This is a genomic window from Methanobrevibacter sp. (genome assembly GCF_045646205.1).
GTDB lineage: Archaea > Methanobacteriota > Methanobacteria > Methanobacteriales > Methanobacteriaceae > Methanocatella.
The window spans coordinates 1-115,343 of sequence record NZ_JAZRKF010000064.1 but is presented as its reverse complement, the minus strand read 5'-3'; the positions used below and the strand labels follow the sequence as shown (position 1 = coordinate 115,343).

The 115,343-nt window shown below is 31.5% G+C and carries 92 protein-coding genes and 1 riboswitch (1 of these 93 running past the window's edge); of the genes, 34 read left to right on the top strand and 58 right to left on the bottom strand.

The features are described 5' to 3' along the window. From ACKI44_RS11600 to ACKI44_RS11560, 9 genes are all read right to left on the bottom strand, one after another. Positions 1–513 carry the 5' portion of a CDP-glycerol glycerophosphotransferase family protein gene (locus ACKI44_RS11600; protein WP_407424563.1) on the bottom strand. The gene continues 573 nt to the left of window position 1, outside the view, so 513 of the gene's 1,086 nt are visible here — the first part of the coding sequence; it begins with the start codon at positions 511–513; its stop codon lies beyond the left edge, outside the window. Between the two features lie 3 nt (positions 514–516). Continuing rightward, positions 517–1,563, bottom strand: coding sequence for a glycosyltransferase family 2 protein (locus ACKI44_RS11595; RefSeq protein ID WP_407424561.1), 1,047 nt, complete (start codon positions 1,561–1,563; stop codon positions 517–519). Position 1,564: 1 nt separating this feature from the next. Further along, complete coding sequence (locus ACKI44_RS11590; protein ID WP_407424559.1) at positions 1,565–2,614, bottom strand: glycosyltransferase family 2 protein; 1,050 nt, start codon at positions 2,612–2,614, stop codon at positions 1,565–1,567. 1 nt (position 2,615) lies between these two features. Then, positions 2,616–4,199, bottom strand: coding sequence for a glycosyltransferase (locus ACKI44_RS11585; RefSeq protein WP_407424557.1), 1,584 nt, complete (start codon positions 4,197–4,199; stop codon positions 2,616–2,618). Then, positions 4,189–5,757, bottom strand: coding sequence for a glycosyltransferase (locus ACKI44_RS11580; protein WP_407424555.1), 1,569 nt, complete (start codon positions 5,755–5,757; stop codon positions 4,189–4,191). The genes ACKI44_RS11585 and ACKI44_RS11580 overlap by 11 nt, the downstream gene beginning before the upstream one ends. Then, positions 5,758–6,792: a glycosyltransferase domain-containing protein gene (locus ACKI44_RS11575; protein ID WP_407424553.1), complete on the bottom strand. Its 1,035-nt coding sequence runs from the start codon at positions 6,790–6,792 to the stop codon at positions 5,758–5,760. Positions 6,793–6,870: 78 nt separating this feature from the next. Further along, entirely contained in the window at positions 6,871–7,155 is a 285-nt protein-coding gene (locus ACKI44_RS11570) for a hypothetical protein (protein WP_407424551.1), read from the bottom strand. Position 7,156: 1 nt separating this feature from the next. Continuing rightward, positions 7,157–7,423, bottom strand: a complete 267-nt coding sequence (locus ACKI44_RS11565; RefSeq protein ID WP_407424549.1) for a hypothetical protein — start codon at positions 7,421–7,423, stop codon at positions 7,157–7,159. Positions 7,424–7,518: 95 nt separating this feature from the next. Beyond that, a complete protein-coding gene (locus ACKI44_RS11560; RefSeq protein ID WP_407424547.1) occupies positions 7,519–9,045 on the bottom strand; it encodes a glycosyltransferase in 1,527 nt (508 codons plus the stop codon). Between the two features lie 48 nt (positions 9,046–9,093). Between ACKI44_RS11560 and ACKI44_RS11555 the strand changes: the two genes are divergently transcribed. Further along, positions 9,094–10,194, top strand: coding sequence for a glycosyltransferase family 2 protein (locus ACKI44_RS11555; protein ID WP_407424545.1), 1,101 nt, complete (start codon positions 9,094–9,096; stop codon positions 10,192–10,194). Position 10,195: 1 nt separating this feature from the next. On the opposite strand, the gene ACKI44_RS11550 is transcribed toward ACKI44_RS11555, so the two are convergent. The 14 genes from ACKI44_RS11550 to rfbD form a co-directional block, all read right to left on the bottom strand. After that, entirely contained in the window at positions 10,196–12,766 is a 2,571-nt protein-coding gene (locus tag ACKI44_RS11550) for a glycosyltransferase domain-containing protein (RefSeq protein ID WP_407424543.1), read from the bottom strand. Positions 12,767–12,770: 4 nt separating this feature from the next. Continuing rightward, complete coding sequence (locus ACKI44_RS11545) at positions 12,771–14,306, bottom strand: glycosyltransferase family 2 protein (RefSeq protein ID WP_407424541.1); 1,536 nt, start codon at positions 14,304–14,306, stop codon at positions 12,771–12,773. A gap of 7 nt (positions 14,307–14,313) precedes the next feature. Further along, a complete protein-coding gene (locus tag ACKI44_RS11540) occupies positions 14,314–15,741 on the bottom strand; it encodes a glycosyltransferase family 2 protein (protein ID WP_407424539.1) in 1,428 nt (475 codons plus the stop codon). After that, positions 15,738–16,868, bottom strand: coding sequence for a glycosyltransferase family 2 protein (locus tag ACKI44_RS11535; protein ID WP_407424537.1), 1,131 nt, complete (start codon positions 16,866–16,868; stop codon positions 15,738–15,740). Before ACKI44_RS11535 ends, ACKI44_RS11540 begins: the two co-directional genes overlap by 4 nt. Before the next feature lie 13 nt (positions 16,869–16,881). Continuing rightward, positions 16,882–17,889: a dTDP-glucose 4,6-dehydratase gene (gene rfbB / locus ACKI44_RS11530; RefSeq protein ID WP_407424535.1), complete on the bottom strand. Its 1,008-nt coding sequence runs from the start codon at positions 17,887–17,889 to the stop codon at positions 16,882–16,884. A 14-nt stretch (positions 17,890–17,903) separates the two neighbouring features. After that, positions 17,904–18,461, bottom strand: a complete 558-nt coding sequence (rfbC, locus tag ACKI44_RS11525; RefSeq protein ID WP_407424533.1) for a dTDP-4-dehydrorhamnose 3,5-epimerase — start codon at positions 18,459–18,461, stop codon at positions 17,904–17,906. A gap of 7 nt (positions 18,462–18,468) precedes the next feature. Further along, on the bottom strand, positions 18,469–19,335 hold the full coding sequence (gene rfbA, locus ACKI44_RS11520; protein ID WP_407424531.1) for a glucose-1-phosphate thymidylyltransferase RfbA: 867 nt from the start codon (positions 19,333–19,335) through the stop codon (positions 18,469–18,471). 164 nt (positions 19,336–19,499) lie between these two features. Next, a complete protein-coding gene (locus ACKI44_RS11515) occupies positions 19,500–19,760 on the bottom strand; it encodes a hypothetical protein (RefSeq protein ID WP_407424529.1) in 261 nt (86 codons plus the stop codon). A 54-nt stretch (positions 19,761–19,814) separates the two neighbouring features. Continuing rightward, complete coding sequence (locus tag ACKI44_RS11510; protein WP_407424527.1) at positions 19,815–20,759, bottom strand: hypothetical protein; 945 nt, start codon at positions 20,757–20,759, stop codon at positions 19,815–19,817. A gap of 194 nt (positions 20,760–20,953) precedes the next feature. After that, entirely contained in the window at positions 20,954–22,765 is a 1,812-nt protein-coding gene (locus ACKI44_RS11505) for an ABC transporter ATP-binding protein (protein ID WP_407424525.1), read from the bottom strand. Between the two features lie 10 nt (positions 22,766–22,775). Next, positions 22,776–23,561: an ABC transporter permease gene (locus ACKI44_RS11500; protein ID WP_407424523.1), complete on the bottom strand. Its 786-nt coding sequence runs from the start codon at positions 23,559–23,561 to the stop codon at positions 22,776–22,778. Between the two features lie 80 nt (positions 23,562–23,641). Further along, positions 23,642–23,881, bottom strand: a complete 240-nt coding sequence (locus ACKI44_RS11495) for a barstar family protein (RefSeq protein WP_407424521.1) — start codon at positions 23,879–23,881, stop codon at positions 23,642–23,644. 9 nt (positions 23,882–23,890) lie between these two features. Continuing rightward, positions 23,891–24,337 (bottom strand): ribonuclease domain-containing protein, encoded by a 447-nt coding sequence (locus tag ACKI44_RS11490; protein ID WP_407424519.1) that lies wholly within the window; start codon positions 24,335–24,337, stop codon positions 23,891–23,893. Positions 24,338–24,341: 4 nt separating this feature from the next. Continuing rightward, entirely contained in the window at positions 24,342–25,181 is an 840-nt protein-coding gene (rfbD, locus tag ACKI44_RS11485) for a dTDP-4-dehydrorhamnose reductase (protein WP_407424517.1), read from the bottom strand. A gap of 74 nt (positions 25,182–25,255) precedes the next feature. On the opposite strand from rfbD, the gene ACKI44_RS11480 reads away from it, so the two are divergent. Beyond that, a complete protein-coding gene (locus tag ACKI44_RS11480) occupies positions 25,256–26,491 on the top strand; it encodes a nucleotide sugar dehydrogenase (RefSeq protein ID WP_407424515.1) in 1,236 nt (411 codons plus the stop codon). Between the two features lie 18 nt (positions 26,492–26,509). Here ACKI44_RS11480 and ACKI44_RS11475 read toward each other — a convergent pair whose 3' ends face one another. The 5 genes from ACKI44_RS11475 to ACKI44_RS11455 all read right to left on the bottom strand — a co-directional run bounded on the left by ACKI44_RS11475 (position 26,510) and on the right by ACKI44_RS11455 (position 32,340). Continuing rightward, positions 26,510–27,718, bottom strand: coding sequence for a DUF2264 domain-containing protein (locus ACKI44_RS11475; RefSeq protein ID WP_407424513.1), 1,209 nt, complete (start codon positions 27,716–27,718; stop codon positions 26,510–26,512). A gap of 71 nt (positions 27,719–27,789) precedes the next feature. Then, a complete protein-coding gene (locus ACKI44_RS11470) occupies positions 27,790–29,289 on the bottom strand; it encodes a DUF2142 domain-containing protein (protein ID WP_407424511.1) in 1,500 nt (499 codons plus the stop codon). Positions 29,290–29,323: 34 nt separating this feature from the next. Continuing rightward, positions 29,324–30,445 (bottom strand): polysaccharide pyruvyl transferase family protein, encoded by a 1,122-nt coding sequence (locus ACKI44_RS11465; RefSeq protein WP_407424509.1) that lies wholly within the window; start codon positions 30,443–30,445, stop codon positions 29,324–29,326. An 8-nt stretch (positions 30,446–30,453) separates the two neighbouring features. Continuing rightward, positions 30,454–31,176: a class I SAM-dependent methyltransferase gene (locus ACKI44_RS11460; RefSeq protein WP_407424507.1), complete on the bottom strand. Its 723-nt coding sequence runs from the start codon at positions 31,174–31,176 to the stop codon at positions 30,454–30,456. Positions 31,177–31,185: 9 nt separating this feature from the next. After that, complete coding sequence (locus tag ACKI44_RS11455; RefSeq protein ID WP_407424505.1) at positions 31,186–32,340, bottom strand: glycosyltransferase; 1,155 nt, start codon at positions 32,338–32,340, stop codon at positions 31,186–31,188. 314 nt (positions 32,341–32,654) lie between these two features. Here ACKI44_RS11455 and hacA point away from each other — a divergent pair, with 314 nt between their 5' ends. From hacA to mmp11, 7 genes are all read left to right on the top strand, one after another. Continuing rightward, positions 32,655–33,902, top strand: a complete 1,248-nt coding sequence (gene hacA / locus ACKI44_RS11450) for a homoaconitase large subunit (RefSeq protein WP_407424503.1) — start codon at positions 32,655–32,657, stop codon at positions 33,900–33,902. A gap of 4 nt (positions 33,903–33,906) precedes the next feature. After that, the gene (locus tag ACKI44_RS11445) at positions 33,907–34,389 is read left to right on the top strand and encodes a 3-isopropylmalate dehydratase small subunit (RefSeq protein WP_407424501.1); all 483 of its coding nucleotides are present in this window, start codon (positions 33,907–33,909) and stop codon (positions 34,387–34,389) included. Beyond that, positions 34,361–35,374 (top strand): isocitrate/isopropylmalate family dehydrogenase, encoded by a 1,014-nt coding sequence (locus tag ACKI44_RS11440; RefSeq protein WP_407424499.1) that lies wholly within the window; start codon positions 34,361–34,363, stop codon positions 35,372–35,374. The genes ACKI44_RS11445 and ACKI44_RS11440 overlap by 29 nt, the downstream gene beginning before the upstream one ends. Beyond that, complete coding sequence (locus tag ACKI44_RS11435; protein WP_407424497.1) at positions 35,371–36,831, top strand: hypothetical protein; 1,461 nt, start codon at positions 35,371–35,373, stop codon at positions 36,829–36,831. The genes ACKI44_RS11440 and ACKI44_RS11435 overlap by 4 nt, the downstream gene beginning before the upstream one ends. An 11-nt stretch (positions 36,832–36,842) precedes the next feature. Further along, positions 36,843–38,246 (top strand): hypothetical protein, encoded by a 1,404-nt coding sequence (locus ACKI44_RS11430; RefSeq protein ID WP_407424495.1) that lies wholly within the window; start codon positions 36,843–36,845, stop codon positions 38,244–38,246. A 167-nt stretch (positions 38,247–38,413) separates the two neighbouring features. Further along, positions 38,414–38,830 (top strand): 6,7-dimethyl-8-ribityllumazine synthase, encoded by a 417-nt coding sequence (gene ribH / locus ACKI44_RS11425; RefSeq protein WP_058740242.1) that lies wholly within the window; start codon positions 38,414–38,416, stop codon positions 38,828–38,830. Between the two features lie 9 nt (positions 38,831–38,839). Beyond that, positions 38,840–39,778 carry a methanogenesis marker protein 11 gene (mmp11, locus tag ACKI44_RS11420; protein WP_407424492.1) on the top strand — a complete coding sequence of 313 codons (939 nt, stop codon included), beginning with the start codon at positions 38,840–38,842 and terminating at the stop codon, positions 39,776–39,778. Positions 39,779–39,805: 27 nt separating this feature from the next. Here mmp11 and ACKI44_RS11415 read toward each other — a convergent pair whose 3' ends face one another. The 3 genes from ACKI44_RS11415 to ACKI44_RS11405 all read right to left on the bottom strand — a co-directional run bounded on the left by ACKI44_RS11415 (position 39,806) and on the right by ACKI44_RS11405 (position 52,092). Beyond that, the gene (locus tag ACKI44_RS11415; RefSeq protein WP_407424490.1) at positions 39,806–41,500 is read right to left on the bottom strand and encodes a glycosyltransferase; all 1,695 of its coding nucleotides are present in this window, start codon (positions 41,498–41,500) and stop codon (positions 39,806–39,808) included. 68 nt (positions 41,501–41,568) lie between these two features. Next, positions 41,569–47,829 carry a C1 family peptidase gene (locus ACKI44_RS11410; RefSeq protein ID WP_407424488.1) on the bottom strand — a complete coding sequence of 2,087 codons (6,261 nt, stop codon included), beginning with the start codon at positions 47,827–47,829 and terminating at the stop codon, positions 41,569–41,571. A 54-nt stretch (positions 47,830–47,883) separates the two neighbouring features. Further along, a complete protein-coding gene (locus ACKI44_RS11405; protein WP_407424486.1) occupies positions 47,884–52,092 on the bottom strand; it encodes a C1 family peptidase in 4,209 nt (1,402 codons plus the stop codon). Positions 52,093–52,261: 169 nt separating this feature from the next. On the opposite strand from ACKI44_RS11405, the gene ACKI44_RS11400 reads away from it, so the two are divergent. Continuing rightward, entirely contained in the window at positions 52,262–53,275 is a 1,014-nt protein-coding gene (locus ACKI44_RS11400; protein WP_407424484.1) for a putative glycoside hydrolase, read from the top strand. A 1-nt stretch (position 53,276) separates the two neighbouring features. Then, positions 53,277–55,427 (top strand): Tex family protein, encoded by a 2,151-nt coding sequence (locus ACKI44_RS11395; protein ID WP_407424482.1) that lies wholly within the window; start codon positions 53,277–53,279, stop codon positions 55,425–55,427. Between the two features lie 74 nt (positions 55,428–55,501). Here ACKI44_RS11395 and ACKI44_RS11390 read toward each other — a convergent pair whose 3' ends face one another. Continuing rightward, a complete protein-coding gene (locus ACKI44_RS11390; RefSeq protein WP_407424480.1) occupies positions 55,502–57,031 on the bottom strand; it encodes a DUF2142 domain-containing protein in 1,530 nt (509 codons plus the stop codon). 58 nt (positions 57,032–57,089) lie between these two features. Between ACKI44_RS11390 and ACKI44_RS11385 the strand changes: the two genes are divergently transcribed. From ACKI44_RS11385 to ACKI44_RS11365, 5 genes are all read left to right on the top strand, one after another. Then, positions 57,090–58,565, top strand: coding sequence for a hypothetical protein (locus ACKI44_RS11385; protein WP_407424478.1), 1,476 nt, complete (start codon positions 57,090–57,092; stop codon positions 58,563–58,565). A gap of 9 nt (positions 58,566–58,574) precedes the next feature. After that, positions 58,575–59,474 carry a glycosyltransferase family 2 protein gene (locus tag ACKI44_RS11380; protein ID WP_407424476.1) on the top strand — a complete coding sequence of 300 codons (900 nt, stop codon included), beginning with the start codon at positions 58,575–58,577 and terminating at the stop codon, positions 59,472–59,474. Between the two features lie 302 nt (positions 59,475–59,776). Next, on the top strand, positions 59,777–60,205 hold the full coding sequence (locus ACKI44_RS11375) for a GtrA family protein (protein WP_407424474.1): 429 nt from the start codon (positions 59,777–59,779) through the stop codon (positions 60,203–60,205). Between the two features lie 84 nt (positions 60,206–60,289). Beyond that, positions 60,290–61,312 carry a 5-(carboxyamino)imidazole ribonucleotide mutase gene (purE, locus tag ACKI44_RS11370; RefSeq protein ID WP_407424472.1) on the top strand — a complete coding sequence of 341 codons (1,023 nt, stop codon included), beginning with the start codon at positions 60,290–60,292 and terminating at the stop codon, positions 61,310–61,312. Positions 61,313–61,320: 8 nt separating this feature from the next. Further along, a complete protein-coding gene (locus ACKI44_RS11365; RefSeq protein WP_407424470.1) occupies positions 61,321–62,577 on the top strand; it encodes a UbiD family decarboxylase in 1,257 nt (418 codons plus the stop codon). A gap of 1 nt (position 62,578) precedes the next feature. On the opposite strand, the gene amrS is transcribed toward ACKI44_RS11365, so the two are convergent. The 6 genes from amrS to ACKI44_RS11335 form a co-directional block, all read right to left on the bottom strand. Then, a complete protein-coding gene (gene amrS / locus ACKI44_RS11360; protein WP_407424468.1) occupies positions 62,579–63,451 on the bottom strand; it encodes an AmmeMemoRadiSam system radical SAM enzyme in 873 nt (290 codons plus the stop codon). After that, positions 63,441–64,355: a thiamine-phosphate kinase gene (gene thiL / locus ACKI44_RS11355; RefSeq protein ID WP_407424466.1), complete on the bottom strand. Its 915-nt coding sequence runs from the start codon at positions 64,353–64,355 to the stop codon at positions 63,441–63,443. The genes amrS and thiL overlap by 11 nt, the downstream gene beginning before the upstream one ends. Before the next feature lie 88 nt (positions 64,356–64,443). After that, a complete protein-coding gene (locus ACKI44_RS11350) occupies positions 64,444–65,958 on the bottom strand; it encodes an adhesin (protein WP_407424464.1) in 1,515 nt (504 codons plus the stop codon). 158 nt (positions 65,959–66,116) lie between these two features. Beyond that, positions 66,117–66,605: a sirohydrochlorin nickelochelatase gene (gene cfbA, locus ACKI44_RS11345; protein WP_407424462.1), complete on the bottom strand. Its 489-nt coding sequence runs from the start codon at positions 66,603–66,605 to the stop codon at positions 66,117–66,119. An 86-nt stretch (positions 66,606–66,691) separates the two neighbouring features. Further along, positions 66,692–67,594, bottom strand: a complete 903-nt coding sequence (gene cfbA, locus ACKI44_RS11340) for a sirohydrochlorin nickelochelatase (RefSeq protein ID WP_407424460.1) — start codon at positions 67,592–67,594, stop codon at positions 66,692–66,694. Positions 67,595–67,685: 91 nt separating this feature from the next. Beyond that, positions 67,686–68,084, bottom strand: a complete 399-nt coding sequence (locus ACKI44_RS11335; RefSeq protein WP_407424458.1) for a Zn-ribbon domain-containing OB-fold protein — start codon at positions 68,082–68,084, stop codon at positions 67,686–67,688. Positions 68,085–68,338: 254 nt separating this feature from the next. Here ACKI44_RS11335 and ACKI44_RS11330 point away from each other — a divergent pair, with 254 nt between their 5' ends. After that, complete coding sequence (locus tag ACKI44_RS11330) at positions 68,339–69,196, top strand: hypothetical protein (RefSeq protein WP_407424455.1); 858 nt, start codon at positions 68,339–68,341, stop codon at positions 69,194–69,196. Further along, a complete protein-coding gene (locus tag ACKI44_RS11325; protein ID WP_407424453.1) occupies positions 69,186–70,064 on the top strand; it encodes a hypothetical protein in 879 nt (292 codons plus the stop codon). Before ACKI44_RS11330 ends, ACKI44_RS11325 begins: the two co-directional genes overlap by 11 nt. On the opposite strand, the gene ACKI44_RS11320 is transcribed toward ACKI44_RS11325, so the two are convergent. Genes ACKI44_RS11320 through ACKI44_RS11305 form a run of 4 tightly spaced genes read right to left on the bottom strand, consistent with a single transcriptional unit; the run spans position 70,061 to position 73,539 of the window. Then, on the bottom strand, positions 70,061–71,317 hold the full coding sequence (locus ACKI44_RS11320; protein ID WP_407424451.1) for a magnesium transporter: 1,257 nt from the start codon (positions 71,315–71,317) through the stop codon (positions 70,061–70,063). The two genes, ACKI44_RS11325 and ACKI44_RS11320, sit on opposite strands and share 4 nt — an antisense overlap. Positions 71,318–71,350: 33 nt before the next feature. Further along, positions 71,351–71,950: a potassium channel family protein gene (locus ACKI44_RS11315; RefSeq protein ID WP_407424449.1), complete on the bottom strand. Its 600-nt coding sequence runs from the start codon at positions 71,948–71,950 to the stop codon at positions 71,351–71,353. A gap of 11 nt (positions 71,951–71,961) precedes the next feature. Next, positions 71,962–73,035 carry a precorrin-3B C(17)-methyltransferase gene (gene cobJ / locus ACKI44_RS11310; RefSeq protein ID WP_407424447.1) on the bottom strand — a complete coding sequence of 358 codons (1,074 nt, stop codon included), beginning with the start codon at positions 73,033–73,035 and terminating at the stop codon, positions 71,962–71,964. A 9-nt stretch (positions 73,036–73,044) separates the two neighbouring features. Next, entirely contained in the window at positions 73,045–73,539 is a 495-nt protein-coding gene (locus ACKI44_RS11305; RefSeq protein WP_407424445.1) for a hypothetical protein, read from the bottom strand. A gap of 238 nt (positions 73,540–73,777) precedes the next feature. Here ACKI44_RS11305 and ACKI44_RS11300 point away from each other — a divergent pair, with 238 nt between their 5' ends. Next, a complete protein-coding gene (locus ACKI44_RS11300) occupies positions 73,778–75,394 on the top strand; it encodes a DNA-directed DNA polymerase II small subunit (protein ID WP_407424443.1) in 1,617 nt (538 codons plus the stop codon). An 8-nt stretch (positions 75,395–75,402) separates the two neighbouring features. After that, entirely contained in the window at positions 75,403–75,978 is a 576-nt protein-coding gene (locus ACKI44_RS11295) for a class II aldolase/adducin family protein (protein WP_407424441.1), read from the top strand. 3 nt (positions 75,979–75,981) lie between these two features. Here ACKI44_RS11295 and ACKI44_RS11290 read toward each other — a convergent pair whose 3' ends face one another. Next, positions 75,982–76,137: a Met repressor gene (locus ACKI44_RS11290; RefSeq protein ID WP_407424439.1), complete on the bottom strand. Its 156-nt coding sequence runs from the start codon at positions 76,135–76,137 to the stop codon at positions 75,982–75,984. Between the two features lie 145 nt (positions 76,138–76,282). Between ACKI44_RS11290 and ACKI44_RS11285 the strand changes: the two genes are divergently transcribed. Then, the gene (locus tag ACKI44_RS11285; RefSeq protein WP_407424437.1) at positions 76,283–76,531 is read left to right on the top strand and encodes a UPF0147 family protein; all 249 of its coding nucleotides are present in this window, start codon (positions 76,283–76,285) and stop codon (positions 76,529–76,531) included. An 18-nt stretch (positions 76,532–76,549) separates the two neighbouring features. On the opposite strand, the gene ACKI44_RS11280 is transcribed toward ACKI44_RS11285, so the two are convergent. Next, on the bottom strand, positions 76,550–77,563 hold the full coding sequence (locus ACKI44_RS11280; protein ID WP_407424435.1) for a cobalt-precorrin 5A hydrolase: 1,014 nt from the start codon (positions 77,561–77,563) through the stop codon (positions 76,550–76,552). After that, positions 77,560–78,585, bottom strand: a complete 1,026-nt coding sequence (locus ACKI44_RS11275; protein WP_407424433.1) for a cobalamin biosynthesis protein — start codon at positions 78,583–78,585, stop codon at positions 77,560–77,562. Before ACKI44_RS11275 ends, ACKI44_RS11280 begins: the two co-directional genes overlap by 4 nt. Positions 78,586–78,706: 121 nt before the next feature. Here ACKI44_RS11275 and ACKI44_RS11270 point away from each other — a divergent pair, with 121 nt between their 5' ends. Beyond that, on the top strand, positions 78,707–79,198 hold the full coding sequence (locus tag ACKI44_RS11270; protein ID WP_407424431.1) for a DUF2299 domain-containing protein: 492 nt from the start codon (positions 78,707–78,709) through the stop codon (positions 79,196–79,198). 649 nt (positions 79,199–79,847) lie between these two features. Further along, positions 79,848–81,005, top strand: coding sequence for a Cdc6/Cdc18 family protein (locus tag ACKI44_RS11265; RefSeq protein WP_407424429.1), 1,158 nt, complete (start codon positions 79,848–79,850; stop codon positions 81,003–81,005). On the opposite strand, the gene pyrB is transcribed toward ACKI44_RS11265, so the two are convergent. Genes pyrB through hisG form a run of 3 tightly spaced genes read right to left on the bottom strand, consistent with a single transcriptional unit; the run spans position 80,995 to position 83,274 of the window. Beyond that, the gene (gene pyrB / locus ACKI44_RS11260) at positions 80,995–81,933 is read right to left on the bottom strand and encodes an aspartate carbamoyltransferase (protein ID WP_407424427.1); all 939 of its coding nucleotides are present in this window, start codon (positions 81,931–81,933) and stop codon (positions 80,995–80,997) included. The two genes, ACKI44_RS11265 and pyrB, sit on opposite strands and share 11 nt — an antisense overlap. Further along, positions 81,926–82,417 carry a flavodoxin domain-containing protein gene (locus ACKI44_RS11255; protein WP_407424425.1) on the bottom strand — a complete coding sequence of 164 codons (492 nt, stop codon included), beginning with the start codon at positions 82,415–82,417 and terminating at the stop codon, positions 81,926–81,928. Before ACKI44_RS11255 ends, pyrB begins: the two co-directional genes overlap by 8 nt. Continuing rightward, the gene (gene hisG / locus ACKI44_RS11250; RefSeq protein WP_407424423.1) at positions 82,414–83,274 is read right to left on the bottom strand and encodes an ATP phosphoribosyltransferase; all 861 of its coding nucleotides are present in this window, start codon (positions 83,272–83,274) and stop codon (positions 82,414–82,416) included. Before hisG ends, ACKI44_RS11255 begins: the two co-directional genes overlap by 4 nt. Positions 83,275–83,463: 189 nt before the next feature. Here hisG and ACKI44_RS11245 point away from each other — a divergent pair, with 189 nt between their 5' ends. Both ACKI44_RS11245 and ACKI44_RS11240 read left to right on the top strand, forming a co-directional pair. Next, positions 83,464–83,676 (top strand): histone family protein, encoded by a 213-nt coding sequence (locus ACKI44_RS11245; RefSeq protein ID WP_407424421.1) that lies wholly within the window; start codon positions 83,464–83,466, stop codon positions 83,674–83,676. Positions 83,677–83,719: 43 nt separating this feature from the next. Further along, positions 83,720–85,024, top strand: a complete 1,305-nt coding sequence (locus tag ACKI44_RS11240; RefSeq protein ID WP_407424419.1) for an amidohydrolase family protein — start codon at positions 83,720–83,722, stop codon at positions 85,022–85,024. 7 nt (positions 85,025–85,031) lie between these two features. On the opposite strand, the gene tfrA is transcribed toward ACKI44_RS11240, so the two are convergent. Beyond that, the gene (gene tfrA / locus ACKI44_RS11235; protein ID WP_407424417.1) at positions 85,032–86,675 is read right to left on the bottom strand and encodes a fumarate reductase (CoM/CoB) subunit TfrA; all 1,644 of its coding nucleotides are present in this window, start codon (positions 86,673–86,675) and stop codon (positions 85,032–85,034) included. Between the two features lie 95 nt (positions 86,676–86,770). On the opposite strand from tfrA, the gene ACKI44_RS11230 reads away from it, so the two are divergent. Beyond that, positions 86,771–87,145 carry a DUF120 domain-containing protein gene (locus tag ACKI44_RS11230; RefSeq protein ID WP_407424415.1) on the top strand — a complete coding sequence of 125 codons (375 nt, stop codon included), beginning with the start codon at positions 86,771–86,773 and terminating at the stop codon, positions 87,143–87,145. A 38-nt stretch (positions 87,146–87,183) separates the two neighbouring features. After that, positions 87,184–87,314: riboswitch (FMN riboswitch) on the top strand. 45 nt (positions 87,315–87,359) lie between these two features. After that, positions 87,360–88,046, top strand: a complete 687-nt coding sequence (ribB, locus tag ACKI44_RS11225; RefSeq protein ID WP_303737065.1) for a 3,4-dihydroxy-2-butanone-4-phosphate synthase — start codon at positions 87,360–87,362, stop codon at positions 88,044–88,046. On the opposite strand, the gene ACKI44_RS11220 is transcribed toward ribB, so the two are convergent. The 3 genes from ACKI44_RS11220 to gatA all read right to left on the bottom strand — a co-directional run bounded on the left by ACKI44_RS11220 (position 88,043) and on the right by gatA (position 91,443). Then, complete coding sequence (locus ACKI44_RS11220) at positions 88,043–88,468, bottom strand: hypothetical protein (protein WP_303737066.1); 426 nt, start codon at positions 88,466–88,468, stop codon at positions 88,043–88,045. The two genes, ribB and ACKI44_RS11220, sit on opposite strands and share 4 nt — an antisense overlap. Further along, a complete protein-coding gene (locus ACKI44_RS11215; RefSeq protein ID WP_407424412.1) occupies positions 88,469–89,959 on the bottom strand; it encodes a cobyrinic acid a,c-diamide synthase in 1,491 nt (496 codons plus the stop codon). It lies immediately after the preceding gene. A 110-nt stretch (positions 89,960–90,069) separates the two neighbouring features. Beyond that, positions 90,070–91,443, bottom strand: coding sequence for an Asp-tRNA(Asn)/Glu-tRNA(Gln) amidotransferase subunit GatA (gene gatA / locus ACKI44_RS11210; RefSeq protein ID WP_303737068.1), 1,374 nt, complete (start codon positions 91,441–91,443; stop codon positions 90,070–90,072). A gap of 170 nt (positions 91,444–91,613) precedes the next feature. On the opposite strand from gatA, the gene ACKI44_RS11205 reads away from it, so the two are divergent. Next, positions 91,614–92,408: an HAD-IC family P-type ATPase gene (locus tag ACKI44_RS11205; protein WP_407424409.1), complete on the top strand. Its 795-nt coding sequence runs from the start codon at positions 91,614–91,616 to the stop codon at positions 92,406–92,408. On the opposite strand, the gene ACKI44_RS11200 is transcribed toward ACKI44_RS11205, so the two are convergent. From ACKI44_RS11200 to ACKI44_RS11190, 3 genes are all read right to left on the bottom strand, one after another. Further along, positions 92,405–93,127, bottom strand: a complete 723-nt coding sequence (locus ACKI44_RS11200) for a sugar phosphate isomerase/epimerase family protein (RefSeq protein ID WP_407424407.1) — start codon at positions 93,125–93,127, stop codon at positions 92,405–92,407. The genes ACKI44_RS11205 and ACKI44_RS11200 overlap by 4 nt on opposite strands. Positions 93,128–93,458: 331 nt before the next feature. Then, the gene (locus ACKI44_RS11195; protein ID WP_407424405.1) at positions 93,459–96,779 is read right to left on the bottom strand and encodes a hypothetical protein; all 3,321 of its coding nucleotides are present in this window, start codon (positions 96,777–96,779) and stop codon (positions 93,459–93,461) included. Positions 96,780–96,959: 180 nt separating this feature from the next. After that, the gene (locus ACKI44_RS11190; RefSeq protein ID WP_407424403.1) at positions 96,960–98,843 is read right to left on the bottom strand and encodes a hypothetical protein; all 1,884 of its coding nucleotides are present in this window, start codon (positions 98,841–98,843) and stop codon (positions 96,960–96,962) included. Positions 98,844–99,230: 387 nt separating this feature from the next. Between ACKI44_RS11190 and ACKI44_RS11185 the strand changes: the two genes are divergently transcribed. Both ACKI44_RS11185 and albA read left to right on the top strand, forming a co-directional pair. Beyond that, positions 99,231–100,766, top strand: coding sequence for a 2-isopropylmalate synthase (locus ACKI44_RS11185; protein ID WP_407424401.1), 1,536 nt, complete (start codon positions 99,231–99,233; stop codon positions 100,764–100,766). Between the two features lie 46 nt (positions 100,767–100,812). After that, positions 100,813–101,079 carry a DNA-binding protein Alba gene (albA, locus tag ACKI44_RS11180; RefSeq protein ID WP_407424399.1) on the top strand — a complete coding sequence of 89 codons (267 nt, stop codon included), beginning with the start codon at positions 100,813–100,815 and terminating at the stop codon, positions 101,077–101,079. Between the two features lie 5 nt (positions 101,080–101,084). On the opposite strand, the gene ACKI44_RS11175 is transcribed toward albA, so the two are convergent. Further along, positions 101,085–101,741 carry a CehA/McbA family metallohydrolase gene (locus tag ACKI44_RS11175; RefSeq protein ID WP_407424397.1) on the bottom strand — a complete coding sequence of 219 codons (657 nt, stop codon included), beginning with the start codon at positions 101,739–101,741 and terminating at the stop codon, positions 101,085–101,087. Beyond that, positions 101,734–102,771: a DUF1786 domain-containing protein gene (locus ACKI44_RS11170; RefSeq protein ID WP_407424395.1), complete on the bottom strand. Its 1,038-nt coding sequence runs from the start codon at positions 102,769–102,771 to the stop codon at positions 101,734–101,736. The genes ACKI44_RS11175 and ACKI44_RS11170 overlap by 8 nt, the downstream gene beginning before the upstream one ends. Before the next feature lie 92 nt (positions 102,772–102,863). Here ACKI44_RS11170 and ACKI44_RS11165 point away from each other — a divergent pair, with 92 nt between their 5' ends. The 3 genes from ACKI44_RS11165 (at position 102,864) to ACKI44_RS11155 (ending at position 106,063) form a co-directional block, all read left to right on the top strand. Continuing rightward, positions 102,864–104,165 carry a TrpB-like pyridoxal phosphate-dependent enzyme gene (locus ACKI44_RS11165; RefSeq protein ID WP_407424393.1) on the top strand — a complete coding sequence of 434 codons (1,302 nt, stop codon included), beginning with the start codon at positions 102,864–102,866 and terminating at the stop codon, positions 104,163–104,165. Between the two features lie 559 nt (positions 104,166–104,724). After that, entirely contained in the window at positions 104,725–105,501 is a 777-nt protein-coding gene (locus tag ACKI44_RS11160) for a ParA family protein (RefSeq protein WP_303737764.1), read from the top strand. Then, positions 105,494–106,063, top strand: a complete 570-nt coding sequence (locus tag ACKI44_RS11155; RefSeq protein ID WP_407424390.1) for an AAA family ATPase — start codon at positions 105,494–105,496, stop codon at positions 106,061–106,063. The genes ACKI44_RS11160 and ACKI44_RS11155 overlap by 8 nt, the downstream gene beginning before the upstream one ends. On the opposite strand, the gene ACKI44_RS11150 is transcribed toward ACKI44_RS11155, so the two are convergent. Beyond that, a complete protein-coding gene (locus ACKI44_RS11150; protein WP_407424388.1) occupies positions 106,064–107,179 on the bottom strand; it encodes a radical SAM protein in 1,116 nt (371 codons plus the stop codon). Positions 107,180–107,787: 608 nt separating this feature from the next. On the opposite strand from ACKI44_RS11150, the gene ACKI44_RS11145 reads away from it, so the two are divergent. Continuing rightward, on the top strand, positions 107,788–115,343 hold a 7,556-nt coding region (locus ACKI44_RS11145; RefSeq protein WP_407424386.1), incomplete at its 3' end, for a hypothetical protein.

The window sequence follows — 115,343 nt, the reverse complement described above, 5'->3', positions numbered from 1 at the left end:
TAATTTATCAATGTCATGATTTTTGAAATAATAATCCGCCCTTGGAAGGCCCAGAGGTTTGATTTTAAATTTATCAATTTGAAAAGCTTCTGAATAATAATCTTCAATATGTTTTGAAGTAGTTATCAAGTAATCAGTATTATTGGATATCATTTTAAGCATTGAAGCGTTTTCCACACTTCCGCCAAACTTTTTAAAAGCTCCCGGCGCATGCCATAGCTGGATAACAGTTGTCTGATTATTGCATTTCATGAAAGCAAATGGGAAGAAATTGTCATTTAAAAAGATATATTTTGAAGTGGCTAATTTTTTCAAAGAACCTAATGACAATTTATCCTTATAATAAAAATTAAAGTTGAAATTTCCTCTTTTTTCGAATTCATCTTTAATATATTCAAGATTTCCGCTGAACGATTCATTGGAATCCACAATGAAAGAAATTAAATTATTGTCTATGGGAAGTTTAGTGAAAATATTAAATAATTTTCCAAAAATTTTATGTTTCAAATACATTTGCTACCTCCTAGACCTTGAAAAAGTATCGCTCAGTAAGGATAAGATGCCACGATACCTTTTGATTGAATTTAGATTTTTTACTATTTTAGTATAATCGTCTTCCAGTATCGGTTTGGTCAAACTTGAATAAATTTTTTCATTAAAGCCCGGATTGACCATTACATCTTTTTTTAGAAGTTCATTAACAAAAACAATCAGCTGACGTTTTTCATCATCCGAAATATCACTGATAATTAAACTGGTAATCCAGTATACAAGGTGCATATTAAAAATTTCAGGATAAAATTCCCCATAATTTGATTCATTAAGGAATTCATCAACTTTCCAGTATCCTTCAACCATTTTACCCAGATATTTTTTGTTTCTAATATGAATTGTGGATCTGTCACCTTCAATATTACGAATATTATAGTTGTAACTGAAGAAATCATCCAAATAAACTGTACGTGATGACTTAAACAATGATACGATAAAGAAATATAAATCCTCAGCAAGCATTCCTTCCAAAAAGCGGATATTATTGTCCATTAAAAATTCTTTTTTAAATAATTTACACCAGATTGCAGGATCAATTGTAAATAAACGTTTATCGTCCAAGACACTGTCAACGACAATGTTTTCTCCATTGAAAACAGTTTTGACATTTACCTTTTTATCCGGAAATACTCTGTAATAGTTTGTAATTGTCATGTCTGCATTATTTTCTACTGCATTATTATACATGACTTCAAAAGCATCAGGAGCATAAGTATCGTCGTGATCTGAAAAAATTACATATTGTGCGTCCGATAAATCTATACCGATATTACGTCCCTTACCTGGAAAACCATTATTTTCATCTAAAAATATTGACTTGACATTAGGAAAGTTTACATCAAATAAATCAAGTAAATATAAAGTATATTCATCATCGGAACAGTCATCCACGAATATTACCTGAATGTTTTCAAATCCAATGCTCTGATACATCATAGAATCAAAAAATGCATTGAGAAATAAACCTGAATTATATGTGGGAACAATTACACTTACTTTATATTTTGCCATATTATCTTACCAATTTATTTTTAATTCTTGAAAACAAACTTCTATCATTCATATTTTCCTGTTTTTTCTCCAGTCTATTGGATTCTATCACTGCATCGTCAAATTTCTGATTTAATATTAAATCAACCAATTTATCATATCTTTTTTTAAAGTAAGGATCTTCGCTGTAATATTTGTTGAATATGTCATGAGACTTTATAAACAGCTCTTTTTTATCGCCATCACTGATTTTTGATAAGACAATCGTATATAACCATGAAGTAAGGTGACTTTTAAATATTATTTCACCATATGAAGTTTTATTTAAATTGATTAACATCTCATCGATTTTATAATAACCATTTAAAATAGCTTCAATATATTTTCGATTCCTTACATGAATTGTTGATTTGTCATCTTTGCTATCTCTTATTTTGTAATTATAAGAATAAAAATCATTAAGGTAAATAATTCCTTTTGCTTTTAAACAGGAATATGTTGCAACATAAACATCTTCAGCAAGCATTCCCTCCAAAAAGTTAATACCGTTTTCAATTAAAAAGGATTTTCTGAATAATCTTGTCCAAATAGCTGCAGGGACTCTTAAGAGATTTTTATCCTCATCTATGTCTGAAACTTTAATTTCACCCGAATCCTTATAAATTGACTTGAATGGAATAGTTTTATCTGTAAAAACCTGATTAAAATTGGAAATTAGCATGTCGTTATCTGCGATTTTATCACACATCACTTCAAAGGCATTTTCTGTGTATGTATCATCATGGTCTGCAAAAATAACATAATCTGAAGTGGACAAGTTTAAACCTGTATTTCTGCCCGTTCCCGGAAACCCAGAGTTAACATCCAAAAATTCCACCTTAACATTTTCATAATCATTTTTAAATTTTTTTAATAAATTCAATGTGTAGTCATCATTTGAATTGTCATCGACAAAGATAACCTCAATATTTTCAAATCCGATACTCTGGGATTTAATGGAGTCTAAAAACTCATTTAAATAATCACCAGTATTGTAAGTGGAAACAATGACAGAAAGTTTATAATCAGACATATTAATCAGTTAATTTATCATATAATGCAATATATTCAATGCATGCATCATTTAAATCTTTAAATGTTATTTTTGAAATCTTTGAAAGTTTATTTTCATATTCAGTTTGATTTATATTAATAATTAAGTTATATATATCATTTACATTTGTATAATCCGCCAGCCATCCTGCGCCAGTTGAATTAATTCTTTGCTTTAAAGCTCCCAAATCACTGGCTATAACCGGCAAACCCGCCATCCACGATTCAGTTAAAGTATATGAATATGTTTCAGGACAGGTCGATAAAATCAGAGAAAATGAAGGTTCAATTTCTGATACCAATTTATTAAAATCACTTCGTTTATATTTACCGTGATTAATTCCATATTTATTTAAGTTAGGAATTGTGGTTCCCATTAAATGCAATTCCAAGTTATTGTTTTTATCCAATTCCTTTAATTGTTTAATCACCAGAGATCCTTTATGGGGAGAAACATGTCCCGGAACTAGAATTTTTATCGGTTTGGATGTTAATTTAGCATTGTATGAGGATTTATTTATTTCCACACCATGCTCTATTACAGCAAAATTATCCAAATCAGGATAAATTTTTTTATAAAAATCAACAACACTTTGAGTCGGAGCAATATTAACATGGGAATTTTTCAAAAGCTTAAAGCATTCCTTATGCCACCTTTCAAGTATCATATCATTGGAAATATCCGAATCATGAGCTATTCCTCCGCAATCAGGGCATTTAAAACCACAATATTGACAGTTCCTATCGACTAAATGAATAGATGGACATAAATAATAGAAGTCATGTAGATTGATGAGAAATGGAATTGATTTTTTTATTATGATATCAATTAAATCAAAACTATGGTTAATTAAATGATTGATGTGAAGTAAAGATATATTTAATTTTGATAGAATTTCATCGTAAATGACAGCCAATTCATCATTGGAAAATAGCATTTCAAAATTGTCCTGTGAAATAAAATTATCCTCATTATCAATTACGGAAAAATTTGTATTAAAAGAAACGTTATAATTTGCAATCTTTTCCAAATTGTCATTCACATTCCATAATTCGATATCTTCACCATCAGAAGTCAAAATAAAAGCATTATAATTATCTGGTAAATTATCAATGATATCCATATTTAAAAAACCAGTACCACCAACAGTACCTACCTTTTCATGAAGAACAAATAGGATACTCTTCTTATCATCAATATTGAATTCGGACAAATCAATGTTTTGAACTTTAATCTGCCTATTTTCATTCATTCCGTATAATGCATAGTGAATCAATGGATTAATGTCAACGTCAGAATAATGGTTCTTATAAAAAACGCCGTCAAATGTATCGTTTGGCTTTTTACCCTCTTCAAAACCGAAGAAAATATAATGAAGCAGAGGATCCATACCGGAAGCTGCAACCTTAGGATACTTTTTTAAATAAAAATCATCATCGAACAGTTTATTTTTTCTAATTGCTTTATAACCTTTAGTAATTTCTGAAGCCTTGGCCTTATCTTTAACTTTATATGAAATGTATTTACTAGGAATTTTAGCAAAAAGTTTATTTTTAAAACTCATAATCATCTTTTATTATATTTTCAAGCTTTTCTAAAAATTCTGAAGCAAAATCTTCATTTATATTAATATCGCCTGATTTATCATCATCCAATGAGACTGTAATATCATAGCCATCAGTGGTTAAGTTACCTCTGTTAACAATGACCTTTACAATATCTTCTCGTGCAATAAGATTATCCAAATTATAACTATCAGTGAATGAAAGTAGAATATCTGAAGAATTTCCCACATAATTATTTTTCATATCAGTGATTAATTCAACATAATAGTTTAAATCATTGAATTTTTGAGAAATTTCTGATATCAGTTCCTTATTTTCAGGGTTATTTTCATCAATGATAGTGATTTTAAGGTTCTTTTCTGTGAAAAATTTAATTGAATTGATTTTATCCAAAAATAGATTTCTTGAGAGATACTGGCCCCATTTTTTCCAGAACACTGAGAAATTGTGTTTGTCATTTTCAAAATAGCTTTCACTTTTTACACGGGTACTGGATTCATGATGGAATAATACTGCATTACCTGCAAATAAAACTTTATAATCATTTTTATGTAATTTCAAACAGAAATCAACATCTTCAAGACCATAAATATATTCCTCATCCAAACCTGAAAGCTCATCATAAACCTTTTTATCAATTAAGTTAACGGCACCTGTAACGGCAACACATTGATTATTTTGAGTTAAAGATGAATCAAAGATATCTAAACTGGAATCGGATTTATTTTTCGCATATAAACAGCATGGGTTCATTCTCTCAGCAAATATATCTCCACTATGCTGAATATTATAAGAGACTTCCCTATTGGCAGTGAAATAAAAAGGAAAAATAAGTTTAGCACCGACAGAAGCCACACCATCATTATAAACTATTGTACCGACCATTTCGTTTAACCACCCATATGTCGGTTCGATATCATTATTCAATAAAAGCAGATATTCTCCTTTTGCAATTTTGGCCGCATCATTATTTCCCTTAGAAAAACTGACATTTTCGGAGTTTTCAATAATGGTTATTGGTAAATCCAAACTTTTTAAATAATCAACAGAACCATCACTTGATGCATTATCCACCACTATAATCTCATAATTGGAATAATTGGTTTTAGCGCCAAAATCTTTAAATAAACGTTTCAGATGATTTAAACCATCTCTCGTTAGAATGATAATGGATACAAGAGGTTCTATATCAAATTCATAATTGGATAAAAATGCCAAATTAGTTTCACAAATTTCCTCTTTTCTTCTAATTGAATAGGATTGCTGTATATATTTGCCTTCAGCTTTACCGTGAGCAACATAATGTAACAAGGGATTTATTCCTGCCACTTCAACATCAGGATATAATCTATAATAAACATCAGGATCGAAATCCAAAGAAGGAAGTTTTCCCTGCTTAAAACCCTCCGTCAAATAATGGGTCAATGCATCTCCATTAAAATCATCATAAGTACTTTCATAAAATTCGTAATCAAACAAACCAGAACTTTTAATCTGGTTATAATATTTGCGGTTTTTAATAGAAGATTTTAAATTTGAAGTGGAAAAGATTCCCATTTAATCACCTTTATTTTTAGAATTCCTGAGCTTGCTAGTAATCTTCCATGATTTAGAATCTCTAATATCGTTAATTTCTCTAACCCAATAATCTCTATTATAATTTAATATATCCGCTTCTTCTCTTAAAGCATCAATATCATTGAAAAGTAAGGTAATCTCCTCTTTTGTTAAGGTATTTGTCTCTTTAATATTGCCTTCAAGAGATTTGATTAAATTCTTGCTTGTTATATAATCTTCAACTTCAAAATTATGATGGAAATAATCGCCCTCTTTTGTCCAGTATTCATTTTCCCAGTAATATACAGGGGAAACAGAGGGATGAAAATCATTTTTCCACATTACATAAGGAAAACTTAACTGATCCTGGTTGGTATGATTGATAATTTCTTCCCACCACTGTTCCATTAAAGAAATAATCTCCGGATTGTTATGCTGCCTGAATAACGCTCCTGAAGCCAAAAGACCATAATGCTTAGGCATGCCCTCAAATTCATATTTTTCAACCTGATGGGACATTGAATAATTTGAATATCTTGCAAAAGGCATTGACTCTATAGCCTCATCATAAATACAGTCCCTTTCCGGATGAACAACAACCAGCATCGGAGAATTGACGTATTTATAGATATATTCACGAATGCTGCCTTTTATTTTAAAGGTTCCATCAAGCCAAAAACTGTATTTGAAATCCGGGAAATAAACATGGGGAAAAAGCCTATATTGCTTTGCAGTCCGATTATCATCCAATATTGAATCTTCCATCTGAATAATTTCCCAGGTATCGGACTTTAAATCAGGATTTTGAGTAAAACATACATATTTTGTATTTTCATCAATGAATTCCGGCTCTTTCAATGAATCATAATCCCCAGTGAATGCCGTGTAAATTACTAATTCATTATCTTTAATATCATTGATTAATTCTTCATCAGTTTGAAGATTAGGCCTGAATAAATCACTTAAAACGAAACTGTCAACATTTGATTCAAATCTAGCTCTTACTACTTCATAGGGATTCTCATCACAATTCATAAAAATCAACTAAAAATATATATTACTAATTTATATCTATGTGATATTAATTAAATATATCCAAAAATTAAAAATTATTTAAAGATGTAAACAATGTAAAATTCCAGGTAATGACTCAAGCATAGCCTGAATACCTAAAATGAATATAGCAAGTCCACCAATGAAATTAATATGGCGTGCATATTTAATAGCTACTTTAGTACCAAATGTACCAATTAAAAGCCAACAGAAAACGGCAATAAAACTTAAAATAGCTAAACCAATAGGATTAACACCAGCACCTACACCCTGTGCTGCTAAAATTAGGTTTTCTATGTTTCCAAAAACAATTAATGTAATAAAGGGTTTTAATTCACTTTGCATATTATACTCCCCTAATTGATTCCAACATAGCCTGTGCACCTAGAATAAAAATAACAAAACCGCCGAAAAAATCAATGAAATCAACATAAGCCAAAGCGATTTGAGTTCCAAATGTACCAATAAGTAACCAAGCAGCTACTGCAATAAAACTAGCAATTCCTAATTTAACCGGATTAACCCCCGCCACAACTCCTTGTGAGGAAAGCACTAAATTTTCAATATTTCCAAATATTATAAGCCCAACAAATGGTAAATATTGCTCCAACATATTACATCACCAAATTCCTATACCGGAATGTTACTTCCGATTAAATTCATCTCCATTGAATACTATTAATAATTAAATGATATATAAAACTATCCTTATTTTGTTAAAATACTATCCCATTTGTTAATTCTATCTTCAATTGTATAATCAGACAAAACTTTGTTTAAAGCATTTTGACGGATAGTTTTTCTTAAAGATTTATCTAAAATAAGCATTTCAATTTTTTCAATCCATTCGTCTTCATCTGAAGCTAAAAAACCATTGACACCATCTTCAACCACAGTATTATAAACACACATGTCCGAATAAACACCCGGAAGACCTAAAATAGCCAATTCTATAAATTTCAATTCACTTTTACATTGATTGAATGGTGAATTTTCAAGGGGAACAAGTGCAATATCCCAATCGATTGATTCAGGCAGCCATTTCATGAATTTTTCAAAATCCATATTGTTTGGAGGCAGTTCAATAGGATTAAACCAATCGTCCTCAACATTATCAGAAGCATTAAAGCCGCCAATAACCTCAAAATCAAAATCATATTTTTCTTTTAACTTCAGAATAACATTTTTAATAAGAAACAGATCTTTGGAATGAGTTAATGTTCCGTAATACCCCAATTTAAGTTTACCTTCAGTCTTAATATCTTCTTTAATGTCAAATACGGCATCCACATAGTAATTTGGTATGATGGCCACCTTATTTTCATCAAACTTGGATGCTAAAGTTGGTGTTGTAACTGTAACAACCTCACTGACATCAATGAAATCAATTATAGATTTGGAAACCCTGTTAACATATTCATAGGAAGGACTGTTCTCTTCAACGCCCAATAAATCGTCGTCAGTTTCATAAATTAATTTAATGCCATGTTTTTCACATTTCTCACGCAATTCATCTAAAAAAGGAAGAATTCTCTGGACAACAACCACATCAAAAAGCTTACATCTTATGATATCCTCAATGTCCAAAATTGCATAGCTGTCCATACCATACATAAAAAAGGTATGCTTTTCCCTTTCAGCCAGTCTAGAAAATAATGCGTGGAGCCTTATATATGAACATGGAGGCAAATTTTCAAATGGATCGTTTGTAAATACACCAACCCGTAATGTATCAAGCTCAATTGGAGTTTCACGCTCAATATATGGAATTACAGTTTTTTTATCATGAATATAATAAGAATTGGAAACAATATTTTCAACACTTGAGTTTTGATTTGCGACATACTGTTCATTAATGTGCGTTTCAAGTGTGTTAACATAATTATTATCTAAAACATTGATTTGATTTTTTTTAAAAAAACCGTCTAAAACGTAATCTAAAATAGGATATTCCACATTATAATTATTTTTATAAAATTCAAGGTCAAATACATCACAGATGTATGATTGCTGGACTTCCAGAGGGTCATTAATTCCATAATATAAATAATGGAGAATATAGTCTAAATCATTTAAATTATTGTGAACATCCAAGTATTTATCCTCATCAATAATGGCTAAACTTTTAATACGTGAGTAAGCATCCTGGTATTTGGAAATTTTTTGAGGATTACCCTTTGATTTAAGTGTAATATACATTTTAGGATTTTTTTTAATTGATTTAGAAAAAAACATTATTTCAACTCTTTAATTATATATATTCATTTAAATAAAAATATATTTATGTCATATATAGTAACTGTTATTATTCCTTCATATAATAGTGTTGAATTTTTAGACGAAACGATTGAATCAATTAAAGCTCAAAGCATTGGTTTTGAAAATATTGAATTGATAATTGTCGATGATTATTCAACAGATTCAACGCAAGAATTAATTAACAAATATTGCGAAGAATATGAAAATATTAAAACCTATGAATCAGGCAAAAAAACAGGAACCCCCGGAAGGGCAAGAAATATTGGAATAAAAAATAGCGAATCAGATTATATAATGTTCATTGACCATGACGACAGATACCTTCCAGATACTGTAGAAAAACTATATAATGCAATTACAGAGAATAATGCAGACATTGCTATTGGCAAATACCAAAATTTCGGAGACAATAGTCTTGTAACCGAACACTGGATTACTGAAGATACTATTTTAAATTCAATAGATGAAAATCCATTCTTTTTCTCAATGAATAATATTTGGAGAATGATATTTCCAAAAGAATTTTTGCTTAAACATGAAATAACATTTCCGGAAGAAGTTTTTGCAGAAGATTTGACTTTTATGGTAGATGCATTTCTTAATGCGGAAAAAATCATCTTTATTAATGATATTGTTTACAATTTTAGATTAAGAACCAGAGATAAAACATCAACAAGTTTATCAAAAGGAATACACTATTTAGGTGGATTAATAGAAGGTTACACGCAAACAATTGATGTTTTGGAAAAAAATAATGCCTGCAGATATTATGACAGAATTTTCAACCAGCATTTAACCTGCTGGCTAAGCGATGTTGCATTAAGTGAAACAATATCTCTTGAAGATAAAAAAGCATTGGTTGAAAAATCAATCCCCATATTTAAAAGAATGAAAAATATAGAACCATATCCTGAAAATAATGCAATTAAAAGTATCATTAATCAGATTATTCAAGGAAACTTAGATGAAGCATATATGCAGATGGGAGATTACCAGTTATTTGTAAATAGAATACAAAATCTTGAAGTTGAACTCGACCAGAAGACCAGACAAGTTGCAACGCTTCAGACTACCAAAGGATGGTTTAAATATAAAATTAAGAATATAAAAGAAAGATTATTCTAAATTAATCCTTCAATACTTTTTTGAATATATTATCCCATTGATTGACCCGAGATTTTAAATTATAATTTTTCATAATGTCATCACGGGCATTATTAACGATACCATTTCTAAAGATAGGATCTTCGATTAAAATAGATAATTTATCGACCCATTCATCTTCATTACCGGATAAATATCCATTAACGCCATTTTGAATGGTTTCACTATAGGCACTGACATCACTTGCAACAACAGGAATTCCCAAAGCGGAAAATTCTATATATTTAAGCTCACTTTTACATCTATTGAATTCTGTGTTTAACAATGGAATAATACCTATATCCCAATCAGAATTTTCACTTAACCATATATAGAAGGTTTTGGATGACATCGGATAATATGGTAGCTTAATAACATTAATCCAGTCGGAATCTTCAACCATTGCAGCACCCGCCATTTCAAAAATCACTTCCACACCTTTTTTAGCGAAAATATCCTTTAATCTTAAAATAACGTTATGGACCAAATCCAAATCACCCTGATGAGTTAAAGTTCCGAAATAACCGATTTTAATAATGTTATTTCCTCTAAATTCAAAAGGTTTTATAGGTAATGCATCATTAACATGATAATTTCTAATAATTTCAACGTTGTTAATATTTAAGTTGTTTAAACGGTTTTTCAATTCATTAGTACTTACAGTAATCTGGTCTGCATTTTTTACAAGTTTTTGTATATTGTCAAAATGTTGTGAAATATATGTATATGAAGGATTTGAAGGATTAATATCAAGGAAATCATCGTCAGTTTCATAAATGACCTTAATATTATGCTTTTTAGCTTTCTTTAAAATTTCAGTGGAATACGGATTGACTCTCTGAATAACAATAACATCGAAAATATGATCCTTAATCATGTTTTCAGTATCCAAAAGAGGCATTATCTCTTTTCCATAAATAAAGAAATGATAATTTTTACTTTTTGATAATTCAGAAAACGGTGTATGAATTCTTATAAACGGACACGCATTCATATTATCATAATTATCCTCTAGAAATACACCGACCTTGATTGTATCAGTTTCAAATTTTTCTTCGCAGACAATATAATCAATCAATACCTTTGAATCGGTAATATAATTATTTGAAGATAATTCTTCTTTAATACGTTTGTTTATAAATTTCTCTAACTGTTCATCCATATCTTCATGTAAATTCGCTACAAAATTAGGATAAGTCCGATTAAACTTCAAATTATTTCTGAATCCCTTATTAATGTAGTGAAGAACCGGATCCTCATCACCGATTCCATTTTCAGAAATGTAATAATACAAATCAAAAAGAGGATTGATATATTTTATTTTCTCATCAATCGTATCTGTTTTTGAACTCTTTTCGACGTAATGCAATGCAGGATTCTTGCAGGGATGTAGTTTAACATATTCTTCCTCATCCAAAAGTCCCAAATTATTTATAATATTAGATTCATTGAGATCTTTGGAAAACCTTATTTTTGAATTTTTTAAGGCTTCAAATGTAGGATTATGCTTAACTTTTCGGGCCAGATTACCAGCAACCCTTAAAGGTTTAGTTAATTTCATGGAATTGGAATTAATGAAGGTGTTATATTCTTCCCGTAAATAAGCGGCACGACCTGCAGTATCGATTCTATAACCTGCCATTCCTTTAACATCATTGACAAGCAAATATAACTCTTCACGAGACAAATCAATTGTATCTCCAATTTTCATATTTTGGACATCAACGCCTATTTTGGCCCTTAAATTATCACTTGTGATTGGAGTATAGAATATGACATTGTGATGATAATATTTACCTTCTTTAACCCAGTATTCATTTTCCCAATAAAAAATACGGCTTACAGAAGGATGAAAATCATTTTTCCAACATACAAATGCAAAACTAAGCTGATCCTGATTAGTGTATTTAATATTTTCATCCCACCAGTCATCCATTAGCTTAATGACATCGGGATGATTATGTTGTCTGAAAAGAGCACCCATAACACCTAAACCGTAATGTTCGGGAAATCCCTGTGAACGGTAAAATTCAACCTGTTCTTCCATGACTGCCCTTGGATAACGTGGAATGATTTTAGAAGCATCATATTCGTCATAAACACAGTCCCTTTCTGTGTGAACAACAACCAACATGTTAGAATTGGCACGGATATTATTATAAATATATTCACGGATGCTTCCTTTAATTTTAAAAGTCCCGTCTAGCCAGAAACTGTATTTATAATCTTTCAAGTATTTATGAGGAAGTATTTTGTATTGCTTGGCTTTCCTGTTATTGTCAAGAATTGAGTCTTCCATTGGAATAATCTTCCATAAATCGGATGTTAAGTTAGGATTATCAGAAAAACAGATATAATCACAATTTTCATCAATAACTTCAGGCTGCTTTAATGTATCATAATCTCCTGTGAAAGCCGTGTAAATAGCTATTTTATTATTTTTAATATCTTCAATTGTTTCTTCTGCAGAATCAGTTGAATGATTGAATAATGGTCTATTAACATATTCTTCTGAAACTTCCATATATGTTTTATAAATCTTATCATATACCATAATATCACAAATACCTATCTTCGATTACATCCATTAACTTATCAGCGTAATTCTCACTTTTTTCCAAGCAAATATCATATCTTGCATCATTATCATCAGAAATTAAAACTTTAATTGTATTTAATCTTGAAATTAATTTATCCACATCATAATCTTTATCATTTGATATTAATATATCACAATTTTGGCCAATATCCAAATTGTTCAAATTAGGAATTAATTTAACATTGAATCCTTTATTATTTAAATCTTTTACTAATTTAGTTATAAATTCGTCATTTTTTGAAACGATTGAAATATCAAGTTTTTTATCTGTTATAAAATGATTTTGATTGATTTTATCGATTAATATTTCTTTGAAAATAAAATCTCCCCATTTACTGTAGAAATGCATTATATTTTCATAATTGAGCCTATTTTTTTCTGCCTGATTTTCATAACGGGTAGAGGATTCATGGTGGAATAATAAGGCAAAAGGATTGTAAATGGATTTATACTTATTTTTATACAGTTTAAATGCAAAATCAATGTCTTCATACCCATAAATATAATTTTCATCAAGTCCATCCAACTCAAAATAAATATCCTTTGGGATTAAAATACAGGCTGCAGTGTTAGAGAGAACTTCTTTTTGATGATTTACATCACTTGAAAAGACTAATGTGGAATACATGTTCTCATGATAAGGCCCGTAAATATAAGGAGTGCGCTCTTCCCTGAATTTTACACCTGCATGCTGAATTGTATAAGACTGTGCCTGACTTTCCATATCCTCATAGTAAGGAAATATCAATTTAGCCCCAACAGAGCCAACATTTTCATTATTTAACATACATCCAACCATTTCATTTAACCAGCCGTAAGTAGGTTCGATATCATTATTCAGCAAAAGCAAATACTCACCATTGGCAATTTTAGCTGCATCATTATTGCCTTTTGAAAAACTGACATTTTCAGAGTTCTCAATTATGGTAATAGGTAAGTCCAGGCTTTTTAAAAAACTGACAGACTCGTCTGTTGATGCATTATCAACAACAATTATTTCATAATTTGAATAGTTGGTTTTTTCATCGAAATCTTCAAACAGTAGTTTCAAATGATTTATTCCGTTTCTAGTCAGAACAATAATTGAAACTAAAGGCTCACTGTCAAATTCATAATTTGATAAATATAATTTATTTGTATCTATAATCTTTTTCTTCTTTAAAACAAATGGACTGTTATCTACAATAAAACCGTCATTATTATTGTCAATATAGTGAATTAAAGGGTTTAAATTATTTTTTTCAATTTCAGGATATTCCTGCAAATATCTTTTAAGATCAAATGATGGTGAAGGATTTTTATGTTCGCTGGCACCATAAAACAAATAATGAAACAATGGATCCATGCCTGATTTTTCTACATGAGGATAAGCTTTTAAATAATAGTTTTTATCAAATAAGCCGGATTTCATTATCTTATCATAGCTTTCCTGATAAATTTTAGCTTTATTAACATTGAATTTTGATTTTATTAAGAAATCTTTAAAAGTTACCATAATTTCACTACTTAAAAAAATTAAATCTACCTTTCTTATTATTTTGATTAAACTCATTTATAATATTATTTTTTTCAATAATGCTTATTTCTTTTTGATGGAAAAAGTTAGCCAATTCATCATTAGTTAAAAACTCCAAATCAAAATCTATCATTAACTTATCATCGCATTCTGCATCAAGAATGAAGTTAGGGTCCAGGGTTAAAAAATATTGATAATCGTCATTAATCGGATTGTCGCAATTCGCCTCCAAAACTTTAACATTATTTATTTTGGCCTTGATAAATTCGCCCTCAAGAGGGTCAAAGCGAATGCCTGAAACATTGGAAAAATCGCTTAAGTCAAATGTTAACTGATTATTCTTTATTTTAGGGATGTAGGCAATATCAATTCTACGGTCTTCGCTAAATCCATTGCCTTCATCGACATAGAGTCCTGCAATCAATTTGACCTTAGCCAATTTCTTATTAAAATACTTGTATTTAGCCAAAAATGTTTCGCTGTCATAATTATTTAAATTCAAACAGTCTTCTTTATAATACACTTCATAATCGGGAAACAGTTCTTTAAAATAATCCAAATCTTTTTCTGAAACGTTATATGCGCATTCACGCAATCTGGAAATCACGGCAATTTCATCAGTGACTGCCCAGTTATAATAATATACCCAAAATAAAACGTCATTGATGAATTTCACATTCAATAATCCTACATTATCATTATTTAAATCATATAATTCTTTAATTGACTCGGATAAATCCAGACCATGCTGAGGCGTGATATTTTCTGTCGTTGATGTTAAATTCTTTCTATAGAAATATGTAGCATCCTTTGATAAAAATATTTTAGAAGCATTGATAAGTGAACTAACAACAGCCAAATTATCGTCATACAAGCTATTTGAGAATTTTAAATACTTGAATAAGCTTTTATGATATATCTTATTCCATGATGGAGTTGAAAAAATCAATTTGGGATTTTCATCAATTGAAGTGATTAGCTTATTCTCCATTGTATTCTGCTGATGAATATTAATAGGTTCCACATAGTCAGTTCCAGTGTAGGTTTCCCAATTAAAAATCAGCAAATCAGCCTCTGACTCGTTAATTTTAGATAAAGAATCCTCATAAGCATTTGAAGAAATGAAATCATCACAATCAATAAATGTTAAATAATCAGAACTTACTTCAGCAATTGCCCTGTTTCTGGATTCACCGGCACCTAACTGTGATTCATTATTTATAACTTTAAAATTGGAATACTTGCCGGAATATTCATTAATTATATTCAAGCTATCATCAGTTGAGTAATCATTAACGACGATAACCTCAATATTGTCAATGCCTATGCTTTGATTTACAATAGAGTCCAAACATTGCCTAAGATACTTTTCTCCATTATGCACAGGAATTATAACGCTTAACTCAGTACTCATGATCTCACAATTTTCTTAAACTTATTTTTAATAGAACCGTTCAATTCTTCTTTTAATCTATTATTTTCAGCAGTTAATTCATCAATCTGATTTTTATATACATTGGATAAAGTTTCATAATGTTTAGATAAAAATTCATAGGATACTTTTTCATAACATAAATTAAACTCAGTGTAAGTATTGGCCACATTAATGGATTCATAAAATGCCCTGTCCTCATAATGCCAATTCTCATTAAAGACAACATCCCCCAATTCATATTCATCAAATTTATCTTTCATTTCCTGAATAAAATGGTCTTTAAGGTTATCTTTTAATCTGAGATAAACATATTTTAAATTAACAATAATAAACATTAGCCACTCATCCTTTACCTGGTCATAAATGTCATTATCGATTAAATTTTGTTTAGTTGTTTCCAATACATTAAAAATGTCAAAGGAACCTTCATCACCGCTTGTTGATATGGATTCATCCCTAATACGATAGAAATAAAGATATTCCGGTAAAACTGAAACTTTTTTAGCCTTTAAAAATACCTTATAGAAGAATTCCAAGTCTTCATAATAGGAACCATACAAGAATTGGGCATCCATATCCTTAAGAAATGAAGTTTTATAGAGTTTATTGAATGGAGCATGAGATATTTTAAATATTATATCCAAAACATCCATATAATAGAAATTACCTGTATGAAAAGACGGATCTATGACTTCCAAATTTGTAAAAGGCCCTTCACTAAATTCTGATGAATTTTCATTGTAATATTTAAATTTAAACATTGTAATGTCAGAATTGAAACCTTCCACATGTTCATACAACTGTTCCAATGCTGTTTCTTCAAGCCAATCGTCTGAATCGACAAATAAGATATAATCTCCCTGAACGTGCTGAATTCCAGTATTACGAGCTCCACTTAATCCCTGATTTTCCTGAGTAATTATTTTAAATCTGGAATCAGTTAATGAATAACCTTCAAGAATACCTAATGACAAATCAGTAGACCCGTCATTAACACATATTACCTCAAAATCTTCAAATGTTTGATTAACCAAACTATCCAAACACTTTCTAAGATAATTGGCCACATTATAAACCGGTAATACTATTGAAATCTTAACGTCCAAGGTTTACACCCCATTATCTGTTTGCATACATCTTTTCGTAATATTGTTGATATTCTCCGCTTTTTACTTGGTCCATCCAGTCCTGATTATCAAGATACCATTGGATTGTTTCTTTTATACCTGTTTCAAAGGTGTATTTAGGTTCCCAGCCAAGTTCATTGCGGATTTTATCAGCGTCAATTGCGTACCTTCTGTCGTGACCTAATCTGTCAGCTACAAATTCTATTAATGATTCGTCTTTTCCTAATGCTTCAAGAATTAACTTTACGATTTGGATGTTCTGTCTTTCGTTGTGTCCTCCGATATTGTAGACTTCTCCAAGTTTTCCTTCGTGTAGAACCAAGTCTATTGCCTGGCAGTGGTCGTATACATGTAACCAGTCACGTATGTTTTTACCGTCACCGTAAATAGGCAGTTTTTTGTCTTCCAGTGCATTGGATATCATTAACGGTATTAATTTTTCTGGGAACTGATAAGGACCATAGTTATTGGAACAGCGTGTAATGTTTATCGGTAAATCAAATGTTTCGAAGTATGCTCTTGTGATTAAGTCTCCGCCTGCTTTGGAAGCTGAATACGGACTGTTTGGCTGTAGAGGAGTGGTTTCTGAGAAGTATCCAGTTTCTCCTAGTGTTCCATATACTTCATCTGTTGATATTTGGATGTATTTTTCAACTCCGAACTCTTTTGCGGCGTTTAACAATACCTGTGTTCCTAAAACGTTGGATTTAATAAAAATTTCCGGATCAGTTATGCTTCTGTCAACATGGCTTTCAGCAGCAAAATTAATGACATAATCACATTTGGAAACCAAATCATCAACTAATTCTTTATCTCTTATATCTCCTTTAACGAAGGTGTAGTTGTCCATGTCTTCAATGTCTTTTAGGTTTTCCAGGTTTCCACAGTATGTTAAAGCGTCTAAATTAATTATATCATAATCTGAATATTTGTCGAGCATGTATTTTACGAAATTGCTTCCAATAAAACCTGCTCCACCAGTGATTAAAATTGTACTCATAAAAAAAACACATCCTAGTATTTGATTTGTGATTCAGCAAGTGTTTGCCAGTTTTGATCTTTTTCGGAAAATATCAATTCATCAATATCATCAATAGGCCAGTCAATACCGATATCTGGGTCATTCCAGATAATTCCGCTTTCATCAGGACCGTTATAAAAATCAGTGCATTTATAAGCAAATTCTGCCTCATCAGACAACACTACAAAACCGTGAGCAAAACATGGTGGAATATACAACTGCTTTTTGTTTTCATCAGACAAAATAGCTCCAAACCACTCACCGTAAGTAGGAGAATCACCCCTTAAATCAACACCAACATCAAAGACCTCACCTTTCAAAACACGAACCAGTTTACCCTGAGGCTGAGTTAACTGCAAATGAAGACCTCTTAAAACTCCTTTTGATGAAGAAGATTGATTATCCTGAACAAAAGTCAAATCATAACCTGCCTCTTTAAAATCATTCTCATTATAAGTTTCCATAAAATAACCACGATTATCACCGAAAACCGCAGGTTCAACAATAAACATACCTTCAATATCACACTCTGTAAATTTAAATTGTCCCATAAAAAAATCACCTTTTAGCTAAATTAAATAAGTATTGTCCATAATCCGTCTTTTTAAGCTCTTCAGCTGTTTCAAGCAATTGTTCTTCTGTAATGTAACCTTTAAGATAAGCAATTTCTTCAAGACATGCGATGTATAAGCTTTGTCTTTTCTGAACAGTTTCAATGAAGTTGGCAGCTTCTAAAAGACCTGCATGAGTTCCAGTGTCTAGCCAAGCCATTCCACGACCTAAAAGTTCAACCTTAAGCTTACCACGATTTAAATATTCCTCATTAACGGAAGTGATTTCAACTTCACCCCTATCGGACGGTTTAACATTTTTTGCTATTTCAATTACATCATTATCATAGAAATACAATCCCGGCACGATATAATTTGATTTAGGATTTTCAGGTTTTTCTTCAACAGACAAAACATTCCAGTCATCATCAAACTCAACAACACCAAAAGCCTCAGGATTATTAGTATAATAACCAAAAATAACCGCACCCTCTTCAAGCGCAGTAGCCCTTTCCAAAATTTCTGTAAATCTGTGGCCATGGAAAATATTATCCCCAAGAATTAAAGCAACATTATCATCACCAATGAAATCCTCACCAACAATAAAAGCCTCAGCAAGACCATTAGGATGATCCTGAACAGCATACTCAAAACTAATACCTAAAGAAGACCCATCACCCAACAAATCCTTATACATAGGTAAATCCCTAGGAGTAGAAATAATCAAAATTTCCTTAATTCCAGCAAGCATAAGAACTGAAATCGGATAATAAATCATTGGTTTATCATATAGTGGCAATAACTGTTTAGAAACCGCCTTAGTAATAGGATACAAACGAGTTCCAGAACCACCAGCAAGTACAATACCTTTCATAAAAATCACATATAAATTTTTAATTATGAATAATTTTTTGTAATTTATAATTAATTAAAATAACTATTTAAAAAGAGAATTTAAAAAATTAAAAAAATAGAAAATAAGAGTATAGGATTCATTTAAATCCTAAAAAAATTAATAAAATAAAATTTTTAATTAAACTATTTGCTTATAAGTTCGATTTCTTTTAACGGTATTTCTAATTTTTCAGAAATTTCTTCCGGCGCCATAGTTTTTAATAACTTTTTAATAGTTTCAGACCTTTCTTTCTCCTTACCTTGTTCAATACCTTGTTCAATACCTTTCTCTATACCTTTCTCTATACCTTTTTCAATACCTTTTTCTTCTCCATGATTAAGTAATTCTTCTTGCCACTTATAAAAATCTTCTTCTAGTGATTCCTGCACTTTAATCATCTCCATTAATTCATCAAGAGAATTATCTTCATTTCCAATATAATAGTCTAATTAATTAAACTATTTGCTTACAATTTCGATTTCTTTTAACGGTATTTCTAATTTTTCAGAAATTTCTTCCGGTGCCATAGTTTTTAATAACTTTTTAATAGTTTCAGACCTTTCTTTCTCCATACCTTGTTCAATACCTTTCTCCATACCTTGTTCAATACCTTTCTCCATACCTTGTTCAATACCTTGTTCAATACCTTGTTCAATACCTTTCTTTATACCTTTTTCTTCTCCATGATTGAGTAATTCTTCTTGCCACTTATAGAAATCTTCTTCTAGTGATTCCTGCACTTTAATCATCTCCATTAATTCATTTCTTTTATCTTCCTCTTCAATATAATAGTCTATATTAAGCCACATTGTTGATTGTAGTTTAATTCTATTTTTATCACTTATTTTTCCATTTTTGATGATGTTACATAGCTCCTCTACAATGATGGATTCCTTTTGGGTGTTTTTCATATCCGGGATAATTTCTATGATTGCACAGTCTTCAATGGTGAGTTCTTTATCATTTTCAAATTTATTTTTAATATTATTTAAATATTCATCGCCATTGAACTTTTTCATCTCGCACAATATTGCCTTAAATTTGATTGATCCAATATCTTTTACTGGTATTTGATTATTATCCGATAATGCAATTATTACACTATAGACTTTATTTTCATACTTGCACATTAACTCTTTGGCATATTTCCAAGTCTTATTGATGATTTCATCATTTACAGATTGCGTTTCACCCTCAATATTATATATGTTTCCAGATACACATTTTACTAAAAAATCCATCCTCAAATTGGAATATTTTTTGTCAATCCATTCTGTCGGTAAAAGTTGTATTGGCTTTTCGTCAATTCCTTGAAGATTAAAGAAGTACTGTACATGATTAATTAGTGAAATCTTTACTTTAATGTCCCTATTATGAAAGACTTCACGATTATTTTTTTCCAATTTAATCACCTTAAATAAATTAGTTTTTGTATTAAATAATTTATAACTACTTATATTTAATATTAATTCTGAAAATTCCCTTAATATTGGATTAAAGTTCTATCAAACTTTTATGAAAATTTCATGAAAGTCTGGTGAAAACAAATTAAAAAATGTTAAAAAAATAAGAAAAATATTTCTTGAAAAAATAAAAATTAAATGTCTAATCCACTTAATTCATCATCAGAAGCTTTTTTAGCTGCTTCTACATAAGCATCACAGACATCTCTTGTTAAACCATCCATAACAATTTTTCCATGGTCTAACCAGATTACTCTATTACACATTGATCTGATAGTACCTACAGAGTGGGAAACTAGTAAAACAGTGGTTCCAGTATTCATCATTGATTTTAACTTATCCCCACTTTTCTTCTGGAATCTTACATCCCCTACAGAAAGAATTTCATCCAAAATAAGTATTTCTGGCTCAACAAGTGTAGCAACAGCAAAACCTAACTTTGCAATCATACCGGAAGAATAATTTTTAATTGGAAGCTCCATGAATTCTTCTAATTCTGAAAATTCAACAATTTCTTCATATTTGCTTTCTAAAAATTCTCGAGAGTATCCTAAAATAGCCCCATTTAAGAAAACATTCTCCCTTCCACTATAATTATGGTCAAAACCAGCACCCAATTCGAGTAATGGTGCTACCTTACCGTTAATATGAATTGATCCGGAATTCGGCCTTAATACACCAGACAAAATCTTTAAGAGAGTACTTTTACCGGCACCATTAAAACCTATGATTCCAACACGTTCACCTTTATTTACAGTGAAAGATACATCAGTAAGAGCTTTAAATTTGGTTTTTGGTTTTAATTCGCGTTTAAGCCATTTGATAACATATTCCTTTAAGTTATCTACTTTTTCCTGAGCCTTGTCAAACTCACGATTAATATTATTGACTTCAATTACGACTTCCTTATTTAAATTCTGATAATCTTCGTCAACATCAAGTTGGCTCTTCCATTTAAGAAGGGACTCTTCATAAACATTAGGTTCATGTTCATAGCCTTCAGGATGGACTTCAACATAAAAATGAGCACCGGTGCCGGAAAATTTATTAAAGGCCGAAAGTTCTTTAAATCCTTCACCAACACATTTTAATTCGAGTCTTAAACGACTCATTCCTCTTCCTTTAACACCAGTATGCCAAATAAGAGTATCTAAATCAATTTCATCATCATCATAAATTATTTCCTGATCGGCAGTTAATTTGTCGAAATCAAATCTGTCCTCTTCATAATCGATATCATTTACATCAATTTTTCCTTTTTTATCAGAGCCGAAATAATGATTAACGACTTCCAAACCTTCAGGAAGATTAATTTTTACATCCTGTGGATTTTTATTAATTCCATTGGAGTTATTGAATAAGACCGTGTAAATGAAAGTTTCACCGATTGACTTTTGAAGCGGTTTTTCTTTTACCGGAAAACCTTCACCATTTAAACTTCCAAGGACAAATCTCTGTTCTTCATAATTTATGGATATTCTGACAAAATCGAAGAACAAATCTCCTGAAAATTCGCTTTCATTTTCATCGAAAATGATTTCAACACCAAAATCAGGACTGTTTAAATCTGCAGGTGACATTTTACTTCCATCAAATAATACTGATCTTTCAATAGGAGAAACAGTAGGCCCATATAATGGTTTTGATTCATATTCATCCTTAACATTAATTAATCTTACTGCAGGAGGTTCTAAATCAATACTGTTTGGGGATGAATCCCTGTGAAAGTCCAATCTGATATCAACTGCATGAATAATTGAATCCTGCGGAATATTGAACTTAAAATTCGTAACTACGAATGAATTAGGTTTCTGATTAGGAGACAATGTACAACATGCAAGTGATTCCCAGTCATCAATCAAAACATTGTCTAAATCTTTCCATTCTCCACCGTCATGGGAAGAATCTTGATATGTATTTTTTGGATATCTCATTTGGGTTGACATTAACTTCCTCCTAAATATTAATTACGAATTCATCCTGATATCTATAAAACAGATAAACACCTAAGACAAGAGCAAATATTGACGTTATTATTAAATACAATAAGAATTTTGTCTGTGGAAATGCACCATATAAAACAATATCCCTGAAAGAGGATACGGCAGCATAAAGTGGATTTATTTTAAAGAAGAATAAAAACTGTTCTGGAATAATTTCAATCGGATAAAATAACGGAGTCATGAATGATAAAAGCATTGTTAAAACTCCATAAAGATATTTTATATCTGTGAAAAACGTAGTTAATGTAGCAAGGATTAAACCCACACCCATTGTTAATACAAGCAAGAAAAACAATGGAATTGGAGAATAGAATAATGACCAGTAAAATGGAGCTCCAGTAACTAACATTACTGCGATTAACACGACTAATGAAATTAAAAAGTTTATAAATTCAGAACATACTATACCAACGGCAAACATATATTTGGGCACATAAATCTTTTTAATAATCTCAGAATTACCTTTAATTGAATCCATAGCCCCAGTTGTAGCATTTGCAAATAAATCAAAAACTAATTTACCGCTTAACAGATAAACTGGGAAATTTTCAATAGTTCTTCCGAAAAAGGTAGAGAATACTATTGTTAATACAATCATGGATAATAAAGGGTTTAAAAAACTCCAAAAAAGACCTAAAGTAGAATCTTTATATTTTCCACTAATATCCCTTTTAATAAGTTCCGTTAGTAAAAAACTGTAATTTTTAAATGTTCTATAATGATTTTTAAAGTCAAACATTAATAAATCAAATCCACCAATTTATTTAAAATTAAACTTAATTTAATGATTTGAAAAAGATAATATAAAAATATTACCTTTTAATAATCAAATTCTAAAAAGGCATTTTCATCAGATGCATCAATAAAAGTCTCTAATAAATCATTTGAAATTAAATCCGCATTAATTAACTTTATTTGAGTTTCAATGCCTATTTCAGTTAAGCAATCATATAAAGCATCTAAATTTTTACCATAATAATCAGGGAAATTTAAAGCCTCTTTTATATAATCATGCCCTTCCTTTTTAATTAATTTACCATCAATTTCTATTAAATTCAATTAAAACACCTATTTCAATTCAACAAACGTATTATAATGATCATTTGTGTAATATACTCTGAAATCCCCCGTGTTAAATACTATTCTTTCAGCACCACGGTTTGTTCCATTTGCATTAATATCACATTCAATGTATTTATCCGAACTTTTTGGCAGAACACCCTGTCTATTTGTAAAAGTGTCACCGCCGATACTCTTTCCAGGAGCATATTTTTTAAGAGGTCCACCACTCCATCCAAGGTCTTTAGCCTGACTTTTCGTTATATAATTGCTTGGAAGTTTGTGATATTGTTTTATATAAGATGCTACCTCATTAACAGTACAATACTGACCATTTTCACTAATATCAGTTTTATTAATAGAAACCTTATCAATATGTGCTGCTGAAATAACAAATAAACCTGTGAAAATGGCTATTATAAAAATAGCAAAGACAAAAATAAAACGCTTATCCATAAGCTCACCTGATTAAATTAATATATTCAACAATAGCTTCTTTATAACTTCTTAAAGGTTCAAATCCATTATCAATCCATTTTTTATTTTCCAAAACTGAATAGGATGGTCTTGGAGCAGGTCTTGCAAACTCTGATGCTGTAACAGGAGTTACTTTAACATCCACATCAGCCACTTCAAAAATGTATTTTGCAAAATCAAACCATGAACAGCTGTCTGAATTAGTTATATGATAAATTCCATAATAATCCGTTTCAATTAATTGGCCAATGGCTTTAGCTAAATCCAAAGTGTAAGTTGGGCATCCCACCTCATCGGTCACCACAGTGATTTCCGGATGGTTTTCAGCAAGTTCCAGCATTGTTTTAGGGAAATTGCCTCCATTAATACCATATAACCAGGCAGTTCTTATGATAAAGAAATTATCAATGGTTTCCTGGATTCCTATTTCTCCTTCAAGTTTACTTTTACCGTAAACACTGATCGGGCCAATTTCATCATCTTCAAGCCATGGACGAGTATTTTTACCATTAAATACATAATCAGTACTTACATGGACTAATGGACAGTTAACTTCCTTACATCCCAAAGCAAGATTTTTTGGACCTTCACCATTGACGGCAAACGCCAAGTCAACATTTTCTTCACATCCATCAACATTAGTATAAGCTGCAGAGTTAATAACAATATCCGGATTATTTTCCTTGATGAAATTAATTGTATGCTCCTTGTCAGTTATATCTAATGATTTGGAGTTTGTTAATATCAATTCATGATTATCCTTTAAAACTTCTATTAAATCATGGCCTAACATACCATTAGAACCGGCAATTAAAATTTTCATATTTATCCCCATAATATTTAATATATTAATTAACTATATCTATATTCATATTTAAAATTACAAGGGGTGTTTGTATGAAAGTGTGTATTATTGGACAAGGCTATATCGGACTTCCAACAGCAGCATTATTTGCAAGAAATCACTGCCAGGTTGTTGGAGTTGATGTTAATGAAAAAATGATAGAAAACTTAAATAACGGAATCATACACATCGAAGAGCCGGGAATATCTGATATAATAAAACAAGCTTTAAAAAATAAAGTTTATAAAGCTTCCTTAAAGCCTGAAAAGGCAGACGCATTCATCATTACAGTTCCTACCCCATATATTGTTGAAAATTATAGCTGTGATTTAAGTTATGTTGTAAGTGCATGTGAATCAATAATTCCCTGCCTGGAAAAGGGAAATACAATTATTGTTGAATCCACCATTGCACCTATGTCAACAGATGATATTATAAAGCCTATATTTGAAAAAGCAGGTTTTACAATTGGAGAAGATTTATATCTTGCACATTGTCCTGAAAGGGTTCTTCCCGGAAAAATAATAGAAGAATTAATTCACAATGACCGCATTATCGGAGGAGTAACTCCAAAATGTTCTAAAAAGGCCAGTGAGGTATATGGTCAATTCGTAGAAGGCGAATTAATGCTGACTGAAGCAAAAACTGCTGAGTTATCAAAATGTATGGAAAACACTTTCAGAGACGTTAACATTGCACTGGCTAATGAACTTGCAAAAATCTGTACTGAAATTGGTGTTAATGCCCTGGATGTTATTAAAATGGCAAATAAACATCCGAGAGTTAACTTGCATTCTCCAGGACCTGGTGTTGGCGGACACTGCCTTGCAATTGATCCATACTTTATTTATGCAAAAGCGCCGGAAACCGCTAAAATAATCAAGCTTGCAAGAGATACAAACAACTCCATGCCGGAATTCGTTTGTGAAAATGTAAGAAAAATAATCAAAAAAGGTAAAATTGCTGTTTTGGGAGTTTCATATAAAGGAAATACTGGTGATGACAGAGAAAGTCCTGCATATGAAATCATAGCAAATTTAAGTAAAGATTATGAAATAGCTATTCATGACCCACATATAGACAATCCTGATTTCGTCACTTTTAAAGATGCGGTAACTGATGCGGACTTAATTTTAATATTGTGTGACCATAATGAATTTAAAAACCTTGATTACACATTAATACATGAAGATACGGTAATCTTTGATACAAAAAATATAATTTACAAGGTTCCGGATAAAATCAAGCTTTATAATTACGGAAATTTATATGAACTGAAGGATTCCTAATGTTAATATATTTTAACACTAGAAATCAATAGGTTGATCGCTTCCCACAGCACGTCCGTTCCATGCTTTAAGAGAAGACCATTCTGCAAAATCATCAGACCAGAACGGATCATTGGAATCAAGACCTAAAGGTAAAAATACTGAACAGCAGATATATAAACTTCCAGTATTAATGTCATTTTCAGCAATTTCTGTTTGATGACCATTTAAACCGGTAATCAACCATCCACCATTTGCAAAATTTTGATTTCCTTCAAATAAATTCCTTAAAACTTTAGTCAAAGCTGACCTGACTTGAGCAACTTCAATATTTCTAGGTAAAATTCTAAGTAATGCAACCTGTGACAAGGTGTGAAATACTCCAGTACGATAAGTCATTGACCGGCCTACAACCGGAAAAGTACCGTTTGGAGAAATACATCTCTCTAACTGAGAAGCAAGCCTTGATGATCTCATGAATTGAACATCTAAAAATTCACCTTCAGGCAAACCATATTTTCTCATTACAACCAAAATATCATTGAGCATAGGATGTATGAAAATACTGTTATAATAATTTGATGCAAAATCTTCTCCATCATTATAAATTGCATCACCAATGTACCATTCATCTCTAAACTTATGAATAGCATATACTAAACGCTCTTTATCACATTCCCCAGTGAATTCCAATAGTGTTGCCTCAATTAATGATGTGTATAATAGCCAATGATTTTCATAAGGAGCAATCATTCTTGAATTTTTTAGCTCATCAATAATCTTTGCCTGAACATCCATAGGCAAATTAAGCCAAATCTGATTTTTAGAACGAAGCAAACCTTGAGCAAACAAAGCCATATCAACTAATGATTGTTTAGGCTCATTATAAAACATATAATCATTTCTTTTAGGATTTACAGCTACAGAAATAGCTCTAATTGTTAAATCAATGTATTTATCACGAAGTCTACCTTCTTCAGATTCATTAGGTCCGAGTTCTAACCATGGTGCAATACCATTGAATACACGGGCAAATGCTTGAAGATAAGCAAATTTACTGCCTTCAGAACTTTTAGACTCCAAAAGCATATTTTTTCTTAAAGAATCCTTTTTAACACTCATTAATACAGGTAAAGCTATTTTTTGTAAAGTTTCTACCCAAAAAATTCTATCTTCCCATACAGGAACTTGATCCTCAAAAATGGGTTCCTCTTCTTCTTTTTTAAATCTTCCAAAAAACTTGCTCATGAGAAATATTTTGTTTTACATGTTATATAAAGTTATGATTGAACAAAGAAAAGTAGTTAAATTCAGATTAATTAATATTTAACTGAAACTGTAAGCATTACCATTCCTGAAATAAAGCTCAAGGCCAGTGTTAAAAATAATAATAATATTTTTTCCCTGTCAAATTCCAAAAATTCTTTATTAATAATAAATGGAATGAAAATTAATAAAGGCATGAAATAACGGCTAAATACACCTTCAAGTGCATTTGTTCCGCCGACACCCGACCAGGTTAAATATTGCACAAAAATGACACCATAATATATTATTAATCCTATAACTAATCCCTTAACTCTAGTTCTAATATCAAATTTTTCATCTAAAGGACATAATATGGAAAATGCAGTGAAAAATATCATGTATAATATAGCGAGAAGTGATGAAGTATACTGACGCACATCATTTGAAAAGAAGAAAAATCTCTCTACAACAATAGGTAACCTTGTAAACGGATCTAAAAATCTTTCGATTGCAAATATCGGATTGCTTAGAAGGTATGTTACTTGTTCAGATGCATTTACATGATTTTTAGCAAAGAATTCTCCTCTCCATGAATTTCCTAAAACTGTAGTGGCATAACTGCTCCACATCACTCCAATAGCGAGAACCGGCAAAATAGCCAGTTTTGATATTATATTTTGCTTTTGACTTTCAAAGTGTTCATTTGGAACCAAGAATAACAGTAAGCTTAAAGCTAAAAATGGAGATTTTAACAATCCGCACAATACAATAGCCAGATAAAAAATACCTATATCAGTCCACTTGATTTTTGGAGTTTTATAGAAGTATAAGAAGTATGAAAATGCAAGTATGGCCAGACAGGAAAACATTCCATCAACGCTTAGGGATGCTGCCTGGTAAATTGCAAGAGGCAGAATAGATATTATTAACAGAGGGAATTTTAAAATTGGCGCCTTTCTAATAGCTAGAGCTATAATTGATGAATAAAACAATAAATTAAATAATCTTCCCAACCACATCATCCAAATTACATTTAAATCAAGGAGTTTAGCTAAAAAGAATCCTAATGCCTGTGGCAAGTATGAATAAAAAGGATTCTGTGAAAATGCCGAGTTCAGATACACCGGCGAGTAATCTATTTTTCCATCGTCAACATTGGTGTTGAAAACATTGTTACCGGCATTTTGAGCTAAATCATCAATGGATTTAATAGTTAAATATCCATAAAACGTCTGATTCGGTACCTGTACATAATCCGTTAAAATTTGCCCTGTCGAAACAATTTCTGATCTTGTACAATGCTCCTGTTCATCGGATATGTCGTTGATTGGAGTTAAAAAAACACACGTAATTCCAAAAAGCAGTATTATTACAAAAGCCACTTTATGCAGATTATCTTCATTTTGAGTGTAATAATATAAACTGAATGCTCCCAATACAAACACTAATGCTAACATTATAATTTCAAATCCGGGAGATGAATAATCCTCAATTTGAAGAAAGGAAACTGTAAAAAAAACTATTATTAATAAGTATAGCATATAATAATTTTTCAATTCCAAAAACTTCATATTATCTCCCTTTATAACTGTTTATATTGAAAACTTAACGATTCCTAATATTTCTTAACGGTTTTGTTAATTTCCAACTATTCGAATTCTCCATTTGATTAATTAACTCATTTTGAGCATTAATATGATTTTCAAGTTCTTTAATTTTGTTTTCTAAAGAAAATACATACTGATTGGTTTCATTCAAATAAGTATTTAACTTTGATAAAAACAATGCAGAAAACTTATTATAGTCAAATGTATTGAAAGAAGGACTTTCATGCCCTGTAAATTCTTTAACTGTAGATATTAAATTCTTTCTATATTTTAAGTAATCTTTTTTATTCTCCGGAGGATTATTAACATCAAATATATTGTAATTTGATTTATATTCGTCCAAAGTTATAAAGTTAAGCCAGTCTTTAAACCCGGAAAATCTTATTTCACCATTAATTATATCATCATTAATAAGTAAAACCGGAGTTTCTAAAGCCAAACAAGGCAATGCCACATGAAGTCTTTTGGTTATTACACATCTAGCTCTTTGATATAAGTTCAGCAAGCATTCACCATAAAAGAACTTTTCCTGGCTATTATAAATCCTGTCTTCAAGATAGAAATACAAATCATCTAATTTACGCTTATTCAGATTCGTTGGAAGTGCTTGAGACACTACATAAATCTGTTTATCGGTTTTGCTTTTTACAAACTCCAAAACATCCTGAGACACGTCAACTAAAACAATATAATCCTCTTTTTCAACATTTTCTTCGCCCTTTAACGTTAACGTTAAACAGCCTGAAAAATAAGAGTCTATGCCATTGGACTGTAAGAATTCCTGAGTTAAAGGATCTCTTGCACCGACAGGCCCGTATTTTGATAGAAATTCTCTGCTTTCATCGCTTAAAAAGGCTTCTGGAGTATTAGTATTATTGGTATTCAGATGCATAGAAATCAATAATGGATTAATATTTTCATCAATAGGCGGCCAGGATTTCTTATCATGAAGATACCATGCATTCATTATCATTTTAAATTCTTCATCAGCTTTAAATGAAGCTAAATTGTTAAAATCTACATGATAATCTATTTGAGGTAAGAATCTGCGAGCAGCAATACTTTGAATTTCATTGCCAACATTTTCCAAGTAATTGTAACATATTAATCCATATTTCATAAATACACCTACTCCTTACACCATATATAAGTTGCACAATAGGTATCTTCACCTGTTTTTCTTCCAAGAGCTGTAGTATGTGCAGGAACAGTATCAATTTGAAGCAATTCTAAAAAAGGAAACTCCCTTTCCATATATTCCTCATTAATTTCATCCTGAAGATGGACTTCATAAGGATTTCCCTGCCATTCTTCATGGTTTTCATACATATAAGGGACCTGAATAAATAATTTGGACACTTTACCTTCACTGATAAATCTATCTAAAAGGGCTTTGCTGTCTTTAAGGCTAATATGCTCTAAAACATCCCCCATAATAATTAAATCATAATGATCAAATTCAAAATCCAATACGTTTTCAATAAAAATATTGTCATAAATGAAATTCAAACCCATTTCAAGAATATTTTCACTCCAGGCGTCAACTCCGTCAATATGCTCATAGTAAAATGCCTTTAAAATTTTTCCGTATACTCCACCGCCAAAACCGACATCCAAAATCTTTTCGTTACGTTCGACATTATTTAAAACCCAGTCCAAAAATATTGTTTTTCCAACGTCACCGGAAGATCCCCTAATCTTTCTTTTAAACATGTCTTTATCAGATTGATGTTGCTTTAAAAAATTATTTTCTTCCTTTAAAATAGCATTTTCATTTAGAAGAGCTTCATAATTATCTTTATAAAAATTAAACTGATTACTGTGAGATAAAAATTTATTTTTTAAATTCATGAGCATCCCTTATCTAATATTTTTCCAAGTATTGGTTAATATTTCCATTGTTTTATCGACACTTGAAATATTTTCAACGTCCTCTTGAGCCTTTTTTCTAATTTTTAATAATTCATCCTCATCAAGAGCCATAATTTCATTTATTCTATTTGCAAAAGCTTCCTTATTGTAAGCTTCAACTATAAATCCGTTAATTCCATCATCTATAACTTCAGGAATAGAAGAAACGTCAGTTGTCAGTACTGGTGTTCCATAACCCATCGCTTCAAAAATGATAGTTGGAATACCGTCCATATCACCATCACTTGCCCGTTTACATGGTGAAACCAGCAAATCTGATTCTTTTAGTACTTTTTTAACTTCATCATGGCCTTTCAGTTCATCATTAATCGTAATGTTGGAAAGATTCATCTCTTCTATTTTATTTTCCAAATCCTCCCTTAATTCTCCAAATCCATACATGGAAAATTCATAATTTTTATCTTCAAGCAATTTGGCTATATCTATTAAATCATCAAGACCTTTCTTTTCTGTGTATCTGCATACTGAAACTATTTTTTTAGGATTGTTATCCAATAATTCAAAATCCTCAATTTCATAATTGGTAGCCTGCTTGGTAATGACTATTTTATCTTCACGAACATTACGTTCCATCAAGTAGTTTTTATGAAAATTACCTAAGGTAAATATTGCCTTACAATAGGGACATTGAGAGATTTCAGATACTTTATTTGATTCATCAACCCAATATCTGAAGATATCCGAGGCGTGAGCAAAAATAGTGAAAGGTATTTTTAATCTCTCAGCGAGGGGATATAAGAAGAGAGTTCCAATGGGATAAACAAAATGGGAATGAATGAGCTGAATATCATTTTCAATTAAAATTCTCTCCAAATTATTCACTAAATCTTCATGAGTTTGCGTATTTTCATCAAAACGAATGATACTCACATCAAAACCCAAATCACATGGAACAGCAGGAGTTGAAAAAGTAATTACCTTTACATTATAACCCTTTTCAACCAGCCATCTAATCTCATTTACAATAAACGTCATTGAAAGTGAAGGAAAATCACTCAGCACATAAGCGATGTTAATGTTTTTTAAATCATTATAATTTAAAGAATTATCCTTATTAAATAGATTTTTAATGATTTTAAACATGACAACACCTTAATTAAAATACTGTTTTAACGAATATCCGCTAGTTTTTCTACAATTTGAGCATCTTCACTTTCTTTAATCTTTGAAAGAATTACCTATGAAAAATGTTTTGTTGAACATGTTATATAAATATATGATTATATCATAAGCTTAAAAAAATGTATTGAATAAAAAATACTCTTCCAGAATACTTTTTAGTCAAAATCATAGAATTAAATTTGATTAGTTAACTTTAATGAAAAAAGCATTTTCCAAAATTTTAATTAAATAATAAAACAAAATATAATATAATTATTGAAAAAAGGTTAATTATTATGTCAAAAACTATGTCTGAAAAAATATTAGCTAGAGCTTCGGGTAAAGATAAAGTTGAAGCCGGAGACATTATCATTGCAAACATAGACGTTGCAATGACACATGATTTAACTGGACCACTTGCAGTTGAGTCATTTGAAAAAATTGGTGCTGAAAAGGTTTGGGATTCCTCCAAAATTGTTATTCCTTTTGATCACCAGGTTCCGGCCGACTCTATTGACTCTGCTAATAATCATATAATAATGAGAAATTTTGTTAAAGAGCAGAAGATAGAAAATTTTTACGATGTTAATGCAGGTGTCTGCCATCAGATTTTACCTGAACTGGGGCATGTCGTTCCCGGAGAAGTTATTGTTGGTGCTGACTCCCATACCTGTACACATGGTGCATTAGGTGCTTTTTCAACAGGTATAGGTTCAACTGATATGGCAATGGTTTTTGCCGAGGGAAACCTATGGTTTAAGGTTCCCGAAACCAATCGCTTTGAAATCACTGGTAATTTAAAGGATAATGTTTATGCAAAAGATGTGATTTTACATATTATAGGCCAGATGGGAGCTGACGGATCAACTTACAAGGCATGTGAATTTGCAGGCCAAACTGTTAGAGACATGAGCGTTTCCGACAGAATGGTTTTATGTAACATGGCTATTGAAATGGGTGGAAAAACCGGTTTGGTAGAGCCTGACAAAAAAACTATCGAATATGTAGAAAAACGATCCACAAAACCTTATAAAATATTTAAAAGCGATTTGGATGCCCCTTCATTGAATATTATTGATATTGATGTCAGCGATTTGGAACCTCAAGTAGCCTGCCCTAATAATGTGGACAATGTAAAGGCTGTCAGCGAAGTCGATGAGGAAATCGACCAGGTATTTTTAGGTTCATGCACTAACGGAAGAATAAGTGATTTAAGGGATGCTGCCAAAATACTTAAAGGAAAGCAAATTGCTAAAGGAACCAGAATGTTAGTTATTCCGGCTTCAAAAGAAGTCTATTCAAAAGCATTGGATGAAGGACTGATTAGAATATTCGTTGATGCCGGGGCTTTAGTTTCTGCTCCTTGCTGCGGACCATGTCTTGGAGGACATACCGGAATTATTGGACCTGGTGAAGTGAGTTTATCAACATCCAACAGGAATTTTAAAGGCAGACAAGGTTCACCTGATGGAAAAGTTTATTTATCTTCCGCTGCAGTTGCTGCTGCTTCTGCAATTGAAGGAAGAATTGTTGCACCGGAGTGATTATATGAAAGGAACTGCATGGAAATTTGGAGACGACATAGATACAGACATAATTGTTCCAGGAAGATATTTAATTTATACTGATGAAGAAAGATTATCTAAACATTGTATGGAAGGATTAGACGATAAATTTAGTGAAAAATGTAAAGAAGGAGACTTTATTGTAGCGGGAAGGAACTTCGGATGCGGATCTTCACGTGAACATGCACCTATTGCAATCAAAGGTGCCGGAATATCTGCAGTAATAGCTGAATCTTTCGCCAGAATTTTTTATAGAAACGCTACAAATGTAGGAGTTCCGCTTCTTGAAGCTCCAGGAATAACAGACATGGTTGAAAATGGAGATGAAATAGAAGTTGACATGGACAACGGAATTATCAAATCTGAAAAGGGAGAAGAAATTACATTTAAAAAATTACCTCCATTTATGTTAGAAATACTTGAAAAAGGTGGATTAATTGAGTACCTCAAAACCAAAAGAGAATAAATATAAAATTGCCATTATTCCAGGAGATGGAATAGGCTCAGAAGTAATGGAAGCTACAATATCTGTTTTAAATGAATTAGACATTGATTTTGATTATACTTATGGTGAAGCGGGAGATGCCTGTCTGGAAAAAACAGGTAGCGCCCTTCCACAGGAAACCATTGATATTGTAAGAAATGCTGATGCATGCTTATTTGGAGCTGCCGGTGAAACTGCAGCAGACGTTATTGTTAAGTTACGCCAGGAAATGAAAATGTTTGCTAATTTAAGGCCTGTAAAATCATATCCTAATACAAATTCCTTATCTGAAAACATTGACTTTATGATAGTCCGTGAAAATACGGAAGGACTTTATATTGCCGATAAGGAAGAATTTACTGATGACGGTGCAATTGCAAAACGTGTAATTACACGTGAAGCAGAAGCAAGGATTATTGATTATGCATTCCAATATGCAAAAGAAAATGGAAAATCCAAAGTCACAGGCGTTCACAAAGCTAATGTTTTAAAGAAAAGTGACGGTTTATTTAAAGAGATATTCTATGAAGTCGGTGCAAAATATCCTGATATAGAAAAAGAGGATTTTTATGTTGATGCGACTGCAATGTATCTTATTACACAGCCTGAAAACTTTGAAGTGATTGTAACAACGAATCTGTTTGGAGATATCCTATCAGACGAAGGTGCAGGTCTTGTTGGTGGACTCGGATTGATTCCATCCGCAAATATTGGAAATGACGGTGCTTTATTTGAGCCTGTTCATGGTTCAGCACCAGACATTGCAGGAAAAGGAATAGCTAATCCAATAGCCATGATGTTATCCGCCGTTATGATGCTTAGATACTTAGGTGAAAACGAATCTGCAGACAAATTAGACAGTGCAATATTAAAAGTATTGACTGAAGCAAAAGTATTGACCGGAGATTTAGGCGGCAGTGCAACAACAATGGAAGTTGCAGAAGAAATTAAAAATCTGATAAAATGAGCAAATTAAAGTCAATTAAAGCATTGAAAAAATACTTAAATCTTTCATCTAAAAAAACAGATGATAATACTAAATATATCGATGAAATAAAAGTTGCTTTTATCTCTGATCAGTTTACATACGATTCATTTAAATACGAATTTGAAATAATTGAACTAAGTCCGGATAACTGGCTGAATAAATTTGAAGAAGAAAAACCAGATTTATTTTTCTGTGAATCAACATGGCATGGATATTTCAATGGAGAAAATGGAGTTTGGGCTGGAAAAATTGAAAAAATAAATGGGGAAAGTGAAAACAGAGAAATTCTCTTTGAAATCCTCAATTATTGTAAAGCAAATAATATCCCCACCATTTTCTGGAATAAAGAAGACCCAGTCTACTATAACCAGGAAGGCAGGTTTTTCACAGATACTGCAAGCAAATTTGATTATATCTTTACATCAGCTGAAGAAGTCGTTGATGAATATAAAAAAGATTATAATCGCGATAATGTCCATACACTCATGTTTGCAGGCCAGCCTATGCTATTCAATCCTATTAATAATTCCAATGAACGGGAATCAAATGTTATCTTTGCCGGATCATATTATAAAGACCATGAGGAACGTGCCAAAATAATGGATTTGATTTTTGATAAGATAATTGAACAGGATATTGAACTGAAAATCTATGACAGAACCTATTACCAGGATATTCCGCATATCGGCTATCCGGAAAAGTATAAAAAATATACATTGCCTCCAATTGACTATAAGGACACTTCAGAGATTTATAAAAAGAGCAAATGGGCCATAAATATCAATACAATAACCCAATCAGACACAATGTTTGCAAGAAGAGTTTTTGAGCTTGCTCTTTCCAATACAAATATCATAAGTAACTATTCAAAAGGTATGAGAAATATCTTTAAAAATAACCTTTTCATAATAGAAGAGGATGAGTTTCCTGATTTAAACGAAAATTATGAAGAAAAACGTTTAGAAAATATTTATACCGTCTTAAAATATCATACCTATTATGAACGCTGGAAATACATTTTGGATACTATTGACTTCCCATATAAAGAAAAAACAAATGATATTGAGATAATCTTTAAAGTTAATGGTGAAGATATTTCTGATGCAGAAAATAAATTCAATAAAATAAACTATCCTCAAAAAAAATTAGTCCTGATTTCAGATAATGATTTAAAGACAGAATATGAAACTTACAGTGACATTAACGCCGCACTGGCCAATATTAAAAGCGAATATTACATTATTGCCAATGCCTCGCTGGATGATGATTTTATTGAAAAGGCAATGCTCCATTATAAGTATCTGGATAAAAATTATGGAATTAAAAGCGGTGCAAATAAATTCACACTTGATACAACAGGTGAAAATGAAAATATTTTATTTAATAAAAAAATAAATGTTTTAAATAACGAATATAACGAAATTTATTACATATAAAAGGTTTTAATATGACGAATAAATTGATTGTTTCTTATGCATTTCCCCCATCTTCGACAACAACAGGCAATGCAATGGCTAAAAAGATATTAAAAAATAAAAAAAATGTAGATATAATATATGCAAGCCTGAATAATCTGGATTATGATGAAAATTTTGCTCAAGTACTTGAAAAATATTTAACAAAAAAATATGTGATTGATCTTGATTTTGACACCGGCTGGGAAAATATTAAAACTTTCAGTGAAAAGGGAATGGCGGAACTGGATAAAGCGCCCGAGTATGAAAGCATGTACAGCATGTGCCATTTCATACATTCCCACTTTTTAGCGCTGGAATACAAATTAAAACATCCTAATACCATTTGGAGTGCTGAATTTTCAGACCCTTTAATCTATAGTTTTGAAGGAAAACTCAATTCAGGCCCAATTGATGATAAAAAATACATTAACAGAATAAATGAAGAAATTCCTGATAATTTCAAAAAAATAGGTGAAGATGATACTTTAAACTACATCTGTGAATACCTGACATTCATATTTGCCGATGAAATTATTTTTACTAATGAAAATCAGCGAAAAGTAATGCTTGAGGTCTTTCCAAATCAGGAAATAACCACTTTTATAAAAAATAAATCAAAAATTATAGAGCATAATACTTTAGATGAGGAATACTATCACATTAATGAAAGCAATTATGAAATTGATGACTCATACATTAATTTTGGATACTTCGGAGTTATTTTTGGAAAAAGAACTTTGGAAGACTTTGTTAATGCATTTGACAATTTAAATGAAGAATATAAAGATAAATATAAATTACACGTTTTCACATCTACGATTACACTTTTTGAACAGTATTTGAGTAAAGAGGTTATGGAAAATACAAAACTCAATTTTAACCTGAATTATCTGGAATTTTTAAACGTGTGTAAAAAATTTGATGTATTGCTTGTAAATGATACTAAAACCAGCGAAGTATACAGCGTGAATCCGTTTTTACCTTCAAAACTTTCCGATTATGAAGGTAGCGGAACTGACGTTTGGGCAATATGTGAAGAAAACAGTATCATGGACCAAAAAGAAATAAAATATAAATCCAGATTAAATGATATAGAATCATCCATTAATACATTGAATACTATTTTTGAAGACAAATTAAATGTCAAAATTGAAAATAATGATTTTGATAAAGAGAAATACTTCAAAAAAAGGATTAGTGAATTAAGTCAAAAAATTAACGAATTAGTTGATGTTTGTCACTCCGAATTCAGAAAAGACGAAATGTATGAGGCTCAAATTAATGAATTGAACCAGATTATTCAAAATCTGGAGGCGGAAAACTCCCAAATCAAGAATTCCAACAGTTGGAAAATGACTGAAAATTTAAGAAAAATTGGAAAAAAATTTAAATAATTTAAAAATGTTATATAAATTCATAATTTAAGGAGAATAAAAATATGAAAAAACTTACTAGAATGCAAATGGCTGCACTTTTTATTATAATTATTATGGTATTAAGTGGGGTTGCTGGTTTCTTACTCTTAATATTCGCATAAATTTTTTAAATGGAGGACTAAAATATGGTAAAATATAAAATTGCTGCAGTTGTTGCAGAATTTAACTATGATATTACACAAATGATGTTAGAATTAGCTACAGCTGAAGCTAAAAATAGAGACTGTGAAATTACAAAAGTAGTTGCTGTTCCAGGCGTATTCGATATGCCACTTGTTATTAAAAAATTATTACAAAAAGATGAATATGATGCAATTATCACTTTAGGCGCAGTTATTGAAGGAGCTACAGACCACGATCAAATCGTAGCACAACATGCTTCACGTAAAATAGCTGATTTAGCACTGGAATATGATACACCTGTTGCTTTAGGAATCACCGGTCCTGGAATGACCAGATTAGATGCACACAGACGTGTTAAAAACGCAAAAAGTGCAGTTGAAGCAGCTATCAAAATGTGTGATAGATTAAAAGAAATTTAAGATGATTATATGGAAATTTTAAAACCTGAAGAGTTAAAAGAAAAATTTTCAGACCCTTGGGTTGCGCCATATGAAAAAGTGCTGACAATGGTTGATGGAGACAAGGTTGAAATTGTCGAATATCATCCATGTATTTCAGGCTCCCACTGGTTATTACATCAATATAAAAATAATTCAGAGTTAATTGATGATGCTTATCGTGACGGTAACAAGCACGTTTACTCATGCCATGTAGGATTTGCTCCACTTGATTTGAAAGCTAGTTTTAATGCGGCAGGAATTGATGAAATTAAAGTAATTGATGATGAAGTAAAAGTTACTCATGCAGGTCTTGCCGGTGCTGGAGTAGGAGCCGGAATGTGCAGAGGAATGGGTAAAGGAGTTAAATACATCGAACTCATAAAATCCGGTGGAGGCTCAAAAGAGGGAAGAGCAACAGTAGTTACTCCAAAACTCGAAAAAGTGGTTATTGGTGTTGATGATACAGACGTGAAAGATGCCGGTGCAACATGGACAATGGCACATAATTTAGGTGTTGAACTAGCCAGTGAAGGTTTTGAATACCTTGACCACATTATTGTCCAATTATACCCACACAATCCACATAAAACTCAAAATTGTGTTTCCATTGCTTTAACGTTTGCAGTTGAAAGCGAGAAAAAAGAAGCATTAATCAAAAGAACTATTGAAATTCTCAAAAGAGATACTTTATCAGATAAAACCGCAATAGCTATTCTTGAAGGTCTTGAAATACCTGAAAAGTTAAGAGAATATTCAATTGCTACAAAATCCGGTATGATGGATGTTGAAACTGCAGAAGCAACAGCCAAAGAATTAGGTATTGACTTAATTGCAGTTACTGGCGAACAGGGTAAAGTTGGAGCTTTGGCAGCATTAGGTCTTTATAATGATGTTGAAGAAGCAGTTAAAGCTTATGACAAAAAATAAGAGAATTTCTCTTATTTATCTATTTTTTTAATTAAATCTAAAGTTTAAAAAGTAATCATTGCCGTATATTTTTGATGATGATGCATTAACATCAGTGAATTTTAATTGTATTACGTGATTTCCATAAGTGAAATTCTGATTTTCAATTGTATTATTAGTATAAGTAAAGCTTGTAATGTAATCATTATCGCAGGCAACATTATATGTTTGATTTTCAGAAAATACTCCTGTAGAAGTATAAACAGATACATTATCAACAATCACTTCATATCCCCAGGCCCCTGCCTGTTTTGAAGATATTGTGAATTTTTCACTGACTGATACATTATCCTTGCTGTAACCATGATAGACTACTGACCTATCGAAGACATCAACAAGACGGCTGTTTTGAATTATGTCTCCGTCATCAACATGAAGTGCACTTTTTACCTCAAGTGGTAGTCTTAATACATCCGGTTCGAAGTCTCTAGTGTCATTGACAATGTAACTTACATCATTTACAATAATCGTGTCATTAACATTAATACCTAGAGTCATCATTGCATCTGATGGCACCCGTATTACATTAGATTCATTTTCAATTGCAGTGTCTACAGTGTATGGACCCCTGACTGAAATTGAATTATCGGAATTACTGTCTGTGAAAATAATTAAATTTCTTGAGTTAGGTTCAATTGAAATGGTACCGTTATCGAAAGTGGCTGCACCAATGAATGTTGAAATCATCAGAAGTAAAAGTACAAGAGTAACAATTAAAGGGAAATGAACTTTAACAAAAGATCTAAATAAAGTACCTCTAGGAGTCTTTCTAAACATACTAATAGATTGAATGACAACTTTGAAAAGGTAGTAAATTGATAAAACTAATCCTATACTAGAAATGATAACTCCTATAGATAAAGGAATAAATTTAACAAAAAATATTGTGAATAAACCCAAGATAACTAGAGACAATCCTACAATTGACATACGAATATAATATCCAAGGTCATCAATCATCGTTACCCTGCCGTACTTGTTAGCACGGTTCATAATTGTTCTAACAACTTCATTAGCCATATTATTTAAATCAGCTAAAGGAGACATATCATGTTCAATTGCACCAATGTCAACTTCCATGATGGAAATTCCCAATACATCAGCGTCAATAACAATACCCACATCGACACCATAATCCTTTTCAAAATGGATTTTTTTCAAAATTTCCTTACGTGCGGCAAATTGACCGCTTAAAGGCTGTTCAAATGAAATTTCAGGGAAGAAAAAGTTTAAAAGCGGTTTTGCAGTCAGTTCAGTTACACGACCACTTTCACGAGCAAATTTTGTCTTAGTAATTTCAGTTTTTCCAGTCAAAATAGGTTTAATCATTGCTTCAACTTTTTTGGAAGTTAAATTATGAATATCAGCATCAATAAAAGCAATAATATCACATTCAGCTGATTTATAACCCGTAAATAAAGCTTCACCCTTACCTTTATTAACTTCATGAGTTATAACAATAGCACCAGCCTTTGAAGCTTCCTCAGCAGTGTTATCGGACGACCCGTCATTAACTACAATAATTTCATCGACACATGAAACCTTTTTAATAACTTCAACGACATTAGCTACTGTACTTTCTTCATTATAAGCCGGTATAATAACAGAAACCTTTTGATATTTTGGTTTTGATGTCTTTACACTAGCCAGCAAAAAGGTAAGAATTACAAATAACCAAGACAAATATTTCACCCAATTGTTTTAATACATTTATAAGTTTATCCTTTAAATAGTATAAATGTTTGTTAATATCAGATACTTTTAATTAAAATCGTGTTGGAAACACACAGTCCATTGAACATTGACGTGATTATGTATTTACCTGGCTGTAAATTAATATTTAAATTAGCTGTACCTGTTGCATTGGTTATTCTTGTATACATCACACCATTAATGTTGAAAGTAACGCTTTGATTAGGATAAGGGTTACCCTGGCCGTCCAAGATTGTAGCGCCGAATCTGGTACCATCGCGATAATTCATGACAATATCCTCAGTTTTAATTACGTTTAAGACCGTAATGGTATTTGAAACCCTTGATTCACCATATTGTGCAGTGATAATATAGGTTCCAGGTTCCAGATTAATGTTTAGACTGGCAATACCATCAGAATTAGTTGTTCTTGTATAAAATACACCATTGATATTAAATGAAACGTTTTCACCGGCCAATGGAGATCCTTTTTCATCCAATACTTTTAAAGAGTATCTTGAAGCATTTTTATAATATTTAACCAGATCATAATTTTCGACCAGTCTTGAAAGAACCGTGATATTGCTGGATGCCAATTCGCCTGTGACAGGATTTTTTAGAGTTAAAATGTATGATTTAGGCTCCAAGTTAATATTTAATTTGACAACACCCTGCTGATTGGTTGTACGGTAATAGAATACTCCGTTAATGTTCATTTCTACAATTACATTAGCTACAGGATTTCCACCATAATCTAAAATGGTTGCATAGAATTGTGAAGCATTTCTGTAATACTTAATTAAATCGCTGGAGTTAACGCTGGAGCGAATATTAACCAATACGTCTTTAGATGAAGAAATATAATTACTATCGCCCTCAAATTCAAGAGTTGTTAAATATTTACCGGAATCCAATCCAATATTAATTGAAAATTTGCCCTCATCATTGGTTGTTCTTGTATATTTCACAGAATTGATGAAAATATTAACGGTTTTGCCTTTTAAAACATTATTATTGGAATCAGTAAGTACTCCGCTAAGTCTTGTTCCATCATGATAATACATTGTAACATTTTCTGATTTAATTAAGGTATTTATTGTATCAATAATGAAATAATCCCTAATTAATAAAGGTGTATAACCTCTTTTATCAAACGAAGCTTCAACAGAATAATTTCCCAAATCCAAATCCTTTAAATTTAAAACTTCCCCATTAATTACAGAATAATTCTTATTATTAATTTTAAGATTGATTGTATCGTTTATTGAATCGGATAATTGAGCACGAATGGAAACATTGTTAATGTTTTTAGAAATGGTCAGATTCATGTCTAAAGCAATAGGATTGACATTGAATGTTAATGAGCCATTACAAGCATTATAATTTTTATTTCCATTGAAAGTTACATTAGCAGTATATTTTCCAACATCTAAAACATCAGGCAGTAAAAATTGACTGTTTGAATCAATAGCATAATTTTTATTATTAACTACTAGAGTAAGAAGAGCATCAATATCACTGCCATTAATGCCGGTTAAAGTATTTATAACAATTAAATCACCAAAATATTCAATATCAGATACGTTAATTATCAGTTTAGGATCAATTTTACATACATTAAGATTAATTTCTTGTGAAACAGGATTATAATTATTATCTCCCATAAATGAAACATTAACCAAATAATTAGAAGCATCCAAAATAACAGGAACAGTAAAATTACTATTAGCATTAAAAGTATAAATTTTATCATCAACCGTTAATGTAACAATTTCATCCAAATCAGAGTCATTAACACCCATTAATTTAACATCTACAATTAAATTATCACCATAGATAACATCAGAAACATCTACTATTAATTTAGGATTCGCCTTAACTACATTAACATTAATTTCTTGAGAAACCGGATTATAATTATTATCCCCTTTAAATGAAACATTAACCAAATAATTAGAAGCATCTAAAATAACAGGAATTATGAAATTATCATTAGCATTAAAAGTATAATTCTTACCATCAATCGTTAACGTAACATCCTCATTTAACTCAGAACCATTAACACCCAATAATTTAACACCAACAATTAAATTATCACCATAGATAACATCAGAAGCACTTACCATTAACTTAGAATCAACTTTAGCCACATTAACATTAATCTCTTGAGAAACAGGATTATAATTATTATCTCCAATAAATGAAACATTAACCAAGTAATTAGAAGCATCTAAAATAACAGGAACAGTAAAATTACTATTAGCATTAAAAGTATAATTCCTGCTATCAATCGTTAATGTAACATTACCATCCAAATCAGAGTCATTAATGCCCATTAATTTAACATCAACAATTAAATTATCACCATAGCTAACATCAGAAGCACTTACTATTAATTTAGGCACCACTTTACTCACAACAACATTAGTTTGGCATGAAATCTGATTATAATTATTATCTCCCATAAATGAAACATTAACTGGATAATCAGAAGCATCTAAAATTACAGTAATCGTGAAAATACCATTAGCATTAAAAGTATAATTCTCACCATCAATCGTTAACGTAACATCCTCATTTAACTCAGAATCATTAATACCTGTTAATTTAACATACACTTGAATATAATTACCATAACTAATATCTGAAACATTTAAACTAAGTTTTGGAATGGCTTTATTAATGGATACCATGATTATTTGTGTATTTGGATTATAATTAGTATCCCCATTAAAAATTATTTTAGCTTCATAATCGCCCACATCCAATAAATCAGAGATTTGATAAATGGAAGAGGCATAAATTGAATAATTTTTATTATCAATATTTAAAATTAAATCATAATCAAGTTTATTGTCAATAATTAAATAATTTCCATAAGTTGTATTATCAATACTTAAGTTTAAATCAATATTAGCTTTATCAACTTTAAATAAGACAGTCGTGTAATTTTCATTATAATTATTATTTCCTTTAAAAGATACTTTTGCACTATAATTGGATGCATTCAAAATAACAGGCAATGTGAACTCAGAATTAGATATGATATCATAAATATTATCATCAATTTCAAGTTTAAGGTTATCATTAATCAGATTGCCATACAAATCACTTAAATAATTATTTACAACAGTTTTTTCACCATAAGTTCCATTCAAAACAAACAACTGAATATTTACATCATTTTTAGATACTGTAAAATTAGTACTCATATTAATTGAGTTATAATTTGCATCTCCATCAAATACTACATCCGCACTATAATCTGATGCATTCAGTTTAACAGGAAGTGTAAAATTGCTATTGGCCTTAAAAGTATAATTCCTATTATCAATCATTAATGTAACATTCTCATTTAACTCAGAATCATTAATGCCTGTTAATTTAACTTCAACTGTTAACTCTTCACCATATTTAATATCATTTATTTTTAATTCCAAATTCGGATTAGTTTTGAAAACCTCAACACTAGTCGTGTAATTACAGGAATTATACATGTTACTTCCATTATAATAAATACTAACATTATAATTTCCTGCATTTAAAATAACTGGAAGTGTAACATTAGTATTTACAGAAACTGTATAGTTAATATCATTTATATTTAAAATTACACTTTCATTAACTAATTTAGAGTCAGAAGTTAAAGAAATGTCAAAAGTAAGGTATTCACCGTAAGTTACATCATCTACATTGACTGAAAGGTTAACATCATATTTGCTTACAGTAACATCAGCATATGCCATGTCTCCATAATAGGAAATATTTCCATTATAGGTAACATTAACGCTATAATTACCGGCTAAAAACAAATCAGGAACAACAAATATGGAATTAGAACTGACATTATAGGATTTATCACCAATAGTCAAGATTAAAATAGCATCTATATCTTTTTCGTCCTCATCGACTAAAGAGACATTAACATTAAAATTATCGCCATAATAAACATCACCCACATTAACCGTTAAATTAACACTATGTTTAGGCCTGTAAATAGTTAATTGGTCTTGGGAAGCTGAATAATGAGTATTGTTAATATAAATAGCTGTTAAATTTGAATATCCGATTTTTAAATTGTTAAGTGACAAGTCAGCTATTCCATTAACCACACTTCTGTTATACGTTATTCCACCATATTCAAAAATTACATAGCCTTCATTAATTAAATGACCATATTGATCTTTAACTGTTGCAGTAAAATTAACCAAGTTACTGTCATAGTCTGAAACGTTATTTAAACTAATTACTGTTGTTAAATTAAATATCGTGTATGCTTTAAGACATGCCACCTGTGAAAGGTAAAAATGTCCCCTGTCGGATAACGTTATGTTATAATCATATAAATCAATCCAGTTTATGCCATCATAACTGATGAATGAAACATTTGGCATATAATGAATTCTTGTAGCAGAAGACCCTTCTGAAATAGGAACCCAAGCTTCTGATGCAGTAGTTAATTTAATAACAATTTTAAATATGTCATTTTTATAAATTGGAATAAACTCATCGAAATTAAATGTAAAGTAACCTGAAACTGAAGAGCCTTTTTGTGTGAGTTTTAACTCATCATTGACATAAATTTCAACTGTAAAATTTGATTGTCTATCGAAATATGTTGAAAAGGCAGCTATAATATCGTCGGATGTGGCATTAAAAATATTTTGATACCATACAGTACTTTGATTTGTTAATAAATAGTCTGTCTTACCAATAATATCATATTGATAGTTTTTATCGTATTTAACTGTGTCATTTAAGATAAAAGTATATGAAGCGTCTTTAACGCCAACCTGCGCAAATCTCGTATCATAATAGGAAACATAGAAATAACCCTTGTCTGCCCAGTTTCCCCAGCTGTTTTTACAAATCCATGCACCGTCAGCCGGAGGCTTACCTCCAAAATAATCTTTAGAGAAATTATCGTCCCAACCGACTATTGCAACAGCGTGATTCGGATTATTTGTTCCATTGTAATATTGATATTTATAGTATGTAGTATAAAGTGATGTGTAGACTGCTCCATAATTTAAAATAGCTTGTTTAATTCCATCGTTATCTGTATAATTGGATCTTGGCAGAAATATGATATTTTGAACATGCATTATAGATTCCATTAAAGGTGATAAATAAGTATCAAGAGTATATTTATCATCTGATTCATTAACAGGCCCCATCCAGCTTAAAAAATAGGCCCTAATCATTTCATCATTTCCACCTTTATTTGTGAGAATATCCCATCCATAATCAGAAAATACAGCCATCAGATTTTTCATATTTTCTTCAGAAAGGTCATACTCAATACCTGTTGCCTTTAAAATGCATGATTCCAGTGCAGCTAAAGCAGCAAAAGCCCAGCAATTACCATTACTTCCCTGATTTTTAACAGGAGTTACCAATCCATAATCTCTTAAATCATAACGTGAAGGTATTGTGGAGTTATATGGACTGTAAACCATTGGGATATAATCGGGTCTTTCGAAATTTATATTATAATAATCCAGTTTCACCAGTTCTGATTTATTGAAGGTATTGTTTGTGAAATTTTCCTCAATATTTACAGCACTGTAAACATTATTTTGATTAAAAACATTATGAGCCATTGAAAAGGTGGAATAATCACAAAATATTGCTTCTCCTTCGCCTGCTGAGTTATTTGTAAAGAATGATGAGTTTAAATTTAAATTTGAATACATATTATAAATAGCTCCACCCTGATAAACAGCAGAGTTATTAATTGCAGTGATGTTAATCAGAAAGATATTGGAACCTAAATCACATATGGCTCCGCCAAGCCTTGCGCTATTATTAATGAAATAAGAATCTGAGATATTTAGATTACCCTCGAAAGAATAAATACTGCCGCCATAATCAGCATTGGAATCTCTAAAAATTACATTATCGGCTATTAAATTTTTTGCATTATAAATTGAAGCTCCCTTAATCGTTAAATTATTCAACATTAATGTTCCCTTGTTTGAAAACAAATTATTTGTATTTTTATAGGTTATGATGGTATTTTCCATGCTTTTTCCAATGAAAGCATTATAGGAAGAAATAGTTTTGGATGAATCCAGTTCATAGACTCCGTCAGAGAGATGTATATTGGAATTATCCGAAATCCTAGATGATTTTAAATACTTATATGGGTTTTCCATTGACCCGTTTCCACTATCATCTACTGCAGAAGCATCAAAATAAACATCCGAATAAGAATTATCCTCAAATAATACATCCGTTGAATTATCTTCAGCAAATGAAAATGGAATTACAATTAATCCTATCAATATTGTAAAAAATATCAACTTTTTATTTAACATTATATTTTAATTTAGTTTACAAGTTAATAAATTTTTAAAAAATAAAAAATAGATTTAGGCGCTTTTAATTTCTATAGTATTAGCAACGCTTAAATCGTTATACATTGATGTAATTATATATTTTCCAGGCTGTAAATTAATATTTAAACTAGCTCCACCCGTAGCATTGGTTACTCTTGAATACATCACACCATTAATGTTGAAAGCAATGCTCTGATTAGGATATGGATTACCTTGGCCGTCCAATATTGTAACCTTGAATTTTGTTCCGTCCCTATATTTCATGACGATATCTTCAGATTCTATGACGGATAAAACAGTGATGCTATTGGAAACTACTGATTCACCATAAAATGCTGTGATTATGTAGGTTCCAGGCCTAAGATTAATATTTAAACTGGCGATACCATCGGAATTAGTAGTTCTTGTATAAAATACACCATTTATATTAAATGAAACACTGGCACCGGCCAATGGAGATCCTTTTTCATCCAATAATTTAACAGAGTATTTTGAAGCATTTTTATAATATTTCACCAAATCATAATTTTCAACTATTCTAGGAAGAACTGTTATATTATTAGATTTCAATTCACCAGTAATTGGATTTTTTAGAGTTAAAATATAGGTTTTAGGCTCTAAATTGATATTTAATTTTACAACACCCTGTTCATTAGTTTTACGATGATATAATACTCCATTGATGTTCATTTCAACAGTTGCATCAACTACAATATTGCCCTTATTATCAAGGATAGTTGCATAATATTGGGTTCCGTTTCTGTGATATTTAACAACATCTGATGAAATAACCGTTGATTTAACAGTTATATTTCTTGATACTGAAGAATTGAGATAAATACCCTCACCAGAATAGGTGACCACAACTTCATACAGGCCGCTATCCAAATTAATGGCAATGGATGTTGAACCGTCATCTTTAGTAGTCCTTTTGTTATCAACGCCGTTTAATTTAATTACAATGTTTTGATTAGATAAAGGATTATTGTTTATATCTTTAAGGGTTACATAAAATCTGGAACCGTCATGATAAAACATCTCCAAATTATCGGCAATTAAATTAGTTTTCATAACATCAATACTGAAAGCGGCATTTGCAGAAGCATTTTGATAATAAGGACTTGAAAAAGATGATTCAACAGTGTAATTACCATAATCCAAATCATTTAATATTAAAGTGCCAACACCATTAGTTGTTTTAACATTATAAGGCTTAGAGTTCACTTTTACTTCAACACTTTCATTTAATGCTTTGGAAAACTCAACAGTGATATTGACGCCTAAATCATCTGTTTTTACAATAGTTAAATTCATTGTTAATGGTGCCTTATTTACATTGAATGTTGCATTTGCACTTGCAATATTTGAATATGAACCTACTGCAGTGTACTTGCCAGGAACAAAAATATCAGTGATTTTGGATTCGCTATTTGAAACAAGAGTGTATGTTTTTTGGCCAATTTTAACGTCAATATTTGCTAAGACTTCTGAACCGGAACTGAGTAATGTATTTTTAATAATCAATTCATCCCCATAATTAACGTCTGAAATCTCTAAAGTTAAATTCGTATCTCCAACATTAGTTTTAATTAATTTGGCTGTTGATGAATTGGAATAAAGATTTTTACCATTATACTTGGCGGAAAGTGTATAATTTCCATTTGAATATAATTTAGTTGTTAATGTGGCCTTACCGTTTTTAACTGTAATGTTATATATCCTAGAATCTATGGTGAATGTTACCATACCGGAATTAATCGGATTGCCCTCACCATCACTTACAGTAGCTACAGCCTCAAATGGAGTATTAATGTCAACAAATTTCGGACTGTTCAATACAATGCTTGAAGTTGAATAATATGTAGTGAATGCCTTGATACATGCAACCTGTGATTCATAACTATGACCGTATTCAGGCATGCTCTCATTAAAATCGTATAAATCTATCCAATCTTTACCGTCAAAACTGAAAAATGATGTTCCTTTAGAATAAAGTACCCTATTTGATCTGATTTTTTCAGATACTGGAATGGATGCCAATTTATCTGTAGAAATCTTTAAAACAATTTTAAATGTGTCGCCGGTTTTTAAAGGAATTTTTTCATTTAAGTTGAAAGTATAATAACCTGCACTGGCCGCACCATCCTGAGTTAATTTTAAATCATCATTAACATAAACTTGAGCTGTCCAATTGGTTGTTGTATTGAAATATGTTGAAAATGCGGTTAAAAGCTCATTACCTGTAGCTTTAAAGATATTTTGATACCATGATTCGTTTTTACCTGTAATCAGATAATCTGTGATTCCAATAATGTCATACTGATAATTTTTATCATAATGATTTGTATCATTTAAAATGAATGTATATGATGACTTATCATAACCTCCAATCCTTACACAGTTTATATCATAATATGAGACATAGAAATAACCTTTATCACCCCAAGTTTCACCCCAGCTGTTTTTACAAATCCATGCCCCATCTCCCAGAGGAGTATTTTTAAAATTACTTTTGGAGTAGTTGTCGTCCCATCCGACAATTGTTATTGCATGATTAGGACCGGTAGTTCCTGAATAATAATAACTGTTTGATTTCAAATATGAGGAGGAATAATAAATTCCTGTTGTCACAGCACCATATTTCATGATAGCTTCCTTAACGGCATCATTGTCTGTATAATTAGTACGTGTTAGATAAACAAGGTTTTGAACATGAATGGAACTGTTTACAACCGGAGACAATACAGTATGGTCACTGTAGCTTTCTAATTCATTCCCAATAGTTCCAAGCCAGCTTACAAGGTAACCGACACCCATATCATCATAACCTCCCTTATTGGTTTCTAATATCCAGCCGTAATCTGAGTAATAAGCCATGATGTTTTTCATGTTTTCTTCGGATAAATCCAAGCTTTCACCGGATACCTTTAAAATACAGGACTCCAAAACGGCAAGTGAATTGAATGCCCAGCAATTTCCACTGCTTTGTTGATGTTTTACTGGAGTTACTTCATTATAATCCCTTAAGTCATATCTGGAAGGCAATTCCTGAATAGAAGAAAAATCACCAACGTATTGGATGTAATTTCCATTTCCAATGACCAAATTATATCCTGTGCTTTCATAATGATCTTTTCCTGTGCTTGCCTTATTATTTGAATAAGTATTTGATGATACAGTTTCATTTGTATTTAAAATAGTATAAATTGCACCACCTTCATTTATAGCTTCATTAGAATTGAATTTTGATAATTTGATTGAAATTTCAGATGAATTATCAGCAAAGACTGCACCGCCGCTTGATGCCTTATTTGAGGTGAATGAAGAAGACGTAAGAGTCATTTGTCCATACATTTTATAAATAGCTCCGCCTTGAGATTTAGCATTATTGTTTGATGCAATAATTGAGTCTATATTGGAATTAGAGCTTAAATCACAGATTGCACCACCAAATGTAGCGTTACATGAAGAGAAATTGGATTTCTTTACATTTAATGAAGACTCTTTTGAATATATCGCACCTCCTGCATTATTTAATGAATAACAATTAACAAAAGAAGAATCAGTTATCTCTAAAACAGAACCTTCTTCACTGGCTATTGCACCACCATACTTGCCAGCATAGTTATTTTCAAAAGTTGAATTGATTATTTTTACATTTGAACCTGTAGCATATAAAGCACCACCATATAGAGCAGTATTGCCTTTAAAAGAAGATGAATCTATTAAAACGTTACCGCCAGTTGAATAAACTGCACCACCAAAAACATTGGAATAACTTCCTTTATAAGCACCGCTACAATTTTCAAAAACAACACCGTAGGCATTAAAGTTTTTATAGTTACATATACTGACACCATCCAGAGTAATATTATATATGTTTAAAGTATCCTGACTGCGTAACTGATATAAATCACTTTTAATAATAGTGTTTAATGGGCTTTGACCGATTATTGTTAAATTATAAAAAGATTTCGTTCCATCCAATGTATATTCACCGTCAGCGAAATGAGCAATGCTGTTGTCAGTTAACCTTCTTGAATCAAGATGATTATATGGATTTGACTGGCTACCATTACCGTCTACACTAGAAGACGAATCAAAATAGACATCAGAAGAAAGTATTTCATCATTATCACTTATTGAAATAGTATAGTCATCCGTAAGGTTTTCACTGGCAAAACCAATTGGAACGACTAACAATAGAATCAATAAAATAATAATCTTAAAAAAATGTTTCATATTCCACCCCAATATTAATTGATTATAGTGTTAATAGATATTAATTTCATTACATATTAACTTATAATATTTTTTCAAAAAATGTCAAAAAAACAATAAATAATATAAAAGATTAATAAAAAACCATTAATAGAAGGGAGATATAGGAGGACTATTTATTTATAAAAAATTGTTAATATTGTTATTAACACTGTTCTTTATTTTTTCAGTTTCATTGGTTTGTGCTGATGATGCTGCAAATTCATCGGATAATGAAATGAATTTAGAGCCAAGTGTTGATAATGAACTTTATGAAATAAACCATCCACCGGAAAATCACCACCCACAACAACCTGATTTAATGCCTTATGAAAACTCCGTGTCAAAAGACTTTGATTTTTTTGGACTTTTTGATTTTTTTGGAAAAGAAGATAAACACGGATATTGGGTATGGTCAGGAGATATGTATAACGTAGACTTTGATAAACTCTCCAAAAATGGCGTGAATATCATATTTTTAAATTCATATGCTTTTACTGAACATGGCCAGCGGGATGTTTTGGAATGGATTCATCAGGCAAATGAGCATGGAATAGAAGTTCATATTTGGATGCAGATATTCAATACAGGCAGCTGGATTTCACCATTGAAAAATGGAACGCCTGATACCCAATATTTCAACTACAAAATCGAAGAAGCAAGATATTATGCCGGTCTTGAAGGAGTAAGCGGATTGCAAATGGATTATATAAGATATGAAGGTAACGCTTACAAATATGAAAATGGAACAAAGGCAATAACCCAATTTGTTAAAAGCTTTTCTGAAGAGATAAAAAAAGTTAATCCATCTTTAACAGTTTCTGCAACGGTTATGCCTGAAGCAGAAAACGATCCATATTATTATGGTCAGGACATTCCAACAATCAGCAAATATGTTGATGTCATAGTTCCTATGATGTATAAAGGAAATTATCAGGAAAACAGTGACTGGATTAAAAATACAACAAAATGGTTTGTAGATAATACAGGAGATGCCGAAGTCTGGATTGGCCTTCAAACATATCAGTCCGATTTTAATGTAACTGATTTATCCGCCAATGAATTAATAAAAGATGGACATTATGCTTTTGATAATGGTGCTAAAGGCGTGATATACTTCAAATGGGGAATGAATGAAGAATTAGATAACAAGAAAATTAACTAACATGATAACTGAAACACTTAAAAAGGAACTGGATCTTGAATATTGGCAGGTAAAAAAGGTAATTGCTTTAATTGATGAGGGCAATACCATTCCTTTCATCGCAAGATACCGTAAGGACGTTACCGGTTCACTTAACGATGAAGTCCTCAGGAAATTTGATGAAAGGTTAAAGTACCTTAGAAATCTTGAAGAAAAAAAATCCAAAATTATTAAAAAGATTTCTGAATTGGGCCAATTAACTGATGAACTTGAAAAGAAGATTTTAAAAGCTGAAACTTTAGTTGAGCTTGAAGACTTATACCGGCCATACAAAAGTAAAAAGAACACAAGAGCTTCAATAGCTAAAGAAAAAGGATTAAAACCCTTAGCAGATATTATTTTAAGGCAGGATATTGAAAAATCCGTGTTAAAAATAGCTAATGATTATGTTAATCCTGAAAAAGGTGTTGACACACCTCAAGACGCCATTGATGGTGCTAAAGACATTATAGCCGAGATTATTTCAGATGACTCCGGTTTTAGGAAAAAAATTAGGCGAAATACTTTTTATACGGGACAAATTGAATGTAAAGTTAAAAATAGAGATATTTCATCTGAATATGACATATACTATGAATATAGTGAAGATTTAAGAAAAATTCCGCCACATAGAATCCTTGCAATTAATCGTGCGGAAAAGGAAAACGTAATCAGGGCAAAAGTTACACTTGAAACGGATGACACTATAAGTTATCTTAAACGCCATATTCTTAAAAACAAATCCAAAATACCTGAAAAATTAGAATATAATCCTCATACAACCCCAATTATTACTGAAGCAATTAACGATTCATATAAACGGCTGATAGCCCCTGCAATAGAACGTGAAATCAGGAGCTTTTTAACTAAAAAGGCTGAGGAAAAATCAATTAAAGTCTTCGCCAAAAACCTGAATCAGCTGTTAATGGAATCCCCTTTAGCCGGAAAAACCATTCTCGGATGGGATCCTGCATTTAGAACCGGATGTAAACTGGCAATTATCGACAATACGGGAAAAGTTTTAGATACCGCTTTAATTTATCCGACAGAACCGCAAAAGAAAATTGCAGAATCTAAAAAAACCGTTCGTGATTTAATTAAAAAATATGATATTGACGTGATTGCAATAGGTAATGGAACTGCTTCAAGAGAATCTGAAGAAATTGTAGCAGACATTATTAAGAATACAAGTGTGGAATACATCATTGTTAATGAAGCTGGCGCATCAGTTTATTCCGCAAGTGAACTGGCAGATGAAGAGTTTCCAGACTTTTCTGAAGGAGAACGAAGCGCAGTCAGTATTGCAAGGCGTCTTCAAGATCCTTTAGCTGAACTTGTTAAAATAGATCCAAAATCCATTGGTGTTGGACAATATCAGCATGACATGAATCAAAAGCAACTTAATGGGTCATTAACGGGCGTTGTTGAAAAGGTTGTTAATGAAGTTGGTGTGGATTTAAATACCGCATCATACAGCTTACTTAATTATGTTTCAGGCCTGAACAAGACCACTTCAAAAAACATTATTGAATATAGAAATGAAAAGGGCAGCTTTAAAAACAGACAGGAACTGTTGAATGTAAAGAAATTAGGTAAAAAAACATTTGAACAGTGTGCAGGCTTTGTAAAGATTGATAATCCCGATTATCCTCTTGACAATACTACAATCCATCCGGAATCATACGACGCAACATTGAAGCTTTTAAAGGGTTTGGGATACACTTTAGAAGATATCGGCGGTAAAAATTTAAAATTAGATAATATTGATTTAAATGAAATTTCCGAAAAGTATGGAATCGGTACTGAAACCTTAAAGGACATCATTCATGAACTTAAAAAGCCCGGCCGTGACCCCCGTGAGGATATGCCAAAACCTAAATTAAGAAAAAACGTATTGTCCATTAATGATTTAAAAGAAGGGATGATTTTAGAAGGCACTGTAAGAAATATAGTGGATTTTGGTGCTTTTGTAGATGTTGGAGTTCACCAGGACGGACTGGTTCATAAATCACAGCTTGCAGACAAATTTGTTAAACACCCACTTGATATCGTCAGTGTCGGCGAAATCGTCAATGTTAAAGTCCTGGATGTAGACATACAAAGAAATAGAATTCAATTATCTATGAAAATTTAATTAAGATATGAAAAATTGTCATAATATTTTTAAGATAATTTTAGGACCAATAAGCTTACTGTAGCGACCATATATTAATAGAATCTGCAAACGGTCAATATGCTAAATCCGGACAATAGAACCATGACCATTATCATTATAAATTTATTAATTTTTTCATCTTCAGAAGTATTGTTATTCAACCCGAAAACAAATGGAAGCAAAGCGAAAAGAGGAATGAAGTATCTTGGCTGAAGAGAAACATCATATAACTTACCTACTGATGTCCAGGTCAAGAGCTGTATTGTAAAAGTACCGATAAATATCATTAAAGCTACTATCAATACCCCAATTCTTGATTTTGTTGATATTTCGAGCTTATTTGGATATAAAAATATTATTGCTCCCATGAAAAGCAAACCGAATAGAGTCAATAGCTGTGATTCATATGAAAACTCAACCATTGAAAAGCTATAAAGTCCTGCAAACATGTAATAGATAAAATTAAATGAATTTGCATAAGTTACAATAGTAGAAAGCAAATGATTGGACAGATAATTGATCTGGCCTTGCATGCTTACATTATTTGCTATGAAATAATCAGCACGATAAGAAAAGATGTAGTTAGGCGTTGCATAGAACTTGGTCCATAAAACACCCAATATAGCAACAATTAAAAATGCAATAATGTTATAGTAAAATGGGGTTTTAAACTTATTTTTTGGAATTATGAATATTAAAAATATTAATGCAAGATATGGAACCTTACATAAGCCACACAAAAGAACCAAAAGAGAAAATATTCCTAAATCCTTTAAATTAATGGAGTTATCTTCAGATTTAAGCATGAACAGGAAGTATCCGATAATGATGAAAGCCAATCCGTTAATCATTACATCAATGCTGAATGATGCCGCCTGAAAAATAGCTAAAGGCATGCATGCCATCGCAATCAGTGGAATCTTTAAAACTGGAGATTTTTTAACCGCTCTTGAAATTAAAAATGCATAGAGTATTAAATTTGCAATACGGCCAAGCCATAACATCCAAATAACATTCAAATCAAGGAGTTTAGCTAACAATATCCCTATTGCCTGAGCCAAATAACCGAAAAATGGATTCTGCATAAATGCCGAAGAATAAATGGTTTTGGTGTGGTCTATCTTAACATTATCAATATTGCTTGTAAAAACGGTATTTCCCTGGTCGTTAGTTAAATCCACTGCACTTTTAATGGTATTGAATCCTGAAAAGGTATTGTTTACAAACTGTGGTTCAGGTATTAAAACACCACTTGAAGTCAACTCGGACCTTACCATATGTTCAGTTTCATCGGGAACTATAGCAATTGGAGTTAAAAATGCGGTAATCAGTCCAAAGCAAATTATAATAACAAAGGCGACCTTGTGTAACTCACTGTCATGTAAAATATAGTAAAGAATTGAAAAAACACCTAAAATAATAGTTAAAATAAAGATAATTACTTCCATTACCGGATGTGAGACATTATCGATTGATACTATAGATAGGGTTAAAACGCCAACAAGTAAAAAATAAATCAGTAAAAATTTTTTATTTTCCAATGCCGCATCATAATATTTTACAAAATTTAGTTCGAAATCCATTATTTAACTATTTAGATTATTAGATATTTAAATAATATTAAAAATAAAGAGTGATACGATGTTAAAGTTAAATGATTTCAAGAATAATTCAAATGAAGATAACCTGGGAATTTTCCTCTTCATTATTGGAATAATCTTTCTTTTGATTACAACATATATAGGATTGACAAAAATTGGATTATGGTACGATGAACTATATTCAATTGCATTTTCACAACTGTCTGTCTCTGATATGCTTTTAATCGGACCGAAAGACGTTCATCCCATATTATATTATTTAATCTTTAAATCATTTGCAAAAATCCTGACATTCTTGGATATTGGAGTCGTGGGAAAAATTGTATCATTAATTCCAATATACCTGATTGGGATTTTATCAATAACCAAAGTTAAAAAGAATTTTGGATATTTGACTGCAGGATTATTCTTCTTATGCATTTCATCAATGCCTCAGCTGATGATTTACAGCGTTGAAGTCAGAATGTATTCCTGGGGTTTGTTTTTCGTGACCGCAAGTCTGATTTACAGTTATGAAATCATTAAAAATAATTCAAATTTAAAAAACTGGGCTATCTTAACAATTTTAACAATAGGTTCAGCATACACCCATTATTTTTCAGCGGCAGGATCATTCAGCATTTATGTGCTCTTATTTATTTACCTCTTCAAAAACAACAAAGAGCAGCTGAAATACTGGTTTTTATCTGCTGCAATTGGCGTTATAGTATTTTTACCTTGGACATTTATTGTTTTTAATCAGATGGCCACATATGAAAGCGGATATTGGATTAATCCGATTACAGTCAACACATTGATCAGTTATGTATACTTCGTTTTATCCCCTGCAGCATTCTTTATCCAGGCAAATGAACTGGTATCTCCTACAATTCTTGGAAGCATATTCCTTTTAATATTTTTATATTTAATTTATAAAGTAAGAGACAAATTCGCCATTGCAAGCATTGCCGCCTTTGTAATGGTACCGATTATTGGAGTTTTACTTTCACTGGCAGTCCAGCCGTGTTTCCATCAGAGATTTTTAATCCCGTCACTCGGATGCCTGTGGCTCGGCTTTTCAATCCTACTGGCAAAAATGTATGAGAATAAAAAATTATTTTACGTCATTTTATGCTTCGTCCTAATAATCGGTGTTATGGGATGTGTTAATTTCATTAATATACAAACACAGGATGCAGCAGATACTGAAATCGAGATGAATTCATTGAATGAAGTTATAGGCAGCGGAAATGTTATAATAGCTGACTTTTTCCCGACATATTTTGAACTCCACGGATATCTATTGCCAAACAACCATTATCTTTCATTCAGCGAGGATATCGGAATGCATGTAAAAGAGGCAATAAACGACCCAGGAATTCAATCGGAAATTGCCGGAGGTTCGAAAGTTTATTACATTGATGGAGGGCATGAAAATATCGATGAAGTCAGGGCTCAGGGAATAAACCTTGAAGAAGTTGGCTTTAATCAGTCATTAAAAAATAACACGTTTAAAATTTATAAAATTGATATTTAGGTAGTTTATATGAAATTAGATATTGTTGTTCCATGTTATAATGAAGAAAAAAATATTGAAAAGTTTTTCACTGAAGTAAGCTATGTTTTAAAAGACATAGACATCAATATAATCTTTGTCAATGACGGATCATCTGATAACACATTGAACGAAATAAAAAAGTTAAAGGATGTGAGTTATATTTCATTTTCAAGGAACTTCGGAAAAGAAGCTGCAATTTATGCCGGACTGAGTAAAACTACTGCCGATTATGTTATTTTAATGGACGTGGATTTACAGGATCCTCCTTCATTAATACCTGAAATGATGAAATATGTTGATGAATATGACATTGTGGCAACAAGACGTGTTACAAGAGCCGGCGAGCCAAAAATAAGGTCATTTTTTGCAAGACTATTCTATAAATTAATGAATAAGATAAGTGATATTGAATTAGTTGATGGTGCGCGAGACTTTAGATTAATGAATAGAAGCGTAGTTGATTCTATTTTGGAGTTAAATGAAAATAACCGTTTTTCAAAAGGAATTTTTGAATGGATAGGATTTAACACGAAATGGATTGAATACGAAAATGTCGAAAGAATTGAAGGCGAAACCAGCTGGTCATTTTGGCAGCTGTTCAAATACTCAATTGAAGGCATTGTATCTTTTACTGTAGCTCCACTATACATATCAACAGTTATGGGAATTATATTTTCAATAATAGCATTTATTTCCATCATATTTATTGTAATAAGAACATTATTATTTGGCGATCCTGTAAGTGGTTGGCCATCAACAATTAGTATTATATTGTTTATCGGTGGGATACAATTACTTTCCATTGGAATTTTGGGCCAATATTTGGCAAAAACATATATTGAAACTAAAAACAGACCAAAATATATTATAAAAGAAGATAATTTCTAATTAATTAATATTTAAAGATATAGAAAATATATAAATAGAATTATTAAAAAATAAAGAAAATACTCATATGAAATTAAAAAAATAAGCCCATACTGTAAAAAAAATATTTTAAAAATATCAATTGAACAAAATTCAAAAAAATAAAAATAAACAATCCAAAAAATGAACATTAATTAAAGTGTTATAATATCTGCCAACACTCTTATTATCTTGACAGTCTAAAAATTAATATAAGCAAAATATTAATATTGATTATTAAGAAATAGAATTATATTTAATATCAAATTTGCACAAGTGATTATATGAACGGTTTAATTAAAAAGTTATTTGTTGATAAGACTGACAATATATTTCTCCAATTTTTCAGATTTATTTTCGTTGGGGGAACGGCATTTTTAATAGACTTTTTTATATATTTCGCATTGGTTGAATTCGTGCATTTGAATTATCTGATTTCAGCTGCAATAGCATTTTTCATATCTGTTTTGGCAAATTACTATTTATCCACATCATGGGTATTTAATCAAAGCCAAATCGAAAATAGAGCTATTGAATTTAACCTATTTCTAGCTATAAGTTTTGTAGGTTTGATATTTACTGAAATACTTCTTTATATATTTACAGACATGTGTTCTATTAACTATTTATGGTCTAAAATCATTGCATCAATATTAGTTCTGTTCTGGAACTTCTCAGCACGTCGTGTAATGTTTTACGGCAAAAAAATTTAGACAAACTTCTTTTAAAAAATCATAATATTAAATATAATAAAAAATTATAATAATAAATAATAAATTCAATGAAGGTATTTTATAATGGTTCCAAAAGTGATGATTATATTAGGCAGCGCATCTGATATTGCTATTGCTGAAAAAAGTATGGATATTTTAGAAAAATTAGAAATTCCTTATAGCTTAAAAATCGCATCGGCCCATAGAACACCAAATCTTGTTCGTGAAATTGTAAAACAGGCCACAGATGCAGGAATTGAAGTTTTTATAGGAATTGCAGGACTTGCAGCACACTTGCCTGGAGCTATTGCCGCTTATACGCCAAGACCTGTAATTGGAGTTCCTGTTGATGTTAAAACAGGAGGTATTGATGCGCTTGATTCATGTGTCCATATGCCTTATCCTTCACCTATAGCAACTGTAGGAATTGACAGGGGAGACAACGGTGCTATACTTGCTGCCCAATTTATTGCTATTCACGACAGTGAAGTTCGCCAAAAAGTCATTAATTTAAGAAAAGAATATAAGAAAAAGGTTTTTAACAGTAATAAAGTTGTTGATGATTTAGAAGATAAAAAATTCCTTGTAAAAGACTATTTAAAAGTTGAAAATCTGAAAATTGAAAAGGAAGACCTTATTGAAATTGATGAAAGCAATATAAAGCCGGATGCGGATGTTGCCATTATTGTGGGAAGACAATCCGATTTGATTGTAGCCAAAAAAGTAAGTGCTACTCTAGAAAGGCTTCAAATTACATATAACATGAAAGTTGTCTGTCCAATCAGATCAAATCAAAAGTTCATTAGTTATGTTAATACTGTTAAAAACTCTAAAATATTTATTGGAATCAGTTCAAACTCATCACAGGTTACCGGTGCTTTAGTCGGCCTAACAGACAGACCTGTCATCGGTGTTCCATGTGAAAACGAACTTGGAAGAGAACATATGCTCACCACAGTTAACATGCCTCCGGGAGTACCTGTAGCAACAGTCGGCATTAACAACGGACGTAATGCTGGTGTTTTAGCTGGTGAAATACTTTCAATTAAAGATCAAAACATTATCGAAGTTTTAACTAAATTAAAAGATAAAAAAATTAATTTGTAGGGATTTAAATGAATATTAATGATGAAAATATTATTGAAATCACAGATGAATTATCTAGTGAATATGAAGTATCACGTGTTTTAAGGGATTATCCAAAGGATACTGTAATAATTAAAAACGTTAAAGGATTTGATATGCCTGTCATTTCAGGTATTTGTAACACACGTGAAAAGATTGCAAAATCAATTAACTGTGAAGTATCCGAGATTACTGAAAAAATCATTGAAGCAAGTGATAATCCTATTAAAGTTGATAAATTTACTGATTTTAGTGAATACAATTCTTTAGAAATTGACTTGGATAAAATTCCTATATTAACCCATTACAAAAGAGACGGTGGAAAATACATTACCGCAGGTGTCGTTTTTGCACGTGACCCGGTAACTGGTATTCAAAACGCATCAATTCACAGAATGATGGTACTGGACAATAAAAGACTTGTCATCAGGATTGTTCCAAGAAACCTTTATACCTATTTCCAAAATGCTCAAAAAGAAGGAAAAGACCTTGATATTGCAATAGCTATCGGAATAGACCCTGCAATATTGCTTGCAAGTACAACTTCAATTCCTATAGATTACAATGAAATGGATGTTGCAAATGCATTTAAAGATGGTGAATTGACATTAATCAAATGCGGAAATTTGGAAGTTCCTCAGGCAGACATTATCCTTGAAGGTAAGATTTCTGTAACTGAAACCGTTCGTGAAGGTTCTTTCGTTGATTTAACAGACACTTATGATATTATTCGTGACCAGCCTGTAATTAACCTTGAAAAAATGCATATTAAAAAGGATAATCCATGTTATCATGCTATTATTCCAGCAGGATTTGAACATAAATTATTGCAAGGTCTTCCTCAGGAACCTAGAATATTCAAATCCGTTAAAAATGCAGTTCCTACAGTTGAAAATGTTGTCTTAACTGAAGGAGGTTGCTGCTGGTTACATGCAGCCGTATCAATTAATAAACAGACTGAAGGTGACGGTAAGAATGCTATAATGGCAGCATTATCTGCTCATCCATCTCTGAAACATTGTGTTGTTGTAGATACAGATGTTAATGTATTTGATGCTGAAGATGTTGAGTATGCAATAGCTACACGTGTAAAAGGTGACAGAGACATTATGATTGTTCCTAATGTGCGAGGTTCATCTCTTGATCCTGTAGCTGAAAGCGACGGTACTACAACAAAAATCGGTGTTGATGCTACAAAATCTTTAAAAACTATTGAAAAATTTGAAAGAGTTAGTTTTGGGGAGTAATTTAAATATTTCCCAAATAAACATTCTTTATTCCTTTTTTATGGGCAATATCTCGAGCCTCATATAAAATTTCCCTGTTGGTCGGTTCTATATCTCTCATTTTATAGTAAGGGAATGCTCTTGAAAAGTGCAAAGGCACATCAGCCGACAATTCATCAACAACAAAATCACATAACTGTTCTATTTCTTCCGTTGAATCATTGTAATCATTAATTATAAGATTTGTAACTTCCAGGTGTTTGCCTGCAAGATAAATACTTCTTAAATTATCCAAAACTATGTCCAAATCGGCACCGCAAACTTTTTTATAGAATTTTTCAGACATGGATTTCAAGTCTATATTGAATGCATCGACAAAAGTTAAAATTTCACCGAGTGACTGACTTGACATGTAACCGTTGCTTACATAAATTACTTTCAAGTTTTTTGACTTTGCAAGTAAAGAAGTTTTTTTGTTGAAGGGCAAGTGTATCGTAGGTTCATTATAGGTCCAAGCAATCGACTTACAATTATAATTAAGTGCATTTTCCACAATGGTTTCTGGCAGTATTTTAATCCCATTGCCAAATTTTTCATATTCATGTGAGATGATATAGTTCTGGCAGTGCAAACATGTCATGTTACATCCAAAACCTCCGATTGAGTATGTAAAAGTTCCTGGTAAAAAGTGATTTAAAGGCTTTTTTTCAATAGGATCCGGACTTAAAGAAGATACAATACCATAACTTAAATCAAAAAGTTCTCCATTAACATTTTTATGCTGTCTGCAAACGCCAACATTACCTTCGCCAATTTTACAATAATTTGCACAAATCTCACATCGGATCTTTTGTGTCTTGGAGCTTTTTTTGTATAAATTTGTATCAACTAACATAATGATTATATCCCCTATTTTCAATTTCTTTTACTTCACCACTGCTCAATGTTATTTGGATTTTATCCGAATCATTAACTTCACCAATGACTGTATAGTCAATATCCAAATCATTAGCCTTATCAATGGTAAAAACCAGTTCAAAGTCTTCACCAATATGCAAAAGTAAATCCAAATAATTTAAACCCAATTTAGATGAAATTTCCTTATATTCATCAGATATTTCAAGTTTATCCTCATAAATCATGAATCCCAAGGAATTTGGCTTCATTTCATATAGCTCTGAAGCTAATCCATCAGTAATATCCGTTGCAGAGCTTGCACCAGCCTGTTTAATAATATTTCCTTCATTTATTCTGGCCAATGGCTTTAATGCCTTTTTAGTGTAAATGTTATCGCCGTTTAAATTAAAACCCAAAGCGGCAAGGCCAATTTCACCTGTTAAACAAATCAAATCTCCAAGTTTTGCGGTATTTTTCATTATCGGCTTATCACATAACCCCAAAGCTGTTCCGGAAATGATAATTTCAGATGCTTCATTAGTATCTCCACCAATTAAAGGGATTTTATAGTAATCACAAGCATTGATAACCCCATCAATAATTTCCTTAAAATAATTAACCTCCAAATCTTTTGGAAGAGCGATGGAAAGTAAAAATCCTAAAGGTGAAGCGCCCATAGCTGCAAGATCACTTACATTAACGGTTACGGCTTTAAAACCCATCTGAAAATAGGACATTCCATCGGGAAAATGTTTTGATTCTATGAGCATGTCACAGGTAGAAATCAGATTTGTATCTTTAAAATTAGTAATAGCTGTATCATCAGCAATAATATCCTGTGATTTAGTTAAAATATAGTTAATTAATCCTTTTTCACCAATATCTGAGACCTTTAAAGCCATGTATATTAGTATTGATTTTAAAATAAATAAGTTTTAAGATTCAAAAAAAGTAAAAAAAGTAATGTGAAAAATCACATTAACTTAAAATCTATTCTACAATTTTAATTGTGTTACCGTTCCAGATTGAGGAATAATATCCGTCATCAATCATTCCGAATAAGAAGAAATCACTGAATCCAACAGGGAACTGTTGACCGATTTGTACAAGACCGTTAGCATCAGGATAAGCACCATATGGTGTATCATTATATACAATTATACCATAATGCTCGCCTGTAATTGGAGCGCCGGTTCTTTTCTGAGTTAAAATGAACTGGAATGGCTGACCGTATTTAATAGTTGAGGATACTAACTTAACACTAGGTGTAACTCTTACTTTAATAAGGTTAGATGCTCTGCATCCTTCAAATTCGGTGGTAATAATATAATTACCTGGTTCTAAATTAATGGTTAAGGAAGCAGTACCGTTTTCATTACTGGTTCTTTGATATATTACACCATTGATATTGAAAGTTAAAGGCTTGTTTTTAGCTAATGAGCCATCATTTTCATGAACTTCTACAGTGTATTTGGTACCGGAATTGAACTCCATGGAAATATTTCCGCCGGACTGTGAATTTTTAACTACGATTTTATTTAAAACTTGAACTGTGTTAGCTTTATTTTCTTTAGTAACAGGATTAATTGCAGTTAAAATGTAAGTTCCAGGTTCTAAATTAATATTTAATTTAGCAGTACCGTTTTCATTAGTTTTACGGTTATAGAAAACACCATTAATATTAAATGTTACTTCAGTATTAGCTAAAGGATTACCTTGACTGTCGGTGAAATTAGCATAATATTGAGTATCGTTTCTATAATATTTTTTAACGTCTTTTGCATTAATTGAAGATAAAACTGTTATATTATTTGCCGTGGTTTCACCGTTATATCCGCTTACTGCAGTAATAACATAGGTTTTAGGTTCCAAATTAATATTTAATTTAGCAATACCATTTTCTTTTGATGTACGGTTATAGAAAACACCGTTAATATTGAATGTAACAACAGTATTAGCTAAAGGATTACCTTGACCGTCCATTACAAGAATTTCATATTGGGTATCATTTCTATAAGTTTTAACAAGGTCATCTGATTTTAAAGTTGATAAAACTGTGACTTTGTTAGAAGCTGTTTCGTTAGTTGAAGGATTAATTACACTAATAGTATAATTTCCGGCATTTAAATTAATAGGAAAAGTAATAGTACCGTTTTGATTAGTGGTTCTTGAATAATTTCCACCATTAATTGTAATAGGTATTTTCTGAGCTATTAATGGGTTTCCTTCACCATCAAAGAAAGTAGCCTTGTATTGAGTATCATTCTTATAATATTTCACTAAATCACTAGATTGGATAGAAGAAGTGCCATTTTCATCACCTTCAGGAGTAGAATTCTGAATTAAAGTGTCTGCACTGCCTTCATCGATAGAAATAACATTTGAATCTAAATCCTCACTAATGATATTCGTTCCATTATCAGCTATTTCTTCAGCACTTATGGAAGAAATAGAAAAAATAGCTAATAGGATAATTGTAATTAAAAAAATATTTTTAAATTTCATAAATATCACTTACAAATTATGAGTAATGTAATTTATACATTTTATTATTATATAAAGATTTTTCTTAATTTGAAAAAAATAAAGAATTAATTTGGTATTTTTAAGAAAAAGAAAAATTATTTAAAAAATAAAAAATTTAAAGAAAAGAAATGAAAATTTTATAAATTCTCAGAAATTCTGTCTTTAATAATATCATATAATCTTGTATCGATACCGAGAGGGTCTGTCAAGATTATTTCACCATCAAATTCAAAGTCTTCCTCTTCATCGTCATGATGGTGGTGATGATGTCCGTGATCGTGTCCATGGTCGTGCCCATGGTCATGATGGTGGTGATGATGTCCATGAGCATCTTCTTCATTAAAATCGCTTTCAATTCCAAGCAATGATGGAATATCCCTTTTAGTGTGAAGTCCATGAGCAACAAATACAGGAACAACAATAATTTTTTCTAATTCGTTATCTTTAGTTAATTTATTAATAGTTTCAGGAATTCCCGGCTTTCTAATTTCCATAAATCCATATTCAACAATAGCATTTGGGAATTCTTCTTTAAACATTTCAGTATAAGCTTTAATTACTTCTTCACCATCATCTAATCTACTACCGTGGCTTAAAAGTAAAATACCAGTTTTTTCATCAATCATAATAACAACTCTTTTTTTATTACTATTAATTTATAATTAAAAATATTTAAAGGTTGTTTAAAATATGAAAAATAAAAAGTTAATAATCATAATGCACTATTAACTTTCTTAACTAAAATATCGATTAAAATATCATCCGCTTTGATTGGTTCGGGATATAATATCTCTCCATCAAAGTCAATGGACGTTAAATCGTGGTGATGATGCTCATGGTCGTGACCATGTTCATGGTCATGATGGTGGTGATGATGCTCATCCCCTTCTTTTAATCCCAATATTGTAGGAATGTCATTGGTCGTGTGAACGCCCGGAGCGATGAATACCGGAATAACAATTAACCTTTCAATTTCATTTTCATTAAGTAAAACGTCAATAGCTTCAGGTATGCTTGGCTCTTCCAATTCCATGAATCCAAAATTACATGAATAATCTGTGGTTTTTTCAAATTTAGAAAAGAGTGCTGAAGTAAATTCCTTATTGTATTTAAGTCTGCTTCCATGAGAAACAATCAAAACTCCAGTTTTAGCATCTTTTTCCAATTCGGATTCAGCCAATACTTCATCGATTCTTTTATCAATGAACTTCAACAAATCATCATCCGGTCCGATAGCAGACAACAATTCAATTTCACCATCAAAATCAACATCATCAGCAATGGACAGATAATGATTTTCAGGATAATTGCCATCAGGACATCTTGGATCTACTTCTAAAGGTTCTAAACCTAAAAGTATTGGAATATCAATTTTAGTGTGAATTCCCGGTGCTAAAAAAACAGGTAATGCAATAATCTTATCTAAATTTTCAACTTCATCTTTTAAGTTTTCAACTGCGCCTGCAATAGTAGGTTCTGAGACTTTCATATAACCCACTTCTGTTGAAAAGCCAGTTTTTTTAATAAATTTATTTTTAATTTCATTAAAAGTTACTTCACCAAAAGGTAAAGTACTTCCATGACTAATAAGTAAAATTCCATAATTATTTGACATAATAATAATATTAAAAATAGTATTATTTAAAAGTAGTTATTAATAAAAATAGAAAAGTTATAAGGAAAGTATTAACTTCCCTAAAAAAAGATTATTTGATTGGCTTGAATTTGAATCCGTATGAAATAACACCATCAGGTCCATCTTCTGAAATTCTTCTAAAGACCATTTCTACCGGATCGCCAATTTCAATTTCATCAACATCACAATCAACAAGCTGTGAAGTTAATTTTGCACCTTCTTCCAATTCAATAACTGCAACAGCATAAGGTGCAATTTTTTTGAAATCATCCGGAGGTGACCTAATAACTGAATAAGTATATATTTTTCCTTTACCTGAAAATTGGAAAGGTTCTAATTTTCCTTTTCTCCTACAATTTGGGCAAACAACACGGGATGGGAAAAATACATCACCACATACATTACATTTTGTACCAACAAGACTGTATCTTTGTTGTATATGACGCCACATTCTAACAGTATCTGACATGGTATCCTCCAAATATTTTTTAATTATTACTAATTATTAACGCTATAATATAAAAAATTAACCTATATTTAGCACTTTTGAAATTTTCATATATAAAGGGTGTAAAAAATCACGCAGTCGCACTTCAACAATTAATATAAAAAATATTGTTCCAATTTTATTTTATGTATTTTAGAATAGATAATCGAGGAAATATAATTACCGGAACAACGCTTATTTTAGTAGCTTCGCTTATATTGATGGTAATTTTTATCATGAACAGTATAAATTACCTGGAAAGTGAAAATATAAATTCAATCTCTAGTGATAACTTCAAATATATCATCAAGGACTACAATAACAATTTAGGCCAGCTTGGAAAGGATTCACTAGCTGAAGAAACGGAAAAAGTATATTTTTCACATATAGTTCATGACAGTAGAGGAGACGTTAAAAAAATATTGAATAAAAAGCTGAAGACAGTCAATGAAGAGTACAGACAAAAATATGGAATTGACATCCGCTCGGATGTCATATCAGTGGAAAGTACAGACAGTCCATGGAAAGTTTTGTTTAAGGTTCGTGTTAAAGCAGATAAAGATTCAGAACAGTTCAATGGAATTCTTGAAAGTAACTGCTCAATTGAAGGATTGAAAGACCCTCTTCCATATGCCAAATTACCTAAAATTTACTATAACATAAATAATGACGGCAATAAAATCCATTATTTTGAAGGCCTTTCACAGTATTTGCGTGCCCATAACATAAAATCATATGAGTCATACATTCTAGCAACATCGCCGCTGTATATTAAAAAATGCCCATATGATCCCTATATTCATCATGGGGACGGAAATACATTAAAAGAGTGTTTAAAACAGGGTTATTTCCATGAAAGTGCAGACGGAAGCTGTTATTTATGCAGAATTGAAGGAAAAGGAGTTTGTCCTCATTACGGAATGGAAGTCTTTATTCAACCTCATACACCGCTTACAAATGAAAGCGTATCCTGCTCTGACCATGTCGTATTTCACGACCACTACACAGGAGAGAAACTTAACAAACTGGACATCAACAGTCTGATTTTAGACAATTCGCATGCAAAAAAATATGGGTTGGTTCATGATGGATAATAATGGAAATTTTACACTTGAAATACTTGTTGTGGGAATGATAATAATACTGATTTTAGGTATTATTTCTGTTGCATCTGAAATCTCACAAGAAAAAATTTCTAAAAGTGTAGAAAACAACAATATTGAAAAAACAATTTCAGAAGTTGCAGACAGTTTAATAAATGACCCTGGAATGCCAATAAATTGGGAAGACTTTAAATCAAAACGTGTTGGACTTGCCATCATTAATGAAGATGAAACGGTGATTCCAAACAGTGTATCGTACTTTAAATTATTGGAACTTGGCAGAGATTACGAAAATTTGGTTACAAAACGCATATTCAATAATAAGTTTGACTCATCAATGGAGCTGACACCCTATGAGACATCCATTTCAAGTGTAAAAATAGGCTCGAACAATGTTCAGAGCAACAATGTTTTCAGTGTAAATCGTGTAGTGAAATGCGACTTTTTCAAAAAATATGTTATATGTGACTTTCTAAATGACGGAAAATGCAATCACAATCATAACCAAAAAGATCATAGCTGCAATTACTTTAAAGTATTTAAGGGAAATCTTAAAAAAACGGATTATTATTTGCTTTTAAATGACAATGAAAAACTTGAAAACAAATATTCGATTGACACTACCCATTTTAAAAGTTACAATTCTAAAAGCATATCCAATACAAAAATTTATTTGAATAATGAATTGAATGGATTATTTGAAGCTAATGAAACCAGTTCTGTAGTTTTTATTCACTTTGACAAGAAAGATACTAAAGCCGTTTTGGTAGGCGTTCCAAAGGATTTTGATAAAAGCAAACTGAAATACAATTACTTTACAACACAAACATGTGATTTTGTCATTAAGGCTTGGAGCTAAATTAATGCTCCAAGTATTAAAAGTGAAACAGCAATAAGTGTCAAACTAGAAATAGCGTCTGTAACACTTGTAGAAATTGGAATAACGATATTATCCGGGTCCAAATCCCTGTTATATGAGGTGATTGAAATGAAATATACAACAAATATCATCAATGTTAGAAGCATGAAACCGGAAATAGTAGAAATTGATATTATGTTTACAAAACCAACACCGGTTAATCCCAAAATATCAGTTGAATCCTCAGCTATGAACCCAATCAAAGGATACATTACAACAGCCAAAATATAACAGATTAAAAAGTTATGGATACTTTCACCGGTTGGCCTATTTACTGGTTCAATTAAACCATAATGGAGACCTGAAGATAATCTTGCACTTAAAATACTTATTAAACTACCGCTTACACCTGAAAAGAGCGGTAACAATGTAAGTAAACTAGGATTGGTCAATAATGTTTCAACGGAACTGTTCAATATTCCTCCTGCTGAAACTCCTAAAAGAGAACATACAAGTAAAACAGGTGCGGACTGATAAATAATCTTTTTAGATTCTTCACCTCTTTTGATAGTATAAATTAATGCCATAATGATTAAAATAACTATTATAATAAAAATAATGTCTTTAATTAACAAATAATTATTCAAATATGTTAAAATATAAATAGAAGCAATAATTGCAGGCAATGTGAACAAATCACCGACAGCAGCAATGATTGGAGTTGTAACATTGTCCGGATCCCAACCATGATTAAAGCTTTTAAATGAAATTAACATAGTAATAGGAAGCATTATTAAATTAGAGATAACTCCTGCAATGACACTGATTAATATCAAATCTATTGTTGAAATGGATTCATAATGGAATAGTATACAGAATAATTTTGCTATAATAGCTAAAAACATTGATAATAAAAGTGTTAAAACAAAAGAAGAAATAATATTATCATTTAACTGTTCTGAAAACTCAAATTTAGGAGATATCATACCGATGTGTAAATTTGTTGAAAGCCTTGATGCAAAAGATCCGAAAATGTTTCCTCTCATACCGATTGCACCAGGAATTATAACAAGCAAACCTGGAAATGTCTCAAGGAAAAAGGTCATGTTTCCTAAGATAATTCCAGCGAATAAATCTCCTAATGCACAAATTAAAAGTGCTAAAAAACTTTCTTTTATTACTGAACTATGTTCTGAAATGAAGTCTGGAAATGAAGATAGTGAACTGCGAATCTTCTTCTTTTTTGTTTTCACACATATCACTACCTTTAATCATAATATCACTTCTTAATCTTCATCTTCTAATTCTTCTGGAATATCTTCAAATGAACAAGCTCCAGATGCCAATTTTCTTAAAAGTTCTGCACCTTCGTCTGTTCCTTTTAAAAGTAAAATATCATTTGGAAGAATCATGGTATTTTTATCTGGACCATAAATCCAGGATTCTCCTCTTCTAATTGCGATTACACGCATTCCTGTACGGTTTGCTAAAAATAGTTCTCCTAAAGTGTTATTTGATAAATCTGAATTTTCAACTACACTAATTCTTGCAATCATTTTGTCAGATTCTTCCATAACCATTTTAAATACAGGGTGTGGTTTGATACCTTTGATTACTAAATCAGCCAAATCTTTTGCAGCATTTGCCATACTTTCAGCGGCTTCTGCAATTTCAAGCAGTGCAGTTAATTTTTCAGCATCCTCATATGATCTGGCTGCAACCAGCGATTCGGTTTTAATCTGATAATTCATTGCATTAACCCTATTTTCCAAGGTTAATACCTCTTCAGCAGCATCAATGCTATTGAATAAAACTGCTGAGTAAGCTAAATCTACCATTAGCTCCGACATATTTTTCATTTCAATTAAAAGATTTTTAATCGACATTATATTCCCTCTTATAAGTCTCTTGGATTATTATTTAATAAACATGCTCTTCTTAATTTTAATAAGGTTTTTTTCTTAGCTTTCAAATCGTCAACGTCTTCTAAAACTTCTTCTATAGGTCCTCTGATACATTCAACAACTTCTTTTTGATGAGGCCATGTGCATTCCTTACAGTTCCAGACATTTTTACCCTTTATCCACTCTCCACCGGTTGATGAATCACCGCATGGATAAAAAGGACAATAACAGAAGTCACAGTATTGACCGTCCCAGTGGCATGGATAGAATTCACATTCACGGTTAGGACCATGTGCCACTTCACCATTCAAGAATTTTTCATAATGATTTCTTGAAAGTTCGTGAATTGGGGATCTTATTACATAACCTCTTGGAGTTATTAGTTTACCATCCTGAACATAAGTTATATCATTTCCAACTATTAACGTACAGGACATGTTAACGATGTCTTCGGTTAAATCTTTAACTTTAACTACAGTTTCTTTAGCCGGTTCATAAGTACTATCTACAATACCTATTAACGCATCTTCACCTTTAACATCCAATACACATTGTTTAAATCTTCTGAAAGGTTCCTTACGGGTTTTACTAATAGGATTATAAATAGCCACTATCAAATTAGCTTCAAGAGCATATTTTAACTTTTTTTCAATTTCTGATAATGGAGTTAAAATATTACTTAAACTGATAGCTGCAAAATCATTTAAAGGAGCTCCTAATTTTGATGAGGCATAATTAAGAGCAGAAACACCAGGATAGACTTTTACATCAATGTCATCATATTTTGAAAGGATCTGATATAAGACATTTGCCATTCCAAATACCCCAGGGTCTCCTGAACTGATTAATGAAACCGTTAGGCCCTCTTTACTTTTTTGAATTGCAACTTCAGCTCGAGCTATTTCATCACCCATACCTTTTTTCAGGATTTCCTTACCTTCAATCAAATCTTCAATCTGGTTAATGTACTTTTTATAACCAATAATAACATCAGACTCTTCAATGGCTTTTATAGCTCCTAAAGTCATGTTTTCTCTATTCTGACCTATTCCAATCACATTAATCATATTATTACCCTAAAACAATTTTAATACAGAATCTACCTTTATAGTACTTGTGTCAACAACTAGTTCACCGCTTTTATATGAACCAACAGCTGAAACTATCACTTTGTATGAAGGATCTTGGCTGATAACAATTTGTCCTGAAGTTGAATTTGGTGCCGCATAACCTAAAGCTTCAATAGTAAGATTCATTTTATCGTTTTTAGTGTCATCATAAGTTGTTGCATTCATTGAATCAACATTAACACCATCAACATTCGACAGCTCCTCCATCTTAAGCGCCACATCCTTATGATTTGTGAAATTAATAGGAGTTGGGTCTTTAATTAACACTTGATTTACATGTTGAGGACTGAAAAATCCGGTTATCTGACCAACCTGCATATCTATCAAGCCCTTAACATCAGGAACTTCAGCTGTGACAATTGTATATGAACTAAATAATCCTATCTCAAAAAATATTATAAATAATACGATTACTAGTAATATTCTAAGTATTTTTCCCATATAATCACATCTTTATATAATATATTAAATTTATTTTTAATCTATAATAAATATAACTAAAATTTGAATTTAATGTTTTTAGAGAAAATGAATTGAAAAGTTTACACTTGAAATCCATGTCATGGAAAAATTTCCCAAAGATATTTTTACCGCCTTTTTGAAAATAACCTCCCCAAGAAATTTAACCTTCCCATATTCTCAAAGTTTATAAGCATTGAAAATAAAAATTTTAACTAATATGACAAAGAACATCTTACTTAAATTTGCAAAAAAAGGAATTAATTTATCACCTGATGCTTACGCTAAAGTAATGAAATCAGATAATCCAATTAATTTTGCTTCTGATTTAATCGTTAAGTTAAAAAGCAGTGATTTCAAGCCTGCAGATTTAATTTCTGTCAGTGGAGAAACTATAGATAAAATTACGGGAAACGAAACTTCCCAATCAGGTGAGGATACTTCCGAAAGCGAAGAGACAACTCCTGAAAAAGAAGATTCAATAAAGCCTAAATCAAAATTAGATATTTCCGAGGATAAAGAAAAGTCATCTTCCAGTGAAGGTATTGTAAAAATGGAAGATTCGGAAAAAGTTGAAGATGCCAATGTCGAGTTTAAGAGAAACCAGGAAAAAATTAATGTTGAATATGACTTTGAAGTCATCCAGGACAGTTCCAACAAATCCTACACAAGCGGAGAAATCGGGGATTTGATTACATATTTCCAGTCAAGGTATGAAAAGTTAAGCAAGATTCTAAAGCAAAGACCTGACTTGAAAATGACAACTAAAGTTGCAGATATTGAAGACGGCCAGACTACTTTAAATTTAATATTGATGGTTAAGGAAATCAGATCCACCAAAAACGGACACAGATTCGTTGAATTTGAAGACGATACAGGAAGCATATCAATCTTATTCTCTAATAAAAATGAAGAACTGTTTGCAGAAGCCGAAAAGCTCGTGAAAGACGAAGTTGTGGGTGTCATTGCAAATAAGGATAACGATTTTGTAATTGCTAATCAGCTGATTTATCCGGGCGTTACAAGAATTCAGGAAAAAGAAATGGACTTTGGAGTAGTGTTCTTATCCGATGTTCACATTGGAAGTCTGACATTTCTTGAAGATGCATTTCAAAAGTTCATTGACTGGATTAACTGCGAATACGGTAATGAAGAGCAAAGAAAAATCGCTGAAGACATTAAATATCTCATTATTGCAGGTGATATTGTTGACGGTATCGGTGTTTATCCAAACCAGGACAAGGAATTATCCATTAAGGATATCCGCCAGCAATATGATGAGGCCGCAAGATTTTTAGGAAACATCAGAAGTGACATTAAAATTATCATTACTCCGGGAAACCACGATGCTTCAAGACTGGCAGAACCACAGCCTGCTGTTCCTGAAGAATACGCAAAATCATTGTATAAATTAAACAATGTTGAATTTGTAAGTAATCCTGCTGTAGTGTCTCTTGACGGCATTAAAGTATTAATATACCACGGAGAAAGTTTCAATGAATTGCCTATGGCTATTAAAGGACTTTCATATGAGAAAAATGAGCTTATGATGGAAGAACTTTTAAGAAAAAGACATTTGGCTCCAATTTATGGTGAAAGAACTCCTTTAGCTTCTGAATTAGAGGATTATTTAGTTATAGAACATGTTCCTGACATATTCCATACAGGACACATTCACATTAATTCCTATAAAAAGTATAATGGAATCCACATGATTAACTCAGGTACATTCCAGACTCAGACAGATTATCAGAAAATTAAAAACATTGAGCCTACTCCGGCTCAGGTTCCTGTAATTCATAAAGGACAATATAAATTATTCAGATTTATCGATTAAGTGATAATATGCAAGATAACGTTTCAAAATTAATAAAAGTGTGTAATAAACTCTACGACAAACAGTTGGCTTCAGGAAAATCAGGTAATGTAAGTATCAGACTTGATGATTATATTGCCATTACTCCCACATTAAAAGCCATTAACGGCTTGAATGAAGATGATATCGTTTTAGTTGATATGAATAGCAATACTTTAACTAAAGGTAATCCTTCTTCTGAAGCGGGAATGCATCTGGCAATATATAAAAAAAGAAGCGACGTTAATGCTATAATTCATACTCATTCACCATATACTACAGGATTTGCTTTCAGCAACAAAAAGATCAAAAGACTGGAAGGTTTCGGTCAAATAAAAAATCCTTATATAGCAAGCATAGAATATGAAGAGCCTGGAAGTGAAGAGCTTGCCTTAAAGGCATCTGAGGCTATTGAAAAAGAGGATGTTCTTATTTTAAAAAATCATGGTGTTATCTGTGTTGGCGATGATTTAGATGAAGCAGAATCACTTGCAATTTTCATTGAAGAGTCTGCTAAAACTCAGTTTGTTTCTTATATGTTAAATTCAGTGAAAGATATTGAATAATATCTATTCATCTGAATCTTTTCTTCTAGCTTCGTAACCTTCATTAATCATTTTTAAAATTAATCCGGATAATGAAGTATCTTCACGAATAGCCATAATTTTAAGTTCTTTTTTCAAATCACTAGGTAAATTTATTGTAGTTTTACTTACATCTGACATAATATATAGGTTTATTTATTATCTTAATATATATTTTTCTATAAACTAAATATTCGATTAATCACAAACAATAAATATAAGATTAAACATATATTTTTATATTATATTTAAAACTATTTTTAAATAATTTTTGAGGAGGAGTTTTATGAGCAATCAAAACATTGATGAAGTATGTGAAATACTTGACTACATTATGAATGAAAACAGTGTTCCACGTAACATTAGAGAGGCTGCTAACGAATCTAGTCAACTCTTAAAAGATGATGAAAAAGACCAATCAGTAAGAATAAGTACTGTTTTAGGAAAACTAGATGAAATTAGTAACGATCCAAATATCCCTGTTCATGCAAGAACTTTAATCTGGGAAGTATTATCTAAATTAGAAGCTATCTAATTTATTTAATTATTTTTTTTATTTCGAAAGAGCTACAGAAACCGTAACACCATCAAAAGCTGTTTTTTTATATATTAACTTTGAATCGAATCCTGCTGTAATTAACGCTGAAGGTTCACATACACCTGGAATGCCGAATTTTGACATTACAAAGTCAGATTTTTGAATGTCTTTAGATTCAAATAATCCCAACTTATCCAATTCAACAAAGTTAACCGGAATATCTAATTTTTCTGCTAAATCCAATATTCCCTGTTCATCCTTTTTAATTTCAGCAGATGATAACATGTTGATTCTGGATTTATGAATTTTTAAATCATTTAAAACAACATCAATAGCTTCATTAATCTCTTCACAGCTTTTACCACGCCTGCATCCAATACCAAATACAATGTTGCGCGGTCTTAAGATTATTGTATGATTATCGCATTCTACTTCTATTTCACCATCATTAATCCTGCTTGAAAAATAAATTGAAACATCCATTTCAAGTGTATTATTATTTAAATAATCAAATAAATAATCATAATTTCCATTGCTGTTTACTGTAAATGAGACTTCTTTTCCTTCCAAAATGGATTTGTTGAAATGTAGGATTTCTTTTGTATTGTCAATTGATAAATATAAGTCTTTAGCTAAAACATCAATACCCAGCTTTTTATTTACATCAGTTGATGTTGTAATTACCGGCGTTGCACCTATTAAATCAGCGACCTTTACAGTTAACTTATTGGCTCCTCCAAGATGGCCTGAAAGCATGCTTATAACAAAGTTTCCATTGTCATCAATGTTTAAGATAGCAGGATCTGTGGTTTTTGATTCGAGCAAATGTGTTATGCTTCTGATTAAAATGCCTGAAGCCATGATTGCAATTATGGCATCATATTCATAAAAAAGCAAATTGAAGGCATTCTTTACATCTTTATGATATATATCACATTTTATTATTGTAGAATCTTTATCTAATAATTCTTTTAATTTAAAAGACAAATCATAACCTTTTTTTGATACAGACAAAATAGCTATCTTCATATTATCACATAAATTAAACTTAATATAATTAATATTGTCAAGGTAAATAAAATAATCGTTAATTTTGATAAATTTACAGCTCGGGTAATGTCATTCCTGTCAATGCTTTTGTTGGCATCACCTAAAATGTAAGTATCTTTTTTTATCAGCTGTATATTCAATGCACCAGCTGTAGTTGCCATTGTAAAACCTGAATTCGGACTTGGACAATTTCTTGCATCTCTTTTCATTATTTTATAACTGTTTTTACCATCCAAACTCAAGAGATAAGCAGAAATAACAACATAAATTCCTGCAATACGTGCCGGAATATAATTCAAAACATCATCAAGCTTTGCAGGGAAAAAACCGATGTTAATCAGTTCATCTGTCTTATAACCAAGCATTGCATCTAAAGTGTTGGACATTCTATAAAGCATTGGAATTAACAGTAAATAAAACAACTGATTATTGAATGGTTTTATTAAAATGACTGCTGCAAAAACAGTATAATAAAAAATTGGAGCAATATAAGAATCAGTGATGTTTTCAGTCAAGCTTTCAATAACGGCTGAAACAATAAAGCTTTCGCTCAGTTCTTCAGTGTTTCTGCTGACAAGATATGAAACAGATTTTCTTGCTTTATCAAGACTTTCATCTAAATCCTTTTTAACATCAACAGCTGTCTTTAAAAGCATATTGATTGAATATGTTGATGATAATAAAATAACAAAAACAATAAACAACAATATAACATTGATTTTTGAAATTGAATAAATAATGAATAATATAATAGTAATAGTAACAGCAGTGCATAATGTCAGTAAAAAACCAGACATTCTGTTTTTATATTTAATGAAAATATTTTTAAAAAACGATGTGATTGATCCTATTATTACCACAGGATGAATTCTTGTTGGCAGTTCACCAAAAATAACATCAATTGCAAGTGAAAACAACAGTCCTAATGTAATAAACAAAAATAAATTAAACGAAACAATATCATTTCCATAAAATGACATTAATGTATTATAATCAATCATAATTTATAAAATGTTTTTATATATTAATTAATATATTCTTTTCCATATGATTTAAAATAAATATTAAATATAATAAAAAAATAAATATTTTTATTTATTATTAATTTATTAAAGTGATAAAATGATTAAAGAAGAAACTATTAAAGATTGGATAGTCGATGAAGGAATATTCAGAGAAAAGAAATTAGATGATAATGCAGATTTTCACTACATTGTAGAATTTCCAAAAGATAATATCATGGATGTTGTAAAACCAAGAGAAAAAGATTTTATAGTCATTGCTTGTGCCACTCAGGTTTCACCACAACATCTGGAATTGATGAACAATACTTCTCCAAAGGAAAGAAGCGAATTTTTACTTGACGTAAACATGGAAATAAATAAATTTTTAGTTGACTGTCAGTTAGCTATTGATCAAAACACTAACTTATTACAACAATATGTTATTACCTATCAGATATTTAATGACGGCGTTACTAAAAATTCATTATATGATGCTTTAAAAAGAGTATTTAAAGCTAAAATACAATGTGTATGGTTAATTGAAAAGACATTTGGTACTATTAATAACGTTCCTGCTGAACCTTCAAATGAAAATTCAATGTTCATCTAGAGAGAGACAGAGATGTATTGCAAGTGAAACATAAACGAAGGTATATTTGGAATGAAGAGGTATATTTCAAGTGAAAAATACACTTGAAAAACACCTTAAATTTTTTTGCTTCAAAAGCGATATAACGACTTATTTTTTCTTTATTTTTAATTTAAAGATGTTTTAAAAAATTGAATTTTTTCTTTACACTTGAAATATATGTCATGATTTTGTTTTCTTGCAAAATCTGCTTACACTTGAAACGCACCCCTCACTCTCTATGACAAATCATGATAATTATACTAAGATTTTTTTCCATAGGCTTATTCACCAATTCTATGTTAGTGTTATGCCTTAATTTTACATTTGAAATATTACTCTTTTATTTGAAATGGTACTCTATTTTTCTAAAATCTTTAAATTAATATTTATACTTTATATTAAAAATAAAGAGAAATTATTATTTTTTTTAAATGAAATAAAAGTCCTGAGACCTTTATCTCTCCATAAAATTAAAATGATGTATTTAATTTTTTACATTACACATATTTTTATAACAATTTATGAATTTTTCAATGAAAAAGTTTATTAAATACCTTATTTATATATTAACACTGGAAATTGTACTTATGTTATTTTTCTATTTTTTATGATAATTATGGGTGAGGAAATGGCTAATATTTTTGAAAACATTCAGAAAGAAAATGTAATATTCAAGGATAAAACCCCTTTGGATCATAGGTTTTTGCCTGAAAAATTATTACACAGAGAAGATCAGGTAACACAAATAGCCAGATATTGGGTTGATGCTTTAAATGATGTTACTCCTTCAAATATTACAATTTATGGTAAAACAGGTACCGGTAAAACTGCAGCGGCAAAATTTGCACGTTCACAACTTTTGGAATATTCTGCAGACCAGGAAGTATTTATTAAAATCGAATATATCAGATGCACTGATTATACAACAGAATATCAGGTTTTGGCACAGTTATGTCAAAAGCTTGGCCGTGACGTTCCACACAGGGGATGGACAAAAGCTGAAGTTGTAAACACATTCAGAGATATATTCAGAACCAATGCATTTGGAAAGAAACTTATTTTGATTGTTATTTTGGACGAAATCGATATATTGCTCAATAAGGATGGAGATGGAATATTATATACGTTAACAAGAACTGACAACGTTTCTATTTTATCAATCAGTAACTTTTTGGATTTCAAAGGATTAATCAAGTCAAGGGTAACAAGCAGTTTAAATGATAAGGAAATTGTCTTTCCGCCTTACGGTGCCAGCCAGTTAACAGACATTTTAAACGAAAGGGCAAAAATGGCATTTAATGAAGGTGTTGTTGAAAGTGATGTAATTCCATTATGTTCAGCAATGGCTGCAAAAGAGGAAGGTGATGCAAGGTTTGCTCTTGATTTATTAAAAACTTCAGGTTTCATTGCTGAAGAGGAAGGATCACAAACCATTAAAAGTGAACATGTCAGAATGGCTAAAGACAGAATCGAACATGATAAATTTGTCGATGTAGTTAAAACTCTTCCAACTCAACAGCAAAGGGTTTTAGAAGCTATTTTGAATTTAACTAATGAAAAAGAAGAAATAACCTCTGGTAAATTATACGAAGCATATACGGAGGTATCTAAAAAGGACGCTGTTACTTACAGAAGAATTTTTGATTTCATTAATGAATTAGAAATGTTGGGAATTATTTCAACCAATACTATTTCACGTGGACGTGGAAAAGGCAGAACAAATATCATTAAGCTTCAATGTGATGAAGACTTACTTGAATCAAGTTTGTACATGCCTAATATTTAGGGTTGTTATTAATCAATGTTTTTAAAATTGCCATTCTTACAGGAACGGCATTAGCTGCTTGGGTGAAATACTTATTGTATTTAGTATCATCCACATCACCATCTATTTCATCAATTCTAGGTAAAGGGTGCATAACTATTAAATCCTTGCCTTCCAACATTTTTTTATTGATGATGTAAGCTCCTTTTATTTCCAGATAATCATCAATGTCAGCGAAACGTTCCTTCTGGATTCTGGTTACGTATAATACATTTACCTTATCAATGATTTCTGAAATGTTTGATACTTCGGTATAGTTCATACCCACTTTATCCAGGTCTAGAAGAATTTCTTGAGGCATTTTTAATTTATCGGGTGAAACAAAGTAAAGTTCCACATTGTCAAATAATGTTAATGCGTTTGCAAGGGAGTGAACTGTACGGCCGTATTTCAAATCACCGATTAAAGCTATTTTTAAATTGTCAATTGAACCTATTTCTTTTTTTATAGTATATAAATCAAGCAATGTTTGTGTAGGGTGTTGACCGGCTCCATCACCGGCATTAATAACTGGAACATCAACTATATCAGATATGAATTTTGATACTCCTTCCAGTTCATGTCTTATTACCAATGCATCACAATATCCTTCAAACATTTTTGCAGTATCAGCAATGCTTTCTCCTTTTGATACACTTGAAGAACCGGTGTTTTCAAAACCTATGCATGCACCATTTAAACGTTTCATGGAGGTTTCAAATGACATTTTAGTTCTTGTTGAAGGTTCGAAAAACATTAAACCTAATATTTTTCCTTTCAATTCTTCTGAAATTTCTTTTGATTTTGCAATATCTTCTAATGTTTCAGCTTCTTTTAGAATATATTCAATATCTGATCTTTCAAAATCTTTTATTGAAATTATGTTTTTTAATTCAAAAATTTTAATCAACCCTTTTTTCAATTAACTCATTAATTATTTTTGCAAATTCTTCTATTTTATTTTTGTTTAAAGTTGGTAATTTATCAGAATTTTCAATAATTTTTTTAGACTTTCGTCTTTCGATGAAATTTCCTATATTTGTATTAATTTCATAACCGAAGTTTGAGCATATGAATGAATATTCTATCAGTTCAGTTGTAAATACTTTATTCAAATTTGCTTTCATGTCTAAATTTTCATCGTTATTTACATATAACGCATGAGGTTTTTCGAGCAGTATTTTGATATTTCTTGAGATGTACATTTTGAATGAATTTTGAACTTTATTGTATGTTGATGCTCCCAATATAATGAAATTATATTTCAAAAGACAAACATCTTTTGCATTTTTAATTGAAATAAGCACTACTTCTGCATTAATTAAATCCTTCAATAATTTAGCCGACTTTTTTGTATCTTCAGTTAATGTAGAATAGATTATTGCGATTTTCATATTATTCTTTCAATTGGCACAACAAGGATATCTTTTGCACCTGCATTTCTCAAATCGTTTACAAGTTCAAAAACCTGATCTTCATCAATCACTGCCTGTATTGCAACGGTTTTTTCTGTTGACAATACTTCAGAAACTGTCGGTCCTTCCATAGAAGGCATTAACTTTCTCACTTCTTCCAGGTCTTTGATTTTAACGTTCATCATTATAAGTTTCTTACCGAAAGCATCAATTACTCCTTTAATACTTCTGCTGACAGCTTCCACTAAGTGTTTTTTGTTTTCCAATGCCTCATCATTTGTTATCAATACAATAGTACTTTCCAATATAGTGTCAACAATTTTTAAATGATTCATTTTCAGTGTAGTGCCTGTACTTGTCAAATCGGTAATCAGATCTGCTACACCAATAAATGGAGCTATTTCAGTAGAACCGCTTAATTTAACGATTTTTGAATTTAAATTATGATTTTGCAAATATTTTTTTGTCAATGTTGGAAATTCAGTTGCGACTGTCATGTCTGATGTTAAATCTTCAACTGAATCAATTTCTGAGTCTTCAGGTGATGCTAAAACAAGCTTTGTCTGACCGAAGTTCAAGTCAATCAGTTCAACAACATCACTTTCACTTTCTTTAATTAAGTCAATACCGCTTATTCCCATATCTACAATCCCATCAGATACAAATTCCGGAATGTCTGATGCTCTTGCAAACATTATATCAATATTTTTATTGTGAGTTTTTGAAATCAATTGACGATTATTGTTATCTTTTAAACCTAATCCCGCTTTTTCTAAAATATCTATTGATGGATTACTAATTCTTCCCTTAGAAGGAATGGCTATTTTTAATTTCATCTCTACACCAACTTTTCTTTTTATTATTAATTTCTATAATATGTTTAAAATACTTTATTTTATTTAATTTAGGTATTCCTTAACTTTCCAAAATATTTAAATATAAAATGTTATATAATCATAATAGACTTATGGTAATTATTTATTACAGTCATAAGTTATTGACTGAATTTTAGTGAGGTGAAAAATATGGCAGAAATACCAAAAGCTCCTATTGCTAGAATCATGAAAGATACTGGTGTTGAAAGAGTAAGTGAAGATGCAAAAGTTGAATTAGCTGAAGCATTAGAAGAAATTGCACGTAATATTTCTATTAAAGCTAACGAAGCTGCAAAATTAGCTAAACGTAAAACTATTAAAGCTGAAGATATTAAATTCGCAGTAAACGAATTAGACTTATAATTTTTATAAGTCATACTTCTTTTATTTTTTTTAAGGTGTTATTATGGCAGATAATACGATATTGATTAAAAACGCATTTATTTTAAATCCTGAAAATCCTATTAGTGGAAAAAAGGACTTATTGATTAAAAATGATTTAATTCAGGAAATTGATGAAAAAATTGCTGAAGATAATGTGGATAAAATCATCGACGCAACTGATAAAATTTTACTTCCAGGTTTCATTAATACCCATACCCATTTATCAATGACATTATTTAGAGGTTTAGCAGACGATTTAAGTCTTGATGAATGGTTAAATGATAACATATGGCCTATGGAAGCAAACCTTAACGGTAATTATTGTTATATTGGTGCTCTTTTAGGAGCAATAGAATTAATTAAATCAGGAACCACAACGTTTTCCGACATGTACTTCTACATGGAAGACGTTGCAAAAGCTGTAGAGGAATCCGGAATAAGAGCAGTATTGTCCTATGGAATGATTGATTTCGGTGATGAGGAAAAAAGAAAAGCTGAAATCGAAGAAAACATGAGATTATTCAAAAATTGTCATGATACTGCAGACGGAAGAATTAAGGTATTTTTCGGACCGCACTCACCATATACAGCTTCTGAAGAATTGTTGAAGGAAGTCAGAAAGCTAGCTGATGAAAACAACATGAAAATTCACATTCATGTAAGTGAAACTCAAAAGGAAATTGATGATGTCAGTGCTGAAAAAGGTTTAAGGCCTTTCGAATACTTGGATTCAATCGGATTTTTAGGTCCTGATGTTGTCTGTGCTCATAGCGTATGGTTAAGTGATGAAGAGATTGAAATAATTAAGAAAAATGATGTTAAAGTATCACATAATCCATGCAGTAATATGAAATTGGCATCTGGTATTGCTCCAGTTTCTAAATTGCTTGAAAATGATATTTGTGTAGCTATTGGAACTGACGGTGCATCATCAAATAACAATTTAGATATCATTGAAGAATTAAGAACTGCCAGTTTACTTCAAAAGGTTTCAACTCTTGATCCTAAGGCTTTAACTTCTGATGAGGCTTTGGCTATGGGAACCATTAACGGTGCTCGTGCATTAGGTTTGGATGATGAAATCGGAACTGTTGAAGTCGGCAAAAAAGCGGACTTGATATTAATCGATACTAATAATGCAAACATGGTTCCGGACAGTTCAAAATTAAGTTCAAATGTTATTTATTCTGCAAACGGATCCAATGTGGATACCACTATCTGTAATGGTCAGATATTAATGGAAAATAAGAAATTGACTACATTGGATGAGCAGGAAATTTATAAAAAAGCTAGAAAAGCAATTGAAGAGCTTAAAGAAGCTCTTTAAATTTATTTTATCTAGCTTCAAATTTTATTTTATTTTTATTTAATATAATGCTTCTTTTCCAGGCGTCATTGCTTTCAGGAAAATCACTTCTGAAGTGGGCTCCTCTACTTTCACGGCGCAATATTGCTGATTTTACAACCAATATACAGATTTCAACCATATTGATTACTTCAAGGGCAGTTAATAGCTCAGTATTATATTGGTCTTTATCGGAAACGTCAATATTATCCAAATCCTTTTGCATTTCCTGCAATTCTTTTAAAGCTTCATTCAAGGTTTTTTCTTCACGTACAATAGCTACCTTTTCCCACATTAATTTTTTGATGTTTTCTTTAAATTCATTGGCTTTGATTGTACCAGGCTTTATTAAAGATTCAATTCTTTCCTTTTCAGCTAAAAACATTTCTTCATTGACTTTCAGTTCAGCATTTTTTGCTGCTTTGGCTGCACTTTCACCGGCTATTTTTCCAAATACCTGTGTATCGGCTAAAGCGTTACCGCCTAAACGGTTGGCACCATGAACTCCACCGCACACTTCTCCACATGCAAATAGGTTAGGAATTGAAGATGATGCATCGGTTTTTATCTTGATACCGCCCATGAAATGGTGTGCCGTTGGAGCCACTTCAATAGGTTCGTGCTTAATGTCAACGCCAACATTTTCAAACTGCAAAACCATGGTTTCAAGCTTTTCGTCAATCAAATCATCGTCGAGGTGTGAAATGTCGAGATATACTCCCCCATGTTCGCTTCCTCTTCCTTCAATGATTTCCTGATAAATTGACCTTGCAACCACATCACGGGTTGAAAGCTCCATTTTTTCAGGTGAATATTTTGCCATGAAACGTTCACCATCTTTATTTAATAGAATACCGCCTTCTGCCCTTACGGCTTCAGTTACAAGTACTCCTTTTTTGGATTCGGGCGTTACCATTCCTGTCGGGTGGAACTGGACCTGTTCCATATCTATGAGATTTGCTCCGGCTCTATAAGCTATTGCAAAACCGTCTCCATTTTTTTGAAAGGTATTGGAAGTTACAGGGTATAGCTGGCCGGCTCCTCCACTGGCAAATATTACGGCTTTTGCCTTGAAGTATATTAGACTGGAATCCTTCAGGTCAAATCCGGTTGCTCCGATTACCTGAAGACCGTCCTGAATCAGGGAAGTTATCATTACCTCTTCAATACATTCAATGTCTCTTCTGATAATTTCTTCCTTTAGAGCGTTCAATAGTTCGGCTCCGGTACGATCTCCCTGAAAGCAGGTTCTTCTGTATGTTTGACCGCCAAAAGGCCTTTGATTGATTTTACCGTTTTCCTGTCTGTCGAACAATGCCCCATAATTTTCCAGGTCTATCAATCTTTTAGGTGATTCGTTAACCAATATATCAACTAATCTTTTGTCGTTTAAATAACTTCCACCTTTTAATGTGTCCTTTATATGGGCATCAATTGAGTCCTCTTCATCAACAGCTTTAAAAACAGCATTATATCCGCCTTCTGCCATTCCAGTACAGCCGGATCTAAAGGACAATCCTTTTGATACTATAGTGGCTTTAAGACCAGCATCGTCAACTTCAATAGCCGCTCTTGAACCGGCGCCTCCTGATCCGACAATCAAAACATCTGTTTGAATTTCTTTAACTTCCATTTTAATACCTTTCAAATATTTAATTAATAATACTTTTGTCTTTAATAATTAATATAAATATGTTAATTGATATAATCATAATTAGAGGTTATTAAATGAAAGTTGATGGAGAAGTAACAACTGGCTTGGGAAAAGCTGCTTTCTTTTTATCACAGGATTTTTATGTTGACAATTTCATTAAAAATTGTGGTTTCAAACCCTATCCGGGAACTTTGAATGTCGTTGTTCCAGAAATACATTTGGATAAAATTAATGAAGTTAAAGACACCTGTGAAAATATAATTAAGCCTGATGAAGGTTTTGGTGCTGTAAAATATATAAAAGCTACTTTAAATGATGAAATTGATGGAGCTATTGTATTTCCGGCAAAAACCGAACATACAGAAAATTATTTGGAATTTATCGCCGAGAAGAAGTTAAGGGATGAGCTGAATTTAAAAGACGGCGATATTGTAAGCATTGAATTTTAAATCAAAAATATTTTATATAATAATTGATAAACTTTTTAGTACGTTCTCAGGGTGAGGTGCAATTCCCTACCGGTGGTGATTTTAATAAAATAAGTCCACGAGCACGAAAAGTGTTGATTTGGTGAGAATCCAAAACCGACGGTGATAGTCCGGATGGAAGAGAATAAGTAGATTATTTTTTAACCCTGGTTCTAGTACACAAGGAGACATTACTATGAATCAAGAAACAAATTTAGATAAAGCTTTAGAAGCTATTAAAAATGGTGAATTCGTTCTAGTTTTCGACGATGATGATAGGGAAGGGGAAGTCGACATGATTATCGCTTCCGAATTTGTAACCCCAAAATCAATTGCAACTATGAGAAATGATGCTGGCGGTTTAATCTGTAATTGTTTACATGCAGATTTCTGTGATGCTATTCATTTGCCATTCATGGTAGACATTATGAAAGCAGCAACTGAAAAATTCCCAGAACTAGCCGAATTGGCACCTACCGATATTCCTTATGATGAAAGATCTTCATTTTCCATATGGACAAACCACAGAAAATCATTCACAGGTGTTACAGACCATGATAGAGCAATGACCATAAGTGAAATGGCTTTAATGATGAAAGATGAAAGATTTGATGAATTTGGTGCAACTTTCAGATCACCTGGTCATGTCTGTCTTTTAAGGGGAGCAGACGGTCTTGTAAAAAATAGAAGAGGACATACAGAAATAGGTCTTGCATTATGTGAAATGGCCGGTGTTACTCCGGTTTGTGTTGTCTGTGAAATGATGGATGGCGAAACTGGTCAGGCCACATCTATTGCTGATGCACGTAAGTATGCTGAAGAAAATGGATTGGTCTTGCTTAGAGGCGAAGACATCATAAATAAATATTTAGAAGAATACTAACTGTACATGTTAGTATTATCCATTTTTTTACTTTTTATATGCTCAATTATAAATTGAGTATTTTGTTGTATTTTATATGAGTTATAAATACTGAAAACTACGTATTTACCATCATACATGCCGATTTTTAAACCGTCACGTACTTCTTTTGTAGGTTCAACAAGTGATATTTTGTCCCATGGAACCCTTAGGGTCTTGCTTTTGAGAGCCTTTTCAAAATGAATTCCGTCATCAAGGATTTTAACTATTTTGACTACACGGCGATTTTTGGGAGAAGCGATTTGAATGTCTCCGTTTTCGTCAAAAACATAGTCTGGAATTAAACAGTTTGCTTTCCATCCTTGACGTATTTTTCTTAATACCTGATATCTGTCTTTTTTTGTTAGTTTAACTCCTTGTTCTGGGCTTAAGTTAAGTGCCATTTATATCACCTTATCTTTTATTTCATTGAATGGAATGATTCTATTAAATTTAACTTCCTGAGCCATGTTGGCTATTTTTTCTATATCTAGGGATTCCTCTACTAAATCAAGGGCTGCTTTAGTAAACAAATCATATCTTATTTCAATTTCCGGCGTAAATCCTCTTGTTTCCAGTTTCAGTTTTCCAACACTTAGTATATCATCTACTTTGGTATTGTTTCTAATATATGGGACAACGTTATCGAATATACTTTCATTATATACTTTATTCAACAATATTGCCTTAACATCTACACCGAATTTATTTAACATGTTTGCATGTGCTACAAGATCCACTGCTGCAGATTCAATTCCTCCCTTGTTTACTCCGGAAATTAACAGCATCGGAATATTGGATGACATTGCAATTTCAGCAGCGGAAAAAGGTACCTTTTCATTTAAAAGGCCTGTAAATACACTCATAACTCCTTCAATCAATACAATATCATAATCTGATGTGTTTAATTTAGCTATTGTAGATTCTATATCCATCCATCCTAGGTGTCCGATTTTAATGGAACTGAATTCATTCATGTAATCTTTAGTCAAGTATAATCCCGGTATAATGTCACGCACATCAGGGCCGACTTTAAGGAGTGCAACCTTATATCCTCTTTTTCTTAGTGCACCAGCAAGGCCCGTTAAGATAAATGTTTTACCTGAATCGGAACCGTTACTTCCTATCATTAAAAATTTAGGTTTTGAATTTATCTTTTTTTGAGGTATCTTTATATTTGAACTTATTCCAACTTCTGACTGAATATATTCTTTGACGCTTTTGTTTCTATTGTAAATGTCTTCCATATCATCAGTGTCTATTTGTTTCAGGAGGTTATCTACTAAAATAGGATTTTCGTCTAAAATATTATGTATCATTGTCCCGATAACGTTTCCATCATCATTACAGGCTCCGGAAAAGATATTATAGTCTTCGGCTTTATTTGTATCTCCGTAATTCATTCTCTGGACTTTTGAATAGAATAACGGCTTTGCATCACCTACGACTTTGCCGTAGGTATGTGTGTGAAATCCCTTTACATCCTCATTTTGGTTTTTGGTTAAAAAGGAGTTGTCAAAGACTTTAGCTATTACGCGGTCGCTTGTGATTAATGGTGAGAATTCAACATCTATCAGGCCCAATCCATCTTTCACGATAGGAACTTCTGATTTACGGCCGATATCTATCTGATTTGATAGAAGCTGAAATCCTGCACAGATTCCAATTACAGGTTTTCCCATTTTTGCCATTTTCAGGATTTCCTTATTTAAATCCATGTTAATGTCATTTGATTCTATCAATGTTCCGCCAGGTATAATTAATGCATCAAGTTCATCACTAGCTTTATTTCCATTAACCAGACCATTTTCCTTGACTATATCTGTTGGTAATTTTCCAAATTCTTCAAATCCAGGAACAGAACCTTTAACATAAGCAAGTCCAATTTTTGTCATAAAATAACCTCAAATAGTGCTATGGTTTTTATAAGTTTTAAAGTTTTTTTAAAGGTATATTTCAAGTGTAAAATATTTTAAAAAATAAAATGGTTGGGGTTAAAAAACCCTTAATTTTGAATATTTTCAAATACGCTCATAGCTTTAACGATTTTTTCATCGTCTAATGGTTTAGCTTGTATTTGAAGACCTACTGGAATGTCATTAACGGTTCCTGCTGGGATACTTGCTGCCGGAATACCTGCAAGGTTAGCAATTACAGTCAATACATCGTATGCATACATTTCCATAGGGTCTAATTCTTCTCCGATTTCGTGAGGAAGTTTAGGAACGGTAGGACCTACAATCAAGTCAACGTTTTCGAGCATTGAATTAATTTCATCACGAATAAGCGATCTTGCTCTTAAAGCTTTTTTGTAGTATTTTCCACTGAATTCAGCTTGTGCAATGTGGGAACCGATTTTGATTCTTCTTAAAACTTCATCTCCACAAACTTCTTCTATTCTGTAACCGTAATCTCTTCCGTCGTATTTTCTGGTTGCTGAAAAGAATTCAACATAGTTGATTAAGTAATATGTAGGTAGACATAAGTCAATATGGTCGAATGAAACTTCAACAAGTTCAGCGCCAGCGTCAACTAATTTATTAATAGCTTTGTTAACTGTTTTATTGATTTCATCATCTGTCACTTCAATGAAATCTTTACAGATAGCTATTTTCATACCTTCAAGGGATTTGTCCTCTAAACTTTCTGTGAAATCAGGTTTTTCCCAGTCAATTGTGGTACATTCGGTTTCATCATAGTCAACAATTGTATTTAATGCAAGTGCAATTCCGCTGACATCCTGAGCAAATGGACCGATTTGGTCTAGACTCATTGACAAATCAAGTAAACCTTGTCTTGAAACGGCACCGTAAGTCGGTTTGAATCCGATAACACCGCAGTGGGATGCTGGATTTCTGATGGATCCGCCGGTATCTGAACCTAATGCAATATCACACATTTCAGCTGCAACGGCTGCTGCACTTCCACCTGATGAACCACCAGGGATTCTTCCTAAAGCATTAGGGTTTTGAGTTGGACCATAATAAGAAGTTTCAGTTGAACTACCGGCTGCAAATTCATCCATATTCGCTATACCAATAATTATTCCATCTTCTGCTAATACTTTATCTACTACAGTTGCATTGTAACTTCCTAGGTAATTTTCTAATGTTTTTGAAGCTGCAGAAATAATCAAGTCTTCCACATTAATGTTTGCCTTGATAGCGAATACCAAACCTGCAAGGCTTCCGACTTCTTCTCCATTAGCTATTTTTTCATCAATTTCTTCTGCTTGTTTTAAAGCATTTTCTTCGTTTAATTCAATAAAAGCATTAATGGAGTCATTTTTTTCTTTAATTACTTTAAGGAAGTTTTCAACATTTTCCTTAGCTGTTAATTCTCCATTTTTGATGGAATTTAATTTTTCAATAACGTTCATTAAAACACCTAAATAAATATAATAAATATAGATTTATTTTTTTATATTTATATAACTTGGTTTTTTTAAAGCTGAATTGTTTACTTATAACTTATAAGTTTTCATTTATTATCACTTATAACTTATAACCATGAATAAATTTAATAATTAATTTTTCAATATTAATTAATATGAAAAAGGCTATTGTATTTGATAACTCCGGAACGTTAATAGAGAGATATAGAGTCATTAAGGATGTTACTTCAGGTAAATTATTCACAGACATTAATTCTCTGGATTTGATAGACCAAACTGATTCTCTTGCATTGGTTGTTCTTCAGTATAATACAAATAAGCTACTGGATTTGGATTCAAACACATTGCTTTCAGATGTCATCAAGGAGTTTGACATTGACTTTGATGTAAGCTTTACCAATTTTAAAACTACAAAAGAAGAGGTTAAGGATATTTTATATAATGAAAAATCAGCTGTTGTATCAGATATTACGGACGGTTTTCCAATTTTGAGAGAGAAAGTCCCTCATATGGAGTTATGCAACGGCTCTGCCGTTATACTGGATATGCACCTGGGAATTATTTCATATACCATAACTTCTGCGGGAAGATTATTTGATGGTGTTCCAGAGACTATTGAAGATTTGCAGTCTCAGGGCTATGAAATAGTATTGGCTTCAGGAGATAGGAAAGGAGCCATCAACAGATTGGCTGAAATGCTTGGTGTCAAAAAGGATAATGCTCACGGCAGTGTTTCTACTCGAGGTAAATGTGAGGTAGTCAAGTCCCTTCAGGATGACGGATATCAGGTAATGATGGTTGGAGATGGCTTGAATGATGTTTTGGCATTTAAGAGAGCCGATGTTAGTGTATTAACTATAGAACAGCAGGAAGAGGTCTCACCTAAGTTAATGGACAAGACTGACTATATAATTGAAAGCATACGTGAAGTTTCACAAATTGACTTTTAGATATTCTTTTCAATTACCTTTTTACTTTTCAGGATATTGTCAAAGTTATTGAGTTCTATAATTCCTTTTTTAACTTTTTTAAGCAGTTCCAAATCAAGTGTACCTTCACCCAACGTAATGTGCTGGTCTTTAACTCCGTCATTATCGTTTAAATGACAATAGGTTATATTTTTCAATTCAAGCAGTTCCTCATTGTTTTTGGTAGTATTTCCGTGACCCACATCTATGGTTAAATTACATCCAGTTTCCTTTTGGACGAATTCCAGCTCTTCAATTTTATTTCCAAGAAAAACCTTTCGAACAGGCATGTTTTCTATAGAAACAATTACGTTTTGTGCATGGTCAACCAACTCGCCAACGCTTTCACAGGCAAAATCCATTGCCGCTTTTCTAAGTGGAGGATCATTTCTTCCAATTTTTCCCAGATGAACTGTCATTGCATAGGCATTAATGCTTTCCGCATAGTCAATGCATTCCTTCATTTGCTTAACGCTTTCAGCCCTTATTCCATCATTCAAACTAGCTATATTAATGTCTACTGTTGGAGCGTGAATTGACACTTCGAGTCCGCAGTCTTTAAACGCCATTGTATTTTCTTTTTTGAAAAATGGTGATTCTCCAAGGATTTCAATCATTTCAAAATTATATTCATGTGCCTTTTTTATTATTTCCAGGTTGTCATCCATAAACATAGCCAGTGTTGTAAATCCGATTTCCATATTTAATAATAGTCTTTTTAAATATATTTAATTTTACACGTGTGTTTTCTATATGAATGTCAAAAAAACCTACAGGCGAATGGGATGTAGTTGGGAAAATATGCTAAGATTTTGACTAGAGATTGATTAATATATCAGATTATTTTTTTCTTTTCTGCAACCTATCGTTTACTTAAAATAATGATTAATTAAATTAATTTTAATTCATGAACTTAATTAATAATCAAGTCTTTTTTTAAAATTTAGTCATGATGTTACATTAATTGAAAGCAATGTCGCATTTGGTATAGCTATTCATTACTAAAAAAATAAGAAATGAGGAAATTAATCCTCATTGATAAATAGTTATTGTATTTGAAGTACTTGCGGTTTCATACATGGATGTTATAATGTATTGTGCAGGCATTAAATTAATGTTTAAGCGAGCAATACCATTTTCATCAGTTGTTCTGTCGTAGTATACACCATTTACATTAAATGTAACGACTTTGTTTGCAAAAGCTTTTCCCTGACCATCAAGCAATTTGACTTCAAATTTGGTTCCGTCACGATATCTCATGGTAATGTCTTTTCCCTGTAGGATAGGCAATACTTTTATCGTGTTTGAATAGTGCAATTGTTTATATTCTGCTGTAATGATATAGGTTCCTGGATTTAAGTTAATATTCAATTTGGCTGTACCATTTTCATTAGTCTTTCTTTCGTAAAATACACCGTTAATATTGAAATTAACTATTTCACCAGCGCCAACAGGTTTTCCGTCATCACCAAGAACAGTAATATAATATTGGGAATCGTTCCTGTAATATTTGGTTAAGTCCTTACCTTGGAGTATTCCTAAAACAGTAACTTTATTTCCATGCATTTCGCCATTAACAGAGTTTATTGCCGTAATGATATAGGTTCCCGGATTTAGGTTAATATTCATTTTGGCTACACCGTTTTCATTAGTGGTTCTTTCATAAAGGACTCCGTTAATGTTAAAGTTAACTTTTGTATTTTTTAACGCCTGTCCGTTTGAATTGAGGAATGTAGCATAGTATTGTGTGCCGTTTCTGTAGTATTTTACAATGTCATTTCCTGAAATTGTGGATTTGATGTTCACGGTATTTTCACAGAATGTAAATTCATTGTCCGGATATACTGCAGTAAGTGTAACGTTTCCCGGATTCAAGTTAATGGCAATTGATGCTTTTCCTTCACTGTTAGTTGTTCTTTGATAGAAATTACCGTTAATATATATTTTAACAACTTTATTAGCTAAAGGTTTATTATTTGCATCAGTTAATTTAACTTCATATTTTGATCCGTCTTTATAATACATTTCAAAGTCATTTCCGGTTAACTTAGTTGATGTTCCCGCATCGAATATACAAGCAATATCGTTTGTTGTAGATGAAGCGAGATATTTGTCCTCACCTGCAAATGTTGAAACAACTTGATGATATCCGTTTGCTAAATTATTTATTGTAAAACTAGCTTTTCCTTGCTTATTTGTTGTTTTACTCTGTTTTTTACCCTCAATGTTAATTTCTATAGTTTTGCCGGCCACCGGATTTCCATTAACATCAGTTAAAGTTACTTCATAGGTTCCACTTTCTGAAGGATTTCTTAAAAGAATACTGTTTCCGCTTAGTTGGGTTGCAACTTTACCTTCAATAACATTAACGGTTCTTGAAGCAGCGAAATTGCTGCTTGATGCAGTAACTGTAACCTGACCAGGGCTTCCAGTATATTTGCTTTTTCCAACATTATTCGTAATGATAACGTCTGAAGGATTAAAGTTTGGAGTTACACTTACGCCATATTTTGGCATTTCACCGTTTAGATTGCCGTAACTGTTAGTTTTAAATCTGACAATTTCTGTGTTTTCATTTTGTTTAATTTGGGTTGGAACTGTTAAGTCAAGAACTACCCAGGTATTGATATTTCCAACATTGTAATAGTGAATATTGTTCTGGGATACTTTGTTCTGGGAGTTCCAGTAATTGTATTCAAGGCTGTTAATGGAACTTTGATATGATTCGATGTCAGAACCGGTTTGGCTTGCATAATTGTTTTTGAAGATATTATAGTTTCCAGCAAATGCTGTATTTTCTAAAAATATTGCACCACCATATATTGCAGTATTTCCTTCATATGATGATCCTTGTGTATTTAGAACAGAATTCTGCATATAAATAGCTCCACCACTGTTTGATGCCTTATTGATTGAGAAATAATTGTGGTTTGATAAGATTAATTCCTGTACATTATTCGCCCTTATAGCTCCTCCGCTGACACTTGCGGTATTGGAGTAAAATACATTTTCACCCTGGAAGTCAACACGAGGTGAATCAATTAAAAGGACAGCTCCTCCAATTGGGGCACTGTTTGAATTAAATGAATTCTGTCCTTTTATCATTGCATTATAGTTTGCTATATATAATGCACCCCCTGAACCAAGAGCTGTGTTTTGATTGAATACATTAATTGAATCTATGTATAAATTGGCTCTGTATGAATAGATTGCTCCACCAATGTTCGGTCCGCTTCCATAATTGGCATTATTATTGACAAATGAATTTTCACCATAAATGTTTAGGCCTTTCCCTTCATGGTTAGATATTGCTCCACCCATGCTTGCTCTGTTGTTTGTAAATTCGTTTTTACCGTTGATAGTCATTATCGTGTTGAATAAGCTATTGTCAATAGCTCCTCCTCTGTAAGCCTGATTGGATTGGAAGATGTTGTTCCCGTTTAAATTGAAAGTACCGTTTTCGTTGTTAATAGCTCCTCCTTTTCCGGTTGGAAGCATTACTTTGTTGTTTGTGAAAGTATTTTTTCCACTAATATCAGCTATTGCCTGGTGGTTGAATATTGCTCCACCGTCTGAATTTCCAACGTTGTTTTTGAAAATAGTTTCTCCTTCAATATGCAGGTAGGATTTTTTGGAGCGGTCACTTTCATGGGCAAATGCATTCATTATTGCTCCACCTTTACCTTCATCAATTCCTATAGCAGCTCGGCCTGTAAAATAAGCACTATTTGAATCAAATGTGTTTTTACCGGAAATATAAAGGGTTGATCCCCCACCGTTTGCTATTGCTCCACCATCTTGCCATACTTTATTTTGGAAAAAGATGTTTGTTCCGGTTATCGTTGTTGTAGCTCCTTTATCACATGAAATAGCTCCACCATCACGAGCGTAATTGTTGTTGAATTCACAGTTCTCAATAGTCAATGTTCCCATATTCAATATGGCTCCGCCATCAAAATCTGATGTAAGTGTTTCTGGCAAGTACCCATTAACAAATTTAATGTTTTTTAAGGTTAATTCTCCTCCCGGAAGGATTTTAAATATTCTTCCAAGATTATTACCGCTTATTGTATGTCCGTTTCCATTTATTGTATACTTATTATTTTGATATATATCGATATCATAGTCATTAGCATTTCTTGTAATGTCTCCAGTCAATGTAATGTTGTTAGAACTGTACATTGCATTTCTTAAATCAGATAAACTTCCCGCACCAACATCTGCTGAAATTACAGTATCATCAATGCCAGTTTCAATTGGGATGTCAGTATCGTTCAAATCAACTGCGCTGACGGATGACATTACAAATATTAAACAGAAAACTGTTATTAAGAATAAAAATATCTTTTTCATTGTAAGTCTCCCCAAAATGTAAATTTCATAATAAAAATGTACATATAATATTATTTTTTGAATATTATATTATAAATCTTATTATTTGACTTACAATTTTCATTATTATAACTTTAATCTAAAATAATTGTCATTATAAATAAAAAATAGTTGAAAAATTTTAAAAAAATAAGATTTTTATCATGTTTTGTATGTAACATGATAAATTTTATAATTATTTTCTTCATAAATCTCATCAAATGTCACATTGTCATTTGAAAATTTACTTAAATCATGCGGTGTTGAAATATAGCTAACATTAAGGGTTTGCAAATCATTAACATTTAGATTAATATAGAATATGTCCGCAGATGCCAATAAAAATTCTGTAGGAGTTTCATTTTGGAATGTGACACAAATGTGGGCATATCTGTTATATATATCTTCATACTGATGATTTTTGTCTAGACTGTGCCATTTATCCAAATCCGGATATGTATTAATGGAATTTATGGTTTTTGCACCAACAGGAATTAATGAATTAAGATATAAATCAGTTACAATCCAGTTAGCGTTAGGATCTTTTTGTACAATGCTTTCAACTTCATGGATGTAATTTGATTCAAAAACAACATCAGTGCCTGTGTCTACAGGATTGACTAATGCGCCGGTTAAAAATGCCAGTACAATGCATGAAATCAGAAATACCTTTTTTCCTTTAGGTGAATGTGATAGGAATATAACTGAAAAGAATACAGAATATAAGACTACCAATATTACAATCATCCATAGTGCATAATAGTCATTATATAGGAATGTGGATGCGTAAACGACAATTGCTGATAATACAACGGATAGAGCAATTATTAATTTTTTATCTGCAAATTCCCTTAAGCTTGAAATGGAACGTATCAATATCAAGCATGAAACAAATCCGATAACACAAACTATTCTTCCGGTTCTGACATGGCTTCTTAATGTAAGGCTAATGACAGAGTCCGGAAGTGATACAAGAAGGAATATGGAAAGTATCAAATATAATGCAAGCAATCCATATAAAAGTTTATCTTTAGTCTTTTGATAGAATAAAACTATAAAAGATAAAATCAGTGGTACAGGGAAAAAGTCTACAAATGTTGATTGTTCAACAACATTAGCCGGAACTCCATCAGGCATTATTGGGAAATAAACTGAAGCTACATAATTGAATAAATATGTAAAATCATAGCCTCCGTTAAAGACTTCATTACCTGGATATACAGTATTCATTACTATTTTAAGTGTTTCAGCGGAATTCTGTAGAATATGAACCATCAATGCGCATAATATTGCTAGGGATCCTAGAATTATTAGAAAATCATATTTATTGAATGAAAATGTCTTTATGTTTTTCAAAAATATCCAGATGGCAAGCAGGACAAATACATATCCGAAAGGTATCTGCCATGATGGATACATTGCCAGTCCAAAGCCCCCAACACATATTACCAATCCAAGAGCTATTAATAGACGTTTTCTATAGTCTAGCGTATTCATATATAAGTTAATCAATAAAACGGCGAGCTGACCGAAAATCAGTTGCTCGACAAGTCCGTTGATTGCAAACCACCATTGAACAAGGGGTGAAAAGGTAATCAATAGGCTATAAGCCAGAGCGAGTTTTTTGTTTTTGTTTGTAATCAATTTGCCGAATTCAAATGATACTAAAAACAATACTACTAAACGTGAAATCCAGAAAAATGATAGACCCTGGCCCTGATTCAGGAACAAATAACCAATTAAAAATGGCTTGAATATAATTCCGATATCCCATACAGGCTGGCCGTAAAGTAAAAACATGTCTGTTGGAACCGCCCTTACAATATCGCTGAAATATGCGAAATTATTTAAATACTGGGAAAATGCAAGCATTGTATTGACATTAAATTCATCTGTTCTGATTTGTCTTGAAACACCGAAGAGAATGTTATGGTCAACATGGAAATAGTTCAATTCATTAATTGATGATCCGTGAATCTGGAATATGACACATACAACTAAAAAAAGCAATGCCAATGGGAATCTATAGAGGTAAATAAGATCCAAAACCTTTTTCTTTCTTGTTTCACCATAAAAAATGTATAAAATTATAGCAAATATAATTAAAAACATTAAATAATGTTTAAATGAAAAATATTTAAGAAAGTTTCCTAGTGAAAATGCGCTTATTATATTTGAATGCTCTACACAAACAATGTAACTTTCCAGTAGAAATGGAAGAATTAATGCTAAAAGAACATTTAAAATTTTACTTTTTTTAGTTATAAACATGATTTTTATTTTATTAATATGTATTTATATTATTTTCTAAATTTACTAGTTTTGAACTTGAATTTCCCTTTCAAATTGATTAATTGAAATAAATAATCTTAGGATAAATATTAAATTAAATAAAAAATAATTATTAATTATACCCTAATGGAGATTTTTTTTATGTATGACATTGATATCGATTCCTTAAAAAATATATATATGAATCTTTCAGATGAGATTTATATTTTTGACACGACTTTAAGGGATGGTGAACAGACGCCGGGGGTTGCTCTTACAGTAGATGAAAAAATCCAAATTGCTCAAAAGCTTGATGCTATTGGTGTTGATAAAATCGAAGCTGGTTTTCCTGCCGCATCCAAAGGAGAATTTGAAGCATGCAAAGAGATTAAATCTTTAAATTTGGATTCTACTATTGTGGGTTTGGCACGCAGTGTCAAAAATGATATCGATTCAATATTGGATGCTGATTTAGGATATGTTCATACTTTTATTGGAACCTCTCCATTGCATAGAGACTATAAATTAAAAATGTCTAAAGAAACTATTATTTCCACTGCAGTCGAAGCCGTTGAATATGCTAAAGATCATGGATTAACTGTAGAATTTTCTGCTGAAGATGCTACCAGAACTGAAAAAGATTTCTTTTTTGATGTTTATAATGAGGTTAGTAATGCAGGTGCAGATTTTCTAGATATTCCAGATACTGTTGGTGTATTGACACCGGTTTTTACTCATGAATTAATTTCTTATGCTAAAAGTGTATTTGATTTACCTATTAGCGTTCATTTCCATAATGATTTTGGTTTAGCTACTGCAAATACTTTAATAGCTATTGAATGTGGAGCCAATCAGGCACACGTAACCATCAATGGTATAGGTGAACGTACAGGTAATACTCCACTTGAAGAACTTGTCATTATTCTCAATACTGCTTATGGAATGAATTTAAATATCGATACTTCTCAATTGTATAGTCTGTCTGAATTTGTAGGTAGATTAACTGGTATTAAAATGCCGGTAAACAAACCAATTGTTGGTGATAATGCTTTTGCCCACGAATCAGGTATTCATGTTCATGGTATTTTAAATAACTCTTCTACATATGAACCTATTTCACCGGAAAGTGTAGGTCATTCTAGAAAAATTATTTTGGGTAAGCACACAGGAGCAAATGCTTTAAAATCTAAATTAAAGGAATATCACATTGATTTAAATAATGAACAATTTGATAAAGTATTCTCACAAATTAAAACCTTGGGTGATAAAGGTAAATGTGTGACTGACGATGATTTGAAAGCTATTGCTTTAACTGAACTTGCTTCAGCTCGTGAAACTCTGATTAAATTAAAAGGATTAGGATTGATGTGTGGGGCTGCTGTTTCTCCTACAGCAACCGTTAAATTAGAGATTTATGGCGTTGAAAAAGAAACATCCCATACTGGCGTCGGGCCTGTTGATGCTGCATTAAATGCTATTAGATATTTAATTCAAGATACAATGGATATTGAACTAGAAGAATATAATCTTGAAGCTATTAATGGAGGTACTGATGCTTTAGCTGATGTATTTGTTATTTCTTCAGACAATGAAGGAAATAAATCTACAGGAAGAGCTATTAATGATGACATAGTCATGGCCAGTATTTTAGCAGTTTTAGACTCAATCAATAAACTTTTATTAATGAAGAAAATCTAGAGAAGAAATAAATTCTTTAATCCAATAAATCATAGGGAATGATAACATGGAAGAAAATACTATATACATTGGAAATAAACCAGTAATGAATTATGTATTGGCTGTAGTTACACAATTCAATGAATTTGATTCAGTAACTTTAAGAGCAAGAGGAAAAGCTATCAGTCGTGCTGTTGACACGGCAGAGATTGTTAGAAACAGTTTTGTTCAGGAAGCTGATGTTACAGATATTCAAATTTCAACCGAAGAGGTTGAAAACTATAACGATGAAAAAACTAATGTTTCAGTCATAGAAATTAAAATTGAAAAATAAATTAATTAAATTTTCTTTAATACTTTAAAATCTAATAAGTATTTGGATAATTTGATATTTGAAGTACCTTTACCGAGGGCTTCCACTTTACTTTTTTTTATAGCTTTAAAAACACTGTCAATGTCTTTATCACAATCTATTTTTGAGTAGCAATCACCTACGAATTTGTAGTAATGGGCGTCACTTGCTCCAAGACCTGGCAAGTTTTCTTTTTTGGATAATTTCTTTGCTTTATTATTGCAGTAACCTACAATAAAACGGGCGTTTTTAGTTTCAATCGCATCAATTTTTAAATCTTTATAATCAGCTTTACATAATAGCCCGTGTCTGTAAAAACAGTATGGATGAGGTATTATTGCAAGGCCTCCCTGGTCGTGAATAAGGTCAATAGTTTCTCCGGCAGGAAGATCTCTTTTAATGTTTTCTTCACATCCAAAACCTAAAATATGGCCTTCAAGTGATGATATTTCAATTGAGGGAACTACTAATAAGTCATCATTTTTTGTTAATCTAATTGCTTCTTTTGAACCCTCAACCGTGTTGTGATCGCTTATTGCGATAATATCAAGACCTCTTGTTTTGGCTACTGCAAATATATCTTTCAGTTTTGATTTAGAATCCGGTGAATATTCACTGTGAATGTGTGTATCCATCTTAAGCATCATATTCCTCTAGAGCTTTTATTAATCCTACAGTTCCGGTCATCATAACATCGCCTCCAGGACATGCATGATGCCAGTCGAGATTTGTTTTTTCTATTAATTCACGTTTAGGACCGGTTACTATTACTTTTTCTATTTTACTGATTGGGTTAATTACGTGTGCACCATGGCCGTGGTCATTATAAACTTCCTCGTTTGTAATTATTCCTTCAGCTAAGCGTTTTAAGTAATTTTCCAAGCTTTCAGGTGTTAGGGATGATGTGTGATGTTCAAATATTCCCTGTATTTTACCGTCTTCTATTGATGCTGCTGTTGTGTGACCGTTACCGATATCTATTGCTATAAAGCTGTTTAATTTAGCTGCGTCATCATCATAACACATTCCGGTTATTGATGCAAATTTAGTGTCCATTATTAATGGATTTATTTCTATTCCCTCTGCTTTTACAGATCTTTCAACCGCTTTCATTCGGGTATAGTAATCCGGAACATTTCCCTTAAATGCAAATTCTTCAGGTTTAATCGGTTCGGATAATTTTTCACGGAATTTTTCAAATCTGAAGTCTCTGTCTCCCATATTTTCATTATATCCATGGTCCTGAACAGCTATTGCTATTGCATCAAAATCGAACTCCAAATCATATCCGAGAAGGAATTCAGACAATTTTGTAATGTTTATATCTCCTAAAGCTATTTTTGTAAAGCCCTTATATTCCTTATCTTTTGATGCGATTTCTATTCCTATCGCTTCCACCTGTGATAATTTATCCCTTATGGTTCTTGCCGGAACTTCTTCCATTACTACTTTATATCCTTTTTCCATATGTTCCAAAAGTGTTTTTTTAATTTTTCCTCCTCCCATTATCTCTCCTGTGAAATATAGGTCATTTTCTATTTCTCTTACTTGTTGGGAGATATATAAATGTGGGGAAGGTAAAACTATTTTAATTGAATTTTCCAATTCCTTTTCATCATCATATACCATTATGTCCTGTGTTCCGGTTCCTACATCAATAGCTAAAATTCTCATATTATTTTATTTTGATGTCATTTTATTAATATATTAATTGTACATTTTTGTACAACAAAGTTTTAAATAGTACATTTTATATAGATTATTACATGAATTACAAAATTACTTTAGATTCCGATGAAGTGCCAAAAAAATGGTATAATATTTTGGCTGATTTGCCAAAAGCACTTCCGGAACCAAAAAATAGTGAGGGTAAAAATCAGATTGCTGATTTACAAAAAGCATTTACAAAATCTGCTTTAGAACAGGAATTTGCTTCTGATAGATATATTTCAATCCCTAAAGAAGTTAGAGAATTATACATGCAAATGGGTAGGCCTTCACCTTTATTTAGAGCTACTAGGCTTGAAAAATTCTTAAATACTCCTGCTAAAATTTATTATAAAAGAGAAGATACTTCTCCTACAGGATCCCATAAATTGAATTCAGCTATTCCACAAGCTTATTTTGCTAAAAAAGAAGGTGTTGAAAGGTTAACTACTGAGACTGGTGCTGGACAATGGGGTACTGCATTATCACTTGCTTGTAATATGCTTGATTTAGATTGTACTGTTTATATGGTTAAAGTCTCTTTCAATCAAAAACCGGACAGAAAAAACATCATGCATATCTATAACAGTAATGTTTACGCTTCACCTAGTGAAAATACTCAAATCGGTAGAGATATCCTAAAAGAAAATCCAGACCACCCAGGTTCTTTAGGAGTAGCTATTTCTGAAGCTATGGAAGAAGCCTTACTTAATGAAGAGGTTAAATATTCATTAGGCAGTGTTTTAAACCATGTAATGTTACATCAAACCGTAATCGGTCAGGAAATCAAGCTCCAGCTTGAAAAAGCAGAAGAAGAGCCTGATGTCGTAATTGCATGTGCTGGCGGTGGAAGTAATTTGGCCGGATCATTTTTCCCACTGCTTAAGGATAAGTTAGATGGAAATTCCGATACAGAATTTATTGCCGTTGAACCTAGCGCATGTCCTACATTGACAGAAGGCAGTTATGATTATGACTTCGGTGATGTTAACGGTTTTACTCCTATGCTTAAGATGTTTACCTTAGGGCATGATTTTGTAGCACCAACCGTTCATGCCGGCGGATTAAGATATCATGGAATGTCTCCAATTGTTTCACTTTTAAACAATGAAGGAATTATTTCTCCTAGATCAGTCCATCAAAAAGATGTATTTGAAGCTGGAATTACCTTTGCACGTAATGAAGGTATTGTTCCTGCTCCTGAAACAACTCATGCTATTAAAGCAACTATTGATGAAGCATTGAAATGTAAACAGACTGGTGAAGAAAAAACTATTGTCATGAACTTCTCAGGTCATGGTATGCTTGATTTAAAAGGATATGCATCATACTTTGAAGGAACTATGCAAAATGCAAAATAGTGTGATTTTTCACACTTTATTTTTTTTAATATTATTACTTATAACTTATCACTTATAACTAATAATTTATCATTTCTTATCACTTATAACTAATAACTTATCTCTGAAAACAAATACTTTATAAGGTTGAAGTTATAAAATATAACTTAATAGTTAAAAGTTAAATCTTTTAACTTAGTAATAATAACTTAAATGTTAAAAGTTATTTCCTATAACTTATTCATGTTAACTTAAAATTTATCACTTTTAAGTTTGAAGGTTTAACTTATCTATTCTAAGTTACTCCTTCGTTCTTAGAAGTTTTAGGTTAAAATTTACCAGTTATTCATGTTAACTTATAATTTATCTCATTTAAGTTGGGAGGTATAGCTTTTCTGTTATACCTTTTAACTTAAAATTTCATGTTAACTTAATTATGTATTCATAAGTTGAAGGTATAGCTTTCCTGTATGCCTTTTAACTTAAGAGTTCATCATAAGTTATAATGTATCCCATTTAAGTTGGAGGATATATCTTATATCTTCCGACTTAAATTCATTTTAATTAGGAGAATTATTTAATGAGCGAAGTAATAGCCGTAATGAATCAAAAAGGAGGTTGTGGAAAGACTACTACCGTCGTTAATACCGCAACTTCACTTGCAGTAATGGGTAAATCTGTTCTGGTAGTGGACATGGATCCTCAGGCAAATGCAACAACCAGTTTTGGCATTGATAAAAACGAGTTAGAAAATACCATTTATGATGCAATCATAGGGGATATAAATGTTAAAAAAGCTACAATTCCAACATTTATAAAAAACTTATTCATTATTCCAAGTAATATTTCATTAAGTGGGGTAGGCGTTGAGCTAAGCCAGAAAGAAAATTATCATATTATTTTAAAGGAAACGCTTAAAGACGTTATTCCACTGTTTGATTACATATTCATTGATTTACCTCCTTCATTAGGTGTAATTACCGTAAATGCATTAGTTGCATCTGACAGTGTATTAATACCAATTCAGGCTGAATATTATGCACTTGAAGGTGTTGCGGATTTAATTAACACCATTAAACTTGTTGAACAGAGACTTAAAAGTCCAACTCCAATCAAAGGTATTTTACTTACTTTGTATGATAAAAGGACTAGATTAAGCAGGGATGTTTATAAGGAACTAAAAAGTTACTTTGGTAAAAGCAATCTTCTATTTAAGACTATTGTACCAAGAAATATCAGATTGGCTGAAGCACCAAGTTTCGGAAAACCATGTTTGATATATGATCCAGACAGCACTGGAACTAAAGCCTATTTAAAATTAGCTAAAGAAATTTTAGAAAGGGACGGAAGTGATTAGAATGACACGTGGGCTTGGCAAAGGATTAAATTCTTTAATACCAGAAATTTATGACGAAAATTTTGACAGTAATGGAGCTCAATCATTAGAGGATATCTTAAACGAAAAATCAGAAGATGATATTACTGAAAAAGAATCTAGTGAAGACATTATCGTTGAGGAAACTGAAAAGGACGATAATAAAGAGCCTGATGTAGATGAAGTTGATGATAATGATGAAAAAGATAATGACGAATCAAACGAAACGTCAGATAAGAAAATCCAAGAAAAAGACGATGAGGATACTAGCTCATCCAAAGACGTATCTGGCGATAAAAGCACTGAAGAAGGGTTATCAGATTCACAAGATGTCAAAAAACAAGAAAATGTAGCTGAAGTTTTAGATATTGTTGATAAAAATCCAAGAATAACATTATGGTCTTCAAGATCTGCTGCAGTATTTAGATATTTAAGAAAAACTGAGCCAGAATTTAGTATCAGTCGTGAAGCTTCTATATTAATTGATGAAGCCGTTTCTAAAAAATATCCGGATATCTGGGATTTATTTGAGGATTTAAAATAATTAAAAATTTTCCAATAAGCTTTGGTAAGCTCCGTCTATTTTAATATATTTTTCAGCCCTGTCAATAACCACACCTAATTTTTTTAATTCATTTTTATTTTTAAAGGGCATTTTTTTTCTAATAGAAATTATTTTTCTTGCAGATTTTACACCGATTCCAGGTACACGTATCAGTTCCACAAATGGTGCGGTGTTAATTTCTACAGGAAATATATCCATATTTTCTGCAGCCAGAATCTTCGGATCTTGTGTTAATGAAAGTTGGTTATTTTCATCAAATACCAATTCATTAAGTTTAAAATGATAATCATTAAGTAAACTATCTGCATTATATAATTTTGCAGTTCTATCTGTACTGCAAGCTTCTTTATTTTCGAAATCTGTCTCTTGAATTGGTGAAAATGCTGAGAAGTATGTTCTCTTTAATTTAGTTTTATTGTAAATTTTTTCCATTCTATGTAGAATTTCCCTGTCACTTTCGCCGTTCGCACCGACAATCAATTGTGTAGTGTGAGTAGAGTTTGGATATGTAGTACTTTTGCCATGTAAATTGTCAATCCATTTCAATCTTTTCAGGATATCTTTATTATAATCTTTTGTAGATGACAGTTCAGCAAGACCTGATGGTGTAGCAGCTTCTATATTAATACTGACTCTATTTGCAAGTGCCATTGCTCTTTTAATGGAATCTTTGGAAGCTCCAGGTACAATTTTTAAATGTATATAATCATCATATCCATAATCTTTTCTTAGGATTCTAATAGTTTCTATTGTTTTTTCCATTGTAAGATCTTCATTTTTATCAACGCCTGAACTTAAAAACAAACCGTTTACCAAACCTCTATTGTAATAACCTAGAAATGCATTTGCAAGTTCTTCGGGTGCAAGTTCAAGTCTTGTAAAGTTTCTTTTGGATTGATTAATACAGTATTTACAGTCATTTTTACATTTATTAGTTAGAAGAGTTTTAAATAGTGGAATTTGACAGCCATTATGTCCCGTAGCATGATAAATTCCTGGCAGATTAACTTGTGAGCTTTTGTTATGATTGACATAATCACATAAATCATACTGTGCCGAATCAGTTAAAATTTTCATCTTCTCTAAAGTACCCATATTATATTAATTATATTTTTTGATATTTATTTTTATCCAAATAATATTATTCGTTGTGTATTTAGGCTATTGGATATTTTTTGGCTACAATAGAAAATATTTATTTTCTCATTTTTTGTTTGTTATCTATAAAACTAATGTTTTTTCTATAAAGTACCTATAATAACACTGTTATAAATTGATTTTGTCAACTTTTTTTGAAATTTTTGCACATCAAAATAAAATTATATCAAATAGATAGTAAATTGATTAATTTTTAAATATTTTATTATTTGTATGTATAGTTTATATATAATAAATAATCATAAAGTAATTTAAGCTATGTTCGTATAAACCGTGTTATGATATATTGGATAATTAGCTTGTAAAATGATTAATAATGTGACATTATACTGACAAAAATAAATGTTTATATAATTTCTTGAGTCGGTTATATAATTATTAAAAAAATTAATTTAAGTTTAAAAAATTCACGGATGGGGGGTAGTTATATCCTTGTTTTTTAAACAACTGTCATATTATTAAATCAAAGAGGTTTAAATTAAGAGAGATTTTAAAAATCAATTAAGGTGATATATAAATTTCTAAAATTATTTTAAGGTGAATTTATGAAAGGTAAGTCGATTTTATACGCATTATTATTGTTAATCATTTTGTCTGCTAGCATTGGAATGGTTTGTGCTAGTGAGGATATTGATGATTCAACAACTGATTTTTTATCTTCAGATGATATTGTTATTTATGAGGGAACTTCTGAAGTATCATCAGACACTTCATCGGATGAAGTAGCAAATGATGTTTCACTTGGAGTAACAAATGATGTTTCCTTTAAGGAAAATGAAAGTAAAAACACATCACTAATTGCTTCCGCAGAGAGTAAAAGTTTATTGGGAATAAGTAATGAAGATAATCATGTTCTTCAGGCAAATGTTATTCCGGTTACTGGAATGTGGTTCAGTGATGTAAGAAACGCAATTGAAAGTGCAAGTGATGGTGATATCATAGATCTCGGGGGAAGAGAAATAGTTGGGTCATATCCTAACGGTAACCCTAGCATATCAACGAGTAAACAATTAACTTTTATAAACGGTATTTTCAATGCCGGTAACGTTACTTCGATTAATATTAATAAACGTAATTTTATTGAAAACTGTAAATTTGAAAACATAACTTTTAAAAACTTTAATGATACATGCATGTATCCGAATTTCTTTATAAACTGTACTTTAAGGCATGTTTCTTTTGAAAATTTCACCCTTGCTGTAGCAGGTTTTGTTATAAGAAATTCCGACTTATATGATGTAAACTTTACGAATTGTCATTCTTTGGCACCAGAGGATGAAAATGATTATGAATATGCTGCAATGGCTGTAACATATAATTCTGTTTTAGACCATTGTAATTTTGTTAACTGTACAACCAATAGACACTCCGGTGCGATTTGTATCGCTGGACAAAGGGGTAATAGGGTAGACGTATTTAATTCAAATTTTATAAATTGTAGCGCAGGTGTTGGTGGAGCAATTTATGTACACGGTAATGCGGCAATCAACGAAAATTACCACTCAAACATTATAAATTGTACTTTCATTGGTAATTCTGCTACTCAGAAAGGTGGAGCTATAGGCTCTAGTCAAAATTATCTTGTTGTAAAAAACTGTACTTTTGAAAATAACACTGCTAAACAAGGTGCAGCTTATATGCTTGCAGGTATTTCACATGGTTTGGATGGAATTCCTGAAGGGCATTATAATAATATTGTAGACTGTTACTTTAGAAATAATACCGGTACTGAAGAAGGTGGAGCAGTTCACATAACCGGTGATAACAATAACTTTGTAAACTGTACTTTTTGGGATAATTATGCAACCAACGGAAACGGTTCAGCAATTTACATTCACGGTCAAAATTCATCCGTAATCGATTCTGAATTTCATGAGCATGAGTGTTCAAGGGGTACTGTATATATTATAGGAAATAATACTTTAATTGATGGTTCAACATTTGATAATAACTCTGCTTCTAGGGGTGGAGCTGGTGTTTATGTAGTCGGTGATAACACTTTAGTTAATAATTCCGTATTTAATAATAATGATGCAATCTATCATGGTGGGGCTTTGCATTCTGAAGGTGATAATCTTAGAGTATTGAATTCTAATTTTACTTCAAATACAGCAATTGCTTCAACAGATAACATGGAACAAGGTTTAGGTGGAGCTATTTACATTAAAGGAAATAATTCTAATATTTCTCAAAGTTATTTCGAAGGAAATGTTGCACGTAATGGTTCTGCTATTTATAATAGAGGTCAAAACTTAACTATTGAAGATGATACATTCATTGAAAATCAGGCTTGGAGTTATCTTTTAACAACCGTATCTAATGAAAGACGTATTTATTATGATCCGGAAGGTGTTGTAACAATTAATGTTACACATAAAGGTGGGGATAACATTATCAATGCTATTTATAATGATGGATCACCAAATAATATATTCTTTTTAAATGTAACTTACGAATCTTCTGTAAATAAAACACAAAATACTGGAACTGTAGTTGTTAACCCTGTAGATGGTGTGGAAAAAAGTGAAAACGGTACTCTAATTTATCAGGATTCACGTGAAGATTTACAAAATATTACGATTGTCGTGACACATCTCGAAACGGGCAAAGTTGTTATTAACTTTACCTCACAAACTGGTATTTTAGGTAATACAAGTGTATCTGAAAGAGGTCTTCTTCCGGGTAATTATTCTGTTAACGTTACTCACGTTGAAGACGGATTATATAAATTTATTACAAACACAACTTACTTTGAAATTTTACCTGTTGCTGATTTGGCTATTGAAAAATATGTTTCGAATAAAACTCCTGATTTGGGAGATGAAATTGTTTGGACACTTAAAGTAACTAATAATGGTCATAACAATGCAACTAATGCTTATGTTATCGATAAATTGCCTGATGGTTTAATATTTGTTGATTCAGATGGAAATTATAATGCAACAACCGGACGTTGGGAAATTGGCGATTTAGCCGTTAATCAAACAGTTTATTTAAAGATTAGGACTGTTGTAAATATTACAAACACTACTATTTTGAATGTTGCAACTGTTAATAGTAGTACTTACGACCCGGATGAAAAGAATAACATAGCTAATAACACTACTAAATCAAACACTCTTACAGACTTAAGTGTAGTTAAATTAGTATCTAAAGAAACTGCAGTTATCGGAGATGAAATTGTTTGGACTATTGTAGTTACCAATAATGGTCCGGATATAGCTGTTAATGCTTATGCTATTGATAAGCTTCCTTCAACTTTGGATTATGTCAGTGATGATTCCAATGGTAAATATAATCCATCTACTGGGCGTTGGGAAATTGGTGATTTAGCTAAAGGTGCTAAAGCTATTTTAAAAATCATAACTAAAATTAACACGGACAATACAACTATTGAAAACAATGTATTTGTTAACTCAAGTACTCCCGAATCAAACACGACCAATAACAACGCTTCAAATAAAACAACCGTTCTAGATTATAATTTTGAAGTTCAAAAGATTACCATTACACCTCTCGTTACTCTAGGTGATCAGGTTACTTTCCAGATTGTTTATAGAAACACAGGTTTAACAGATTTAACCGGTGTATTCATAGAAGAATCTAGTTATGACGGATTGATATTTAGCCATAACTTAAACCAGCCTCACTGGAAACATTCAATTGTAAATGGTAAACATAGGTGGACATTAATAAACAAATTAGGCATTGATGAATTTGCTTCATTAACACTTGTCTTTAACACAACTAAAGAAGGTACTTTTACTAATGTTGTAGTTGCAGGCAGTAATGAAACCGATAATAAAACAGCTAAAAATGATACAACTGTCGTAACACCTAAATTCACTGTTGAAAAGATCAGTTTAACTCCATTTGTCAGTGTAGGTGACCAAGTAATCTTTGAAATAGTTGTAACCAATACAGGTTTAGTAAATATAACTGACATGTTTGTTGAAGAATTCAAGTATGACGGTTTGGTATTTGACCATGCTTATCGTTTAGGTAATTGGGTTAAAGACAGTAATGCGAATATATGGAGATATTCAAATGTTTTAACTCCTGGAATGGTTAATGGTTTCTTTGTAGTATTTAACACTACCAAGGAAGGTAATTTCACCAATATTATTGTTGCCGGTGCTAATAAGACTGATAATAAAACAGCTAACAATACCACTGAGGTCGTTGAACCTAGGTTTGTTGTTGAAAAGATTACTGTGAATCCTTTAGTTGCTGTCGGTGAACAGGTTACATTTGAAATTGCCGTATCAAACACAGGACGTATTGACTTAAATGGCGTATTTGTTGTTGAATCCGAGTATGACGGTTTGGTATTTGACCATGCCTATGGTTTAGGTGATCATTGGGTCGAGTCTATTGTAAATAATAAACATAAATGGACTTACAAAGAAGTATTAGCTCCTGGAAATGCTCATGGTTTCTTTGTTGTTTTCAATACTACTAAAGCAGGTAATTTCACTAATGTTGTTGTTGTTGGTGCTAATAAGACTGATAATAAAACAGGCAATAATACTACTGAGGTTGTTGAGCCTAAATTCGTTGTTGAAAAGATTACTTTGAATCCTTTGGTTTCAGTCGGTGAACAGGTTACATTTGAAATTGCGGTATCCAATACTGGTGAAATTGCTTTGAAAAACTTGTTTGTTGTTGAGTCCGAGTATGACGGTTTGGTGTTTGACCATGCCTATGGTTTAGGTAATCATTGGGTTGAAACTGTTGAAAATAATAAGCATAAATGGACTTATACCGAAGCATTGAATCCGGGTAAAGCTCATGGTTTCTTTGTTGTTTTCAATACTACTAAAGCAGGTAATTTCACAAATGTAGTTGTTGCCGGTGCTAATAATACTGAAAACAAATCAGCCAATAATACTACTGAAGTTGCTAAACCTGAATTCAGTGTAGAAAAAATAGCTTTAGACCCTGTTGTTCATGTAAATAATTTAACCAGGTTCCAAATTGTTATTCAAAATACTGGAAAGGTACCGATTACAGGATTATTCTTGGAAGAGACTGATTATCAAAATTTAACTTATCGTTCATTTATAGATACTGATGACTGGTATTTTGTTACAAATGGAAAATACTCATGGACATATCCGAAAGTTTTAAAACCAAAAGAAGTTGTAACATTAATAGTTATATTCAATGCAACTGAAGTGGGTAATTGGACAAACACAGTAACTGCAGGCGCAAAAAATGTCGAAAACAAAACTGCAAACAACACTACTGAAGTTGTTACATATGACCCTGAATGGAATGCAACTAATCCGGATATCAGTATTGAAAAAATTGCATTGGACAAATTAGTAATAATAGGCAACACTGTTACATTTGAAATAGTTGTCCATAATATTGGAGATAAAAGATTACACAATGTTACAGTTTATGAAAAATTCGATGATGGTTTGGATTTCATCCGTATGATTGATAATTCAGACTTATGGATTGATAATAAGGATTTAACCTTTACATTAAATACTACTTTATATAGAGGAGAAACACTTAAGTTTTATGTTGAATTCAATACAACTAAAGTAGGTGTGTTAAGAAATATTGTAAATGTAAGCTCAAGTGAAACCGGAAATAAAACTGCAAATGACACTGTAGAAGTAGTGGAACCTCAATTGGAAATCAGTAAAGTGGCAGATAATTCTACTGTATTTGTAGGCAGTCAGGCAGTATTTGAAATCCTTGTTAGAAATACTGGAAAAGTAGATTTAAATCATGTAATAGTTAAAGAAACTTCCTATGATGGTTTGATTTATGATGGATGGTATGATGATACTGGGTTATGGACTAAAAACAACGATTTAAGTTGGTCTTTAAAACCTAAATTAGTACCTGGTGAATATCTTGGTTTCTTTGTTGTATTCAACACAACCCAAACAGGTAATTTCACTAATGTAGTCGTTGTCAAATCTGATGAAGTGCCTAATAAAACAGATAATGATACTGTGGAAGTTTTAAAACCTGATTTATCAATAAATAAAGTAGCTATTAATAAAATTGCAGAAATTGGCGATCAAGTAACCTTTGAAATTCTTGTTAGAAATACTGGTCAGGTTCCTTTAAATAATGTACTAGTTAGTGAAACTTCATTTGACGGTTTGATTTATGACAGTTGGCATGATGATACTGGTTTATGGATTAAAAACAATGATTTAAGTTGGTCTTTAAAACCTACTTTAGCTATTGGTGAATATCTTGGTTTCTTTGTTGTATTCAATACTACAAAAGTAGGTAACTTCACTAATGTTGTTGTTGCAAAATCTGATGAAGTGCCTAATAAAACAGGTAATGATACCGTAAATGTATTCAATCCTGAATACACACTTGAAAAAGTAACTATTAATAGAACTGTTCTTGTTGGAGAGCAAGTAATATTCCAAATTATTGTTCATAACACGGGTAAAGTGAATATTAATAACATTACTGTTAGAGAATCAGAATATGATGGTTTAACTTATGCCGGATGGTATGATGAAACCGGTTTATGGGCTAAAAACAATGATTTAAGCTGGACTTCAAAATATGATATATATCCTAATGGAATTATCGGATTCTATGTTGTATTTAATACTACTAAAGAGGGTACTTTTAAAAATGTAGTTGTTTCACAATCAGAAAAACTTCCAAATAAAACCGCAAATGACACAGTAGATGTATTAAAACCTGAATTAACTGTTGAAAAGGTTACTGTAAACAATACTGTTGTTGTTGGTGAACAAGTAATATTTGAAATTATTGTAAGGAACTCTGGTGATGTTGATTTAAATAATGTAACTGTTCGTGAATTAGAATTCAATGGTTTAACATATGATTCATGGTTCGATTACACTTCCAAATGGATTAAAAACAATGACTTAAGCTGGACTTATAATTCAACTTTACTATCAAAGAAACATGGATATTTCTATGTTGTATTTAATACTACTACTGTTGGTAATTTCACTAATGTTATTGTAGCTAAGAGTAATAATACCAATAATACTTACGCAAACAACACTACAAATGTAATTGGCGCTGATTTAGCTGTTAAGAAATTGGTAAGTAATTCTACTCCTAATTTTGGTGATGTTATTGATTGGACTATTGTTGTTACCAATAATGGGCCTGCTGATTCAAAAGGAGTTTACGTTATTGATAAGTTGCCTAGTGGTTTGGTTTATCAGTCTGATGATTCTCAGGGCAAGTATGATCCTGTTAGTGGTCGTTGGGATGTTGGTGATTTGGTTAATGGTGCTAATGCTACTTTAGTGATCAAGACTTTGGTTAATATTAGTAATGCTACTATTTTGAATGTGGCTACTGTTAATAGTAGTATTTATGATCCTAATGAGACTAATAACGAAGGTAACAACACTACTGATGTTAATCCTGCTGCAGATTTATCAATTAAGAAATTAGTCAGTAATTCCACTCCTAATTTCGGTGATGTTATTGATTGGACTATTGTTGTTACTAATAATGGTCCTGATACTGCTGTAGGTGTTTATGTAATCGATAAGTTGCCTAGTGGTTTGGTTTATCAGTCTGATGATTCAAGTGGTAAGTATAATCCTGTTAGTGGTCGTTGGGATGTTGGTGATTTGGTTAATGGTGCTAATGCTACTTTAGTGATCAAGACTTTGGTTAATATTAGTAATGCTACTATTTTGAATGTGGCTACTGTTAATAGTAGTACTTATGATCCTAATGAGACTAATAATGTGGGTAATAATACTACTGATGTTAATCCTGCTGCTGATTTGTCTGTTGTTAAGTTGGTAAGTAATTCTACTCCTAATTATCTTGATGTTATTGAGTGGAGTATTGTTGTTACTAATAATGGTCCTGATACTGCTGTGGGTGTTTATGTAATCGATAAGTTGCCTCGTGGTTTGGTTTATCAGTCTGATGATTCTCAGGGCAAGTATGATCCTGTTAGTGGTCGTTGGGATGTTGGTGATTTGGTTAATGGTGCTAATGCTACTTTGGTGATTAAGACTTTGGTTAATATTAGTAATGCTACTGTTTTGAATGTTGCGACTGTTAATAGTAGTACTTATGATCCTAATGAGACTAATAACGAAGGTAACAA

What these genes read in the sequence shown, in the direction of transcription:
- ACKI44_RS11585 (WP_407424557.1), bottom strand. Translation starts at nt 4,199, where the DNA reads ATGAGTTTTAAAAATAAACTTTTTGCTAAAATTCCTAGTAAATACATT.
- purE (WP_407424472.1), top strand. Translation starts at nt 60,290, where the DNA reads ATGGTTCCAAAAGTGATGATTATATTAGGCAGCGCATCTGATATTGCT.
- ACKI44_RS11365 (WP_407424470.1), top strand. Translation starts at nt 61,321, where the DNA reads ATGAATATTAATGATGAAAATATTATTGAAATCACAGATGAATTATCT.
- ACKI44_RS11280 (WP_407424435.1), bottom strand. Translation starts at nt 77,563, where the DNA reads ATGAAGATAGCTATTTTGTCTGTATCAAAAAAAGGTTATGATTTGTCT.
- hacA (WP_407424503.1), top strand. Translation starts at nt 32,655, where the DNA reads ATGTCAAAAACTATGTCTGAAAAAATATTAGCTAGAGCTTCGGGTAAA.
- ACKI44_RS11305 (WP_407424445.1), bottom strand. Translation starts at nt 73,539, where the DNA reads ATGGGAAAAATACTTAGAATATTACTAGTAATCGTATTATTTATAATA.
- ACKI44_RS11575 (WP_407424553.1), bottom strand. Translation starts at nt 6,792, where the DNA reads ATGAATTGTGATGAGAATCCCTATGAAGTAGTAAGAGCTAGATTTGAA.
- ACKI44_RS11350 (WP_407424464.1), bottom strand. Translation starts at nt 65,958, where the DNA reads ATGAAATTTAAAAATATTTTTTTAATTACAATTATCCTATTAGCTATT.
- ACKI44_RS11460 (WP_407424507.1), bottom strand. Translation starts at nt 31,176, where the DNA reads ATGAATTTAAAAAATAAATTTTTATCTCACAGTAATCAGTTTAATTTT.
- ACKI44_RS11240 (WP_407424419.1), top strand. Translation starts at nt 83,720, where the DNA reads ATGGCAGATAATACGATATTGATTAAAAACGCATTTATTTTAAATCCT.
- hisG (WP_407424423.1), bottom strand. Translation starts at nt 83,274, where the DNA reads ATGAAATTAAAAATAGCCATTCCTTCTAAGGGAAGAATTAGTAATCCA.
- ACKI44_RS11230 (WP_407424415.1), top strand. Translation starts at nt 86,771, where the DNA reads ATGAAAGTTGATGGAGAAGTAACAACTGGCTTGGGAAAAGCTGCTTTC.
- ACKI44_RS11465 (WP_407424509.1), bottom strand. Translation starts at nt 30,445, where the DNA reads ATGAAATATGGATTAATATGTTACAATTACTTGGAAAATGTTGGCAAT.
- ACKI44_RS11550 (WP_407424543.1), bottom strand. Translation starts at nt 12,766, where the DNA reads ATGGTATATGATAAGATTTATAAAACATATATGGAAGTTTCAGAAGAA.
- ACKI44_RS11160 (WP_303737764.1), top strand. Translation starts at nt 104,725, where the DNA reads ATGAGCGAAGTAATAGCCGTAATGAATCAAAAAGGAGGTTGTGGAAAG.
- rfbC (WP_407424533.1), bottom strand. Translation starts at nt 18,461, where the DNA reads ATGGGACAATTTAAATTTACAGAGTGTGATATTGAAGGTATGTTTATT.
- ACKI44_RS11185 (WP_407424401.1), top strand. Translation starts at nt 99,231, where the DNA reads ATGTATGACATTGATATCGATTCCTTAAAAAATATATATATGAATCTT.
- ACKI44_RS11445 (WP_407424501.1), top strand. Translation starts at nt 33,907, where the DNA reads ATGAAAGGAACTGCATGGAAATTTGGAGACGACATAGATACAGACATA.
- ACKI44_RS11330 (WP_407424455.1), top strand. Translation starts at nt 68,339, where the DNA reads ATGAACAGTATAAATTACCTGGAAAGTGAAAATATAAATTCAATCTCT.
- ACKI44_RS11410 (WP_407424488.1), bottom strand. Translation starts at nt 47,829, where the DNA reads ATGTTAAATAAAAAGTTGATATTTTTTACAATATTGATAGGATTAATT.
- ACKI44_RS11430 (WP_407424495.1), top strand. Translation starts at nt 36,843, where the DNA reads ATGACGAATAAATTGATTGTTTCTTATGCATTTCCCCCATCTTCGACA.
- ACKI44_RS11435 (WP_407424497.1), top strand. Translation starts at nt 35,371, where the DNA reads ATGAGCAAATTAAAGTCAATTAAAGCATTGAAAAAATACTTAAATCTT.
- ACKI44_RS11290 (WP_407424439.1), bottom strand. Translation starts at nt 76,137, where the DNA reads ATGTCAGATGTAAGTAAAACTACAATAAATTTACCTAGTGATTTGAAA.
- ACKI44_RS11560 (WP_407424547.1), bottom strand. Translation starts at nt 9,045, where the DNA reads ATGTTTTTTTCTAAATCAATTAAAAAAAATCCTAAAATGTATATTACA.
- ACKI44_RS11325 (WP_407424453.1), top strand. Translation starts at nt 69,186, where the DNA reads ATGATGGATAATAATGGAAATTTTACACTTGAAATACTTGTTGTGGGA.
- ACKI44_RS11405 (WP_407424486.1), bottom strand. Translation starts at nt 52,092, where the DNA reads ATGAAACATTTTTTTAAGATTATTATTTTATTGATTCTATTGTTAGTC.
- cfbA (WP_407424460.1), bottom strand. Translation starts at nt 67,594, where the DNA reads ATGTCAAATAATTATGGAATTTTACTTATTAGTCATGGAAGTACTTTA.
- rfbB (WP_407424535.1), bottom strand. Translation starts at nt 17,889, where the DNA reads ATGAGTACAATTTTAATCACTGGTGGAGCAGGTTTTATTGGAAGCAAT.
- ACKI44_RS11540 (WP_407424539.1), bottom strand. Translation starts at nt 15,741, where the DNA reads ATGAGTACTGAGTTAAGCGTTATAATTCCTGTGCATAATGGAGAAAAG.
- ACKI44_RS11515 (WP_407424529.1), bottom strand. Translation starts at nt 19,760, where the DNA reads ATGGAGATGATTAAAGTGCAGGAATCACTAGAAGAAGATTTTTATAAG.
- mmp11 (WP_407424492.1), top strand. Translation starts at nt 38,840, where the DNA reads ATGGAAATTTTAAAACCTGAAGAGTTAAAAGAAAAATTTTCAGACCCT.
- ribB (WP_303737065.1), top strand. Translation starts at nt 87,360, where the DNA reads ATGAATCAAGAAACAAATTTAGATAAAGCTTTAGAAGCTATTAAAAAT.
- ACKI44_RS11570 (WP_407424551.1), bottom strand. Translation starts at nt 7,155, where the DNA reads ATGCAAAGTGAATTAAAACCCTTTATTACATTAATTGTTTTTGGAAAC.
- ACKI44_RS11555 (WP_407424545.1), top strand. Translation starts at nt 9,094, where the DNA reads ATGTCATATATAGTAACTGTTATTATTCCTTCATATAATAGTGTTGAA.
- ACKI44_RS11205 (WP_407424409.1), top strand. Translation starts at nt 91,614, where the DNA reads ATGAAAAAGGCTATTGTATTTGATAACTCCGGAACGTTAATAGAGAGA.
- ACKI44_RS11580 (WP_407424555.1), bottom strand. Translation starts at nt 5,757, where the DNA reads ATGGGAATCTTTTCCACTTCAAATTTAAAATCTTCTATTAAAAACCGC.
- ACKI44_RS11565 (WP_407424549.1), bottom strand. Translation starts at nt 7,423, where the DNA reads ATGTTGGAGCAATATTTACCATTTGTTGGGCTTATAATATTTGGAAAT.
- cobJ (WP_407424447.1), bottom strand. Translation starts at nt 73,035, where the DNA reads ATGATTAATGTGATTGGAATAGGTCAGAATAGAGAAAACATGACTTTA.
- ACKI44_RS11545 (WP_407424541.1), bottom strand. Translation starts at nt 14,306, where the DNA reads ATGGTAACTTTTAAAGATTTCTTAATAAAATCAAAATTCAATGTTAAT.
- ACKI44_RS11380 (WP_407424476.1), top strand. Translation starts at nt 58,575, where the DNA reads ATGAAATTAGATATTGTTGTTCCATGTTATAATGAAGAAAAAAATATT.
- albA (WP_407424399.1), top strand. Translation starts at nt 100,813, where the DNA reads ATGGAAGAAAATACTATATACATTGGAAATAAACCAGTAATGAATTAT.
- rfbA (WP_407424531.1), bottom strand. Translation starts at nt 19,335, where the DNA reads ATGAAAGGTATTGTACTTGCTGGTGGTTCTGGAACTCGTTTGTATCCT.
- ACKI44_RS11595 (WP_407424561.1), bottom strand. Translation starts at nt 1,563, where the DNA reads ATGGCAAAATATAAAGTAAGTGTAATTGTTCCCACATATAATTCAGGT.
- ACKI44_RS11200 (WP_407424407.1), bottom strand. Translation starts at nt 93,127, where the DNA reads ATGGAAATCGGATTTACAACACTGGCTATGTTTATGGATGACAACCTG.
- ACKI44_RS11255 (WP_407424425.1), bottom strand. Translation starts at nt 82,417, where the DNA reads ATGAAAATCGCAATAATCTATTCTACATTAACTGAAGATACAAAAAAG.
- cfbA (WP_407424462.1), bottom strand. Translation starts at nt 66,605, where the DNA reads ATGATTGATGAAAAAACTGGTATTTTACTTTTAAGCCACGGTAGTAGA.
- ACKI44_RS11315 (WP_407424449.1), bottom strand. Translation starts at nt 71,950, where the DNA reads ATGTCGATTAAAAATCTTTTAATTGAAATGAAAAATATGTCGGAGCTA.
- ACKI44_RS11475 (WP_407424513.1), bottom strand. Translation starts at nt 27,718, where the DNA reads ATGAGCAAGTTTTTTGGAAGATTTAAAAAAGAAGAAGAGGAACCCATT.
- ACKI44_RS11265 (WP_407424429.1), top strand. Translation starts at nt 79,848, where the DNA reads ATGGCTAATATTTTTGAAAACATTCAGAAAGAAAATGTAATATTCAAG.
- ACKI44_RS11390 (WP_407424480.1), bottom strand. Translation starts at nt 57,031, where the DNA reads ATGGATTTCGAACTAAATTTTGTAAAATATTATGATGCGGCATTGGAA.
- ACKI44_RS11245 (WP_407424421.1), top strand. Translation starts at nt 83,464, where the DNA reads ATGGCAGAAATACCAAAAGCTCCTATTGCTAGAATCATGAAAGATACT.
- ACKI44_RS11215 (WP_407424412.1), bottom strand. Translation starts at nt 89,959, where the DNA reads ATGACAAAAATTGGACTTGCTTATGTTAAAGGTTCTGTTCCTGGATTT.
- ACKI44_RS11395 (WP_407424482.1), top strand. Translation starts at nt 53,277, where the DNA reads ATGATAACTGAAACACTTAAAAAGGAACTGGATCTTGAATATTGGCAG.
- amrS (WP_407424468.1), bottom strand. Translation starts at nt 63,451, where the DNA reads ATGTTAGTTGATACAAATTTATACAAAAAAAGCTCCAAGACACAAAAG.
- gatA (WP_303737068.1), bottom strand. Translation starts at nt 91,443, where the DNA reads ATGAACGTTATTGAAAAATTAAATTCCATCAAAAATGGAGAATTAACA.
- ACKI44_RS11300 (WP_407424443.1), top strand. Translation starts at nt 73,778, where the DNA reads ATGACAAAGAACATCTTACTTAAATTTGCAAAAAAAGGAATTAATTTA.
- ACKI44_RS11455 (WP_407424505.1), bottom strand. Translation starts at nt 32,340, where the DNA reads ATGTTTAAAATCATTAAAAATCTATTTAATAAGGATAATTCTTTAAAT.
- ACKI44_RS11385 (WP_407424478.1), top strand. Translation starts at nt 57,090, where the DNA reads ATGTTAAAGTTAAATGATTTCAAGAATAATTCAAATGAAGATAACCTG.
- ACKI44_RS11375 (WP_407424474.1), top strand. Translation starts at nt 59,777, where the DNA reads ATGAACGGTTTAATTAAAAAGTTATTTGTTGATAAGACTGACAATATA.
- rfbD (WP_407424517.1), bottom strand. Translation starts at nt 25,181, where the DNA reads ATGAAAATTTTAATTGCCGGTTCTAATGGTATGTTAGGCCATGATTTA.
- ACKI44_RS11285 (WP_407424437.1), top strand. Translation starts at nt 76,283, where the DNA reads ATGAGCAATCAAAACATTGATGAAGTATGTGAAATACTTGACTACATT.
- ACKI44_RS11490 (WP_407424519.1), bottom strand. Translation starts at nt 24,337, where the DNA reads ATGGATAAGCGTTTTATTTTTGTCTTTGCTATTTTTATAATAGCCATT.
- ACKI44_RS11170 (WP_407424395.1), bottom strand. Translation starts at nt 102,771, where the DNA reads ATGAGAATTTTAGCTATTGATGTAGGAACCGGAACACAGGACATAATG.
- ACKI44_RS11500 (WP_407424523.1), bottom strand. Translation starts at nt 23,561, where the DNA reads ATGTTTGACTTTAAAAATCATTATAGAACATTTAAAAATTACAGTTTT.
- ACKI44_RS11590 (WP_407424559.1), bottom strand. Translation starts at nt 2,614, where the DNA reads ATGTCTGATTATAAACTTTCTGTCATTGTTTCCACTTACAATACTGGT.
- ACKI44_RS11480 (WP_407424515.1), top strand. Translation starts at nt 25,256, where the DNA reads ATGAAAGTGTGTATTATTGGACAAGGCTATATCGGACTTCCAACAGCA.
- ACKI44_RS11295 (WP_407424441.1), top strand. Translation starts at nt 75,403, where the DNA reads ATGCAAGATAACGTTTCAAAATTAATAAAAGTGTGTAATAAACTCTAC.
- ACKI44_RS11275 (WP_407424433.1), bottom strand. Translation starts at nt 78,585, where the DNA reads ATGATTGATTATAATACATTAATGTCATTTTATGGAAATGATATTGTT.
- ACKI44_RS11220 (WP_303737066.1), bottom strand. Translation starts at nt 88,468, where the DNA reads ATGGCACTTAACTTAAGCCCAGAACAAGGAGTTAAACTAACAAAAAAA.
- ACKI44_RS11175 (WP_407424397.1), bottom strand. Translation starts at nt 101,741, where the DNA reads ATGCTTAAGATGGATACACACATTCACAGTGAATATTCACCGGATTCT.
- tfrA (WP_407424417.1), bottom strand. Translation starts at nt 86,675, where the DNA reads ATGGAAGTTAAAGAAATTCAAACAGATGTTTTGATTGTCGGATCAGGA.
- ACKI44_RS11165 (WP_407424393.1), top strand. Translation starts at nt 102,864, where the DNA reads ATGAATTACAAAATTACTTTAGATTCCGATGAAGTGCCAAAAAAATGG.
- thiL (WP_407424466.1), bottom strand. Translation starts at nt 64,355, where the DNA reads ATGGCTTTAAAGGTCTCAGATATTGGTGAAAAAGGATTAATTAACTAT.
- ACKI44_RS11270 (WP_407424431.1), top strand. Translation starts at nt 78,707, where the DNA reads ATGATTAAAGAAGAAACTATTAAAGATTGGATAGTCGATGAAGGAATA.
- ACKI44_RS11150 (WP_407424388.1), bottom strand. Translation starts at nt 107,179, where the DNA reads ATGGGTACTTTAGAGAAGATGAAAATTTTAACTGATTCGGCACAGTAT.
- ACKI44_RS11195 (WP_407424405.1), bottom strand. Translation starts at nt 96,779, where the DNA reads ATGAAAAAGATATTTTTATTCTTAATAACAGTTTTCTGTTTAATATTT.
- ACKI44_RS11470 (WP_407424511.1), bottom strand. Translation starts at nt 29,289, where the DNA reads ATGAAGTTTTTGGAATTGAAAAATTATTATATGCTATACTTATTAATA.
- ACKI44_RS11335 (WP_407424458.1), bottom strand. Translation starts at nt 68,084, where the DNA reads ATGTCAGATACTGTTAGAATGTGGCGTCATATACAACAAAGATACAGT.
- ACKI44_RS11505 (WP_407424525.1), bottom strand. Translation starts at nt 22,765, where the DNA reads ATGTCAACCCAAATGAGATATCCAAAAAATACATATCAAGATTCTTCC.
- ribH (WP_058740242.1), top strand. Translation starts at nt 38,414, where the DNA reads ATGGTAAAATATAAAATTGCTGCAGTTGTTGCAGAATTTAACTATGAT.